Genomic DNA, 115,343 nt, shown 5'->3' on the forward strand with positions numbered 1-115,343 from the left:
TTCCGCCAGCGCGGAACGGCAGTCCATGCACCAGTGCACCGGCTTGGCGCCTTTGTGCAGATGGCCATTACCGATGATCTTGCCCAGCGCGCGAATGATGTTGGCTTCGGTCTGGAAATTCATGGTCAGATAAGGACGATCCCAGTCGCCGAGCACGCCAAGGCGGATGAAGTCCTTCTTCTGGCCTTCAACCTGCTCCGCCGCGTAGTTGCGGCAGGCTGCGCGGAATTCAGCTGCGCTGACTTTCTCGCCTGGCTTGCCGATCATCTGCTCAACTTTGTGCTCAATCGGTAAGCCGTGGCAGTCCCAGCCGGGAACATACGGCGAGTCAAAGCCCGCCATGCCCTTCGACTTAACGATAATATCTTTCAGAATCTTGTTAACTGAGTGACCAATATGAATGCTGCCGTTCGCATACGGAGGGCCATCATGCAGGATAAAGGTTTTTTTCCCTTTTTTGGCTGCGCGGATGATGCCGTACAGGTTGTCATCATACCAACGTTGCAGCATTCCCGGTTCGCGTTTGGCCAGATCGCCACGCATCGGGAACCCCGTTTCCGGCAAATTCAGGGTAGATTTATAGTCACTCATCAGATTCTCGGTTCCGTATTTCGGTCATTAAACCGGTGTTTTTAGCCCAAAAAATTGGCGGGCCGTCACCACATCTTTCGCAATTTGTTCTTTCAGCGCGTCCAGCGAAGCGAAACGCTGTTCGTCGCGAATCTTCTGCTTCAGCACCACCTCAATGTGGCGCCCATAAAGATTCATATGTGTGTCGAGCAGGTGAACTTCAAGCTGCTGACGCAGACCTTTTACCGTCGGGCGCGTACCAATGTTTGCCACGCCGGGAATCGGCTGCTCGCCCAGCCCCAGCACTTCTACCGCAAAGACACCTTTTACCGGCGTCACGGTGCGTCGAAGCGGGAGATTGGCGGTCGGGAAACCAATGGTGCGTCCCAGTGCATCACCGTGCACCACGCGGCCAGAAATACTGAACGGATGACCGAGCAGCAGCTGCGCCTGAGCAAAATCGTCCTGCGCCAGCGCCTGACGTACCGCCGTACTGCTGATACGTTTGCCGCCATCACAATAGGTCTGGGTGCTGATGACCTCAAAGCCATACTCCGCACCGGCTTTCTGTAATAACAGGAAATCCCCCTGGCGACCAGCGCCAAAGCGGAAATCATCCCCCACTGCGAGGAATTTCACATTGAGCTTGTCGACCAGCAGTTCGCTGATAAAGCTTTGTGCTGAGTGTGCCGCAAACCGGCGATCGAAGCGCACGCACACCACGGCATCAACGCCCGCCAGTGCGAGGTATTTGAGCTTTTCACGCAGACGCGTCAGGCGCGCCGGCGCTTTGTCGCCGGCAAACAGCTCCAGCGGCTGTGGCTCAAACAGCATCACCACCACCGGCAGGTTGCGTTTACGTCCTTCGGCAATTAACTCCGCCATCAGCGCCTGGTGGCCGCGATGCACGCCGTCAAAATTACCAATGGTCAGGACGCAGCCGCGATGCTGCTCTTTCAGATTGTAAATACCGCGGATAAACTTCATGGCTGACTCAAACCGGTGGAAATCGGCGGATTATACCCTTGAATAGCGTTCAGGTTAACCCGTCTGCGTGCCTTTCCTGCGCCTGATTCAGCGTCAGGCGCCCGCTGGCTGGCGGCTCCGGCCCCATCACAACAATTTTGTTGCGAAATACTGTATTCAGCGCGGTGTTGCTGGTAGAATCTTGCGCCATCAATTACGTAAGCGGGTGTCGTAGTTAAAACGACGCTTTATTGCACAAATCCATTGACAAAAGAAGGCGCAAAAGGCATAGTCCTCGGCCTTTGATTTGTCCATATAGAACACATTTGGGAGTTGGACCTTGGCTAATATCAAATCAGCTAAGAAACGCGCCGTAACATCTGAGAAACGTCGCAAGCATAACGCGAGCAATCGTTCTATGATGCGTACTTTCATCAAGAAAGTATACGCGGCTATCGCAACCGGCGACAAAGCTGCTGCGCAGAACGCATTCAACGAAATGCAACCAATCGTGGACCGTCAGGCTGCTAAAGGTCTGATCCACAAAAACAAAGCTGCACGTCATAAAGCAAACCTGACTGCTCAGATCAACAAACTGGCTTAATCGCCGTCTGTTTATCGCTTTGTTAAAAGAACCGGCGCTTCGCCGGTTTTTTTATGCCTGCGATCCGTGGCTGAACAGCGCGCTGAAGTCGCGATGGCAGATGCTCTGCACCGCCGGATGCTGAATCATACGCGCGGCAAAAATAACGTGATACTCCTCCATCACCGTCTCCAGCCTGCCGATCTCGCGCACGCTATCGTCACGATAGACGTCATCTCCGTACAGCGTCGGTGCGACAAAGATCGCGTTGTTCTGCGCGCCAAACGCCTTCATCAGCGCCGCATCATCAAATTCACCGAGAATCTCAACCTGTAACCCCTGGCTGTGGATCCAGTTCAGCAGCTTGCGCCCCAGCATCGAACGCCGGCCGGGCAGCAGCAGGCGCCGCTGCTCCAGACAGGCCGGAAACGGCAGCTCAGGCAGTGGCGCATTACACCAGAAGCTAACCGGACATTCGCCGAGCTTGACCGAAAACAGCCCGGCCTGCTGGGTTGAATCTATCGGGCAGTCGGAGAGGATCATATCCAGCTTGTGCTGGCTGAGCTGCTCCAGCAGCATTTCATGCGTTGATTCAAAGCAGCGCAGCTGAATTTTCTCGCCGGCCATCACCACCGTTTCCAGCACCTTGCTCACCAGCTGTTTTGACAGCGCATCCGCCACGCCAACATCAAACAGCAGATGCGACTCCTTGCGGTAGTTAACGATATCAAGCATTTCCTGGCTGAGCATAAACATGCGATCGGCATAGCGGAACACCAGCTGCCCCAGCTCGGTGGGCACCAGGCCGCGCCCCTGACGGCGAAACAGCACGCCATTCAGCTGCTCTTCCAGCGCTTTGATCTGGCCGGTTACGGTCTGCGGCGTGAGGCACAGCACTTCAGCGGCGCGCACCACCGAACCGGTTTTGCACACCTGCCAGAAGTAGTAGAGATGATTAAAATTGAGCTGATTCATACCATAAAGGAGGCTTGCGCCTCTCCTTACTAGCGCAGTTTGATGCGCAGCAGCGTGTAACCTATCACCGCCGACAGCAGTGAACCGCTAAGAATGCCCAGCTTCGAGAACGTCACCAGCTGTTCATGCGCGGCGTCAAACGCCAGCGAACTGATGAAGATCGACATGGTAAAGCCGATACCGCACAGCACGCCGATGGCCATAATGTCGCGAATGGTGGTGCTGCCAGGCAACGCCGCCAGCCGCAGCTTCACCGCCAGCCAGCAGAACAGCGTGATACCTAACGGTTTACCAATCAGCAGACCGAGGATAATGCCAAGCGGCTCCGGCGACAGCACATCGCCAAAGGTGATGCCGCTGAGCGAGATGCCGGCATTGGCGAACGCGAACAGCGGCAGGATCAGCCAGTTCACCCACGGCATCAGCCCGTGCGCCAGGTGCTCAGCCGGTGAGTGTCCCTCTTTCTCCTCCAGCGGCACAAAGAAGCCCACCACCACGCCCGCCAGCGTGGCATGCACGCCGGACTTCAGTACCGCGGTCCACAGCACCACGCCCACCAGCATATACACCGCGATGTTGCGCACACCGCAGCGATTGAGGATCGCCAGCAGCACGATAGCGCCGCCCGCCACGCTCAGCGACAGCACTGACAGATCGCTGGTATAGAACAGCGCAATAATCACGATGGCACCGAGGTCATCAATGATCGCCAGCGCCATCAGGAACACTTTCAGCGCCGCCGGTACCCGGCTGCCGAGCAGCGCCAGCACGCCGAGCGCAAAGGCGATATCGGTGGCCGTGGGAATTGCCCAGCCGTTGCGGGCAACGTCGTTATCATGATTGAACAGCAGGAAAATGAGCGCCGGCGCAATCATGCCGCCCAGCGCAGCAATCACCGGGAAGATCGCGCGATCGCGGCTGGCCAGCTCGCCGCTGATCAGTTCGCGCTTCACTTCGAGGCCAATCAGCAGAAAGAACAGCGCCATCAGCGCATCGTTAATCCACAGCAACAGGTTTTTGCTGATATCCAGCGCGCCGAAGCGAATCTGTACCGGCTCCGCCAGCAGGTTTTGATAGCCCTGCGCGGTGGCGGCATTATTGGCCAGCACCATCGCCGCCACCGCCGCCAGAATCAGCACCATGCCGTTGCTGGCGTCACTTTCGATAAAGCTTTTCAGCAAGCTTCGAATACTACGGGGTTTGTTCACAACTCCTCCTGAGCAGAGACATTTGGTGGAGAAGTTTAGCCGCTGAAACACCTCGTTAAAAGCAGCTTATGTCTCGTTTATTGCTCGGGATTTTCGAGTTATTCGCCAGGCCGGGCGTATTTCAGCGGAGGGAGGGGCTGAAAGCGGACGAACGCAATACGGCGCTGGTCGCTAAGCAGGTAGCACGCCGTCAGGCCTGGTGGTTAGTGCAGGTCAGCAGCGTCACATCATCCGTGCGCTGTTGTGGCAGCGCATTATCGCCAGCAATCTCATGCTGGGCGCAGTGAGGCTGATGCGGATGCAGGCCGCCTGGCGGTGAGAAAGGCTCAGCCATCTGGGCACTTGCCAGCGCGGAAAACGCCACAAGCGCTGTTGAAAGTAACAACGGTAGAAGTCGCATAATTTTTTGTCTTTTCACTATAACGGTCCGGAATGGACCAGGCATGCAGGTGATGATCCAGCCTGAGAGGTGGCAAACAGTGTTTTCCACGGTCAGTCAGGTTTCAGTGAAGGATTTTACGCCACTCAGGCACAGGAATTTATAAAATCGTGCGGTTTATCACAGTTTACCGCACGATTTATGCATTATCCGACTTTAACCGGAATGTAAAAGGTGCCCTGCAGCAGATCCGGCGTGCTGTAGCGGAGATCGAGCTTAATCAGGTCCTTGCCCGGCCGCCGCGCCACGCCGAGCGCAGGCAGATGGTTGTAGTACACCTCTGCGGTGAACGCATTGATCTCTTCCGGCGCGCCGTGCCAGTCAATCTCCGCATACAGTCCGCTTTCACCAGTCCAGTTCTGTACATTGCCGGTCAGCACGTCGGCGTACTGGCTCTCCAGCGCCTGGAACAGGCTGATATGCTGCTGATCGCTGGAGTTAACCCCCGGGCTGAACTGGAAACCGAGCCAGCCACGCTGTACGTGCTGGCCGGCGAAGGCGATGAAATCACGCGTATGCTGCGCCACCACGTGATTGTGGTGGTCAATGTATTCGCCGAAGCGGCACTCCCACTCAATCACTTCTCCGCACAGCTTCAGCTCCGGCTTCTCTGCCAGGCGCGCACTCACCCACTGCCGCTGGGTTGAGATGCGGCTGTGGAAGTCTTTCATCTGCATCTCAGGAATGCGGCGATAAGCGCCTGGCGTCATGGCGAAGTGGCTTTTAAACACCCGGGTAAAGTTTTGCTGATTATCAAAGCCAAACCGCACGGCGATATCGATAAGCGGCATGCTGGTCAGGCGCAGCGCCATGGCAGAGAGCGTCAGACGACGCTTGCGCGTGTACGAGGCCAGCGTCTGGCCGGTCATCTCTTTAAACATGCGCTGCATGTGCCACTTGGAGTAACCGGATTTCAGGGTAATCAGATCGATGTTGAGCTCGTCGGTCAGATTGGCCTCGATCCAGTCCACCAGATCGTTGATGTACTGTTTTTTCAGATTCAGGCTGAGCATTTTTTTAATTGAATGGGTTTGGAAAGGCGGTGCTTTTGCGTAATCCGTCACATAAATATAACAAAATCGTATGGATAACGTAAGGAAGAGTAAAGACAGCGAGACGGGAAAAGCATTAATTGCTTAGGTGACTAACTTTTTATCTCCTTAATAGCATCGCATCGTTGAGCAGTGATTTGCCTGCGCATAGCGGTGCGCATTAATGCGCACCCTGTAAATCGTATCCGCAGGGGCGCTATTAATGGCGATCAAATGCTGGTCAATCTGATGTGTCGACACATGATCGGTGCGCATCAATGCGCACCCTATGAAAATCGTGCATCACCTTGCTGGGTCGCCATTTATGGCGACCGATAACACCGGGCAGGCGTGCCTGCCCTCATCGACCACTTAGTGCGAACGCATGCCCGCTGCCGTCATCATCATACGAAACAGTGATGCCACCACGCCCAGTGCCAGCACGCTTGCGCCGTAGATGATTACTAACCACAGCACGCGCTTCCACCAGGGGGCTTTCGTTTCAGTGGGGTTGTTCATATTGCTGACCTCGGTTTGCATCTCAGTGGTATCCTTCGTCGGCTTTGATTTTTCCGCGGAACACGTAGTAACTCCAGAAGGTGTAACCCAGAATCACCGGAATAATCAGTAAGCTACCGACCAGCATAAAGGCCTGACTCTGCGGCGGTGACGCGGCGTCCCAGATGGTGATCGACGGTGGAATAATGTGCGGCCATACGCTAATACCGAGGCCGGAGAAGCCGAGAAACACCAGCGCCAGCGTCAGCAGGAACGGCGAGTAGTGCGCCTCGCGCTTGATGGCGCGCACGATGCCCCACGAACACAGCAGCACCAGTACCGGCACCGGCAGGAACCAGAACAGATTAGGACGACTGAACCAGCGGTGCGCAATCGCATCGTGGGTGAACGGCGTCCACAGGCTGATAATGCCGACAATCAGCAGCAGCGCGATCACCAGCGGCGTCGCCAGCGCGGACATCTTGCGGTGCAGCTCATGCTCGGTTTTCATGATCAGCCAGGTACAGCCCAGTAGCGCATATGCCACCACCAGACCGACGCCGCAGAACAGCGGGAACGGCGCCAGCCAGTCCAGCGCCGAGCCGGCAAACTCGCGCCCTCTCACCGGGAAGCCGTCGATAATTGCACCGACCGCAACGCCCTGACTGAAGGTCGCCAGCAGTGAACCGGCGATAAATGATTTATCCCAGAACGCGCGGTGCTCTTCCGTGGCCTTGAAGCGGAACTCAAACGCCACGCCACGGAAAATCAGGCCAATCAGCATCGCGGTGAGCGGAATGGCCAGCGCATCGGCAATCACCGAATAGGCCAGCGGGAACGCACCGTACAGACCGGCACCGCCCAGCACCAGCCAGGTTTCGTTACCATCCCAGACCGGCGCAACGGTATTCACCATCATGTCGCGCTCAACTGCATCTTTGTTGAACGGGAACAGGATACCGATGCCAAGATCGAAGCCATCCATCACGATATACATCAGGGTGGCGAACACGATAATGGCGAACCAGATAATGGAGAAATCGATCATTTATTTACCCTCCTGCGGTTCGTTCAGACTCTCATGGGCCGCAGAAAGCGGACGCGCAGGTGTTTTATCCTGCCCCGGACCACCGTGGCGCACATCTTTACCCTCGCCGGTCAGCGGACCTTTCTTGATCAGGCGCATCATGTAAACGTAGCCGACACCAAACACTGACGAATAGACGAGGATGAAGGCCAGCAGGCTGATGCTCATATGCAAATCACCATGCGCCGACACCGCATCAATGGTGCGCTGCACGCCGTACACCACCCATGGCTGACGACCAATTTCCGTGGTAAACCAGCCGGCAAGAATGGCGATTAGGCCGGACGGGCCCATCAGCAGGGCGAACCACAGGAACGGCCGGGAGTTATACAGCCGCTTTTTGTAACGCAGCCACAGGCTCAGCACGCCGAGGGTGATCATCAACAGGCCCATCGCCACCATGACGCGGAACGACCAGAAGATCACCAGCGAATTCGGGCGGTCCTCTTTCGGGAAGCTCTTCAGCGCCGGGACCTGTTTGTCCAGGCTGTGGGTCAAAATCAGGCTGCCAAGGTACGGCACTTCCAGCGCATATTTGGTGCGCTCTTCATCCATATCCGGAATACCGAACAGAATCAGCGGCGTCGCTTCCCCCGGCGGGTTTTCCCAGTGGCCTTCAATCGCCGCAATTTTTGCCGGCTGATGCTCAAGGGTATTCAGGCCGTGCGCATCGCCGATCATCGCCTGAATCGGCGCAACGATCAGTGCCATCCACAGTGCCATAGAGAACATTTTGCGGATTGCCGGGTTGTCGTTACCGCGCAGCAGATGCCACGCGCCAGACGCGCCAACAAAGAAGGCGCTGGCGAGGAAGGCCGCCACCGACATATGGAACAGGCGGTACGGGAACGACGGGTTGAAGACAATCCTGAACCAGTCCTGCGGCACCACGATGCCATTCTCTATGATGTAGCCCTGCGGGGTATGCATCCAGCTGTTGGACGCGAGGATCCAGAAGGTCGAGATGATGGTACCGAGCGCAACCATGCAGGTGGCAAAGAAGTGCAGGCCCGGCCCAACGCGGTTCCAGCCAAACAGCATCACGCCGAGGAAGCCCGCTTCAAGGAAGAAGGCGGTGAGCACTTCATAGGTCAGCAGCGGACCGGTAATACTGCCGGCAAACTGCGAGAAGCCACTCCAGTTGGTACCAAACTGATACGCCATCACCAGTCCGGACACCACGCCCATACCGAAGTTAACGGCAAAGACTTTGGACCAGAAGTGGTAGAGATCGCGATAGGTCTCGTTACGGGTTTTCAGCCACATGCCTTCGAGCACCGCCAGGAAACTGGCGAGACCGATGGTGATGGCCGGGAAAATAATATGGAAGGAAACAGTAAAGGCGAACTGAATCCTGGCCAGGTGGAAGGCATCTAATCCAAACATTGCTTACCTCTTTGCCACAAGATTGCACCGAATTTTTACTTATAATTAACAATTTTGACGCACAAGATTATTATTTCGTGACGTCGGAAGAGATTCACGCCAATTGTAAGGCAAGCGGCGAGAACAAAAAGAAACAGTGGGAATGGCTAAAACTATAACAGTATTTTTTGATTTCGATCATTGTTTTCACCAGAAATTACTTGTTTAAAATCACTAAGTTAAGGTTAAAGCCCGTGATTTATTGTGACAATCTTGTTATTAAGCAGAGCGAGAGGAAAAGGCGTTAATCTGGTAACTGGCTAATTTAGCTGTTAATTACTGCGCCAGACAAAACGGCACAGGACCGCATCGTCACGTTACGCTGTAAAATTTCCTGCACAGTCGCCAGAAAGAAACTTTGTTAATTAAAAGATAATTTTTATAGACCAAAAAGAAATTAATTTGCTGCCTTTCGGTGACATTCTGTGAGCCATCGCGCATTAACCCGCTGGGGCATGGCATTTGCCAGCGGCGTCAGGCTGTGCTTTGTTAAAGCAGCACAGTCCGGTTAATCAGCGAAGGAGAGGTTATGACCCGTCTTACCGCCCAGGATTTTCCCCAGGAACTGCTTGAGCTTTATGACTACTATGCGCACGGTCGCATCAGCAAGCGCGACTTTATCTCGCTGGCCGCGAAGTTCACCATCGCCGGCATGACCGGAGCCACCCTGCTCAGCGCCATGAGCCCCAATTATGCGCTGGCAGAGCAGGTGTCGTTTACCGATCCTGACATCAACGCCGAATACATTCACTACCCGTCGCCCCAGGGACATGGCGAGGTACGCGCTTATCGGGTGCGCCCGACTCACGCCAGCGGCAAGCTGGGTGCCGTGGTGGTGGTACACGAGAATCGCGGCCTGAATCCTTACATTGAAGACGTGGCGAGACGGGTCGCCAAAGCGGGCTATGTCGCGCTGGCGCCGGATGGCTTAAGCTCGCAGGGCGGCTATCCGGGCAATGATGAAGAGGGCCGTGCGATGCAGGCCAAAGTGGACCCGACCAAACTGATGAACGATTTCTTCGCGGCAGTCGATTTCCTGATGCAGCATCCCGAGGGGAACGGCAAGGTCGGCATAACCGGCTTCTGTTATGGCGGCGGCGTGGCCAATGCGGCGGCAGTGGCGTTTCCTGAGCTGGCCTGCGCCGTGCCGTTCTACGGTCGCCAGCCAAAAGCGGAAGATGTAGCGCGCATTCAGGCGCCGCTGCTGCTGCACTATGCCGCGCTGGATAAAGGCATCAACGAAGGCTGGCCAGCCTTTGAAGCCGCTCTGCAAGCCAGCCACAAAACCTACGAGGCGTATATTTATCCCGGCGTGAATCACGGCTTTCACAACGACTCCACGCCACGCTATGACAAAGCCGCCGCCGACCTGGCATGGGGTCGCACACTCGGCTGGTTTGAGAAATATTTGCATGCCTGAGCCTGGCGCGCCGCGACGGCACTCACGCTGTCTGCGGCGCTTTAATGATGCGGTGGACATTGCTTTCCAGCCAGTCGGCAAGGCCGATGACCTGTCCTTCCACCTCATGGCCCAGCGCCGTCAGCCGGTACTCCACGTGCGGCGGCACCACTTCATAAGCGATACGCTCAATGAAGCCATCCTCTTCCATGTAGCGCAGCGTCTGCGCCAGCATGCGTTCACTGATGCCACCAATCCGGCGGCGCAGTTCGCTGAAGCGCAGCGTCTCAGCGCGCAGCGCCAGTAACACCAGCACACTCCAGCGGCTGGTAATCCGTTTTAACACTTCACGTGACGGGCAGTTCACATCGAGCAATTCACCACGGGAAAATTTATCACTCAGGTTTTCAGCCATTTACATCACTCCGCTCAAACTAACAAATCTGTAAGTACTTACTAAAAGTTAGTTTATCCCGTAGGCTGTTTCCATACCAGTTCAACCTGAGGAAAAACACCATGATTGCGATTACCGGAGCCACTGGCCAACTGGGCCGTTTAGTGATTAATGCTTTGCTGAAGAAAGTACCGGCCAGCGAGATCATCGCGGTGGTACGTTCACCGGAAAAGGCGCAGGACCTGCAGGCGCTCGGCGTCGCGCTGCGTACTGCGGATTACAACCAGCCACAGACGCTGCACAGCGCCTTTGCCGGCGTGCAGAAAGTGCTGCTGATCTCCTCCAGCGAAGTGGGCCAGCGCGAAGCCCAGCACCGGGCGGTGATTGATGCCGCCAAAGCGGCGGGCGTGTCATTTATCGCGTATACCAGTCTGCTGCATGCCGATACTTCGCCGCTGGGTCTGGGCGTCGAACACCGCGCCACCGAAGCGCTGCTGCAGGCTTCAGGCATCCCTTATGCCCTGCTGCGTAACGGCTGGTACAGCGAAAACTATGCGGCCAGCATCGCACCGGCGTTAGCGCATCATGCCTTTATCGGCGCGGCGGGCAACGGGCGCATCGCGTCGGCGGCGCGCGAGGATTATGCTGCCGCGGCGGCAGAGGTGATCAGTCGTGACGATCAGGCCGGCAAAGTGTACGAACTGGCCGGCGATGACAGCTATACGCTGGCAGAATTCAGTGCGGAGATTGCCCGCCAGTCCGGCGAACAGGTGGAGTACGTTAACCTGCCGCCTGCGGAGTTCAGTGCGGCGCTGATCGGAGCCGGTTTACCCGCGCCGCTGGCCGAACTGCTGGCGGATTCCGACGCCGGTGCCGCTCAGGGTGCCCTGTTCGACGACAGCCACACGCTTAGCAAACTCATTGGCCGCCCGACCACACCGTTCGCCGCGGTAATTAAGGCCACGCTGGCAAAGTAAGGCGCTGATGGCGCCCTCACCTGCGGTGAAATCCGGGGTGAGGGCGACGAAAAGCCCTTTTTTCCCCGTCTCGTTTGCCATCAAATGATCAACCTCTTCCCGCTTTTTTGCCGTCATCACTGACGATTTTCTTATTTACAGATAATTCTGTTCACTTATTTAAAGCTTCATCTGAAACACTGCTTTCAATTCCTGAAATATAGGACGTTGTATTCGCTGAAAAAAGCCTTAAATAGCCGATCAATCGACAAGATTTATTACGTTCATAGATATTTCGCATTGTTGTCTCATCGGGTCAGAGATCTATAATTTGTCCTTTGAGCAACCAGGCAATTTCAGGAGGCCGCTATTAATACTAACCACCAGCAACGTCAAGCTTTCGGAGAACACGAAGCCCATGCTGATCTGGGGTATCAATACGATCCTCACGAGTTTATCCGCGAAGGTATGCAGGATTCGGAGCCGGAACCCGAGCTGATTGAAGGCCTGCCTGCGCCTGATGCGCTGACGCCTGCCGATCGCTATATGGAGCTGTTTGAGCACGTGCAGACGTCACGTATTTTTGCCGACAGCAAAACGTTTCCGGACTGCGCGCCTAAATTCGATCCGCTGGATATTTTAATCCGCTATCGCCGCCGTAAACGCTCGGCGGAGTTCGACCTGGAAAAATTTGTCCACGAGCATTTTTATTTACCGCAGGTCAATGAGAGTTTTTATGTTTCCAATCCGGATAAAACCCTGACGGAACATATTGACGATCTGTGGCCAGTGTTAACCAAAATGCCGCAGCAGCATTTACCGCATTCGTCGCTGCTGCCGCTGCCGAAGCCCTACGTGGTGCCCGGCGGGCGTTTTGGTGAAACGTATTACTGGGACTCCTACTTCAGCATGCTGGGACTGGCCGAAGCGGGCCGCGACGATCTGCTGCGTCATATGGCGGACAACTTCGCCTGGCTGATTGATAACTACGGTCACGTGCCGAATGGCAACCGTACCTATTACCTCAGCCGCTCGCAGCCGCCTGTGTTCGCGCTGATGGTCGAGCTGTTTGAAGAGGACGGCATTCGCGGCGCGAAGCGCTATCTTGACCAGCTGATGAAAGAGTATCAGTTCTGGATGGACGGGGCCGGCGAGCTGATGCCGCATCAGGCCTATCGTCACGTGGTGCGCATGCCGGATGGTTCGCTGCTCAACCGCTACTGGGACGATCGCGACACGCCGCGCGATGAGTCGTGGATGGAAGATGTGGAAACCGCCAGCAAATCGCGTCGCCCGGCCAGCGAGGTTTATCGCGATCTGCGCGCCGGTGCCGCTTCCGGCTGGGATTACTCCTCGCGCTGGTTGCGCGATCCACAGCGTCTGGCCAGCATTCGCACCACCCAGTTTATTCCGGTGGATCTGAATGCGTTTCTCTACAAGCTGGAGCTGATGATCTCGACGCTGGCGCACGCGAAGGGCGAAGAACTCACCGGCCTGGCGTGGCAGAAGAAAGCGGATGCGCGCAAGCAGGCGATTCATCGCTATCTGTGGGACAACACCGCTGGCGTGTACCGCGACTACGACTGGCGTCGTGAACGCTTTGGTGCCTTTACCGCAGCGGCGGTGGTACCGCTGTTCCTGGGGCTGGCTTCACCGGAACAGGCGCATCTGCAGGCGGTGGCGCTGCGCCAGCTGCTGCTGACGCAGGGCGGGCTGGTGACCTCCATGGTGGAGAGCGGCGAGCAGTGGGATAAACCCAACGGCTGGGCACCACTGCAGTGGATGGCGGTGGTCGGACTGAATAACTACGGTGAAGAGACGCTGGCAACGGAGATTGCGGTCAACTGGCTGACCACGGTGAAGAATTTCTATTCGCTGCATCATAAGCTGGTAGAGAAGTACGATATCAGCGGCGATCGCGCCCGCCCGGGCGGCGGCGGTGAGTATCCACTACAGGACGGCTTCGGCTGGACCAACGGCGTCACCCGTCGCCTGCTGGCGATGTACGGGCATTTGCTGGCGGACTGACGCGGAGTACTGCGGTCTGATGCGGGATGCTGCGGCCTGATGCCCTCACCCTGGCCCTCTCCCACCGGGAGAGGGAAACGCTGCCATATGCAGGACTGAGACAGCCCAGGTTAATTCAAGAGCCAATCCCCCGCTCGATCGGTCCCCTCTCCCGCGGGCGGGAGAGGGTTAGGGTGAGGGGAAAAACGCACTCCCCCTCAATTCCCCTGCAAAAACGCCAGCAGATCCGCATTCAGCTGGTCCTGATGCGTCACCGCAAAACCGTGCGGGCCGTTCTCATACACTTTCAGCTGCGAACCCGCAATCATCTCATGCACCAGCTTGCCGGTGGCTTCAAACGGCACCACCTGGTCGTTACTGCCGTGGATCACCAGCGTCGGCACATCCACTTTGGCAATATCCGCACGGAAATCCGTCTCAGAGAACGCGGTCACGCAATCCAGTGTACCTTTCAGCGACGCCAGCAGCGCAATGTTCAATGTCTGCGTCAGTACGCCATCGGAAACCGTCTGGCCCGCATTGGTGCCGTAAAACGGCGTGGCGAACTCTTTAATAAACTGCGCACGATCCTTCAGCAAACCCGCTTTGATCCCGTCAAACACCGCTGATTCTACCCCTTCCGGGTGGTCGTCGGTTTTACCAAAGATCGGGGTGACGGCGCCCAGCAGCACCAGTCCTTTCACTTTCGCGGTACCATAACGACCAATGTAGCGCGACACATCCCCGCCGCCCATTGAGAAGCCCACCAGCGTCACCTCATCCAGCTGCAGATGCTCGATCAGGCCGTGAATATCGTCGGCAAAAGTGTCGTAATCGTAGCCTTCCCACGGCTGATCGGAGCGACCAAAGCCGCGGCGGTCAAACGCGATGACGCGATAGCCGCGCTCGGCGAGGAAGTTGAGCTGGCTGTCCCACATATCGGCATCCAGCGGCCAGCCGTGGCTGAACAGCACCGGCTGCCCCTTGCCCCAGTCTTTGAAGTACAGGTTTACGCCGTCTTTAGTCTTAAATGTGCTCATGTTTTTTCTCCGTTAGTCAGTGATGTTGTGTCTGGCAATCAAACTAGCGTGGGATGCTGGAAAAACCTAAAGCAGAGATTTTGACAACTTGTGCAAAGATTTTTGCTAAGCCCTGCCATCAAAAATCCTTGTACAAGTTGGCCGATTTTTTCCGCTATCTCCTGACGGGCGAGCTTCGTATCGTGCTCTCATCGCACACTGACAGGAACAGCCTGATGAACCAGCCAAATCCACAAACAGCGCGCAGCGGCGCGTTTTCCCCTTTCGCCTACGGGCTTTTCGCCGTGATCTGGACCGCTTCGGTGCTCGGCAATACCGGTAGCTTTATCCGCGACGTCGCCAGCGCCTGGCTGATTACCGGACTGTCGGATAACCCAACCGCCGTCGCGCTGATGCAAACCGCCGCCACCCTGCCAGTGTTCCTGCTGGCGCTGCCGGCCGGCGTGCTGTCAGATATTGTTGACCGCCGCCGCCTGCTGATTGTGGTGCAGCTGCTGATGGCCAGCGTCAGCGGCACGCTACTGCTGCTGTCGCACAACCACTGGCTCACCGTTGAATGGCTGATCGGCCTGACCTTTGTCGGCGGCGTCGGCGCGGCGCTGTTCGGTCCGGCATGGCAGGCCATCGTGCCGGAGCTGGTACCCCGCCATGAGCTGAAAAATGCCGTCGCGCTCAACTCGCTGGGCATCAATATCGCCCGGGCGATTGGACCGGCTACCGGCGGCCTGCTGCTGGCAAGTTTAGGTGCTATGGCCGCTTACGGTGCCGATGTCGCCAGTTATTTTTTCGTCATCGCCGCGCTACTGTGGTGGAAACGTCCGGCGAAAGCCGCTACCGCGCTGAATGAGCACTTCTTTGGCGCTTTCCGCGCCGGGCTGCGCTATGTGAAAGCCAGCCGCGAACTGCACCGCGTACTGTTGCGCGCCGCGCTGTATTTTGCCTTCGCCAGTGCCATCTGGGCGCTGCTGCCGCTGGTGGCGCGCACCATGCTGCACGGCAGCGCGGGCTTTTATGGCTTGCTGCTTGGGGCCGTCGGTGCCGGTGCCATTGCCGGCGCGCTGCTGCTGCCGCGCCTGCGTGCCCGGCTGAGCCATGATGGACTGATGCTGCTCTCCGCCGTGCTCAGCGCGCTGGTCATGGTGGCGCTGGCGCTCAGTCCGCCACAGTGGCTGGCGCTGCTGCTGATGCTGGTACTGGGCACCGGCTGGATCATCGCGCTGACGACCCTCAACGGCGTGGCGCAGGCGGTGCTGCCCGACTGGGTGCGCGGTCGCGGGCTGGCGGTCTATCTGATGGTGTTCAACGGCACGCTGGCGGGTGGCAGTCTGGCCTGGGGGCTGATCGCCCAGCACATGGGTCTGGCGTCAACGCTGATGCTGGCCGGTGCGGCGCTGCTCATCACGGCGCTGCTGGCAAAACGGCTGGCGCTGCCGGCGGGCGAAGCGGATCTGCAGCCAGCGCAACACTGGGCTGAACCGGTGGTGAGCGATGCGGTGGATATCCGTCGTGGTGCCGTACTGATCCAGATTCGCTACCGTGTTCCCCAGGCCGATCGCGCCGCTTTCCAGCACGCCATGCACAAACTGGCGCAGGCGCGACGCCGTGACGGTGCCTATGCGTGGGGATTAATGGAGCAGACCGACGATGCCGGAGCGCTGCTGGAGTGGTTTATGGTGGAGTCATGGCAGGAGCATTTGCGTCAGCACCAGCGCGTCTCGCGCGCCGATGCTGAGTTACAGCAGGCGGTACTGCAGTTCCATCAGGGTGATGAACCCCCGCAGGTCAGCCATCATATTGCGCTGTGATCAGGCTGGCGCGTAGATGTCACTCAGGCCGGGCAGCGTCGGCAGGCGCTCGCGCCACCAGATAGCCGCGTTGCCGCAGGCGCTCTCATTCCACGCCAGATAGGCGATATCGCGCCGGCACTCGCTGTCCAGCTGGCGCGCCACCAGCGCACCGCTCGCCAGGTGCGGGCGCGCCAGATAAAGCGGCAGATAACCACAGCCGAGCCCGGCGAGATGCGCCTGCAGTTTGGCCGGGAAATCATGCACGCTCAGCGTCTTCTGCTCATCCAGCACGCGTAAATCCATCCCGGCACCGTGGCGGGATGAATCATGCACCGTGACCGCGCGATACTGGCGAATCTGTTCACGCAGCAGCGGTTCGGGCTCCGCCGCCAGCGGATGGTCAGGAGCGACAGCGAACACATACTCCAGCCAGCCCAGCGGCTGGCAGACAATCTCTTTGCGCGTGGCGGGTTCCTGAACCGCGCCAAAGACAATGTCCGCTTCGCCGTAGTGCAGCGCTTCCCAGCAGCCGGCCAGCACATCCTGACGGAACTGCAGCTGGGTGTGCGGGTGCTGCTGATAAAATTCGTCAATCAGCGGCGTGAGGATGCTGAACGGCAGCGAAGCATCCACGCTGATGGTCAGCAGACTCTCCCAGCCGCTCTCCACGTAGCGCGCCTGCTGCTCCAGCTCGTTCACCGCACGCAGCAGCGTCCGCCCTTTTTCCAGCATCAGACGGCCGGTCGGCGTGAACGTGGCGCGATGGCCGGAGCGATCGAGCAGCGTGATTTTTAAATCGCTCTCCATCTTCTGCACGGTATAGCTCAACGCCGACGCAGTTTTGAACAGTCGCGCGGCCGCAGCGGCAAAGGTGCCATGACGATCGAGCGCATCCAGAATCAGCAGCGCCTCCAGATTTAAACGCATTCCCTACCCTCCGTAAAAAAAGTTGAACGACAACGTAAAAACAATCCGTTATCAATAACTGCTGTCATTTCGTATTTTTTTCCTCATCGGCGCAAGCATTTTTAACCGCGCATTAACACGGTGGCTGAGGGCCGCTACGCTTAATTTAACGGAGAGAACAGAATGACGACCGCATCCCTGATTTTTACCAACGGTAAGTTTCACACCGTCGACCGCGCAAACCCGCTGGCCACCGCCGTAGCCATCAAAGACGGCAAGTTTCTCGCCGTAGGTAGCGAAGCGGACGTCATGCGCTTTGCCGGCAGCGACACGCAAATCATCGACGCCAAAGGGCATACCGGCATTCCCGGCCTGAACGATTCCCACCTGCATCTGATTCGCGGTGGCCTCAACTACAACCTTGAGCTGCGTTGGGAAGGCGTTCCGTCGCTGGCCGATGCGCTGCGTATGCTGCGCGAACAGGCACTGCGTACGCCGTCACCGCAGTGGGTGCGCGTGGTCGGGGGCTGGAGCGAGTTCCAGTTTGCTGAGCGCCGCATGCCGACGCTGGACGAAATCAACGCCGCCGCGCCCGATACGCCGGTCTTCATTTTGCATCTGTATGACCGCGCGCTGCTCAATCGCGCCGCGCTGAAAGTGGTAGGCTACACCAAAGAGACCCCCAACCCGCCGGGCGGCGAAATCCAGCGCGACAGCAATGGCAATCCGACCGGCATGCTGATCGCCCGTCCCAACGCCATGCTGCTGTACGCCACGCTGGCGAAAGGGCCCAAACTGCCGCTGGAACAGCAGGTTAACTCAACGCGTCAGTTTATGCGCGAGCTGAACCGCCTCGGTCTGACCAGCGCCATCGACGCCGGCGGCGGCTTCCAGAATTACCCGGACGATTACGACGTGATCGCCGAACTGCACGCGAAAAAGCAGCTGACGGTACGCATCGCCTATAACCTGTTTACCCAGCGTCCCGGCCACGAGCTGGAAGACTTTGAGAAGTGGACCGATATGCTGAAGCCGGGCCAGGGCACCAATTTCCTGCGCCACAACGGTGCCGGTGAAATGCTGGTGTTTTCGGCGGCGGACTTCGAAGATTTCCTCGAACCGCGCCCGGATCTGGCCCCCGGCATGGAAGATGAGCTGGAGCGCGTGGTGCGCCACCTGGTGGAGCATCGCTGGCCGTTCCGCCTGCACGCCACCTATAACGAATCGATCAGCCGCATGCTGGATGTGTTTGAGAAGGTGAACCGCGACATTCCGTTCAATGGCCTGCACTGGTTCTTTGACCATGCGGAAACCATTACTGAAGCCAATATTGAGCGGGTAAAAGCGCTCGGCGGCGGGCTGGCGGTGCAGCATCGCATGGCTTTCCAGGGGGAATACTTTGTTGATCGCTACGGTAAAGAGGCCGCGAAGCAGACGCCACCGGTGGCGCGCATGCTGGAGGCCGGCGTGCCGGTCGGCCTCGGTACCGATGCCACCCGCGTCGCCAGCTATAACCCGTGGACCGCACTGTACTGGCTGGTTTCAGGCCGTACCGTCGGCGGGATGCAGCTGTACGATGACAACGCACGCATCGACCGTGAAACCGCGCTGATGCTGTGGACCAAAGGCAGTGCCTGGTTCTCCAGCGAGCAGAGCGCCAAAGGTGAGATCAAAGTCGGCCAGCTGGCGGATCTGGTGCTGCTGTCGAAAGATTTCTTCAGCGTGCCGGAAGAGGAGATCAAAGGCATTGAATCAGTGCTGACGCTGGTGGATGGCAACGTGGTGTATGCCGCCGGCAGCTTCACGCCGCTGGCACCGCCGCCGGTACCGGTGTTGCCGGAGTGGTCGCCGGTGGTTACCGTGCCCGGTCACTACCGCAGCGCCCCGCCGCAGACCAGCGGCCGCGCCGCGCGGATGCCGCAGGTACACCAGTGCAGCGGCCCCTGTGGCGTGCACAGCCACGCCCATGATGTCGCGCGCCAGTCATCGGTGCCGGTGTCAGACAACAACGCGTTCTGGGGTGCGCTGGGCTGTTCCTGTTTTGCGTTTTAAGTGATCAAGGGGTGCGGGCGCTGGCCCTCACCCCATCGATATATTGCCTGCCAGGCCAAAGCCCTGCTTACCGTTCTTCTTAATCTGGTACATCGCGCCATCCGCCCGGGTCAGCGCGTCGTCGAAGCTGTCTCGCCGGTGTACCGGGGCGATACCGATCGAAGCACCAATCCGCGCATGACCATTGTCGATATCAAACGGCGTCAGTGCCGCATCCAGCACCGCCTGCGCCAGAATGCGCACCTTGGGGTAATCAATCAAAAACGGCAGCAGCAGCACGAACTCATCGCCGCCAAGCCGCCCGACGATGGCCTCTGACGGCAGCAAATCGCGGATGCGCTGGCTGAGCTGAATCAGCACCTCGTCACCGCTGCGATGGCCGAGCGTGTCATTGACGTGCTTGAAGTTGTCGAGGTCGATAAACGCCACGCACAGCGGCCCGGCGCGTTGCAGCTGACTAAAATGCGCCTGCAGCGCGTGGCGGTTGGGCAACGCGGTTAACGGGTCGTGATGCGCCAGCAGGGAGAGCTGGGCTTCGTAATTCTTCTCTTTGGTCATGTCGATATGGGTGCCGGTCACTTTGAGCGGATTACCCTGCTCGTCCCACTCGCTGACGCGGCCGCGATCCAGCACCCAGGTGATTTTGCCGTTCTTGCCGATCATACGGTGCAGCGCCTCGTAATAGGGCGCGCGTCCTTCAATATGATCGTAAAAGGCGCGCAGCACCTCATCGGCATCTTCCGGATGCAGGCACTCGCGCCAGGCATCAAAGCGCGCTTTGGTCTCTTTCGCCTGAAAGCCGAGCATCGCGCCCCAGCGCCGGTTAAAAATCACCAGCTTGCCGCTGGGAATATCCAGCTGCCACAGGCACAAGCCGGTGCCGTCCAGCGCCGCGTTCAGCTTATTACGCGCGTCGTGCGCCAGGCGCTTGAGGCGCGCATTGTGCTTTTTCAGGTTCTGAATCTGCTGGCGCAGCGCTTCTTCGGACATGGTTGATCGCTGGAGAGAAAATAAGGGCTATTTTGCCTGCACGATAGATTCTGTAAATAAAACAAATGAAAAGGCGATTAGCGTCGGAAAATTGCGCCGGGTTCAGCAGGAATGGCGAAGCAACGCGGTAATTTCAGCAAACAAAACTTACACTTACTAAAAATAGCAGCGCGCTTCGCTTCGGCGCGCTGGCGAAACCTGGCTTTCACCAGGAATTTTCCCTCCTGTTTTTAAGAAATTTCTTAAGCGCGATTTAAGTCCACTTGTATTAAGTCGCTGTTGAAGGATGCCTGACGCGCAACGTGCTGTCAGAGAAGAAGCGCCGTCATGGTGGCGGCGCGCGCAACCGGTCCAGCGAGTGAAACCATCCGTGAGTAAACGCATCCTCAGCCTCCTTCTGTTACTGGGCTTTTGTCTGTCTGCCTGGGGTGCAACCACGTTAAATTTCTCGCCGCGCTATGGTCTGGTAGCACCGGAAGTCACGCTGTCGCCGCAGAGCCAGCAGTGGCTGAAACAGCACTCTGTACTGCGCGTCGGCGTGTGGAACAACCCGCTGCCGCCCTATTCCGTGTCGTTTGAAGCCAACACCTACGAAGGACTTTCGGCCGATTATCTGGCCATCGTGGCGAAGGCGTTAAATCTGCCGGTGAAAATCAAGGTGTATAAAACCCGGCTGGAGCTGGTGGATGCGCTCAACGACGGTGAAGTCGATCTGATTCCTTACTACACGCTGGCCGCCAATCAGGATACGCAGCTGGCGCTGAGCCTGCCGTATTCACTGGCGCGCAGCGTATTAATCAGCAAACGTAACGCGACCTTCGACAGTGAGCTGAAAAATAGCCGCTATCGCCTGCTCTATTACGGTGATGCAGAACTCAAAGCGCTGCTGCACAAGCGCTATCCGCGCGCCACGCTGGCGCCGGCCGCGCCGCCGCTGTGGGCCTACACCGATACCGCGTTTAGCGAAAACACCCTGTTCTGGAGCAACAGCGCCACTCAGCGCTTTCTTTCGCATCGCGGCCTGCAGAATGTGATTGAAGCGCACAGCACGCCGTACACCAACGATGTCGACGCGCGCTTTGCCAGCAACAGTGCCAATCTGCCTCTGATCGCAGCCATCGATGAAATCCTGAAAAACATTCCGCTGCGCAACGCGGTACAGATCGCGGAAGCCTGGAGCCTGGATTATCAGTCGGTGGTGAAAAATTATCCCCTCGATCTGAGCGAACAAGAGGCCGCGTGGCTGGCAGAGCACCGCGAGATCACCGTTAACTACGATCCTTCGCATACGCCATTTACCTTTATTGATAACCGCCAGCGCGTGGTCGGCCTGAGCGTGGACCTGCTGAAAATGATTTCCCAGCGCACCGGCATTCGCTTTCGCTACAACCCGATTCAGGGATTGAGCAACATGCGCGATACGCTCAACCGCCAGCGCGATGCGATTATTGCCGTCAGCGACGCCACCGCGCAGCAGGACAACAAAATCCGCTACACCCGCTCCTACATCTACTCGTCGTGGGTAGTGGTGACGCGCAAAGACAGCCCGTGGAAAAGCTTTGATGAGATGGCGGGCAAGCGCATCGGTATCTATGAGCGCGCTTACTATCGTTACGATTTACGTGAACGCTGGCCGGGCATCAACTTCGTCGAAAACGGCGTATCGATTGATTCACTCGGTCAGCTACTCGATAAGCAGCTGGATGGCTTTATCGTGCCGTACGAGTCGTCGCTGTTTCTACTCAACAATCACTTTAATGACAGCTTTAAGGTCGCGTTTGTCGCGCCGCTGCCGATGTTCCGCATGGCGATGGCGGTCAATGGCCAGGATCAGGTGCTGCTGTCGATCCTTAACAAAGCGCTGTCCGATATTCCGCAGCCGACCATGCAGTCGCTGATGGAGCGCTGGATCAAATACACGCCGCCCGCCACCAGCACCTCGTGGCAAAGCTATCGTAGCTATATATTGCGCATCGTCGCCGTGGCCGGGCTGGGCCTGCTGTTTTTCCTGTGGCGTAACCATCTGCTGAAAACCTCTCTGGCCAAACAGCGCGAGCACGAGCGTGAAATCAGCGAGCAGCTGGCGCATATCGAAGCGCTGATGGCCGACCTGCGCAAAGCCAACGAAGTCGCGGTGCGCGCCAGCGAAGCGAAAAGCACCTTCCTGTCGCACATGAGCCATGAAATCCGCACGCCGCTGGCGGCGCTGATTGGCCTGCTGGAAATCGAGCATCTCGGCCAGAGTAATGAACAGCAGCGGCAGAAAAACATTGATGTCGCCTGGGAGTCGTCGCGTTCGCTGCTGTCGCTGGTGGGCGATATTCTCGACCTGGCAAAAATCGAATCCGGGCATTTCAGCGTGCAGCTGCAGCCGATGTCGCTCAGTGAAGTGGTGCGTGATTGCGAAGCGCTGTTCCGCCAGGTGGCGCTGAACAAGGGGCTGGCGCTGAATATCGTGCTGGAGCTGGAGCAGGACCAGGTGCTGTTTGACCCGGTGGCGCTGAAGCAAATTCTCTCCAATCTGGTGAGCAACGCCATCAAGTTTACTTCGCACGGCGAAGTGGAAGTGGCGCTGTATCAGGCAGAAAGCACGCGGCCGGAGTATGTGCTGGAGGTGAGCGACAGCGGGGTTGGCCTGACGGCAGAGCAGCAGCAGGCGATCTTCGAGCCGTTTATCCAGGTCGGTCAGGGCAGCAACCGCGCCAGCGGCACCGGGTTAGGCCTGAATATCTGCCGCCGGCTGGCGGTGATGCTCGGCACCGAGCTGCACGTCGAGAGTGAACCGGGTGACGGCAGCGTGTTTATGCTGCGCTTCCGCGCGGAAGCGGCGAGCATTGAACATGAGCAGCCCGCCCTGCCACAGCCGGTGGAGCCAGCAAAACAGGCTGCACTGCGCATTCTGATTGTCGATGACAACGCCACCAACCGTCTGCTGCTGGCCCAGCAGCTGCGCTACGCCGGCCACCATGTGCTGGTGGCGGACGGCGGTGCAGCGGCACTGGCGCTGTGGCGCGAAAATCAGCCGGACCGCGTGATTACCGACTGCAACATGCCGGAGATGGACGGCTTCGAATTCACCCGCCAGTTGCGCGCCGAAGAGAAGCGCCTGGTGCGACGCGCGGTGCCGGTTTACGGCCTGACGGCGATGGCGGAGGAGCGCGTGGCGCAGCTGGCGCAGGACGCCGGCATGAACGGTTGTCTGTTTAAACCGCTGGAGCGCGCGCAGCTGCTGCAGGTGATCACCGGCGCACCGATGAACCCGACGCGCGACGATACCCTGCTGACGCTGGAGAATCTGGCGGCAAACAACCCGCAGGCGTGGCGCGACCTGGTGACCACCGCGCGCCAGCAGAACAGTTACGATCTCGCCCAGCTGACGCAGGCGGTGGCTGCGAACAATTTTGCTTCGGCGCGTCACGCCGCGCATCAGCTACTCGGCAGTGCCCGAATGCTGCGCGCCGACGCGCTGCAACATCGCTGCCGCGCCGCCGAACAGGCGGCGGAGCATGAAGATGGTGCGCTATTACAGCAGCTGCTGCCGGAGGTCGCCGGGGCGGTGGCCGAGCTGGACGCGCTGTTCCTGCGTGCCCTGGAAACACCTATTCCTGAAGAGGTGATGTAATGAAAGAGAGCGCAATCTGGCAGATTGCCGTGCTGGACGATCATCCGCTGATTGGTAAAGCCATGCAGTACCGCTTAGCGCAGGAGCCGCAGCTCGATCTGGCCGGGGCTTTTGCCCAGCGCCAGCAGCTGATGGCCTTCCTGCAACGCCACCCGCTCGATATCCTGGTGCTGGATTACATGCTGGGTGAAGACCAGCTCGACGGGCTGCAAATGGTGAAACAGCTGCGCCTGCACTACCCGCAGCTGAAGATTCTGGTGTCGTCCGCGGTGGAAAAACCGGCAATTGTCCAGCTGTTGCTGAAAGCCGGCGTGCAGGGTTTTGTCGGCAAAAGCCACGATCAGGAGGTGCTGATCGATGCCATCCATCAAATCTGTCGCGGCAAGCGCTTCCTGACGCCGGACATGATGCTGGAGCTGGATAAATTCCAGGAGAGCGATCGCGAGATGCACGACTACCTGACGCCGCGCCAGGCGGGCGATGACATCACGCTGCTGCTGCGCGAGCTGAGCCCGCGCGAAATCGAAGTGATTCGCTGTTATCTCGACGGGTTGAGCATTACGCAGATCGCCGGTAAATACGCGCGCAGCCGCAAAACCATCAGCGGTCAGAAGCAGACCGCGCTGCGCAAACTGGGGCTGCGCTCGGATCTCGAACTGTTTAAGTACAAGCAATATTTCACCGAGCTGGTGACCACCCAGTAAGCGACTGCGCTGCGGATAAAACCGGTTCTGTGACGCGGATCAAGGCTTAATCGCCGCACAATGCTGCCCTCATGAATTCTAGTATGGTAGTTTAGCCGTTATCATACAGACACGATGACGGTGGATGACATAATGCAGCTGACAATGCGGTGGTTTGGGCCGAAGGAAGACAAGGTTTCGCTGGAATATATTCGCCAGGTGCCGGGCGTACGCGGCGTGGTGGGCGCACTTTACGATGTGCCGGTGGGCGAAACCTGGCCGCAGGAGAAGATCCAGGCGCTGGTCGATCAGGTGCACGCAGCCGGACTGACGGTCGAAGTGATTGAGAGCGTTAATATTCACGACGACATCAAGATCGGCCTGCCGAGCCGCGATCGCTACATCGCCAATTATCAGCAAAGTATCCGCAACCTGGCGGCCGCCGGGGTAAAAGTGATCTGCTACAACTTCATGCCGGTGTTCGACTGGATGAAGACGGATATGCATTACGTGCTGCCGGATGGCTCCATCACCATGGCCTTCGAGAAACAGGGCATTGATAAAAGCCTCGACGAAGTGGTGAAAGAAGTACTGGGCAGCGCCAACGGCTTCGCGCTGCCGGGCTGGGAGCCGGAACGGCTGGCAAAAGTTCAGGAGCTGTTTGCCAAATATCAGGACGTTGATGACGCGAAGCTGCGTGAAAACCTCGCGTATTTCCTCAAAGCGGTGATCCCGGTGTGCGAAGAGGTGGGCGTGAAGATGGCGATCCACCCGGACGATCCGCCGTATTCGATCTTCGGTCTGCCGCGCGTGGTGAAGAACCGCGACGATCTCGACTGGATCTGTAACGTCGTCGATTCTGAAGCCAACGGCATCACGCTGTGCACCGGATCGATTGCCGAGGATCCGCAGAACGATGTCTATGCCATTCTGGCCGAATTCTCGCGCCGCAAGCGCATCCCGTTTGCCCACGTGCGCAACATCAAGATCATCCGCGATAAAGATTTCTACGAGTGCGCGCATCCGACGGAATATGGCTCGCTGGATATGTATAAAGTGCTGCAGTCGATGTATGACAACGGCTTTGACGGCTATATCCGTTCGGATCACGGCCGCTTTATCTGGGGTGAAACCGGGCGCCCAGGCTACGGTTTGTACGACCGCGCGCTGGGCACCACCTATCTGCTGGGCCTGTGGGAAGCGCTGAGTAAGCGTTAATGGGCTACGATCTGGCGCTCACCCTTGCGGCTTTTTCAGTAACGGCACCAGCAGCGCCGCGACGAAAAAGCCTGTCATGATCAGCCAGAACGCGTCGGAAAAGGCCTGGGTGCGCGCTTCACGCAGCGTCAGCGCCGCCAGCGACTGCAGCGCGGCCGTATGCGCGGCATCCGGGCTCAGGCCGCTGGTCATCAGCGCCTGAGCGCGCCCCTGCAGAAAATCACCCAGCGTCAGGCTGGCGCTGTTGAGGTGATCCGCCGACCGGCTAAAGTGCAGGTTGGTGCGGTCGTTGAGCACCGTACCGCACAGGGCAATGCCAATCGCACCGCCAAGGTTGCGCATCAGATTAAACAGGCCAGACGCGAGCTTCAGGCGTGCCGGTGGCAAACTGCCCAGCGTCAGCGTCACCGTCGGTGCTACGGCAAACTGCTGCGCCATACCGCGAAACGCCTGCGGGAACAGCAACTCCTTCGCCCCCCAGTCATGGGTAATCGGCACGAAGAAATGCATCGACAGCGCAAAACAGAGCAGCCCCGCCGCCAGCAAAATACGCAGATCGACGCGGTTCGCCAGCCAGGCATACAGCGGGATCGACAGAATCTGAAACACCCCGGTGGAGAAGATCGCCAGTCCAGTCTCCAGTGCGCTGAAGCCGCGCACCTGGCTGAGAAACAGTGGCGTAAGGTAAATGGTGGCGAAGATCCCTACGCCCGCCATAAACGAGAAGTAGCAGCCGAGGCTAAAGTCGCGGTCCCTGAGCGCGCGTAAATCGACGATCGGTTTAGCATGCCGCAGCGTGCGGATCACAAACAACACGCCCGCCGCCAGCGCAATCCAGCCGGTGGTGGCAATGGTGTCATCATCAAACCAGCCCCAGCGCGGCCCCTCTTCCAGCGTATATTCCAGACAGCCGAGCGCCAGCGCCAGCAGCACGATGCTGAGATAATCCGCGCCGCGCAGCAGTTCGCGGTTGGGCGCGTCAATGTTCACCAGCAGCGGAACCGCAATGGTGATGTAAATACCGGGAATGATGTTGATAAAAAACAGCCAGTGCCAGCTGAAGTTATCGGTGATCCAGCCGCCAACGGTCGGGCCAAGCGTCGGCGCCAGCGACGCCAGCGCGCCGACGGTCGCGGCAGCAATCACCCGCTGCCGGCCCTGGAAAAAGGCGAAGGCGGTAGTGAACACCAGCGGGATCATCGAGCCCCCCGCCAGCCCCTGCAGCGCACGGAACGCGATCATGCTCTGAATGTTCCACGCCCAACCGCACAGCAGGCTCATCAGCGTAAAGCCGCAGGCCGAAGCGGCGAACAGCCAGCGCGTAGACAGCACGCTGGCCAGCCAGCCGGAGAGCGGGATAATAATGATCTCGGCGATCAGGTAGCTGGTCTGCACCCACACGGTTTCATCATCCCCCGCCGACAGGCCACCGCCAATGTCGCGCAGCGAAGCTGAGACAATCTGGATATCCAGCAGCGCGATAAACATGCCTATGCACAGGGTGGCAAAGGCGAAGACTTTCCGGCTGACCGGCATCTGCGCGGGCGCGATTGGCGCGGCGACCACGCGGCTCATTGCGCGCTGCGCTCATCGACGGTCACGGTCACCGACAGTCCCGGACGCAACAGCCCGAGCGTGGCCGCATCGCCGTCCAGCGCAATGCGCACCGGTACGCGCTGGACAATTTTGGTGAAGTTACCGGTGGCGTTTTCCGCCGGCAGAATGCTGAAGCGCGAACCGGTCGCAGGCGACAGGCTGGCGACATGCCCGCTGAAGGTGCGGCCTGGCAGCACGTCCGCGACAATTGTTGCCGTCTGGCCTGGCTGCATGTGCGCCAGCTGGCTCTCTTTAAAGTTGGCGTCAATCCACAGCCCCTGCGCCGGCACCAGCGACAGCAGCTGCGTGCCGCTGCTGACATACGAACCAGCCCAGGCGCGGCGATTGCCGATTACGCCATCAAACGGCGCGCGGATAGCGGTATATTCCAGATTGAGCTGTGCCAGTGCCAGGTCGGCCTGCGCCTGTGCCAGCGCGGCGTGCGTCTGCTGCTCGCGCGCATCAAGCACCTGCAGCTGACGTTCGGCGACCGCGCGATCGGCACGGGTTTTGCCCTCCTGCGCCAGCGCCTGATGGTAATCGGCCTGCGCATGATCGCGAATCTGCTGCGACACCGCAGCGCTGCTCACCAGCGCGTCATAGCGGCGCTGGTCGGCGGTGGTTTTCTGCGTTATCGCCTGCGCCGCCAGCAGCGCAGCACGCGCGCCGTCGATGGTGGCCAGCTGGAGCTGGCGCGTGGCGGCGATATCCTGCAGCGCCGCCTGCTGCGCAGCGACTTCGCCCTCCGCACGGTCAACCGCCGCCCGATAGTCGCGGTTATCCAGCTGTACCAGCAGGTCGCCCTTTTTAACCGCCGCATTATCCTGCACCGCCAGGGTCTGGACATAGCCGGACACTTTGGCCGAAATCGCACTGATATCCGCGCCGACGTAGGCATCATCGGTCGAAGGCATAAAGCGCGCGCTGTGCCACCAGTAATAGCCATAGCCGGCCAGCGCCACGCCGCCGCAGGCCAGCATCAGCAGCAGTGCCGCTTTTTTCCGCGTCAGGCTCATGGTTCGTTCCCGGCCACCGTCTGCGGGGCGAATTTTTGCGCCGTATCGCCTGCGCGCTTTCTCGCCAGATACTGCTGGCGATAGTGCATCATCGGGCTGGCCGCCGGGCCTGGCACCATCTGGTATTTGTCACTGGAGAGCGGCTGGCCGGTGGCGCTGTCGACCATTTGCGGCGTCACCGGGCGCTGGGTGGCGCTTTCAACCAGCTGCATCTGCCGCCCTTCCGGTGAGAAGTGGGTGCTGCCCCACTCGGCCAGCGCCAGTATTACCGTGCGAAAATCGCGGCCCGCCGCAGTGAGCTGGTACTCGTAGCGTGCCGGAGCGTCGCTGTAACACACCTTTTCCAGCAATCCATCCTCCACCAGCTCTTTCAGCCGGCGCGACAGAATATTGGGCGCCACGCCGCTGCTTTTCTGAAATTCATCAAAGCGGGTAAAGCCGGCCAGCGCATCGCGCATGATCAGCATGCTCCAGCCATCGCCGACGCGTCCAAGGCTGCGTGCGATAGGGCACGGCATATTACACAGAGGTTGGTTTTTCATGGGCCAGTTCCCGATGTGAAGTCGATGCGGGATACTGTGGCAGGGTAACTTTCATTTTGCAAGTCACTTGCAGAATGAAAGTAATAAACAGAACGTCAGCGCGCGTTCTGGCGCAGCCTCACAGCCTGTCGATCAATTCCTGCCGGTGGTCATGCAGCAGACGCAGCATTTCACGCAACAGCGGATCTTCGTTGCCCTTCTGCCACGCAATACTCAGCGGCAAGCCTTTGATCTGCTCAGGTAACGTCAGCGCGATATAGCGCACGCTGTCGCTGTTCATGGTGCGATAAGAGGCTGGTACCACCGCCAGACCGAGGCCGGCGGACACCAGGCTGAGAATGGTTTGCTTCTCTTCGGCATATTGCGCGATATGCGGCGTCAGGCCGGCCTGCTTAAACAGGCTGATGGTGAGATCGTGGCTGTGCGGCCGTGTGCGGCGGTCCGGAATGATCATGGCTTCATGCTGAAAATCCGCCACCGTCACCTGCGCTTTTTCCGCCAGCGGATGCTTCAGCGGCACTGCCAGCACGCAACTTTCGCGGGTAATAAAACGCAGCGCCAGGGACGCATCCATACGCTGCGGCGCGCGGATAATAATCATATCCAGCCAGCCGGATTTTAATTTAGGAATCAGGTTAAGGGTTTTATCTTCGATAATATGGATATCGCTCAGCGGATGACGCGGCACAAATAAATTCAGCAGTGCCGGAACTAAACCGCGCGCGGCGCTATCGATAGCGCCAATGCGTAATGTCCGGCGTTCATCTTTTAATCCGCCTTTAAAACGCAGCGCCAGCGCATCAAACTGATCGATCAGTTTTCCCGCTTCGTCAAAAAACAGGGCTCCCTCGGCGGTTAATGAAACATTGCGCGTTGAGCGGTTTAACAGGCGCACGCCGAGATCCTCCTCCAGCAGGCGAATAAAGCGGGAAAGTGATGCAGGCATCATTTCCATACTTTGTGCCGCCCGACCGAAATGCAGTTCTTTACCCACCGCGACAAAACAACGCAATTGATTTATATCCACATTTCCCTCACCGCACGATTATTCAAATAGTTTATATAATCCACGCCTGATGATCGCGCAATACAAACCTGCATACTGCATTCGACAACCAGAAAATAATACTACCCTACACAATCTGGAGCACTTTAATATGAACTCTCACCTCGAAAAAAGGGTGATGCGTAAAGTGACGTTGCGCATTGTGCCCTTCATCATGCTGCTCTATTTCATCGCGTTTCTCGATCGCGTCAATATTGGTTTTGCCGCGTTAACCATGAATCAGGATTTAGGTTTCTCGCCTACGGTATTTGGTTTTGGCGCCGGAATCTTTTTCCTCGGCTATTTTCTGTTTGAAGTCCCGTCGAATTTAATTTTGCACAAAGTGGGCGCACGCATCTGGATCGCCCGCGTGATGATCAGCTGGGGATTGGTCTCCGGCTGCATGGCGCTGGTGCAGGGCACCACCAGCTTCTACCTCCTGCGCTTTCTGCTCGGCGTGGCGGAAGCCGGTTTCTTCCCTGGCATCATTCTCTACCTCAGCTACTGGTTCCCGGCGGCGAAGCGCGCGCAGGTTACCGCCATCTTCATGGCTGCCGCCCCGCTTTCTACCGCGCTCGGCTCGCCGGTCTCTGCCGCGCTGCTGGAGATGCACGGTCTGCTGGGCTACGCCGGCTGGCAGTGGATGTTCGTGTTAGAAGCGATTCCGGCGTTGCTGCTGGGCATCGTGGTGCTGTTTTTCCTCACCGACCGTCCGGCGCAGGCTAAATGGCTGAACGCAGAAGAGCGGCGCTGGCTGCAGGAGACCATGCAGGCTGAAGAGCAGGCGCGGTCGACGCAGCACGGCCACAGCAGCGCCTGGCGCGGGCTGGCGGACAAGCGCGTACTGGCCCTGGCGCTGGTGTACTTCGGCACGTCGGCCGGGCTGTACACGCTGGGGATCTGGTCACCGCAAATCATCCGCAGCTTCGGCGCCTCCTCGCTGGAAATCGGCTTCCTCAATGCTTTCCCGGCGGTGATCGGCGTGATTGGCATGATCCTGTGGGCACGTCACTCCGATCGTCGTGGCGAGCGCAGCTGGCACGTCATTGGCGCCTGTTTACTGGCTGCCGCCGGGCTGATTTATGCCGGTAACGTCAGCACGCTGCTGGCGGTGATTATTGCGCTGACGCTGGTCACGGTCGGCATCAGCGCCTCCAAGCCGCCGCTATGGAGCATGCCGACGCTGTTTCTCAGCGGGCCGGCTGCAGCCGCCGGCATCGCCACCATTAATTCCATCGGCAACCTCGGCGGTTTTGTCGGCCCGATGATGATTGGCGTGATCCGCCAGCAAACCGGCAGCTACACCTGGGGACTCTATTTCGTCGCCGCGCTGCTGGCGTTGTCCGCGCTCATCGTGCTGATTCTCGCCGCGCACACGCCAAAACCGCAAAGCGCCGATCTGCCTCATCCTCATACCCATTAATTGACTGGAGAAGACTATGCGTAACTACAAAATTGCCGCGATTCCGGCAGACGGTATTGGCCCGGAAGTGATTTCGGCTGGCGTTGAGGTGCTGCAGGCGCTGACGCGGCACGATGAACAGCTGACGTTTGACGTGCAGACCTTTGACTGGGGCTCGGACTACTACAAACAGCACGGCGTGATGATGCCGGAAGATGGCCTGCAGACGCTGAAGCAGTTTGATGCCATCTACTTTGGTGCGGTGGGCGCGCCGGACGTGCCGGATCACATCACGCTGTGGGGGCTGCGCCTGCCGATTTGTCAGGGCTTCGATCAGTACGCCAACGTGCGGCCCACCAAAATTCTGCCGGGCGTGACCTCGCCGCTGCGCAACCGTGGACCGGGCGATCTTGACTGGGTGATCGTGCGCGAGAACTCGGAAGGGGAATACTCCGGCAACGGCGGCCGTGCGCATCGCGGCCTGCCAGAAGAGGTGGGCACTGAAGTGGCGATTTTCACCCGCGTCGGCGTGACGCGCATCATGCGCTACGCCTTTAAACTGGCGCAGTCGCGGCCGCGCAAACTGCTGACGGTGGTGACCAAATCCAATGCCCAGCGGCACGGCATGGTGATGTGGGATGAAATTGCGGCGGAAGTGGCGCAGGAGTTTCCGGATGTGCAGTGGGACAAGATGCTGGTGGATGCCATGACGCACCGCATGACACTGCACCCGCAATCGCTGGATACCATTGTCGCCACGAACCTGCATGCGGATATTCTCTCCGACCTCGCCGGCGCACTGGCCGGCAGTCTCGGCGTCGCGCCGACTGCCAACATCGATCCGGAGCGGCGTTTTCCGTCGATGTTCGAACCGATTCACGGCTCGGCGTTTGATATCACCGGCAAAGGCATCGCTAACCCGATCGCCACCTTCTGGACCGCGGTACAGATGCTGGAGCATCTGGGCGAGCGCAACGCGGCCGCGCTGATAATGCAGGGCATTGAACACGTGTGCGCGGCGGGCATTCTGACGCCGGATGTCGGCGGCAGCGCCACCACCGCTGACGTGACGCGCGCGCTGGTGCAGTTTATTGAGGCCAAATCTCAGGTGGCGGCAACCGCCTGAGTCGAAAGGCGGGGTGTTACAGCGCCGCCGCCAGCCGGTCCAGCACCAGCAGGATGCCATAGCGCCGCGCCGGTGCTGCATCCGGCAGCGGCAGCCAGTAGTTGGCCTGGCTGGCGAGATCCAGCGCCGCCGGGCACAGCGCCATCACTGGGGTCTGCTGGATGTGAGCGTGATGCACCGCGCTGAGCACGCTGCTGTTGATGGTGTCCGGCGCGAGGATCAGCAGCAGATCGTCCGGCTGCAAACGGCTGAGCGTCAGGCGCAGCAGGTTGTCGTCCTGGATCCACGCCAGCGCCAGCCCGGCCTCACTCAGCCGCTGCTGCACTTCCGCCACCAGCGGCGTGTGCTGGCCGGCGGCACCGATCAGCAACACGCTACGTGCCTGACGCAGCGCCTGCGCCGCCTGCTGCCAGCGGCTGTCATCCAGCTGCTGCCACTGCTGGGCCAGCGCCTGATGCAGACTCACCAGCTGCGGCACCGCACCGTGGCTGGAAGTAGCCGGTTCAGCGCTGGCGCGTGCCAGCCGCATACGCAGATCGCGAATATCGTCGCAGCCGACCGAACGGGCAAAGCGGGTAATGGTCGCCGCACTGACTTCCGCCCGGCTGGCCAGCTGTTCAATGGTGGCCGAGGCCGCGAACGCGGCGTCACGCAGGATGGCGCGCGCCACCCGCTGCTCCTGCTGGCTGAGCGAAGCCTGCCGCTGACGAATCACCGTCATAAACGCACTTTCCTGCTGGCCGGCCTGGCGCACCTGGTGCAGAAAATCATCCAGATCGCGGTAGCCCGCCGAGGCAGCAAAGCGCTGGAGTACAGCCGGGCTAACACCCGCCTGCGTCGCCAGACTCTCCATAGTGGCCTGCGCGCTGGCGTGCAGGTTATCCAGAATAAATCGCGCCAGCTTTGATTCCTGCGCATCAAAACGCGCCGACTGCTGCTGCAGTTGCCAGACAATATCCATTAGCTCATCACATCCTCAGTAACGAACTCTCATGATGCATGAAAATATTTTTCATGGTGAGATTTTTTTCAGCTGAGCGCACTGAATTTTCCTGGAATTAAAGCACTCGCAACAGAAAATCATCGTACCGATCACACCAATGAAAATTATTTTCATGGCAATTTCATGATTAAGCTATTGATAAATAACACTTTAAATAACTTTCATCACAAAATCATCTGGCCGCAGGGTATTTACAGTGCAACTGCGACAGGTCTTAAATGCCGGAGTCAATTCACAGGAGGATAAATTATGCGCATTGTTCTTTGCTGTGCCGCTGGCATGTCTACCAGCATGCTGGTGAATAAAATGCAGCACGCTGCACAAGCGCGCGGGCTGGCGATCAACATTCAGGCCGTCCCGGTGGCCGATTTCGAACGTATCCTGCCGGATGCGGATGTGGTGCTGCTCGGCCCACAGGTGCAGTTTGAAGCTGCCCGCCTCACCGCCATCGCGGCCCCGCAGGGCAAGGCGGTCGCCGTGATCGACATGATGGATTACGGCATGATGCGCGGCGAACAGGTGCTGGATAAAGCGCTGGCGCTGCACGCTTCCTGATTCTTCGTTTCCCCTAATCTGACTGATAACACACGGCGTTGCGCTGTGGGAGATTCTGCATGCCTGAAGATGACGTAATGGTGGTTCCGGAAGAGGAGATCATGCTGCTGCTGGTGCAGGCCGGTGCCGCGCGCAGCGCCGCTCTCAGTGCCCTGCGGCTGGCGCGCGCCGGCCAGTTTGAGGCGGCACAGCAGCAGCTGGCGGCGGCGCGGGAAAACGTGAGCAGCGCGCATCAGCAGCAGACGGCGCTGATTAGCCTGGACGAAGGCAGCGGCCGGCTGCCGGTTACCCTGATTCTGGTTCATGCCCAGGATCACCTGATGAACGCCATGCTGATTCAGGATTTAGCGGGCGAAATCATTGAACTCTATCGCCGTACCACGGCAGGAGAAAACGATGCTTAAGATAGCAATCATTGGCGGCGGCAGCAGCTATTCGCCGGAGCTGGTGGAGGGAATCATTAACCGTTATGCGCAGCTGCCGGTAACCGAACTGGCGCTGGTGGATGTGGCGGCAGGACGCGAAAAGGTACAGATCATCGCCGATCTCACGCGCCGTATGCTGCAAAAGAACGGGCTGGAGCAGGTTAAGGTCAGCGTGCATTTCGCGCTGGATGAGGCGATTCGCGGTGCGCGCTTTGTGCTGACACAGCTGCGCGTCGGCCAGCTGGCGGCACGCGCCGCCGATGAACGGCTGGGCCTGAAGTATGGCCGTCTCGGTCAGGAAACCACCGGTGTCGGCGGCTTCGCCAAAGCACTGCGCACCATTCCGGTGATGCTGGAGATTGCGCGCAAAGTGGAACAGCTGGCGCCGGACGCCTTCATCATCAACTTCACCAATCCGGCGGGCATCGTCACCGAAGCGGTGGCGCGCTTCAGCAACGCGAAGATCATCGGCCTGTGTAACGTGCCGGTGAATATGCACCATATGATCGCCGGCATGTTACAGGCGCCGTTTGACGAGGTGGCGCTGCGCTTCGCCGGGCTGAACCATCTGGTGTGGGTGCATCAGGTGCTGTGCCGCGGCGAGGACGTGACCGCCGGGGTGATCGAACAGCTGTGCGAAGGCCAGTCGCTGACCATGAATAACATCAAAGAGATGCCGTGGTCGCCGGCGTTTCTGCGGGCGCTGCAGGCGATTCCCTGCCCTTATCATCGTTATTACTGGCAAACGCCGCAGATGCTGGCCGAGGAGCAGGAGAAAGCGCAGCACGGCCAGGCCGGAACGCGTGCCGAGCAGGTGATGAAGGTGGAAGCCGAGCTGTTCGCGCTGTATGCCGATCCGCAGCTGGCGCACAAGCCGGAGCAGCTGAGTTTTCGCGGCGGCGCGTATTACTCCGAAGTGGCCGTTGAGCTCATCAGCGCCATCCATAACAATAGCGGGCAAAATCTGGTGGTGAACTGCCAGAACCGCGGGGCGATTCACGGTCTGCCGGACGACGCGGTGGTGGAAGTCAACTGTGTGGTCGATGCACAGGGCGCGCACCCGCTGGTGTTTGGCGCGCTGCCACCGCTGATGCACGGGCTGACGCAGCAGATCAAAGCCTTCGAGCGGCTGACCATCGACGCGGCGGTACACGGCGATCGCGGTGCCGCGCTGCTGGCGCTGGTCGGCAACCCGCTGGTCGGCGACGTCGCCAGCGCCGAAGCGCTGCTGGACGAGGTGCTGACGCTGAATCAACCGTGGCTGCCGCAGTTTGCGTGATATCCCTGTCGCAAACCGCACCCTGGCCGTCGTGGCGCGCTTTATCGCGTAATAAATTGCGCCGCGACGGCGGGTGCAGGTATCCGCTGCCGCGCCGAAATGACACGTATTGACCTGTTAATTTGTTGCGCCATTGTGCCCGAGGAGGCCCTATGTCCAACCGTAATATCATCGAACGTTATGTGCTGCCCGCCGCGCTCAAGGTGGCCGGGCAGAAGCATGTGCTGTCCGTGCGGGACGGCATCATTCTCAACATGCCGTTCATGCTGATCGGCAGCTTTTTTCTGATCTTCGCCTACCTGCCGATCCCGGCGTGGGGCCATCTGATGGCCGACCTGTTCGGCGACAGCTGGCGCAATAAACTGCTCTATCCGGTGCGTGCCACCTACGACATCATGGCGCTGATCTCCAGCTTCGGCATCGCCTACCGGCTGGCGGAGAAATACCGCACGCTCGACCCGCTGACCAGCGGCGCGATGGCGCTGGTGGCGTTTGTGATGACCATTCCGCAGCAGACGCTGTTCGCCCCGGTTGAAGGCGCGCCCGCGCAGCTGGTCACCGGTGTGCTGCCGATTTCACTGATCGGCAGTCAGGGCCTGTTCGTGGCGATTGTGATTGCGCTGCTCTCCACCGAAATCTACCGCTTTGTGCACAGCCGTAACCTGGTGATCAAGATGCCGGAAGGCGTGCCGCCGGCGGTGGCGAAATCGTTCCTCGCGCTGGTTCCCGGCTTCTGCGTGCTGGCCGTGGTGCTGCTGCTGCGCCTGGCCGTTGAAGCCTCACCGTTCCACGACATCAACAACCTGATCGCTACTGTGATTGGTTTGCCGATGCACCACGTCGGCGGCACGCTGCCGGGGATGATTTTCTCGGTGCTGCTGATTGGCATTCTGTGGACGCTCGGCCTGCACGGCGATGCCATCGTGCTGGTGTTCATTCAGCCGGTATGGCTGTCGAACATGAGTGAAAACCTCGAAGCCTTTCAGCATAACCAGCCGATTCCGCACATCTTTACCCAGCAGTTTTACGATTTATGGATTGCGCCTGGCGGCACCGGCGCGCTGCTTGGGCTGGTGATCTTTATGCTGATCCGCGCGCGCAGCCGCCAGATGAAACAGCTGGGGAAAATCGCCGCGCCGGCAGCGCTGTTCAACATCAGCGAGCCACTGGTGTTCGGCATTCCGCTGGTGATGAACCCGTACCTGTTCCTGCCGTTTATCCTGACGCCGGTGCTGCTGGTGATTGTTTCGTGGGCGGCAATGAGCAGCGGTCTGGTGGCGCCGCCAGCCGGCATCGCCCTGCCCTTCACCACGCCAATTTTCGTCAGCGGCTATCTCGCCACCGGCGGCCATATCTCCGGCACGGTGTTGCAGGTGGTCAACCTGACGATTTCGCTGGTGGTCTACTATCCGTTTTTCCGCGTGTGGGATCGCCTGAAACTGCGCGAAGAGCAGCAGAACGAACAGCAGGCGCAGGCCGCCAGCGGCAGTGCCGTCGTGCCTTCCTGAACCACTCCCTCTGCCGGGTGAGCCCTGCTGCGCACCCGGCCGCATCCTTCCACTTTTTGCAATAATGACTTCGCAGATCTGGCTATTCTGCCAGCAATACGGCTGTGCGAACCTTAGGCCACGGCTCGGGATCACCCCGGCCACAACCTGAGGAACCGCATGATGAAACTTTACAATTTAGCACTCTCCGGCCACGCTCACCGCGCACTGCTGGCACTGTCACTGCTCGGCATAGCGCATGAAACGGTCGAAGTCGACCTGCCTGGCGGCGAACATAAAACCCCGGCGTTTCTCGCCATCAACCCGTTCGGTCAGGTGCCGGTGCTGGAAGACGATGGCGTTTACATCGCGGATTCCAATGCCATTCTGGTGTACCTGGCGAAGAAATTTAACCGCAGCGACTGGCTGCCGGAAGATGCGCTGGGCGCCGCCCAGGTGCAGCGCTGGCTGTCGGTAGCGGCCGGTGAACTGGCTTACGGTCCGGCGGCGGCGCGCCTGATTACCGTGTTTGGTGCCAAATTCAACGCGGAAGAGGTGCTGGCGCGCGCGCATCTGATTCTTTCGCGGCTGGAAAGCCATCTCAGCCAGCGTGAGTGGCTGGTGGGCGACCATCCCACTATTGCTGACATCGCTTTATATAGCTACCTGGCCGGAGCGCCGGAAGGCAATGTCGAGATGTCCGGTTACCCTGCGGTGAATCAGCTGCTGCGCCGGATTGAAGCGCTGCCCGGCTTTGTGCCTTTTCCGCAGACCGCCGCCGGCCTGCGCGCCTGACAGGAGCCAGCATCATGGGCGAGAAACTGATTACGCTGCCGGTATGGCATGACGGTGAAATTGCGCTGCAGCAGCAGGCGGGAGTGGCAGAACGTATGGCCGATGTCGGGCAGCGCGTGATCCGCGATTACATGCCCGATCAGCATCGTGACTTTTACGCGCAGCTGCCGTTTATCGTTGCCGGCAGCGTTGATGCACAGGGTGATGCCTGGGCCACGCTGCTGGAAGGCCAGCCCGGTTTTATCTTCTCGCCCAACGCCACCACGCTGGATATCGCGGCCCGTCCTGACGCCAGCGATCCGGCGGCCGGCGGGATGACCGATGGCGCGCCGGTGGGCCTGCTCGGCATTGAGCTGCACACGCGGCGGCGCAACCGCATGAACGGCGTGCTGACGGCGATTGGCGGCGGCCTGCGCGTGCAGGTTGACCAGAGCTTCGGCAACTGCCCGCGCTATATCCAGCTGCGCGATTTCCGCTTCGACCATGCGCCCGGCAGGGCTTATCAGGGCGAAGTTGAGACGCTCAGCGCGCTGGATGACACCGCGCGCGCCGCCATCCGTCAAGCCGACACGTTTTATGTCACCACTTATGCCGACCAGGCGCGCCGTCAGGTGGACGTTTCGCATCGCGGCGGCAAAGCCGGTTTTGTGCGCATCGCTGCCGATGATGTACTGACCATTCCGGACTTCAACGGCAACCTGTTCTTCTCCACCCTCGGCAATATCGTACTCAACGGCAAGGCCGGGCTGCTGTTTATCGACTACGCCAGCGGCGATGTATTGCAGATGAGCGGCGATGCCACGGTGATAACCGATTCCGCCGAAATCGCGGCCTTTCAGGGAGCCGAGCGGCTGTGGCGCTTTAGCGCGCGCTGCATCGTGCGCCGGCGCGCTGCCCTCGCCCTGCGCTGGGCCGATCAGCCCGACGGCATATCGCCCGCCTCGCTGATGACCGGTGACTGGCCGTCCGCCAGCGAACGCCTGCAGGCGCAGCAGCTGGCGGCGCAGTGGCGACCCTTCCGCATCACGCGGATCGTCGATGAGAGCGCGCAGATTCGCTCGTTTCACCTTACGCCGGATGATGGCGCTGGCGTGCTGCCGCATCTGGCAGGCCAGCATCTGCCAATCCGCCTGACGCTGCCGGGCAGCACTAAGCCATTGATTCGGCAATATACGCTGTCAGTTGCGCCGTCGGATGGTTATTACCGCATCAGCGTGAAGCGTGAAGGCGCCGTGTCGCAGTATCTGCACGATGCCCTGCGCGTCGGCGATCGGCTGGAGGTGCGCGCACCGGCAGGTGACTTCACTATTGATGCACACGAAACGCGGCCAGCGGTGCTGCTGGCGGCGGGCGTCGGCATCACGCCGCTGCTGGCAATGCTGCGTCACCTGATTTATGAAGGACGACGCAAACGCCGGATGCGCCCCGTGTATTTGCTGCAGTCGGCGCGTAACCTGGCCGAACGCCCGTTTGCGCGTGAGCTTGATGCGCTGCTGGCGGCCAGCGAAGGTGCGTTGAAACTGGTGCGGGTGCTCAGCCAGCCGGGCGAAGCCGAAGCGGGCGTGGATTATGACGTTGCCGGACGCATCGATATGGCGCTGCTGTCGCAGGTGCTGCCGTTCAACGATTACGATTTCTATCTGTGCGGTCCGCCGTCATTTACCCAGGCGATGTATGACGGACTGCGCGGCCTGAATATTGCCGACACGCGTATTCACGCTGAAGCGTTTGGTCCGTCGTCGCTGCAGCGTCAGCAGGAGAATGTACCAGAGTCCGCCGCGCTGCCGCCGGTGGCGACCGAAGCGGTGCCGGTGGTGTTTACTGAATCGCTGAAAGAAGTGCGCTGGACGCCGCAGTCCGGCACGCTGCTGGAGCTGGCCGAAGCGCGCGGCCTGAGCCCGGCCTACAGCTGTCGCGCCGGACATTGCGGCAGCTGTAAGACCAGACTGGTGCAAGGTGCGGTGACTTACACTTCCCGGCCAGGCATCACGCTGGCGCAGGATGAAGTGCTGATCTGCTGCGCGGTGCCGGCGCAGGTCGAAGACGGGGACGCGGCGGTGCAGCTGGCGTTGTGAGGTGAGTGCCCGGCAAGCCGGTTATTCCTGGTTATGCATGGATCATATTCGGGGTCAGGGTGAAATTGAAAACATTACTAACATCACAGCGTATTAATCAAAGGGGAGCAGGTCAGTCTCAACAACCAGCCAATGTTTCAGCAGCCTGAGAGAAACGCTTACGCGGTTGCCATCTAAAACTTCATGACCTGAGAGAAGTGCTGCTTTTGCAGTGGTCTATCCGCTCAACCTCTTAATGCGGATATCACCTGTGTGATGAGGTTCTTTGTACTGACCAGCCAGCGCGGCATAGCTATCTGCGCTTCCTGACGGAAAGCATTTATCCGTCAGGGATGAATGTTTCTCCGTCACTATTTCCCACTCCTGGAGTAAACATCATGACTGCTACCACTACTAACAATGCTGCAAACAACGCCAACACTACTTCTACCAAAGCTGAATACTTCAATCTCAACATCAAAGGGCTCGGTTATCTGAGCAATATTCGCAGAATTGAAACCCTCACTGGCGGCTTCCTTAGCGTGGTGATTAATGCGCTGAGCGGCCCCACTGACAACCCTACCTATGTGCGCTTTGATGCCACTGTCGCCGGTAAAGAAGCAACGGACCTTAAAAGTCGCTGCCAGAAAACCGTAGACGAGGACCAGAAAGTGCTGCTTGTTTTTTTTACTCTCAGCAACCTGACGTCTGACATTTTCATGCTCAACAAGGGTGATCATGCAGGCGAACAGCGCGTTAGCTTGAAAGCCAGATTGATTAAGGTCGATTGGATCAAGATTAGTCAGGCGATGGTTTTTAAGGCTGAGAAAAGTGATTCCATCCCACCTAACTCACGTAATTATAAAGGAAATTATGCTGAGAATTCATTTTAACCTCAATGGCCCCCTTAACTAAGGGTGCCATTTTCTTAGGGCAAAATAGGTTTGGTGTAATTGAAATTAGCTGTTATCTGCATTTTTTCATCCAGTCTTGCCTGACGAACCACCAATACTGTATATTAATACAGTCAAATAATTATCTATAAATTTTTTTTTAGTGTGCTGATATGATATCCGCCTGATAAAACAACAATTCAAGGTATCTTTATGACACACACAGCAGACGTCGAAATTGAATGCCCGGCATGCGGAAGTGAAGTAGATGCAGGCTCTCTCTGTGGTTGCGGGTATGACCCCACTCTTGAGCTTAAGCAAAAAGACTACCTACCTCAGTTTGCGCTTACAGCCACTTTGGAAAGGGAACAAGGCAACAATGGGCCAGTTTTTGTTAAGGATCTCGGTCTGCCTTGGACGCTCAATAGCGACGATGTTCAGCAGTTTATCCAGCAAATTGAGAAAAAATTCAAATTCAAAAGAAAGATTCACGGTGTCATTGAAAAAAACATCGTGCCCTTGAGCCCTCCTAAAATACTTAATGGCTATTTAGATCAGAAAGTAGGTTTTGAGTCATTCGTTGATTCAATGATGGAGTTAATGAAGCGTGAGGCTAATGAAGACAAGGCAAAGCTTACCGGCGGGGCTATTGTGTTCATTCATTATAAGGTTGATGAAGATATCGAAAGTGATGGTCGACTTTTCATAATAATGGTTGACCGGAAAGGTGTATTTAATTTTGATGATGACTTAATTCCAGAGAAATTGCCCTCAATTGATATAGATTCTTTAAGACAAGCCGTGTTAGTTGACTTAACTCTTTTTCGCGCAAGCTATCCTGAAAATAATGGTGATCCGTACCTTCATTTTATCAATGGAAAGTCTCGTAGTGAATTTTTCAAACGGGCCCTTGGTTGCAACCCTAAAATTGATAATAATCGCAGCATTCAGCAATTACATCAAGCTATTGATGATTTTGCTGACAACGCCAACCTTTCAACTTTTGAAAAGGTAAAGGTAAGACAAGCTATTGAAGAGCTTTTAAATAAAAAAGCCAAAGAACCAATCGATAAAAAAATCTCAATTGAAGACATTGAAAAAACGATCAATAATTCACTGTCTGATAATAATAATGTTATCGGAAAGTTCGTTTCTTTTGTTAATGCCAATGATTATGCAATCGATGATTTCTTTGAACCAAGTGTTTTCTCTGGGAAAAACTTTGGAGAGATAAAAATTACAGATGATGAAGATGATTATGTCTTTAAGGTCGATATTAATGCCATTAGTGATGATGAGACATCTGGGAAGAAAGTTTATTATGATCGTAAAAATGGTCACCTTGTTGTAAAATTAACAAGATCAGGTGTTGAGGAAGTTGAAAAAATAATTGGCCACGAATGATTCGTTGCAAAGGAGGGGTATGATGAGAAATGAAGACTTTCAAAAATTTGTAAACATTACTTTTTCGGCAGATATTAAATCCGATGGTAATATTATGACTTTTAACTTTGTTGACTCATCCCCCTCCAATTTGTCTTTCATGCAAGATAAATTTGTCGAGTTCGGTCTTTCTAAAAAACCGGATATTGAAGGAAATGATTTAGTAATTACAACTAACTCTCGCTCTTTTGAAGAGGACTCAATCATTTTTCCTTCTTTGGATAGTTTGTGGCGGAAGGCAAAATCATTGGGTAAACTTCCGCAAGACTACATAGTTCTAAGAGAAAAAATCTCATCAATAGAGTATGTTAGCCAAGCTCTTGCTATTTCCCTTTTTTTGAAGTGGAGTTATATCTTAGAATGTGTTTCTAATCACTCATATAAAGAAAAATTCATCATTTACATCCCCAGTGATGATGGTGGTAAGGAACTGGTTGTTGAATCTTATGAACGCCTTGATTTAATACTAAATATCAATCCTATTTCAGAGTCGGAGTCTGCTGCTGATGATTTTTTAAAAATACTCAGCATTAGTGATGCACAAGAAAAAGAGAGAAAGGCAATTATTAGAAATGCCATTTATGACTTCGTGAGTAATGAGGAAAACAAAAATATAGATTCCTTGATCTCATTGGGTGAAAGAATTTACAATCGCTATAACGATTTACTTGAGTTATATACAAATCGATTTTCGGTTAATAAATTACTTTCTGAAATTGAACAAAAAAACCTTGAATACACTTCAAAAATAAATGAATTTGTATCCTCAAGCCAAACTAAAGCTTTTGCCATTCCAGGAGCTTTGATAGCGATTGGAGGTATAGCTAAATCAAATGGTTTTTTAGATTCATTTTTAATTATGGTAGGTTTGTTTTATGTCTATCATATCACCCACATGTCAAACCAAGTTTTGAATGATTCTTATAATTCTCTAAAGAAAAGCATTAAAAAATCATTTGAAAGATATTCTAAGTTTGAAGAAGGCCTGGAAGTTAAAGAAGCAGCAAGTGAGATTAACAAAGATCTATTAGATAAAGTTAATAGTGCACAAACCAGAATATCTAAAGTCAATGGAATTGGAAAAGGGATGCTTTGGGTTGGCGGTGTTTATCTTTTGTTAAAATGGCTATTCTTAGATAGCTAATCTTCATTTACTTAAAATTAACCTTCACCTTTCATTTCCACTTTTCAGCTTAAGAACCAACTCGCATTCACTATGCTAAATCCACGATTAACTCGTGATCAGGATTTAGAAGTGAAAATATCAAACCTTCTCCTTTTATTTGTAATATCCACTCCTAGCCATGCAAGTTTTGAAGCGGGAACAGGGCAGGATATAAGTTTGAAGTCTTCAAGTGATTTTCAATCACTCAATAAGTAAAACAACATTTTCTCAACTCAGTGAATCAGAACATGATCGCTTTAAAGAACTTATGTCGGGCCTCAGAGGAATACAGTCTCCCAAGTCAGACCCATTAACCATTCTTAGTATCGAGGCTCGTAATGAGGCCGAACGTCGTCATTACGTTGAACTCTGGGTAAAGCAAGAATACGAGTGCACCGAAAAGGAACTCAAATTCCAGCGCGAAGTTGATGCGGCCTGGAAACGCCTGATGCCATACATGCTGCCGGTTAACATGGGCAACGCCGCAGGTATCGCGCATGACTTTGGTGGGCGGCTCGCGCTGTTTGTACGCGAAGCTGATTGCCAGCGCTGCGATGCGCGACTCTCCGCCGTTCTCGCCGATAAACGCCCCGTTGATATCGACCTTGTCGATAGCGAAGGTAGCGATAAAAAACTCCGCAACTGGGCCCAACAGCACCGTATTCCCGCCGAGCAAGTTCGTGAGCGACGTATCACCCTGAACCACGACGCAGGTCGCTGATACGCTACGGCAATGGCATCATGCCGGTTCTTCATCCAGCAATGGGAAAGTGGATGGCATATCGCAGCGTTCTAACCGCCGCTTTATTGTTAAGTGCCGCCAGCTCTGTGGCGTCAACCAACATGCAAAGTGTGCCGCCGGGTTATCAGAAAGTCGCGCTGCAACATGGCGTGCCTGCTGAATCACTTTATTCCCTAGCGCTGGCTGAATCATCACGTAAGCTGCCGCACGGCACGCAACCGTGGCCCTGGACAATCAACGTCGCGGGTAAAGGATACCGCTATGAAAGCAAACAAGCTGTCTGGCAGGCATTGCAGCAGTTTATAAAAATTCATCCGTTTAAGAGAATCGATGTCGGCATCGCGCAGGTCAATCTCGGCTGGAATGGCCATCGCTTCAACTCAACGTGGGATGCGTTTGATCCATATATCAACCTGAACGCAGCGGCGCGCATTCTTCGCGAGTGCTGGGAACGCAGCCCCGGCAGTTGGTTGAAAGCTGCTGGCTGCTATCACCATCCGGCTGGCGGCAAACCTGCAGCGCGCTATCGGCAGATTATCAGCCAAAAGCTGGCTTCACTAACGCCTGCTCAACCCCGGCCAATCGCAACACAGGCTCCTGCCAATCTCGTGAGCAATCAAACACCTTCAACCGAAATCATCTGGACAGAACCCCGGAGGCAGCAATGAAAAAATTGATGCTGGCTGGCGCGATCGCCGCGTTGCCATTTCTCTCACATGCGGAACTGAACGTTATCGCAGATCTCGGCGGTCAATCGGCAGTACCGTTCTATGAGGGAATCAACGCTGAGCCTCAGCCGCAACAGCAATCAATCCAACCTGATTACAGTGAAGGTTCAGGTGTTGCCAGTGGCAACACCTGAACTCACTCCCGGCATCATTGAGCCGCGCTCGTTGAAGCTGCCTGGAATTGGTGCGCTGTTTCTGGTTGGCGATGATGCTCAATCGCAGGAATGGCTATCACGTAACGCTAAACTGCTCAGCCGTCGTGGTGCGGTTGGGATGGTGGTAAATGTCAGCAGCTCGGCATCCTTGCAGCAGCTGCGTCAGATTGCACCAGATCTACAGCTAGCACCGGTATCAGGTAGCGATCTGGCGCGCCGCCTCAAGCTGGAACATTACCCGGTGCTGATCACTGAGCATTCATTGAGCCAGCAGGTTTCAGGCCAATGATGGGATTTTCTGGATTGCATGGAATGCCCCACGCAGTGCTGATGCTCCTTCCTCTGTTCTTCATCCTTTTTCTGGCTCTGCTGCGCGCTTACTGGTACTGGCGCAATCTGCATCACCCCACGCGCAGCACGCCTGAATCCTGCAATAAGTGAGTCACTGCTATGAGCGATCGCTATGTTATTGAAGCGCTACTACGTCCCGCAGTTGAGTTCAACACCACGCTGGTAGCCGCCACCGCCAGTTATGTTTGCGTTGCAGCGCCCTGGGCTGTCGCGCTGTCGCCATCAGTGAGTTATGTCACCGCTACCGGCTTTGCGGTGCTGGCCGCAGTTCGTGCCCGTCAGGGATGCCTGGTGATCAGGTATCGCCGAAATCTGCGCCGCTTGCCGCGCTATGTGATGACCAGCCGCCAGGTGCCAGTAAGTAATCACCGGCTGTTCCTGGGGAAAGGTTTTCTGTGGCAGCAAAAACACACTCAGCGCCTGCTCGATACGCGTCGCCCAGAAGTAGAAAAGTATGTGCAGCCAGCGAAGCTCTATCAGATCGCGCGCAGGCTTGAGCGCGCGTGCGAGCATTCTCTGCCCTGGCTGTCATCGTTGATTTCAGCTGATACGCCGCTGAATCCGGTTCGTCCGTTGCCACCGGTTGGCGGTAATCCGGCGCTGCACGGCATCGAACCGCACGAGCGCGATGTATCGATGGATCTCCGCGAGCGCGTTGGGCATACGTTAGTCGTTGGCACTACGCGCGTTGGCAAAACACGGCTGGAAGAGTTGCTGGTTACGCAGGATATTCGACGCGGCAATATCACCATTGTCTTCGACCCCAAAGGTGATGCCGATTTGCTAAAACGCATGTGGGCTGAAGCGCACCGCGCCGGTCGTCAGGATGACTTCCACGTTTTCCATCTTGGCTGGCCAGAGATCTCGGCTCGTTACAATGCGGTTGGCCGCTTCGGGCGTGTGTCGGAAGTGGCTTCGCGCATCGCTGGTCAATTAGGCGCTGAAGGTAACAGCGCAGCGTTTCGCGAGTTCGCCTGGCGATTCGTGAACATCTTGACACGCGCGTTGGTTGCGCTTGGTCAGCGACCCGATTATTCGCTTATCCTTCGCTACGTCACCAACATCGGCGAGCTCTATCAGCGCTACGTGGAACATCTGGTTGATAAGCACCTGCCGGAGCTGCGCAGCAAAATTGAGAATGGCAGTAATGTGCTGAAGGAGAAGGATCTGCCGCGAAACATGCAGGGGCAATCAAACGCCACGCGCATCTGGGCAATGGAGCTGGCGCTGAGTTCTGAAGCCAGTAAAAAGCTCTATGATCCCATCCTTGAAGGGTTGCGCTCAGCAGTACGTTACGACCGAACCTACTTCGATAAAATCGTCGCCTCACTGCTGCCGCTGTTGGAGAAACTTACTACCGGCAAAACGGCGGCTCTGCTTTCACCGGACTATGAAGACCTCGATGATCCGCGTCCGATTTTTGACTGGCAACAGGTGATTCGCCAGCGCGGCATCGTTTATGTAGGGCTGGATGCGCTCTCTGACAGTGAAGTCGGTGCTGCCGTCGGCAATAGCATGTTTGCTGATTTGGTGAGTATCGCGGGGCATATCTACAAGCACGGCATCAATGATGGCTTACCGGAAAATGGCGACGGCAAGCTGCCGATCAGCCTGCACTGCGACGAGTTTAATGAACTGATGGGCGATGAGTTTATTCCGCTGATTAACAAAGGCGGCGGCGCGGGTATCGAGGTGACCGCGTACACCCAAACGATTTCTGATATCGAGGCGCGTATTGGCAGTAGCGCCAAAGCCGCACAGGTCACGGGCAACTTTAATACGCTGATCATGTTGCGGGTGCGTGAGAATCGCACCGCCGAGCTGCTAACCAGCCAGCTGCCTGAAGTGGATGTGTATTCCAAGACGTTGGTTTCGGGTTACACCGATATCACCAACCAGGAGCAAGGCACTGATTTCACCTCCAACACTCAGGACCGTGTAAGCATGGTGAAAACGCCGATGCTCACTCCGGCTGATATCATCAATCTACCTAAAGGTCAGGCGTTCGCGCTGCTGGAAGGCGGCCAGCTGTGGAAGATTCGCATGCCATTGCCTGCTGCTGATAAAACCGATTTGATGCCGGAAAGCCTGCAGAAGATTGCTGCTGAGATGCGACGCAATTACCGCACCAGTGAAGCGTGGTGGTCTGGTGGGGCAGGCGCAGAGCTGCCGGGAGGTGAATGATGCCGCCACCAAACACAACGGCCCCCCCGACGCGCGTTCAGCAGCCCAAAGAGCACGGCTTTCTGTTTAATCTGTTATGGGGATGGCCATGGAAGCTGATCGGTATGCTGCTGGCATCGCTATTTTTTAGCTTGGTAATGGAGTACGTCGGCATTGCTTTCTTCTGGCCAGAACAAGGTGCGGCGCATAGCCAGCAGGTGATGCAGATCGAGAGCGGCTATCTCTCCACTGAGTTTACGCGCAGCCTGCTGCTGTCACAGCCTACGGTGACGGTCACTGCCTGGGTAACGCAGGTTTATCAGTGGCTGGTTGTTGATAGCGGCTTGCAGGGATGGATCGCTCAGCAAAATCAGGCGATGGAAAGCGGCGGTAATGCGGTTGCTGCCGGATTGAGTGCCGGTAGCCGCTGGCTGGCATCGGCGCTGCAGGATTATCTGTTGGCTACGGTTTATGTCGCGGTGGTGACGCTGATTCGAGTGACAATTTTGGTGCTTTCAATACCGCTGTTTCTGATGGTGGTGCTGGTTGCGGTGGTTGATGGTTTGGGACGGCGAGATCTGCGGCGTTACGGCGCGGCATATGAATCCAGCTTTGTTTATCACCATGCTAAACGCTTCGTTAAACCCGCGTTCTATGTGCCCTGCATGGTTTATCTGTCATGGCCATCGGCTGTGTACCCCAATCTGTTGTTGCTGCCTGCGGCGTTGATGCTGGGAATGGCACTGGCGGTGCTGACGGCATCATTTAAGAAGTACCTGTAAGCTGGACGACAGCGTGCAAAGCTCGACTTTGTGCGCTGTCGTCAGCAGGCAAGCCGCTTTGGCGGCGCGGCAGATTCACGTCTAATGAAGAAGGAATATTATTTTTTTGCCAGAACAGCCTAAACTGAATGCAACCAACTTGAATGAGAGTTGATATTGCAGGTTGTTTGAAAACTTGTTCAGCTCAATGTAAGAACCCAAATAGAGCTAAAGTAAACACATTTATATTCTTCCCTTTAGCTATTTCCATTTCCCCATTATTATCTTTTCCATCCTCGATGGATTAAATGATTTCGAATTATAGTCGACCGTTCAATTTTTACGCTCCGGGGGGTATTGCGAGAACATCTACATTCACTGAATTACATGGAATTTAGACGTTGATCTCTACTTCTTCATACAAATCAAAATTATCTAAGAAATTGAATGGTCCTATGGTGAAACTACTTTCATTAGTTCATCATAAACAAATTGCAAATGCTGAGAGATGCCTTTGTCAATAGAGGGCTCCCAATTGGATATTGCATTATGAACTTCTCGTAAGTCGGAGGGTTCAAAGCACTTCAACTTGTCAGTTACGGCTATGGCGTTACCATAAAACTCCAACCAATGATTGGTATAATTCCCTGTCACACCCTGACAATACTCAATACCCTGATAGCCCCGCATTTCAAAATACAATCCTAGAACTTCACACCAAGCCTTATTTGTTTTGTCTTTTCTAAGCTGGAATCTTTCTGGAATTACAGCCCAGTTCATCTTTCGTAGAGATATATCAATTTCCGCAAACTCATGTTCAATAAACTTCGGTTTTAGGTTTATCTTTACACGATACTTCTCAACTTCATCATAGGCCTCCCGTATTGTTTTAATACCTCTCAACGGGTCATTACTATCATCTTGTAGCCTGCTCCTATATGAATCCAATGCCTGTTTTAACTCGCTAGCGAACTCTGAGCATACTGCTTCTATTATTGTTATACACAGCGAGCCAAGAAAGAACATCTCTGCAATTGAGTTTGGATGTTCCTGATTTCTCGTATAATCACTGAGCAAAATAACTTCATCCTTGTCGGTTTCCTCCCTAAAGTTATGAGCGGCGAGTGCGTTCCTATAAGATCTTAATCCTTTCAGTTCTTCGATTCTGTCAAGCGCTGGCTTAGTCACTCTACATACATTCCTAACTCTTTCACTATCTTTAGCTAATGATCTAAATGCTCTAAATTCATCTAAAAATGCACAGACATCAATAACTTGCTTTAAGAATAGCGACTGTTTGAGGTCTTTATTGAGTTGATTAAGATCTTTGCATCGCCTACCGTATTTTCTTGTTAAAGATACGGAGGATTCAATTATGTATAAATCTCTTTCAAATTTTTCTTTGAGGAGATCGAAGATTATTAAACTGTTATGTAATTTTTTCACTATGACGCCTTTTAAATATATATTTTTAAATGTGATTCTGCTGTCATTATAACTCTCAGAGCTAAGCGCCGCTTTCATTCTAATTGAAAATGGCACCAGAGTTCGACATCTACGTAAATCAATGAATAGGTGTTCTTCCGTAGATGCTTTCAATAGATTGCTCTTGGCACAGAGCGGGCTGTCACTCAAGTTAAATCTCATCAGCTACAGGTAGTTGGAGATGCTCATACCATTACCTGTAATCTGGACGACAGCGTGTAACTAGATACTTTGTGCGCTGTCGTCAGCAGGAAAACAGCGCGAAAATTTCTGTTCTGAGAGAAAGTAAAAGAAATAATGATGCATATCATTTACAGTTGAGGTGTGTTTTAAATCAGCACTCAACGAATTGTCTTGGAAATAATTCTGCTTTTTAATTCAATTTCCAATTTTGATAATTGGTCATTCACTTTTTCAGAAAGAATCTTATAGTCTTCAGTAACCTGCTCCTGACTCTTGTTTGCAAGGAAAAATAATGTGCCTGATATTGCTTTCAGCAAAATAATAGCACTGTCTTTATTGCTGATGCCATTGTTATTAGACCATCGCTCTATGGCTTTCTCTGTCAAGCTTAACAACGGCTCACGGAATAACCCTGAGCCATTGACTACTTTTAATGCTTCTCTTTGAATAGTAATTCGGTTATTAAACTCACTCATGTTTATCACCTATTATTTTGATTTTATCTCGCATCCAAGACTCTATTAAGCCTAATTGGGATTTGGCATTTTTAATGTCATCAGTACTGAGGATTTCACCAGTGCCTCTGGTACAAAGTACTCTAGCCCTTTCAAGTAAATGATAGGTTAGACCACTAATTGGTATGCTATGAATGCCCAGATTACGCGCGGAGTTCCGCGAAAAGTCGGGCCTTACATTGCAATTTAAAGAAAAACATGTTGCAAAATTTCGTATCGACAAAAACACTGAAGATAGGTCAAAAACCTCTGTAAGAACAGATGATTCAATGGAATCTTTAGCACTGATAAATATCTCTAAGAACTTCTCACAATCAATCAAGCCTGAATTATAACTACTCGGCTTCCCTAATCCCCGTAAATAATCAACGCTATCGGGTGAGTAAATAAGCATGGATTCCAAAAATAGATGCCAAGCGAAAGGGTTACCTTCTTTCCAGAGTTCATTTATCCGTTCATATGAATAAATTGAGTAATCTATCGGATTAAACCTTTCATCCCGGCCACTTACAATAGCCAACATGTCAACATCTGAAAACGAATCAACTTCCCCGCGACATATCGAACCAAAAGCGTAAATATGCATAATTAACGCCTATTGAACCGTTTAATCATTATGGACATAAAGAAACCAAACATAATCAACCTTACTAAAACGACTATTGTCAAAAACGATGCTGAATATTGAGAAAGTGTCAGTGTTCCCAGAAATATTTGAGGGGAAATGGCTAATGCATCAATATATGAGCTAACTAATCTTGGGTCACCATAGTTAATGACGTAATGTAAAGCTATGATTAATAAAATAACAATGACAGCCCTACACAATTTTAAAGCAGACTCTCCGTTCCCCCAGATAAGATCTAACACCTTGAATTCAAACCATTCAGCAAACATTTTTAATCGGTCAAATCCCTTATATTTTTTTCGGTAATAAGATTCTTTGGATTTCCATGCTTTATGCAAGTGCGCTTCTGTTGCCTGTAATTCTATTGCTATTGCTTTATTCGCTGATTTTGAATCACCTATTTGCTGATAATTCAAGCGTAATGAACGCGCAAATTTGAGTTTTAGGTTATCCAGTCCAGGGCATCCATTTTCAAGAATGTCATTATCAATGTGAGATTTATCAAAAGTGGCGTAGTTAAATTTACAGCCACTAAAGCTTGAGCCCATTAAGTTACAGTTTAAAAATCTGCAACCGGTAAAGTCACAATCCTGAAAACTACAGTTTCTGATGTAAGCAGCATCAAAAATACAGTAGCTGAATTTAACATTTTTGAATTCAATATCTAATGCAACTAGCCGTTCAAAAAATTTATTAACAAAGTTATCTTTTGCGACTAAAGAGTCAAATCTTTTGTCTGACAGTTTTTCTCTTCCGCTATCTTTTATCATTTTTTTCTCGATAAGCCAATGTACTAATCTTTATGAATTATAATGGCTTTTTAGGGAAATTGAAGTCATATTGACCTGCTATAGCAACTTCCATCCTTGGCACAAAAGGAACATATCAACTGAATGATAATTTCTTCTGAGCTGGCAACAGCGCACAAGACTCGAATTTGTGTGATGCTGTCGCCAGGAAAGCCTCGCAGAGCGTGGCAGTTTATTTTAAGTATTTAGATGAGAAGGTACATATGGATTTATCATCACATTAACTTTTATTAATGATACTTTGGATGGCGATTTTAAAAGTGTCTTTGAGGTTTTTTTAATTTCTTTTTTATCTTCACCCTCAGAAAGCTCATATAACGTCAATCTTTTTGTGTGTAAATCGAATGGCAATTTTGATTTATCGCCGAGACTTTCATTCATTACCAGAATAATACGTGAATCACCTAATGCTTTAAATGCATAACCCAACTCAAGCATTACATTCGAGTTACAATAACCATTTGCAATTAATGAAACATCCGCAATAAATATACTACAGGAGTCGATCTTCTCACAAATTGTATTGAAAATATCAGGGGCACCACTTACACCATTTGTGTCATGGTCAAGTTGGTAAGTTTTTTCCCCTTCATAACTGTCCCTTTCCTCAATTGGTAGCTCTTTATTCATTTCTTTCAGAGCATCACGCAGAGCCGATTTAATAAAGTGATTATTAAGGCTTTTTTCAGTAGATGACTGCCACGAGTAAAATATTTTTAGAGGCTTATCTTTAGGCAGATTTTCAATTATTTCTTCGAGTGTAATGACAATCAAATCAATTGCTCTATAAGCAGCTCTATTTTGATTTGACTGACTTGATGAACCATTAGTCCAAAAACTTAGAGTTGCAATAGTATTGAGCGCATCAATAAATTCCGACTGTTTTGCTATATCAACCTTATCGATGACGTCACTTTTAATATGGCCCTCCTTATAAAAAGGAGGGATTATAGACTTCATGAGTTTAAAATCTGGAGCGCCACCTACTCCGGGGCTCTTAAAGTTATTCATGTATGTTCTTATTTTTTCGCAAAGCTGATGTAGTTCAATGAATTTTTTCTTATCCATGCCCATCTCTTTTTATTAATATTTTTGGATTTCACTTTAATCATGAAATGCTTTCGGAATTATATAAACCTTACTTTCGGTAATTTCAATTCCGAGGCTAACATGCATCATATTATTAAAAAACTCATCGAATTTTCAATAGCTTTTTCCAGTCTGTCATTCACAGTTAATGCCTGCTCATCTGAACTCGACGAACTTGCCACCACCCAGCGCCTGCTAGACCAAGTCCAGCTCTCCCTCGACCGTGCCCGCACTGTCGCTGCTCAGTCCGCCCCCAATAACCGCCGCCGCTAACTGTTCGACTACAAGAAAGCCAGCGAAGACCTCAACACAATGCGTGCTGGCATCGACCGCTACACGCAGCCTTCGCGTGCACAGCCGCTGGATTACGGTAAGGTCAGCGGCGATTACACGCGAGGCCGTCCGCTATGGCGATGATTACCGCGCAGATCAACGCATTTAAAACGGCATCCGGCAACATCGATATTAGCGTTCTGTAACTGGAGTCCGTTGGGCTACCACTGTGAGTTGTTTCTCTGGTCAGCCTGAGCTGCATTGGATGTCTGGCATGGACGGGAAAATACCTAAGTCAGGGATGCCGCGCTAGTCCGATTTGTTATCCGTTCTATGGCTTAACCGATCGTCTGCATCTGGATGTTCACCAGTTAACGCAGACATTTTCGAAGTGCTTTTACCCGTCAGATTGCTTAAGAGGAAGACTCATACTGGATAGCTGAAGCAGTACTATGACCTCAGCAGTCAAAGTGACCAGAAATCATTGGTGCTTCAAAAAGCAAAAACCCAGCCATAAAGGCTGGGTTTTCAGAATGTTGGTGCCCGGACGCGGAATCGAACCACGGACACGGGGATTTTCAATCCCCTGCTCTACCGACTGAGCTATCCGGGCAACGGGGCGCATTAAACCTTACTCGCGCCGTACCGTCAAACGCTTTTCGGTAAAAATCAGCTGACTGCTGCCTTTTGCAGCAACCGCCGGACCCGATGGTAAAAACCTGCGCAACCGGGTTATTTAGTGGTGAATTTTTAGCCACTCACGCCGATAACCGTGCTGACATCCCATAACCATAATAAGGTCCACCATGTTCAGCACTATTACATCGGGAATCCTGTCGCGCCTCGCGTGGCAGAAACGCAGTCACAGCAGCGCAACGCTCAGTTCGCTGCAGGAGGCCATCGCCATGGTTGAGTTTACGCCTGATGGTCACATCCTCACCGCCAACGCGCTGTTTCTGGAGCGCATGGGCTACACGCTGGCAGAAATTGTCGGCCAGCATCACAGCCTGTTCTGCACGCCGGATATGGTGCAGTCACCGCAGTATCGCGAGTTCTGGCAGCGTCTGAATCGCGGCGAAGGCTTCAGCGATAAGTTTTTGCGCGTGGCGAAGCACAGCCGTCCGATCTGGCTGGAAGCCAACTACGTACCGGTGCAGGATCGCCACGGCCGGGTGATTAAAATCGTTAAGCTGGCGAGTGATATCACCGCGCGCATCATGGATGCGCAGGAGCAGCGCGCCATGACCACCGCCATTGAGCGCTCGATGGCGGTGATTGCCTTCAACCTCAAAGGTGAAGTGCTGATGGCCAACGATAACTTCTTCAATACCATGGGCTATCGCGCTGATGAGATCATCGGTCGCCATCACAGCCTGTTCTGTCCGCCCGAAATGCGCACCAGCGAGGCCTATCGCCGCTTCTGGCACAAGCTCAATCAGGGTGAATATATCTCCGGCCAGTTCGAGCGCGTCAATAAGCAGGGCAACACCGTCTGGCTGCGCGCCACCTATAATCCGGTGTTTAACAGCGCCGGCGAGCTGTACAAAGTGGTGAAGTTCGCCACCGACGTTACCGCGCAGGTGGAAAAAAACCAGCTGGAGCGCGAAGCAGCGCAGCAGGCATGGCAAACCGCGCTGCATACCAGTGAAAGTACGCAACAGGGAGCGGCGGTCATTGAAAACAGCGTGCAGAATATCAATGCGCTGGCCAGCGAACTGCACGGTATTTCTGGTGATATCAATGATCTGAGCGACTCTTCCGATCGCATCGGCGCCATCGTGGAGAGCATCCGCCGCATTGCCGACCAAACCAATCTGCTGGCACTCAATGCGGCAGTGGAAGCCGCGCGCGCCGGTCAGCACGGCCGCAGCTTTGCGGTGGTCGCCAGTGAAGTGCGCACCCTCGCGGCAAACATCAATCGCGCCACCAGCGAAATCGAGAATCGGGTGAGGCATAACCATCTGCTGGCGGATAAGGCGCAGAAAGGCATCGCGTCGAACCTGAAACGTGCCGATCAGGGCGTAGTGCTCGCGCAGCAGGCGGGCGGTGTGATTGCCGAAATTCGCGGCAGCTCCAGTGAGGTGGTGCGCGCCATCAGCCACGTCGCCGATACACTAAAAGCTCCGCAATAAGCGCAGCAGCGAGCGCTGGCCGGCGGTGACATAAAAGTGTCATCGCCGTGCCGTAACCTAAGATTATTCCTAATCAACGCCAGACTCTTTCTCATGCAGCAGCCTGATTTCCGCACCGGGCTTAGCGCCCTGACGGGTCGTGCCCGCGCGCGTTCGCTGTGTATTGCGGTGCCGTTCGTCACGCCAGCGATGGACAACACGGCGGTAATGGCGCTGTTTAGCGAACACAAAGATTTGATTGGCCTGCCGGTGGTGGAAAACGGCACGCCGTTCGGCATGATCAACCGCCACATCTTTCTGTCGCAAATGACGCGCCCGTTCTTCCGCGAGCTGTACGATCGTAAAAGCTGTATCGCCTTTATGGATAAACAACCGCTGGTGATCGATGCCGAAACCGAACTCGATCGGGTCGCGCAGCAGGTGGTCGCCAGCGGAGATAAATCAGTGACCGATGGCTTTATCGTGACTGAACAGGGCCGCTATATTGGCATCGGCCTCGGTATCGACCTGATTCGCACCGTCTCCGATTTGCAGGCGCAGCAGCATCAGCAAATTTTACAGAGCATCGATTACGCGCGGGTGATTCAGGACGCGATGCTGGACCGCTCGCGGCAGCAAATGGCGCAGCAACTAAGCGACTGGTGCCTGCACTGGCAGCCGCGCGATGGCGTGGGCGGCGACTATTACGCCTTTCACCGCGACGAGCACGGCTGGCTGGCGCTGATTGCCGACTGCACCGGTCACGGCATTCCCGGCGCGTTTATGACGGTGATTCTGCACGCGGCGCTGGAGCGTGCGCTGCAGCACAACCATCGTACGCCGTCTGCCCTGCTGCAGGCGCTTAACCGCCACATCAAACAAACCCTGGGCCAGCTTAACGCCTCGCAGCAGACCTCGCTGTCCAACGACGGCTGCGATGCGATTGCGCTGCGGCTGGAGACGGCCAGCCATCAGCTGAGCTGGGCCAGCGCGCGCATGCACGCCGTGCTGCAGCCGTTACAGGGTGAAGCCGCCGCGCTGCAGGCCGATCGCGTCGGTGTTGGCTACACCGATACGCCGCACGACTATTGCTGGCCGCAGCAGCAGCGCACACTGCAGCCCGGCGATGTGCTGCTGGTGATGAGCGACGGCGTGACCGATCAACCCGGCGGCGCGCGGCAAATCATGTTCGGCAAAAAGCGGATTCAGACGGTCATTGCACAACATAAAACCCTGCCGATGGCCGAGCTCTCCGCGGCGTTTGCGCAGGCATTTCTTCACTGGCAGGGCAACCAGCCGCGACGCGATGACGTCACCTGGTTTGGCCTGCGTTATTAACGAGCCTCTTATGCCTCCAGCTTCCACCGGCACGCACCTGCCGCCCGACAGCGTTGCGCTGCACTATACCGGCTTCTTTTCGCCGCAGAACATCACCGCGATGGGTGAAGTGATCAAAGTGTTTCTGGAAAACCAGCAGGCCTCGCTGAAAGTGCGCCGCCGGCTGTTCTCCAGCTTTGTCGAGATTGTGCAGAACATCCTGCGCTATTCGCAGGACAGCCGTACCCTGAGCCATGCCGAACAGCACTTTCGCTTTGGCACTGTAACGCTGCACGTGGAAGGCGATAACTACGTGCTCGAGAGCAGTAATCAGGTCGAACAGGCCGCCTGCGAGCAGCTGCGCGACTGGCTCGATCTGCTGCGTACCATGAGTAACGACGAAATTAAGCAGGCCTACCGTGTCGGTCTGCGCACCGAGAGCCCCGCCACCAGCAAAGGGGCCAATATCGGTTTGCTGACGCTTGCCCGTGATGTCAGTGAACCGCTGGAGTATGAACTGCGTCCGCTGCCCGCCAGCGGCTACGCCACGTTTTGGCTTAAAGCCACCATTCACCAGGATTGAGGTTGTATGCAAAACCTGATTATCGCTGCCACTGAGAGCACGCCCGAAGTGAGTTTTGATTTTGCCACCCGCCAGTTTGCGTTGCGCGGCGAGTCGTGGCCGGAGAACGCAGCGGCGTTTTATCGCCCGCTGCTGGATGCCCTTGAGCAGTGGCAACCCACCGACAACGACGCGGTGGTCGTCACTATCGCGCTGCGCTACTTCAACAGTTCCAGTACCAAAATGCTGTTCAGCCTGTTCGATCTGTTCAACCAGCTGGCGCAGCGCGGTCAGCGCGTCACGCTAAACTGGCTGTTTGATGCGGAAGATGACATCGCGGAAGAGTTTGGTCAGGAACTGGCGCTGGATTTTACCGATCTGCAGGTTAATCTGCAGGCGGAACTGGCGTCATGATGGACCTCAATGAGCTGTTCCGTGAAGAGAGCGAGGTGCTGAATCGCTCACAGCATGTGACGGCACAAAACACGCTGAGCGCGCAGGATTACCGCGAGGCGCTGCTGCACCTGAATCGCCACTATCAGCGCCTGATGCGCGAAACCTGGCGGCTGATCTCCCGCAGCGATCGCGCGGAGCGCGAGCTGAACCGCGTAAATGAGCAGTTAAACCAGCTGGCGCAGGAGCTGGAGTACAAAGCCAGCCACGATCCGCTGACGGCGGTTTGGAATCGCGGCGCGATTATTCAGCGCATCAGCCAGACGCTGGAGAGCGGCCCGGCGGCGCTGATCATTCTGGATATCGACCACTTCAAAAAAATCAACGACGAATACGGCCATCCGATGGGCGATAAGGTGATTTGCGGGCTGGTGACGCGCATTCAGGCGCACTGCCCGGCCGGTGCCAGCATTGGCCGCATCGGCGGCGAAGAGTTTACCGTGCTGCTGCCGCACTATCGTCTGTCCGACGCGGTGATTGTCGCCGGTGCGATCCACGCCTCGCTTAACGCCTCGCCGCTGGCGGTGCTGCCGCAGCAGCTGGTGACCGCCAGCCTCGGCGTGAGCTACGGCAAGCCGGGCTCCGATTTCGACACGCTGTACAGCAATGCCGATGCCGCGCTCTACGATGCCAAACACCACGGCCGCAACCGGGTATTTTTCCGCTGATCAGCGCGCCTGCGCGGTGCTGGCCGTCTGCATCGGCACGCTGCTATCCGGCGGCGGCAGGAAAATGTGGTCGAGGATATTGCGCATCACCGGCGCGGCCGTAATGCCTTCGTTACCGCCGTTTTCCAGAATCAGCGCCACCGCCACCTGCGGGTTGTTAAACGGCGCAAAGGCGGTATAGAAAATGTGGTCGCGCAGGCGCACCGGGATCATCTTCGCGTTGTAAGTCTGGTTCTGCTTCAGGCTAAACACCTGCGACGTACCGGACTTGGCGGCGATGCCGTACGGCGCGGTATGGAAATATTTATAACCGGTGCCGTTAGGCGCGTTAGCCATACCAAACATGGCGTGGCGCACCAGCGACCAGTACGGTGATTTCGCATCGCCAATCTGCGGCTGCGGCGCGGTCGGCTGGTAAACCTGCTGCCAGGTGCCGCGCTGCGCTTTGGCCAGCAGGTGCGGATTAATCACCCGGCCGTTATTGATCAGCGCTACCATGGCTTTCACCATCTGAATCGGCGTGGCTATCCAGTAGCCCTGGCCGATGCCCACCGATACCGTATCGCCCTGATACCACGTATGTTTATGCACTTTCTGCTTCCATTCGCGGCTCGGCAGCAGCCCGGCGTACTCTTCATTCAAATCGATACCGGTAGGTTTGCCGTAGCCGAACTGGCTGAGCATGCTGTGGATGCGGTCGATGCCCATCATGAACGCCACCTGATAGAAGAAGGTGTCGGCGGACTCTTCAATCGCTTTGGTGACGTCAAGCATGCCGTGGCCGGACTTTTTCCAGTCGCGGTATTTGCGATCGGTGCCCGGCAGCGTCCAGGTCGGCGCGCCAAAGAAGGTGGTGCCCGGCGTAATCACTTTGCTCAGCAGCGCCGACATCGCCATATAGGGTTTTACCGTCGATGCCGGTGGATACAGCCCCTGGGTGACGCGATTGATCAGCGGCAGGTTTTTATCCTGCAGCAGCGTTTTATAGGCTTTGTAGCTGATGCCCTTCACGAACGGGTTGGGATCGTAGCTTGGGCTGGAAACCATCGCCAGCACGCCGCCATCGTGCGGATCCTCAATCAGCACCGCCGCACGCTGCCCGGCCAGCTGGCTCTCCACATACTGCTGCAGATGCAGATCCAGCGTCAGCCAGATGTTTTTGCCCGCCACCGGCGGCACCTCTTTCAGCACGCGCACGATGCGGCCGTGGTTATCCACTTCCACTTCCTGATAGCCGGTTTTGCCGTGCAGCAGAGATTCGTAGTAGCCCTCAATGCCCTGCTTACCGATGTTGTGGTCGGCGGCGTAATTCTCCCCGACGCCCTCGGCATTGAGCCGCTTGTAATCGTTATCGTTAATCTTCGACACGTAGCCGACCACGTGCGCCAGATCGGCGCCGTACGGGTATTCCCGATCCTGATAGGTATCAATGGTGACCCCGGTGAAGCGGAACTGATTGACCGAGAAGCGCGCCACCTCTTCGTCGGTGAGCTCGGCCTTCAGCTCCACCGGTTTATAGCGGCTGCTCTGCTTCAGTTCATGCTCAAAGGTTTCGATATCATCCGGTGTCAGATCGACGATGGGCGTCAGCGCCTTCAGCGTCGCCTGAATGTTGTCGATTTTGTAGGGCGTGACGAGGATGTCGTACCAGGTAACGTTGCGCACCAGCGGGATGCCGTTGCGATCGAAGATCAGCCCGCGCGTCGGCGCGATGGGGATCATTTTGATGTCGTTCTCGTTGGAACGCGTCTGGTAATAGCTGTGCTGATCCACCTGTAAGCGATACAGGTTGATGCCAAGAATGGTGAAGCAGATAACAACCAGGGCAAACGCCACCAGCGCGCGGCGCACAAACAGTTTCTCTTCGGCTTCGAAATTGCGGAAATTCATCAGGGGCTTAGTCTCTTCATTATCACGCTAATGATAGGGAGAGATCGCCGCAGAGCCAGCAGGAAGATGCACAAGCCTGGGTAAAAGTGTGTCAGATGTTTACGGTGGAGCGGCTGCGTCAGGAATGCGGGACGGGGCGATGACCGGGCATTAACCGTTGCTCGATCGTCCCCTCTCCCGCACGCGGGCGTTGACCGTTGCACGATCGTCCCCTCTCCCGCGCGAGGGCGTTGACCGTTGCTCGATCGGTCCCCTCTCCCGCGCGCGGGAGAGGGTTAGGGTGAGGGCGAAGGAAAAGCGAGGAAAATCAATCCCCCAGCAGCACCGACTCCAGCGCGATCTTAATCATATCGTTGAACGTCGTCTGACGCTCTGCTGCGGTGGTTTGCTCGTGCGTACGGATGTGGTCCGACACGGTACAGATGGTCAGCGCTTTGGCACCAAACTCTGCCGCCACACCGTAGATGCCGGCGGCTTCCATCTCCACACCGAGGATGCCGTACTTCTCCATCACGTCGAACATCTGCGGGTCCGGCGTATAGAACAAATCAGCGGAGAAGATGTTACCGACGCGCGCGTCCACGCCCAGCGCTTTAGCCGCGTCAACCGCGTTACGCACCATGTCGAAATCCGCGATGGCGGCAAAATCGTGATCCTTGAAACGCATGCGGTTAACTTTTGAGTCGGTGCAGGCACCCATACCAATCACCACATCACGCAGTTTCACGTCTGCACGCACGGCACCGCAGGAGCCGACACGAATGATCTTCTTCACGCCGAAATCGGTGATCAGCTCTTTGGTGTAGATCGAGCAGGATGGAATACCCATACCGTGGCCCATCACGGAGATTTTGCGGCCTTTGTAAGTCCCGGTGAAGCCCAGCATGCCGCGCACGTTGTTCACTTCGACCACATCGTCGAGGAAAGTCTCGGCAATGTGTTTTGCACGCAGCGGATCGCCTGGCATCAGCACCACGTCCGCGAAATCGCCCATTTCGGCATTAATATGAGGAGTTGCCATTGTTGTTCTTCCTTATCAAAAAGTAGTGGCTGTTTTACAGCAAGCTTTTGCCGTAGTCCATGCTGGACAGGCCAAAATAGCTGGCGATGGTCTGGCCGATATCGGCGAAGGTATCGCGGTAACCCAGCGAGCCCGGTTTTACTTCTGGACCGTAGATCAGAATCGGGATGTGCTCGCGCGTGTGCTCGGTGCCATGCCAGCTCGGATCGCAGCCGTGGTCAGCGGTGAGGATCAGGATATCGCCCTCTTTCACCAGCGCCATCAGCTCCGGCAGACGACGGTCAAACAGCTCCAGCCCACCGGCATAACCGGCGATATCGCGGCGATGGCCCCAGGTCGAGTCAAAATCGACGAAGTTGGTGAACACAATTGAGTTGTCCGGCGCCTTCTTCATCTGCTCAATGGTGGCGTCAAACAGCGCATCCAGACCGGTGGCTTTAACTTTTTGCGTGATGCCCTGCTCCGCGTAGATATCAGCGATTTTACCCACTGAAATCACTTCGCCACCCTTCTCATCCACCAGCTTTTTCAGCATGGTCGGTGCCGGTGGTTCGACCGCCAGATCGTGACGGTTACCGGTGCGCTGGAAGTTACCGGCTTTATCGCCGACAAACGGACGCGCGATTACGCGGCCGATGTTATAGCCGCCGTTGGTCAGCTCTTCACGCGCGATTTCACACAGCGCGTACAGGCGATCGAGGCCAAAGGTCTCTTCATGACAGGCAATCTGGAACACCGAATCTGCCGAGGTGTAGAAAATCGGCTTGCCGCTTTTCATGTGCTCCTCGCCCAGCTGGTCGAGAATTACCGTGCCGGAGGAGTGGCAGTTGCCGAGGTAGCCCGGCAGATCGGCGCGTTTTACCAGCGTATCCAGCAGCTCCTGCGGGAAGCTGTTCTCTTTGTCGCTGAAATAGCCCCAGTCAAACAGCACCGGCACCCCGGCGATTTCCCAGTGGCCGGACGGCGTATCTTTGCCCGAAGAGAGTTCGCTGGCGTAGGCGTACGCGCCGATAATTTCCGCCTGCGGATCCAGTCCCGGCGGGAAGCGGCCGGTAGAGAGTTCCGCCGCTTTGCCAAGGCCGAGCGCGGTCATGTTGGGCAGATGCAGCGGACCTTCGCGGCCTTCATTGGCGCGGCCTTCAAAGCACGCTTCGGCGATATGGCCGAGCGTATCCGATCCTTCATCACCGAATTTATCGGCGTCTTTGCTGGAACCAATCCCGAAGGAGTCGAGAACCATAATAAAAGCACGTTTCATGCAAGTCTCCTGCGCCATAGCGCGATGACAAGTCAAAAAAAAAGCGATCAGATCAGTATACCCGAACGGCCGCTGCCTGGCACGCAGTTACGCCACTATTCGCTGATGCGGCGATACACCACCGGCGTGGCCTCCGGGGCGTGGTCGCTGAGCGTTATCGCCGCTTTCACTGCCGCAGCGGCCTGCTGCCACTGCGCTTCCGATGCGGCATGAATCACCGCCAGCGGCTGCTGCGCATTGACCTCACTGCCCAGCGTGATCATGTCGCTGAGGCCCACGCTGTAATCAATGCTGTCGCTGGCGCGCTGACGGCCACCGCCCAGCGCCACCACCGCCAGGCCCAGCGCCCGCGTGTCCATGGCGCTGACGATGCCGGGACGATCGGCGTACACCGCTTTGCTCAGCATCGGTGCCGGCAGGTAGCGGTCCATCTGCTCGATGAAATCCGTCGGGCCGTTCTGCGCCGCCACCATGCGGGCAAACACCTCAGCCGCTTTACCGTTATCCAGCACCTGCTGCAGTTTTTGCCGCGCTTCGGCTTCGTTCGCCGCCAGTTTGCCGGAGATCAGCATCTCAGCGCACAGCGCCAGCGTGACCTCCAGCAGCCGCGGATTACGCGCCTCACCGGTGAGGAAATGCACTGCTTCGCGCACTTCCAGCGCATTACCGGCGCTCGATGCCAGCACCTGATTCATGTCGGTGAGCAGCGCGGTGGTTTTGCATCCCGCACCGTTGGCGACGCCGACAATCGCCTGCGCCAGCTGCTGCGAGGCCTCAAAGGTTGGCATAAACGCCCCGGATCCGACTTTGACATCCATCACCAGCGCGTCTAATCCTTCGGCTAATTTTTTGGCGAGGATCGAGGCGGTGATCAGCGGAATAGAATCCACAGTGGCGGTGATATCGCGCGTGGCGTAGAACCGCTTATCCGCCGGCGCCAGCGAATTGGTCTGACCGATAATGGCAACGCCGACCTGTTTGATGATCTGGCGGAAGCGATCGTCGCTGGGGAAGATATCGAAGCCGGGAATGGCTTCCAGCTTATCCAGCGTGCCGCCGGTGTGACCGAGGCCGCGCCCGGAAATCATAGGCACGTAGCCGCCGCAGGCCGCCACCATCGGACCCAGCATTAGCGAAGTGACATCGCCCACGCCGCCGGTCGAGTGTTTATCAACAATCGGTCCGTTGAGATTCAGCGCCTGCCAGTTGAGTACCGTGCCGGAATCGCGCATCGCCATGGTCAGCGCAACGCGTTCTTCCAGGTTCATGTCGTGAAAATAAATCGTCATCGCCAGCGCGGCGATTTGCCCTTCAGATACGCTGTTATCACGCACGCCGTTGATGAAAAAGCGGATTTCCGCTTCGCTCAGCGGCTGGCCGTCGCGTTTTTTACGAATAATTTCTTGTGGCAGGAACAAGGTTGCCTCCCCGGAAAAGCGATGTATCGCTGAATGACAGCCGCCAGCTGCGCAGCAATGCGCACCTGACGGCAGTGACGCCGTGGGCCGCCATTTTAGCGACCGCGTGGATCAATAACCGGCTTTGCTGGTCGCCGTAGCGTGGCCCAGGGTATTCAGCAGGCTGGCTAACAGGCTGGAAGCGCCGAAGCGGAAATGACGCGCATCCGCCCAGCCGCTACCGAGGATGTCGTCGGCCAGCTGCAGGTAGATAGCGGCATCTTCCGCCGTGCGCACGCCGCCAGCCGGTTTGAAGCCCACCTGCTGCTGCACGCCTTTGTCACGGATTACCTGCATCATGATCGCCGCCACCTCTGGCGTGGCGTTGACCGGCACTTTACCGGTAGAGGTTTTGATGAAATCCGCGCCGGCATCGATCGCGATTTCGGACGCTGCACGAATCAGCGCTTCCTCTTTTAGCTCGCCGGTTTCAATGATCACTTTCAGCAGCACGTTCGCCGCCGCGCAGGCCTCTTTACAGGCTTTTACCAGCGCAAAGCCGACGTCACGATTACCGGCAATCAGCGCACGGTACGGGAACACCACGTCAACTTCATCCGCGCCATAGGCGATTGCCGCACGGGTTTCCGCCAGCGCGATGTCGATGTCGTCGTTACCGTGCGGGAAGTTAGTGACGGTCGCGATACGAATTTCCGGCGTGCCCTGCTCGCGCAGCGTCTTACGTGCAATCGGGATAAAGCGCGGATAGATACAGATCGCCGCCGTGTTACCGGCCGGTGATTTCGCCTGATGGCACAGCGCGATCACTTTTTCATCGGTGTCGTCTTCATTCAGGGTGGTCAGGTCCATCAGTTGCAGCGCGCGCTGCGCGGCCGCGTTCAGATCGGTCATGGTGCTCTCCAAAGTCAGGCCGGTGAAATCTGCTCACCGGAGAATGTGATAATTATAACAACCCACGCCGCGTGGAATTGCGAGGTTTGTCACAAGGAAAAGGAAACCGCGCTCTGATATACATGCATTTAGCGATTTTAATCACATTAAATCGCTATTTTGCCGAACAGCGCGGCATGATGCGATTGTGATTATTATCACAAATGTTGCCGCAAAAAGGTATCGGATATCGTTAAAGCGTAGTTAATTTGCGACAGAGCGGGAGTTGTCAGCACATCATCAGAAGTGGCAGAGGGTTTGCAGCGACGCGATTCATCGCGCAATAAATTGTGCCGCTGGCAAAATTGCAACGGCCATTAACCGTGACGGCCCTATTAGATGAAGTGAGGTGACGGCAGGCGCAGGATCAATACTCAATCCGGCAGCGCGAACAAACGCAGGCTGTTGTGCCACAGCGCATTGGCGATCTCATCGGGCGGTTCCGGGCGCAGCTGGCACAATACTTCGAACACATTACGCGCGCGCTCCGGGCGATTGGGCTGGCCCTGAAAACCGTGCAGCGGCATATCCGGCGCATCGGTTTCCAGCAGCAGCGCCTGCAATGGCAGGCTGGCGATGGTGTGGCGGGTTTTGCTGGCGCGCGCATAGGTAATGGTGCCGCCGACACCAATCGCGTAGCCAAGGGCGATGAAACGCTCCGCCTGCTGCTGGCTGCCGGCAAAGCCGTGCACCACGCCGCGTCGCGGCACGTCGTGACGGCGCAGATACTGCGCCAGCTGATCGTGCGTACGTCGCGAATGCAGGATCACCGGCAAATCATAGCGCTTTGCCAGCTTCAGCTGCGCCTCCAGCAGCCGGGTTTGCCGCGCAAAATCCGGCGCTTCCATATACAGATCCAGCCCGATTTCCCCGATCGCCACGCGTTTTGCATCCGGCGTTTGCAGGTACTGCTCAAGGCGATCGAGATCGTCATCCTGATGTTGCGCAATATTGATCGGGTGCAGCCCGAGCGCGCTATACAGCGCCGGATGCTGCTGCGCCAGCTGGCTCACCACGGCAAAACGGCTGGCATCCACGCACGGCACGATGATGCGTTCCACACCCGCCTGCGCCGCCTGCGCGATACTGTATTCGGCAGCGGTGACGAATGGCGGAAAATCAAAGTGGCAGTGGGTGTCGAAAAATCTCATGCCAGCGATCCTGCATCGTAGTCGGCGTCATTGCCCGCCAGCGGCGGCGTGCTGACCGGCCGGTTATCCGGCGCGTTGGCGACGGCGGCGGGCGGCGTCACGGCAATCGGTCGCGCCAGCGGTTCAGCATCGCTCAGCCACTGGCCCAGCGTCGCCAGGAAATAGCGCCCGCTGCGGCGGCCCAGATGATAATCCTGATTCAGCGACGCCAGACGACTGCCCAGCGCCATGCTGGCCAGCGGCTTTGGCGGAAAGATTTCAATGATGCGCAGATTATCCGGCGGCTGTTCAATAAACTGCTGAATCTGGCGGTAGCTCTCTTCGTGCTGATGCAGAATATTGATCATTGGCTGCAGGGCGCTGTCGCTCAGCCAGCGCTCCATGCGTTTAAACCACTTCGGCGTATACGCCATCTGTGACGGCACGGTACGGATCACCACAATAGTATCGGCGCCACGCCGCGCCGCTTCGCGCACCGGAATGGCGTCGCTGATGCCGCCGTCGAGATAGCTCACACCATCCATCAACACGCCGCTGCGGTAGAAACCGGGGATCGCGCTGGAAGCCTTAATGATGTCATGCCAGGTCAGATTGGTGGGATTGAAATACTGCGCGCTGTAATCATCGCTGCGGCAGGCGCACATGTAAAATTCGCTGCCTTTGGCAAACAGGCTTTCGGCGCTGCTCAGCGCCAGCGGGAACTCCTGTTTAGTGATATCCACCAGCCAGTCGAGATCGATCAGGTGACCACCGCGCACAAAACGCAGCGGATCGAAAAACAGTTTACTGGTGGTGTATCGGGTAATCACGCGCCGCGCATAACCGGGCTGAGCACAGACAAAGGCTGAGAGGTTTTGTGCACCGGCCGACGTGCCGAGCATTAACTGAAAGGGGTTAAAGCCTGCGCGCTGAAATTCATCCAGTACGCCCGCCGTGAAAATGCCGCGTTGCCCGCCGCCTTCGCAGACCAGCGCGATTTTTTTGGATTTGAATGGCGTGAGTGCCAGTGGCTCAAAGGTGTCCAGCGACACCGGGATGCGTATTCCCAATGGATGTCCCTCAGTGTTTGCTGCTCTGAGGGAGGCGCTCAATCAGCATCCCGGAGAACCAGTCATTGTCGTTCCCTGACCAACCGCATCCTGCAATCGTCGCGGCTCACCTTCAATGGTGGCAATGACTGGCCTCCGCTTTATGTGACTAGCGGGTTAACATGGTTAACGCAGTGGGTCAGGGTCGTTTGCGCCCGGTAAACAGGCTCACGAGGAACAGAATAATACCGACAATAAAGACAATTTTAGCTGCCCATGCTGCCGTACCCGCCAGACCGCCAAAACCTAATGCTGCAGCAATCAGAGCGATGACCAGAAAGATAATACCCCAACGAAACATAAGCCTCTCCTTTACCATAGTGAAAATCGAACTGCTTATTCTTCACATCACTGTTTTTAATACGGAACGGCACCGTTGGTGATGCCGTTCCGGTTGCGTTAAGATTTCACCTTGAGGTCATTCTTCACGCTTTTCACGCCTTCAATGGCTTTGGCGATCTTCTCAGCCCGATCGGACTGGGCCTGATTCGCCACTTCCCCGGACAGCTGTACCACGCCATCGGTGGTTTCCACCTTCACGTTGCGCGATGGCACAATGTCATCTGCTAAAAGTTTAGCTTTTATTTCACTGGTGGTTGCTGCATCACCTGCATAACCTTTCAATGAACTCTGTTTGCTGTCTCTAACGTGTAGTTTGTCGCTGACGGATTTAACCCCTTCCACCTTCTGCACCAGCGCCACAGCCTTCTCAGCCTGGTCCTGCGAGGTGACAAAACCGCTCAGCGTCACGACGCCTTGCTGCGTTTTTACTGAGATATCCGTACTTTTAATCGCTTCATCGTCCACCAGAGCGGCTTTGGCTTTGGCGGTGATGCCGCTGTCATCCATAAAGCCATCGACTTTTTTCATAGAACTATCGATTTTGGAACCCGCGCTGCTGCTGGTATCAGCCGCCATTGCCGCGCCGCTTAACAGCGCAGTACCGGCCAGTGCAGCAATCAGGGTTTTAGCAATCTTAGTCTTATTCATCGATATCATCCTTCTATCAGTTAACCCACTCGCAACCGCGAATGCGCCAGCAACACACCACGTTGCTGCGTGATGGACGTAATCAGACCCACAGGTCCGTTTTCTCGTCCGACAGAATAATCATAGTAGGGATTACAGCTTTTGCTGGCTTTTGTGGTTGATATCTCGCCAAAAAGCGATAACCGCAGCGCAATTAAGAGGAGTCTGTATCGGAGAAAACCGGGCCGCACAAAGTGACAGCCCGGTCGGAACGGCGAACTTAGTGTTCGCGCGTTTTACGGAAGGTCACGTCAGGATAGCGCTCCTGCGTGATGTTGAGGTTGACCATGGTCGGGGCGATATAGGTGAGGTTGTCACCGCCATCGAGCGCCAGGTTGATCTCGTTTTTGCGCTGGAAATCGTCGAACTTCTTCGCATCGCTGCATTCAACCCAGCGGGCAGTCGACACGTTGATGGCCTCGTAAATCGCCTCAACGTTGTACTCGCTCTTGAGACGCGCCACGACCACATCAAACTGCAGCACGCCCACCGCACCCACGATCAGATCGTTGTTGTGCACCGGACGGAACACCTGCACGGCGCCCTCTTCCGACAGCTGGACCAGCCCTTTCAGCAGCTGTTTCTGCTTCAGCGGATCGCGCAGGCGAATGCGACGGAACAGTTCCGGGGCGAAGTTCGGAATACCGGTGAACTTCATGGTTTCGCCCTGGGTGAAGGTGTCGCCAATCTGGATGGTGCCGTGGTTATGCAGGCCGATGATATCGCCCGGATAAGCTTCCTCAACGTGCGAACGGTCGCCCGCCATGAAGGTCAGCGCATCGGAGATCACCACATCTTTACCGGTGCGCACCTGACGCAGTTTCATGCCCTTCTCATATTTGCCGGACACCACGCGCATAAAGGCCACGCGGTCACGGTGTTTCGGGTCCATGTTGGCCTGAATCTTAAACACGAAGCCGCTGAACTTCTCCTCTTTGGCTTCGACTTTGCGGGTATCGGTCTGGCGCGGCATGGGCGCCGGCGCCCAGGCAACCAGACCATCCAGCATGTGATCGACACCAAAGTTGCCCAGCGCGGTACCAAAGAACACCGGCGTGATTTCGCCGCTCAGGAACAGCTCTTTGTCGAACTCGTGCGATGCGCCCTGCACCAGCTCCAGCTCGTCACGCAACTGCTGCGCCAGCTCTTCGCCGACGGCCGCGTCCAGTTCCGGGTTCGCCAGCCCTTTTACCACGCGCACTTCCTGAATCGTGTGGCCTTTGCCGCTCTGATACAGGTAAGTTTCGTCGTTGTAGAGGTGATACACGCCTTTGAACAGCTTGCCGCAGCCAATCGGCCAGGTGATCGGCGCACAGGCGATTTTCAGCTCGCTCTCGACCTCATCCAGCAGTTCCATCGGATCGCGAATGTCGCGGTCCAGTTTGTTCATGAAGGTGATGATCGGCGTGTCGCGCAGACGGGTCACTTCCATCAGCTTGCGGGTACGATCCTCAACCCCTTTCGCGGCGTCGATCACCATCAGGCAGCAGTCCACCGCCGTCAGCGTACGGTAGGTGTCTTCCGAGAAGTCTTCGTGCCCGGGGGTATCCAGCAGGTTAACCAGGCTGTCGCGATACGGGAACTGCATCACCGAGGTGGTGATGGAGATACCGCGCTGCTTCTCCATCTCCATCCAGTCTGATTTGGCATGCTGGCTGGAGCCGCGACCTTTGACGGTACCGGCGGTCTGGATCGCCTGTCCGAACAGCAGGACTTTTTCGGTGATTGTGGTTTTACCGGCGTCCGGGTGCGAGATGATCGCAAAGGTACGACGGCGCGCCACTTCTTCTAAAAAGGGAGCAATAGACATGAGTGAATTCTTCTTCAGGGCAACGCGCGAGCGGCGCGCTGCGAATAAATCATTCCGGAGCCAGTCCGGCGGATAACGGTGCCAATGGCGACGCATGCGCGTCGGGTCACAGCAGGGTGTGTGCGATCTACATTGGCGGCAGTCCGGTTATCCCATCAGCATTGAGGCGGCATAGCATACAATATTTCAGCAGGCGGGGGAATCTGCGGCAGGATGAGACGATGCTCGCGCAGTTCAGGACATGTCTTGTAAACACTAAGCGATGCCTGGCTGAGAATGCCTGTCCGGAACCGTCACCCCGGCAAGGACAGCAAAATGACCCTACAGCTTAACCCACATACCTATAGCCCGTCGCACCGAAACGCCGCCCTGTCGTCGTCCGCGCAGATGTACCGCAAACCCGGCGAGATGCTGCTGATCAACGCGCCGGATAACCCAGTGCTGCCTGCCACCGGCCGCGCTGATTTTTCCCGCAGCAGCCTGCCGGCGCACCTGCATTATCTGCTCACGCCGCGTCCCGGTTTTTCTGCCGGTCAGCATTTTGTCCCGGAGTATCCGTACATGCTGGACGCCGCGCTGTCGGTCACTGCCCGCCGGGGCGCGGTGTCGTTAGCACCGTATCACGCCGACAGCGACAAGTGCGCGCTGGTGATTGAGCGGCAGACGCTGGTGAAGTTTGATCTGCCGCCGCTGCACGATTTGGTGCTGAGCTACATCGGTCTCAACACCTACTTTAGCGAAGTGCGCTTTTACAACCGTGCCGGACGCATCGTGGCGTTTCGTCGCCTGAACGCCAGCAAAAAGCGCCACGAAGTGTTCTGCTTCGCCGGCATGAAGCCGTTCTCACTGGTGATTGAGACCAGCCAGCACAGCTCGATTTTGCTCGATGAGATGGTGTGGAATCAGACCGTGGGCGCGGGCGCGCGCTGAGGCGCGTTATCCCAGCATGCGCACCACCGCCGCCTTGAAGATCTTCACGCCGATCTCCAGCGAACTCAGCTCAAAGCGCATCTGCGGATGGTGCAGTCCCGGCACCAGATTGGTTCCCAGTCCCCAGAAACCGGCTTTCACCTGCGGATTTTTCACCGGATAGTAGAAGAAATCCTCGCTGCCCGGCGTGGTTTTCGCCGCCAGTAATCCCTGCTCGCCGAGCACATCGACAATCGCGGCGCTCAGCAGCGCGGTGGCATCGGCATCAATTTCCGCCGCCGGCATCTCTTTCAGCACCACCACTTCAGCGGTTGCGCCCAGCGCGGCCACGCTGTGCTGAATCGCCTGGCTGACTTTCTCTTTAAGCAGTTCCATCGGCGCGTTCTCCTGCGAACGCAGATCCCACACCACGCGCGCCTCGTCCGGCACCGAGTTGGTCACGCCGGCGTCGCACAGGAAGCGCGTCGCTTTTACGCTCCAGGTGAGGCCCGGTGCCAGATGAATGCTGTTCACCGCCTGCACCGCCTGGACTGCCGCATCAAGCGCGTTGACGCCGAGATGCGGTCGCGCGGCATGGGCCGGAACACCTTTAATGGTGGCCTCCAGCGTGCTGCACGCTGAATAGATCACCGCAGGCGTCGCCTGCCCGACCTGGCACTCCTCCAGCGGGCGCAAATGGAAGCCGAGGATCATCTCCACGTCATCCAGCGCGCCGCCCTCAATCATCGCCAGCGCGCCGGCCCCCAGCTCTTCAGCCGGCTGGAACAGCAGCTTCAGCCGCCCTTTTTTAATAGCGCCTTCCTGCAGCAGCTCCTGCGCGGCGGTCAGCACCACCGACGAGTGGCCGTCATGGCCGCAGGTATGGCGGGCGCAGGCAACGCCGTCGATCACATGCCCGAGCGCATCCATGTCGGCGCGCAATGCCAGCACCGGGCCCGGCACGCCGCTGTCGATCTCCGCCACGATGCCGGTGGTCTGGTTGATGCCGCGCGTGACCTTAATGCCAGCCTGTTCCAGCTGACCGGCGATGTAGGCCGAGGTTTTAACTTCCTGAAACCCCAGCTCGGGGATTTCATGCAGAAAATGGTAGTGATCGAGAACTCTGGACACCGTTTCGCTCCTAAACAAAAAAACGCATCACGAACATAGCGATAACCGCATTGATAATGCTGGTGAGCATCAGCAGCGGCCAGTATTTTTTCGGCACATCAGCAACGCCCAGCAGGCGGCCCATGTACTGCAACTGCGAACCCATGAGAAAAATCGCCGGTGCGAGGATGGTGATGTCGGTACCGCTCAGCAAGCCTTTCGCCATCAGGCTCACCGCCACCCCGACGCTGGCCGAGGATGACAGCCACGCAGTCAGCAGCACGGTGATCGCCTCGCCGGGCAAACCGAACATTCCCATCAGCGGCGCAAACGCGTGACCAAGAAACTGCATGATGCCGAGCAGATTCAGCACTTCCGCCAGCACATAGGCCATCACCACATTGGGCATCAGATTGTGAATAGCAATATGGAAGCCTTTAAGCGCGCCGACAATAAAAATATCAAACGGATTATTATTGACCCGCGTCTGTACGTTATTTGACATCAGCAAAATCCTTCTTATAAACACTGTTTAACACAAAACGGACAAATGCCGCACCGACGAATTTCAGCACAAACATCAGCAGCAGCGGAATAATGATCGGCGCACTCATGGACGTAAATAGCGCCGAGCCAATGGCAAAATAGTTATTGATCAGTCCGGCACCGGAATATTGCCAGGCGCTCATCACCACCAGCTCTTTTTTACCAATTTGCTGCTGATCCGCCATCTCTTTAGTGAGCGCCGCGCCGGCATCGGTACTTTGCAGATCGGTAATCAGCGCCAGGCCGCAGCGTCCCGGCAACCCCATCAGCGGTTTCAGCAGTGGCGTCAGCAGCGTGTGGGCGGCACGAATCGCGCCGTAGTGGGTGAAAATCTCCAGCACGCCCAGCGCCAGCATTACAGTAGGTGCCAGCGACAGCGCGAACAGAAAGCCGGCTTTGGCGCTGATGCCGCCGGCACCGAGAAAGGTGGAACCTGACTCTTTGATGGTGCCAAAGCTGCCACCCAGCGTGGTGAAATCAAACGCGCCCAGCCAGCTAAAGCCTTCGACCTTATAAAGCAAACCGGAAAAAAACAGTATTGCCAGTATCAGCGCGAGGTAATTTCCGGCGCTCGCCGTGACCGTTTGTGGCGCGGCCATGATTTTTTCTTCAGACATCTTTTCTCCTGCTGACCCTATTTCTGCCAGACGTGGTTGCAATATACGGAACTATTAACCAAGCAGGATTTATGCCAATGCGCACTTTCTTTAATTTCGCTATGGCTAATTTTGTTCAGTAACAAGCAGCAGCCGGAATAAGCGTTTATATCGCCGTGCCAGGTTTATTGCTGGTCGCGCCAGTGCTTATTTTATCGGCGGGTTGACTGGCGAAGAAGTGATCGGTGCGGTTGTGCGCTGCACCGCCAGCAGGCAACGCAGCTGCACTAAAACAGTGCTGCGGACTGTGAATGAAAATTAGTCAAAGTTGAGAATTCTTCGCATTCAACTAGCGGAATAATTCCATTTATAATCAATAAGATAAATTCAACTTTTTTACGAAAAAACCTTCACAAAAAAGTATAGATTGATGCATAATTCGCCGTACTTCACCTGACAAATTAAAAAGGACTCAGCCATGTTAACCGCTGAAATGACCTCACGCCTGAACGACCAGCTCAATCTCGAATTCTTCTCCGCCAACCTCTATCTGCAGATGAGTGCCTGGTGCAGCGACAAAGGCTTCGAAGGTGCCGCCTCGTTCCTGAAAATGCACTCGCGCGAAGAGATGCAGCATATGCAGAAGCTGTTTGACTACGTCAGCGATGCCGGTTCACTGCCGGTGCTGGGCAGCATCGCCGCGCCGGCGGTAAGCTGGACCTCGCTGAATGACGTACTGGAAGAAGCGCTGAAGCACGAGCAGCTGATCACCAGCAAAATCAACGAGCTGGTGCACGCCGCGCTGACTTCGCAGGATTACTCCACCTTTAACTTCCTGCAGTGGTACGTTGCCGAGCAGCACGAAGAAGAGAAGCTGTTCAAAACCGTGCTGGACAAGCTGGCGCTGGTGGGCAACAAAGGCGAAGGTCTGTTCCTGGTGGACAAAGATCTGGGCCGCATGAACGTCGAAGGCCACGGCCAGTAAAAATAATAAAGATTATGCACAGCAGCATGCACAACGCCCGACTCTGTCGGGCGTTTTTTTGTGCTTACTCCAGCGCTTTTAGCCTAAGCTCCGACGGCTGTGGCCGGCCAAACAGGTAGCCCTGGAACAGCGTACAGCCCTCTTCGCGCAGGCGGACAAACTGCTCATTACTCTCCACGCCCTCTGCGGTGATCTGAATATCCAGGCTGCGGCTCATGCCGGTAATCGCGCGGATGATTGCCAGCGCCTCGCGGCTGTCGCCCATATCATTGATAAATGACTTGTCGATTTTGATCTTATCGAACGGGAACGAACGCAGATAGCTGAGCGACGAGTAGCCGGTGCCGAAGTCGTCGAGCGCAATCTGCACGCCCAGCGTTTTCAGGCTCTGCAGCGTACGGATATTGCCGAGCGTATCATCCAGCAGCACCGATTCGGTAATCTCCACCTCCAGCCGATGCGGCGCCAGGCCGGATTCCCGCAGCGCGCCCTCCACCACCGACACCAGCGAGCTGTTCTTAAACTGCAGCGGCGACAGATTGACCGACACCGACTGTTCGGTTTCCCAGCTCTGCGCCTCGCGGCAGGCTTCGTACAGCGCATAGGCGCCGAGCATATGGATCAGGCCGGTCTCTTCGGCAATCGGAATGAAGTCATTCGGCATGATCAATCCTTTGATCGGATGATGCCAGCGCATCAGCGCCTCATAGCCAATGATGCCGGTTTCGTTGGTGATCGGCTGATAGTAGAGCTTGAGCTGCCGTCCGGTAATTGCCTCGCGCAGATCGTTCTCGATCACCCGGCGGCTGCGCGCCACATTATCCATCTCCAGCGTAAAGTGCTCATAACGGTTACGGCCGTTACGCTTGGCTTCATACAGCGCCATGTCGGCGCAGCGCAGCATGTGTTCCGGCGTATTGGTGGCCTGCGAGGTCAGCGCGATGCCGACGCTCAGCCCGACCGATAGGTTGTGGCCTTCAACATTCACCGGCGGGCGGATCGCCTCGATCAGGCGCTGCGCCACAATCGCAGCCTCATCGGCATTCCGCACGTTGGGCAGCACGATGGCAAACTCATCGCCGCCGATGCGCGCCAGCGTGTCCTGATCGCGCAGTACGCTGCGCAGCCGCTTCGCCACTACCCGCAGCAGATCGTCACCGATCTGATGCCCCAGCGCGTCGTTCACGTTCTTGAAGTTATCCAGATCGAGACACAGCGTGGCGCTGGTCTGGCCCTGCTGCTGATCGACGCGCAGCGCCTCGCTCAGCTTCTGGCGAAACAGGATGCGGTTTGGCAGGCTGGTAAGATTATCGTGATGCGCCATGTGACGAATGCGCGCATCGGCTTCACGCTGGTCGGTGACATCTTCCACAATTAGCATCACGTAATTCTGCCGCATGTCTTTGCCGCTGATGGTGGTGGCGCGGGTGTGCAGCACCCGCTCACCGCCGGCGGTCAGCAACAGCTGCTCGCGCGTGTGGATGCCTTCGCTGCGCAGCGCGATATCCGCCAGGCTGTTGAAGTAATCACTCAGTTCCGCCGACATACATTCGTGCGGCCGCTTATGCATAATCAGCGACTTACTGAAGCCAAACAGCTGCTCGGCTTTGTCATTGACCATCAGGATTTCGCGGCTGATGGCGTCTTCGACGATCACGCAGGAGGGAATGTTGCTGATGATGGTGTCGAGGAAGCCGGAAAGCTCCGACATTTTGGCGCTCTGCGCCTGCGCCAGATCGCGCGCACGCAGCAGCTGCTGCTCGTGCTCACGCCGCTCGGTGACGTCGCGGGTGATCTTGGCGAAGCCGATCATTTTGCCCTCTTCATCATGAATCGCGTCAATCACCACATGCGCCCAGAAGGCGGAGCCGTCTTTGCGGTAGCGCCAGCCCTCGTCCTCAAAGCGACCGGTTTTCAGCGCGATGCCCAGATTGGCATCCGGCGTACGCGCCTGACGTTCCGGTGAGCCGTAGAACACGGAGAAGTGCTGGCCCACGATCTCGTCAGCCATGTAGCCTTTGGCGCGCTGCGCGCCGGCGTTCCAGTTCACCACCCGGCCCTGTAAATCCAGCATGTAGATGGCGTAATCCGTCACGCCTTCCACTAACAGGCGGAAGGTTTTCTCGTATTCACGCTGCTTGCGCAGCAGCGCCTGCTGTTCGGTGCAGTCGCGGGTGATTTTGGCATAGCCGATCAGTTTGCCGGCGTCATCGCGAATCGCATCGATGATCACGTGCGCCCAGAAGGCGCTGCCATCTTTGCGATAGCGCCAGCCTTCGTCTTCAAAGCGACCGGTTTTAAACGCGGTGGTCAGGTTGCGTTCCGGGATATGGTTCAGGCGATCCTGTGCGCTGTAGAAGCGCGAGAAGTGCTGGCCGACAATCTCTTCAGCCACATAGCCTTTGGCGCGCTGCGCGCCGGCGTTCCAGTTTTCGACATTGCCGTCAAGGTCGAGCATGTAGATGGCGTAGTCCGTTACGCCTTCAACCAATAAACGGAAACGCTGCTCCTGTTCCTGTTGTTTACGCTGCTGCGCCTGCTGTTCAGTGCAGTCGCGGGTGATTTTGGCAAAGCCCAGCAGTTCGCCGTACTCATCGCGGATGGCGTCAATCACCACGTGCGCCCAGAAGGCGCTGCCGTCCTTGCGATAGCGCCAGCCTTCGGTTTCATAGCGCCCGGTGGCGGTGGCGATGGCCAGACCGCGCTGCGGCGCGCCGTTGCGCCGATCCTCTTCACTGTAAAACAGCGCAAAATTCTTCCCGATGATCTCTTCGGGGGTATAGCCTTTGGCGCGTTGCGCCCCGGTGTTCCAGTTAGCCACCGTGCCATCCGGCTTAATCATGTAGATGGCGTAATCCACCACGCTCTGCACCAGTAGCCGGTACATTACGTCAGAGTTATTGTTCATTGTTGTTCGCCTATGCTGGCCTGGTCTCGATGCGCAGTTAAGATAATTCTTAATCTTCAGGCAGACTTAAACGCAAAAGCGCATCGCTTACAAGCGCAAATCATCCGCAGACAAAAGTTGGTAGTGTGGTTATCGGCAGTGGCGAGAAAATGTTCAGTGGGATAGTGGATTTATTGCGCAAAGTTGACAGCACGCCGCGCGGAGATTCTCCGGCGGCGTGCGGTCAGGTGGCATTAACTGACGTCATCTGGCGCGTTCAGGTTAAATGCATGCCGATATAGCGTTCATAACGCGCGGGTTTTACGCGTGACAGATCGACCAGCACCAGGCCATCAATACAGTGATTGAAATCCGGATCGCTGCCGAAATCGATAAACTGCACGCCGCCCGGCTCGCACACTTCCGAATACTGTTTGTACAGCGTCGGAATCGCGGTACCGAGATTAGCCAGCAAATGCTTGAGACGACGCAAATCGTCGGCATAGTTATCGCCGGTGAACTGCGCCAGCACCTCCGGCAGCGACGCCGGATAAGGGCGGCGCGATTTCGCCAGCGGCAGATCGGTCGGAAAGTAGAGACGGTAAAACGCCACCAGCAGATCGCGCGCCGCCAGCGGCATGGTGCCGGAGATCGACACCGGGCCAAACAGGTAGCGCGTCTGCGGATAGCGCGCAATGTAAGCGCCGATGCCCATCCATAAATAATCCAGCCCGCGCTTGCCCCAGTAGGCCGGCTGAATGAAGCTGCGTCCCAGCTCCAGCCCCTGTTGAATAATCGGCAGCATGCGCTCGTCATAGTGGAACAGGCTGTCGCTGTAGATGCCCTGCAGCCCGCGCCGCGCCAGCTGCTCGGCGCCGGGAATAAAGCGATAGGCACCGACAATCTCCAGCGCCTCGTCATCCCACAAAATCAGGTGATAGTAATCATCGTCATACTTGTCGAGATCGCGCCGCCGGCCGCTGCCCTCGCCCACCGCGCGGAAGGCGATTTCGCGCAGCCGGCCCAGTTCACGCAACAGCGGTACCCAGCTGGCCCCGTTGCGCCGCCACAAATAGATCTGTTTGCCGTCCGGCAGCGTCCCGAGCCGTTCACTCTCCAGCAACGCTTTTTTCAGCTCAGCGCGATCTTCCGGGCGGGCGATGGCGGCTTCGGTAAGAAACAGACCGCGCCGTCCCTGACCGATGCGGTACAGGTGCTTGCGCAGCCGCTTCGCCAGCTCTTTGCCCGGCGTATGGCCATCGTGCCAGTTGGCGAAGGGAATCTGTTCGCCGATATGCAGTTTGATGCGCGTGCCGCGCTGGCGGAACATTTCGCGCACCAGCATCAGCAGCGCCAGCGGTGCCGCCACCTTCGCCGCGGCGTAAAACGCCAGGCTGTTACGTCCGACTACGTGCACCGGCACCAGCGGCGCACGGGCGCGGGCGGCGAGGCGCAGAAAACTGTGGTGCCAGTGACGGTCACGCACGCCGCGGCTGGACAGGCGCGAGACTTCACCGGCCGGGAAGATGATCAGCGCGCCCTGGTTGTCGAGATGCTGCTGCATGCGCGTCAGCTGCTCGCGGCTGGTGCGGTTGCCCATGTTATCCACCGGCAGCATCAGGTTGTTGATGGGTTCCAGCATCATCAGCATGCGGTTGGCAACGATTTTCACGTCGCGCCGCACCTGCGATACCGCCGCCAGCAGCGCCAGGCCGTCCAGCGCGCCAAGCGGATGGTTGGCGACGATCACCACCGGCCCATGCGTCGGGATCTGTTCAAGGTCGCGTTCGCTGAGCTCACAGCGCACATCCAGGTGTTCCAGCACCTGCTCCACCATATCCACCCCTTTCAGATGCGGATAGCGCTGGGCAAAGTCCTGAAACTCCTGTTCACGCACCGCCCACTTCAGCAGGCTTTTCTGCCAGTTTGCTGGCTGCTGGCCTGGCCAGTAAGTATTGAGAAGCTGATCAACGGAAAACATGGTGCACCTTTTTATACGCAGCGATTTATTCCCCTGACGTTAAAACGGCTTGTTTTCAGATTTATGACCATGGCAGATGCGGACAGGAAAAAGTATCGGCGCGCTTTGTGCTGGCGCATAAAAAAGTCAATTTTACCTTAAATGAGAATTTTCCAGACAGGACTTAAATCTTATTCTTAAGACCCGTGAATTAATCTGGTCACACCTCTGCTAATGAATTTTCATCGGTGTTTATTCCTTGCATTCTTTTTTTTGTTTATTTTTGGACTACACATATGATTCATTCGGTATTTATAGTTGATGACCACCCATTAATCTGTGCGGGTATTCAGGCACTGCTGCACGCTTATGACTATTCGGTTGCGGGCATTGCCAACAAAGGCGATTTATTGATTAGCGAATTACATCATGCGCAGCCAGACGTGGTGCTGCTGGACCTGACCATGCCCGGCCGCGCGGGCATTCCGCTGATTGCCGACATTAAGCGTATTTTGCCGCAGCAAAAAATCATTGTTTTTACCGCCTCAGAAAGCCTGTTTTATCAACGCTGTTGCCTGCAGTTAGGGGTAGAAGGCTATGTGTGTAAACGCGGCGATTTGGAAACTTTATTGACAGCAATAAAAGAAGTCGAGCGCGGAAAACGTTTTTATCCGGTCACGCACAGTGCGGCGGATGCCGCCGAGCTGATTGAAAGCGAGAAATTGATGAGTTTAACGCGCCGCGAATTGGTTGTGCTGGTGAAACTGGCCTCCGGGATGAGTAATAAAGAGATCGCCTCACAATTACAGCTGAGCAGTAAAACCATCAGCACTTATAAAATTAAAATTCTGCGTAAGCTCGGCCTGAAAGGGATTAGCGGAATTAATACGGCGGCGCGCGCCAATGAGCTGGTGTGAGTCAAATCCGGCCCGGCCCGCCAGCGTGACGACCGGGCAGCAGGTCAGAGCTTGAGCGGCGGCAGCTGAGAGAATACGCTCAGCAACCCTTTGCTCCACAGCTGGCGGATCTGGGAAAAGTAGGGATGCTGTTCGGTGATGTGGTACTGCTCGCTGTCGCTAAAGCTGTCGCTGTGGTAAACCATCGCGTCGAGCGGCAGGCCGACGGAGATGTTACTCGCCAGCGTCGAATCCATGGAGATCAGCGCACACTGCATCGCCTGGCTGAGCGAGGTCTCATAGCGCAGCACGCGATCAATGATCGGCTTACCGTATTTGCTCTCACCAATCTGGAAGTACGGCGTGTCGACGCTGGCTTCAATAAAGTTGCCCTGCGGATAGATCTGGAACAGCCGCGGCTCTTCGCCGCGAATCTGCCCGCCCAGCAGCAGCGTGCCGCCAAACTCCTCGCCGTCGCGCGCAATCACTTCACGCAGCGTGGCGCCTACCAGCAGCGCAATGTCGTACAGTGAACGCCCGTTGAGCAGATTGGGTTGTTCGCTGTCGTTACAGTTGCGCCGCAGCAGGCTCATCACGCTCTGCGTCGTCGCCAGATTGCCGGCGCTTTGCAGCACCAGCGTGCGCTCATCATCCACCTGAAACACATGCAGTTTGCGAAACGAGGAGATATGATCCACGCCCGCATTGGTGCGTGAATCCGAGACAAAAATCATCCCGGCCGATAAACGCATTGCCACACAATAAGTCATAGTTACGCCTGTTCCGATTACTGCTGCCCGTGCACCTGTTGCACCGCAGCCACCGCCAGCATATCTTCACCGCCGCCGCCCAGACGAATGCCGCGTACCGGACAGGCATCGAGATAGTCGACACCCACCGCCAGCCGCAAATGCTGCCGCGTACTGCGCGTGTTATTGGTGATATCAAAGCTGTGCCAACTGCCATCCAGCCAGGCTTCAACCCAGGCGTGGGTAGCAACGTGTTCAACGTTGTCAGTATACAGATAGCCACTGACGTAGCGCGCCGGGATCCCCAGGCTGCGACAGCAGGCGAGAAACACGTGGCTGTGATCCTGGCAAACGCCGCTGCCGGCAGCAAACACTTTCGCCGCGCTGTCGCTTACCTGCGTGCTGCCGGGCTGGTACGGCATTTTCAGCAGCAGCTCGTCCATCAGTTTTTCCAGGCTGGCGAGCGGTTTTTCCGCCTGCCAGTAGCGCCGGGCGAAGTCGCGGATTGCCCCGTCCGGCTGGGTCAGCGGCGTAGCGCGCAGAAAAACCAGCGGCGACAGCGTCGACTGCGGATCCGGCGCCAGCTCGCTGGCATCCAGAATCTCGACCACGCCGCGCGCGGCAATCTCCAGCAGCTGATGCGGCCTGTCCAGTGTCAGCACGTGCAGCACGTTGCCGTAAGCATCCAGCGTGCGCGTCGCCTCACACGGCAGATCGAGCTGCCACGACAGCACCTGCTGGTGCACCGAATTCTGCGGCGTCAGGCGCAGATACTGGGTGCTGAGTTTTACCTGCTGCTCATAGGCGTACCAGGTTTTATGCTCAATGTTCAGTCTCATTTCGCCTCCAGATAGGTGTGATTGATGCTCTCCGCCAGCGCGTTGATGCGGCTGAGAAAATGGTCCAGCCACGGCTGCAGGCCGTCGCGCGTCAGGCTTTCCCAGGTGCTGAAGCGCATCTCCGCCAGCAGGACCGTACTGAGATAGCGCGGGCGATCCTCGCCGCTGCTGCCAATCTGCTCCAGCTGGCTGGCGATCTCCTCAATGCAGGAGTGCAGCGAGCGCGGACTTTCGCTGCGCAGGATCAGCATTTCGTTGACCAGCGGCGGCATCAGCTGCTGCTTAAAGATGGCGTTGTAGGCCTCGCGCGCCGACACCGCGCGCAGCAGACTGTCGAGGCAGTAATATTCCCGCACCGTGTCGGGATGCTGCTCCAGCAGTTGCTGGTTAACGCTCAGCAGCCGCGCGGTGCCGTCGCTGCGCTCCATCAGCGTGCCAAGCCGGATAAAACGCAGCGCATCGCCGCGCAGCAGCGTGCCGGACATCGCGCCGCGAAACAGATGCGAACGCTCTTTCACCCAGTCGAAGAAGCTGTCGGCACCGGCCGGCGAGATGCCGCGGCGGCGCGTGTTGCGCATCTCAATCCACGTCGAGTTAATGCTCTCCCACACTTCGGATGACAGGCTACCGCGCACCGCGTGCGCGTTGTTCCACGCCGCCTGCCAGCAGCTGAAAATACTGCTCGGGTTACGCTCATCCAGCGCGAAGAAGTTGAACAGCTGCGGCATGGTGCAGCGCCCGTTGAGGGTTTCAAACAGCTGACGCGTACCGGTCAGGTTGAGCGGCAACAGCAGTTCGTCGCCCTGACGATTGCGCACCGGCATCAGCGACAGGCGATGGGTCACATCCAGCACCCGGGCAAGTTGTTCTGCGCGCTCCAGATAGCGCGCCATCCAGTAAAGGCCACTGGCCGTCCGGCTTAGCATGATGTGTCATCCTCCAGCACCCAGGTGTCCTTGGTGCCGCCGCCCTGCGACGAGTTCACCACCAGCGAGCCTTCGGTCAGCGCCACGCGCGTCAGGCCGCCCGGCACCAGCCGGATATCCGCGCCGTACAGCGCAAAAGGCCGCAGATCGATATGGCGCGGCGCCAGACCGTTGTCGATAAAGGTCGGGCAGGTGGAGAGCGACAGCGTATCCTGCGCGATGTAATTATCCGGCCGCGCCAGCAGCCGCTCGCGGAACTCGCTCAGCTGCTGCTGGCTGGCGACCGGACCAATCAACATGCCGTAACCGCCGGCACCGTGTACCTCTTTCACCACCATCTGCGCCAGATTGGCCAGCACGTAGCTCAGATCCTGCGGCTTGCGGCACTGCCAGGTGGGCACATTGTTGAGGATCGGATCTTCATCAAGGTAGTAACGGATCATCTCCGGCACGTACGGATAGATCGACTTGTCATCGGCAACGCCGGTGCCGATCGCATTGGCCAGCACCACATTGCCGGATCGGTATACCGACAATAATCCCGGCACGCCGAGCATCGAATCCGGCCGGAAGGCGAGCGGATCGAGAAAGGCGTCATCCACGCGGCGATAGATCACATCCACTTTGCACGGCCCGGCGGTGGTACGCATCAGCACCACGCCGTCTTTGACGAACAGATCGGCGCTCTCCACCAGTTCCACGCCCATCTGCTGGGCGAGAAAACTGTGTTCGAAGTAGGCGCTGTTGAAACGTCCCGGCGTCAGCACCACCACCACCGGATCGTTAACCGGCGAGCTTTCGCGCAGCGTCTGCAGCAGGTGCGACGGATAACGCTCCACCGGCGCGATATGCTGCGCGGCAAACAGCTCCGGATAGAGGCGCATCATCATTTTGCGGTTTTCCAGCATGTAGGAGACGCCGGACGGCGTGCGCAGATTATCCTCCAGCACGTAATAGTCGCCGTCGCTGTTGCGTACCATATCGACACCGGTAATGTGCGCGTAGATCTGGCGATGCAGATCGACATCCTGCATACAGGGCTGATACTGATCGTTAACCAGCACCTGCTCGGCCGGCACGATGCCGGCTTTGAGAATATATTGCTGATGGTAGATATCGTGCAGGAAGGCGTTGAGCGCCTGAACGCGCTGGCGAATGCCGCGTTCCAGCATCGCCCACTCGCTGGCAGGAATGATGCGCGGCACGCTGTCGAACGGGATCAGCCGCTCGGCACCGCCATCGTCACCGTAGACGTTGAAGGTGATGCCAACGCGATGAAACAGCAGTTCTGCCTCTTCACGTTTACGCGCCACCGCCTCTTTGTCCGCCTGTTGTAACCATTCCCAGTAATGCTGATAGTGAGCGCGGTGCTGACCGTCGCTCTGCAACATCTCATCGTAGAAGGTTGATGCTATCTGGTCGCGTGCTTTCATGATTTACCCGGCGCTTGTCAGAGGACCTGACTTCTCTCCTGCACAAAGTGTGCCAGAGGCCCGCCGCCGCAACGGCAGGCGCGCCCCAAAAGCGGAGCCGCGCCGGATAATCCTTGCCTTGCACCTTACTGGTGCATCAGCTGCTGCGCCACTGGCAGCCAGATTTCGGTCATTGCTCCTTCGCCGCCGGTAAACGGATCGCGATCCGGCAGCGGCACGCGCTGGATCTGCTCTTTTGACGCGCGAAGCCGGGAAGGTTCGTCGCGCACGGTTTCCGGTGACATCCCTTCAGAATAGGCGCCAACGGTGAAAAAGTCGTCGGAGGCAAACACCTGTTTATGGCCCACGCCGGCCGGGATCAGCACCGCATCCCCCTCACGCAGCGTCACCATGCGACCGCTGTCGCCGCCAAACAGCACTTCCGCCCAGCCCGCGCCGACGCCCAGTACCTCATGGGTGTTGGGATGATAGTGGGTGTAAGGAAAAATCGGCGCGCGCCACGCCGCAGGCCAGCCGCTGGCGCTAAAGGTTTTTTCAAACCAGGCCGCGCTGTCCTCCTCCTCTTCCGGCACCACGCACGGCCAGATGATCAGCGGCAGCGGATTATTGGGTACACCGCCGGACGGCAGCGATAACATTAAATGCTGCGGGTTACCTGACGATCCCGCGGAAAAGGTACCGGCGGCGAAAGACATCAGTAACAGCAGACTGGAAGATTGGGCAGACATACTCTTTCTCCGGATAGCCACATTGCCTAATTGTGGCAAAGCCACCGGGCATTGCAATGTGCGCACACCGGCAAAATTCACATAAAAGAATGATTTAGCTTACTAAAGCCAAATTACTTATTAACATATTTAACATTTCGTGGCATGCCGTGGCGCGCCTCGTTTACCCGGCATCTGCCGCAGCAAAAAACAGGCAAAAAAAACCGGTGGATTTCGCCACCGGTAGAATCAACAGTTGATTCAAAGGCACTGACAGGTTATCGCAGGCGGTCAGCGATGGGTTTCACTACGTTCTCCCCTTCACGACCATAAAACTGAAACAGCGTCTCGGCGGCCGCCTCGGTGAGCACCATGATTTCAATGCGGCGGTTACGTGCGCTGAGCGGATCGGCTTTGTCCAGCGGCATACGGGACGACATGGCATTCACCTGCAGCACGCGCGTGCTTTCCAGCCCGCCGCGCTCCAGCGCGCGCCGCGCCGCCAGCGCACGGTCACCGGAGAGATTCCAGTTGTTGTACGCCGCGTTGCCGCTGTACTGCGCGGCGTCGGTGTGGCCGCTGATCATGATTTTGTTGTCGATACGGTTAAACACCGGACCGAGTTCGGTCAGCAGACGCTGATAAAACGGCGTCAGCACCGCGCTGCCGCGCGGAAACATCATGCGATCCTGGTCATCCTGAATCAGGATACGCAGCCCCTGCGGCAGGGTTTCCAGCGTCAGCAGGTTCTGGGCGTGATAGCTGTTGATGATGCTCTGGATCTGCTGACGCAGCTGCGCCAGCTCGGCGTCAGAGCGCGACAGCACGCTGTCCAGATCTTCCTTAGCCTGATTGGCGTTGCTGTCGCTGTTTTCCGCGCTGGTGTCACTGACGGTGGCACCCTCGGTCGGCGGCGCAATCGCCAGCGTTTCACCAATGATGGCGGAGCCGCGTCCGGTTTCGACATCGAACGGATTAAAGCCGGAACCGTTAAACACCGAGGTGCCGTTGAGCTGCGCGACAATCTCCTTACGCTCGTCTTCGGTGACGGCGCCCATGATCCACAGCACCATAAACAGCGCCATCATCGCCAGCGTGAAGTCGGCAAAGGCCACCTTCCATGCGCCGCCGTGAGCCCCGTGATGCGCTTTCCTGCTGCCGCGTTTAATGATCAACTTTGTGGTGGTGACCAAAGGGGCCGAGCGTATTTCTGAAGTGTCGGCGCGCTTTACCCTCGACGCGCTGCCGGGCAAACAGATGGCGATCGACGCCGATCTCAACGCCGGGCTGATTAACCAGGAACAGGCGCGCGTACGGCGTCAGGATGTGGCCAACGAGGCGGACTTCTACGGCGCGATGGACGGCGCCTCCAAGTTTGTGCGCGGTGACGCCGTCGCTGGCATCATGATCCTGCTGATCAACGTGCTGGGCGGCATCCTGATCGGCGTATTCAAACACGGTTTACCTGCCGGCCAGGCCTTTGAACAGTATGTGCTGCTGACCATCGGTGACGGTCTGGTGGCGCAGATCCCGTCGCTGTTGCTGTCGACGGCGGCGGCGATCATCGTGACGCGCATCAGCGACGGCGCTGACATGGGCGAGGACGTGAAGTCGCAGCTGCTGGCGAAACCGGCCACGCTGTATACCGCTGCGGGCGTGATGTTTGTGCTGGCGATTGTGCCCGGCATGCCGCACATGGTGTTCCTCGCCTTCACCGCCCTGCTGCTGTTCGCCGCGTGGCGCCAGAGCCGCGGGGTGCAGAAGCCGACGCAAAGCCATGTCGACATGGAGGCGATCAATCAGGCGCTGGCGCAGCCGGACGAACAGCCGACCATCAGCTGGGACAATATTCCGCTGGTCGAGCCCATCGGCCTTAATCTGGGCTACAAGCTGGTCACGCTGGTGGATAAAGGCAAAGGCGCGCCGCTGACTCAGCGTATGCGCGGCGTGCGCCAGGTGGTGTCGGAAACCAGCGGCGTGCTGCTGCCGGAGATCGCCCTGCGTGAAGATTTCCACTTAAAGCCGTCGCAGTACGCCATCAAGATCAACGGCGTCCGCACTGCGGTGGGCGAAGTGCACGCCGACCGCCTGATGGCGCTGCCGACGCCGGATCAGTACGGTGAGATCGACGGCCTGCTGGATACCGATCCCGCGTACGGTATGGCGGTGACCTGGATCCTGCCGGAGCAGAAAGCCAAAGCGCTGAATCTGGGGTATCAGGTGGTCGACTGCGCCAGCGTGGTGGCTACCCACGTCAACAAAGTGGTGCGCGAAAACCTGCCCGAGTTGTTCAACTACGATGATATTACCCAGCTGCATCAGCGGCTGGCGAGCGTGGCACCGAAGCTGTCAGAGGATCTCAACGCGGCCGTGAACTACAGTCTGCAGCTCAAGGTGTATCGTCTGCTGCTCAACGATCAGGTATCGCTCAAGGACATCACCACCATTGCCACCACGCTGCTGGAGAGCGTGGCGATCACCAAAGATCCGATCCTGCTAACCTCCGACGTGCGTTACGCGCTGCGCCGCGCCATGGTGGCGGCGATTGCGCCGGACAACAAACCGTTGTCAGCCTATACGCTGGATAACAACCTGGAAAACCTGCTGCTGGCAGCGCTCAATCAGGCGCAGCAGGGCGGCAAAGTGGCGCTGGACAGCTTCCCGGTCGACCCTAACATTCTCACCCAGCTGCAGAGCACGCTGCCGGTGATGATGGAGCAGCTGAAAGCGCAGAACCTGACGCAGGTGCTGCTGGTGACGCCGCAGCTGCGGCCGCTGATTGCACGCTACGCCCGATTGTTCGCCAGCGGGCTGAATGTGCTGTCGTATAACGAGGTGCCGGACGATGCCAATCTGCAGATTGTCGGGCAGGTGAGCTGATGCGTTACGGAAAACTGTTATAAAAAAACACCGCTGATCTGTCTCTGCCGCCCTTCACTGTTATGTGGTTTACTGGCAGGCAGTGATATTCAGAGGTGAATAATGGACGCGATTAAACAAATTCTGATCGATGAAATCGACACGCTCAACCGCGAAGAGCGGCGCGATAATCTGCCGCGTTTTAGCTTTAACTTCCTGAAAACCCATCCGGGGCTGTGGGGCGTGATGTACCTGTGCTACGGCCTGTGCGTGGCGCTGATTTTCTCGACTGAGATGCTCGGCTGGCCGGCCTTCTGGTTCGCCACGGTGTTCGTGCTGGTGATGAGTTTTCTGATGCTGCTGGACATCAACCCGAAATACCGCTTCGAGGACATCGATACGCTGGATTTGCGCGTGTGCTACAACGGCGAGTGGTATTACGTGCAGCCGGTCTCACAGCAGGCGCTGGACAAGATCCTGGAGAATCCGGGTACGCCCGAGCGCGTGCGCAGCGGCATCGATCGCCTGATGCAGCAGAAAGGAGAAGTGGATTTTTATGATGTCTACTACCTGACCTGGGGCCATCAGCGCGCCGCGAAAATCTGATCGGGCAGATTCATTCCTGCTTCCATGGTATTTATAAGTCTTTAATGACTCACTGCTTAATTACTACCCCCAGCGTCTTTACACAGAAGGTATTCAAAGATAAGGCGGTTAGTAAGACAACGCCTGAAGGCTGGGTCTGGAAGTTTCGCCGCGCGCACCAAATCAAAACGCCGGTACGCCGCTGTGAAAGCGCAGCTCAGCGTCCGGTTCGCTGATCAAACGCGCTTCCGCTGCCCCAATCGCCCGCACGCGCGGCGCGATATCCTTCGGTGAAATCTGTGCCGCCAGCGTCAGGTAATCCTGATAGTGGCGCGCTTCGGAACGCAGCAGTGAGATGTAAAACTTCTCCAGCTGCGCATCCAGATACGGCGCCAGGCTGGCGAAGCGCTCGCAGGAACGCGCTTCGATATACGCCCCGCAAATCAGTTTATCCACCAGCGTATCCGGTTCATGGGTAGTCACTTCACGCAGCAGCCCTTTGGCGTAGCGGCTGGCGGTGATCTTGCGATAGGGCAAACCGCGCGCCTGCATGATTTCCCACACCTGATAAAAGTGGTGCAACTCCTCTTTGATCAGCAGCACCATCTTTTCCACCATCTCATCAGCCCACGGCAGTTCATTGCGCACAATAATGCTTTTGCTGAGATTCTTGTGGGCATTGATAAAATCGCTGTCGTGATTCTCGCCGAAAATAAAATCTTCGTACGGCTGCAGCCACGCCAGGATCGCGTCACCACTGGGTTTATCCGCGACGTATTTACGAATCAGCCACACCGCGGTCTGCGCCGCTTTCAACTCGCATACCATGTGATCGGTAAGCAGCAGCGTGAGATTTTCCGGCTTGCGCGCTTCATCAATCCACGCCTGCGGCGTGCGGCACTGTAAAAACTGGTGAATGGGGTCTAATAGCGAAGCGTAATTCATCGGAGGTTCTTTGCTGGCAGGAAAATTACCGGGCGGCACGTGCCGCCCGTCAGGGCTTAGTGACGCACACCGTCATCGTCTTCGTCGTCGATCTCTTCGCCGTCGTCTTCATCTTCGGCATCCGGATCTTCAAAGTAGGTGCCCCAGCCGTCGTAATCGACGTTGTATTTCCCGGCCAGATTCACCAGCTGCTCGACCTGCGCGTCAATCAGTTCCGGCTTCAGCGCCGATTCGCTCAGGATGTCGACGCACATCACGGTGCTGCCGTCTTCCAGCTCCAGCTCTTCCGGCTCGGTGACTTCATAGCCCAGCTTGAACGCGTCAACCGCGGCCTTCTCCAGCGAGTCGAAGTTGTTGCAGGAGAGATGATGCTCGATGGTGTAAAGCGCATCCGGATCGCTGCCGTCTTCCAGCAACTCTTCAATGATCAGGCGCGTCTCTTCGCGCTGTTCTTCCAGCAATGCTTCGTATGCCATGGGCGTGTCCTCAAAATGGTGGCAGTGAATGCAATTATTTTCCCACACTGCCTCGCGCGCCACTACACAAAACAGAAAGTTTCTTATCGCTGGGGTTGAAAATGCATATTCATACGGTTAGATTGAATTTTAATTCATTATTGATGTAATACGGAGCGCAGTATGAGTCAGCTGTATTCGAGACATTTCCTGAGATTGCTGGATTTCACCCCAGCCGAAATCACCGGTCTGTTATCACTCGCCAGTGAATTAAAACATGCAAAGAAAAACGCCAGCGAAACCCAGTACCTGAAAGGCAAAAACATCGCGCTCATCTTCGAAAAAGACTCGACCCGTACCCGATGCTCTTTCGAAGTTGCCGCCTACGATCAGGGCGCTAACGTCACCTATCTCGGCCCGAGTGGCAGCCAGATCGGCCATAAAGAGTCGATGAAAGACACCGCGCGCGTACTGGGACGCATGTATGACGGCATTCAGTATCGCGGCTACGGTCAGGCGCTGGTAAAGACGCTGGCCGAATATGCCGGCGTGCCGGTGTGGAACGGCCTGACCACCGAGTTCCATCCGACGCAGCTGCTGGCTGACCTGCTGACTATGCAGGAGCATCTGCCGGGCAAAGCGCTGAGCGAGATGACGCTGGTGTACGTCGGCGATGCGCGCAACAACATGGGCAACAGCATGCTGGAAGCGGCGGCGCTGGTGGGGCTGGATCTGCGGCTGGTGGCACCGAAAGGCTGCTGGCCAGAAGAGGAGCTGGTGGCGCAGTGCCGCGCGGCAGCACAGCACACCGGCGGCAAAATCACCCTGACGGAAGAGATTGCCGAAGGCGTGCAGGGTGCTGATTTCATCTATACCGACGTCTGGGTATCAATGGGCGAAGCGAAATCAGTGTGGGAAGAGCGCATCGCCCTGCTGCGTCCTTATCAGGTGAACAGCGCGATGCTGGCGCTGACCGGCAATCCGCAGGTGAAATTCCTGCACTGCCTGCCCGCGTTTCATGATGACCAAACCACGCTCGGACGGCAGATGGCTGAACAGTATGGTCTGCATGACGGCATGGAAGTCAGCAACGAGGTGTTTGAATCCGACCATAGCGTGGTGTTTGACCAGGCGGAAAATCGCATGCACACCATCAAAGCGGTGATGGTGGCGACGCTGAGTCAGCGCTAAGCCCGCGCGGCGCAAACGTTTACCTCGCGCGTGATTTCTGCTTGATGCGGCTCAGTGAATGCGTATAATGCGCCACAATTTGCCGGAGGAAACATGCAACAGCGCAGCGCACAATTTGCCGCTCCCGTACGCCTGAATGCAGGCGGCGCACCTGTTTCTTTCCGTCATTCATCGATCGCCAGAAAGCCCCTGTAAAGGGGCTTTTTTTTGTCCGCAATCCGGCAGCGCAGAGGAGAGAGCTATGGCCAACCCGCTATATCGCAAGCACATTATTTCCATCAACGATCTCAACCGCGATGAGCTGGAGCTGGTGCTGCATACCGCCGCCCAGCTGAAAGCCCATCCGCAGCCGGAGCTGCTGAAACACAACGTTATCGCCAGCTGCTTCTTTGAGGCCTCAACGCGCACCCGCCTGTCATTTGAAACCGCGATGCACCGGCTGGGCGCGTCGGTGGTGGGGTTTGCCGACGGCAGTAACACCTCGCTGGGCAAGAAAGGGGAAACCCTCGCCGATACCATCTCGGTGATTGGCACCTATGTGGATGCCATCGTGATGCGCCATCCGCAGGAAGGGGCGGCGCGGCTGGCCACGGAATTTTCGGGCGGCGTGCCGATCCTTAACGCCGGCGACGGCGCCAACCAGCACCCGACGCAGACGCTGCTCGATCTGTTCACCATCCGGGAAACCCAGAGCCGCCTCGATAACCTCAACGTGGCGATGGTCGGCGACCTGAAATATGGCCGCACCGTGCATTCGCTGACCCAGGCGCTGGCGAAGTTCAGCGGCAACCGCTTCTACTTCATCGCACCGGATGCGCTGGCGATGCCGTCCTACATCACCGATATGCTGGATGAACAGAACATTGCCTGGTCGCGCCACGACAGCATCGAAGAAGTGATGCCGGAGCTGGATATTCTCTACATGACGCGCGTACAGAAAGAGCGTCTCGATCCCTCAGAGTATGCCAACGTGAAAGCGCAGTTCATCCTGCGGGCGGCCGACCTGGCCGGTGCGCACGATAACATGAAGGTGCTGCATCCGCTGCCGCGCATTGATGAGATCACCACCGATGTCGACAGCACGCCGCACGCCTGGTATTTCCAGCAGGCCGGCAACGGCATCTATGCCCGCCAGGCCCTGCTGGCGCTGGTACTGAATAGCGAACTGGCACTGTAAGGAGCAGAACGATGACCCACGATAACAAACTGCAGGTTGAAGCCATCAAACGCGGCACGGTGATCGACCATATTCCGGCGCAGGTCGGCTTTAAGCTACTGTCACTGTTCCGCCTCACCGAAACCGATCAGCGCATCACCATCGGCCTTAATCTGCCGTCGGGCGAGATGGGACGTAAGGATCTGATCAAAATCGAAAATACTTTTCTGACCGATGATCAGATCAATCAGCTGGCGGTGTACGCGCCGCACGCCACGGTGAATCGCATTGATGAGTATGAAGTGGTGGCGAAGATCGCACCAACGCTGCCGGAACGCATCGAGCGCGTGCTGACCTGCCCCAACGGCAACTGCATCAGCCGCAGCGAGCCGGTGTTCTCCAGCTTTGCAGTGAAGCAGCGCGATGACGATGTGCACCTGAAGTGTAAATACTGCGAGAAAGAGTTCGCGCGCCACGTGGTGCTCGGTCACTGGTAATCGCCCGTTTCCTCCCTATAATGGGGCGAACATTTTCGCGGCGGGCAAGGGTTCGCCGCGCATGCCTAAGGAGAAACAATGTCTTGCGAAATCAGTACTGAAAAAGCCCCGGCAGCGATTGGCCCGTACGTCCAGGGCGTGGATCTCGGCAGCATGATCATCACCTCCGGCCAGATCCCGGTCGATCCGGCCACCGGTGCGGTTCCGGACGATATCGCCGCGCAGGCGCGTCAATCGCTGGAGAATGTGAAGGCGATTGTGCTGGCCGCTGGCCTGCAGGTGGGCGACATTGTGAAGACCACCGTGTTCGTCAAAGACCTGAACGATTTCGCCACGGTCAACGCCACCTATGAAGCGTTTTTCACCGAGCATCAGGCCAGCTTCCCGGCGCGCTCCTGCGTGGAAGTGGCGCGTCTGCCGAAAGACGTGAAGATTGAGATCGAAGCCATCGCGGTACGTCGCTGATTTAGCTGTCATCATTCACACAGCATGCAGGGGGGCGTATCCGTGCGCACCTGGCGTGATCGCCTGGTCGTCATCAATGATGCCCCTGCATAGTTCGTGACTTCCAATCTTCCCTATCTCGACGATCGCAGCAGTTTCTCCAGCGGTCGCACCAGCGCCAGCACCGTTTCATCCTGCACCTGCGCCGCCGCATCCAGCTGGGCGTGCATCTGCGCCACCTCGCCTGCGCCGTAGGCCTGGTTACGCTCCAGTGCGTTCACCAGATCCAGCCCCATCCGGCTCAGCTCTGCGACCTGGCGCACCTGCGGCTGCAGTGCTTTCAGTTGATAATTGCCCAGCACCAGCGGCATCACCGCATCGCTGTTGCGCTGCCAGCGCTGTAGCTGATGGCGCAGGGCGCTGGCGGCAGCATGATCGCCGCGATTGGCAATCAGCGCATCCACCTGCTTATCCAGCAGCCGCACCGGCTCGCTCTCGGCCGGCAGTACGTCCGCCAGCCGGTTCAGCGGCTCAAAATAGTCATAATGCCCGGCCTGAAACTTCAGGTGCTGGCGGGTGTAATACTGCGCGGGTTCCAGCACTTCCGCCAGCACGCGCAGCGGAGTGATATCACTGCTGTTGGCCAGCCGCATCATCTGCACCTCGGCCTGCTGATGCTGCTGCAGGCCGACTGACACCGCCCCCCAGCGATCAATCGCGCTGAGCCGCTGGTACATATTCTCGCTGTCGGTCACATCCTGCGCCGACCACAGCCGCTCCGCCACCACAAAGGCGCGCGGCCACAGCCGCGTATCAATCACCCGGCTATTCACGTTCTCCGCCCACAGCGCCGCTTCACCGCCCAGCAAATCACGCTGCAGCTGAGCGGGCGTGGGCACTACCGGAGCAATACCGGCCGGTATCTGCGCCAGCCTGCTGCCTGTGGTCGGATAGCGCACGTTGCCCACCAGCACGTAGCCGGTCAGGCTGTCACGCGTCAGCGTCACCACCGGCTGAAACGGCCCCATCCAGCTGTCGACGCTGAAGGTCAGCTGCGTCGGCGACAGCCAGCGAATGTCGCTGACCTGGCGCCGCGCCTTGCCGCTGAAATCGATAAAACCGCGCCAGCCGTTTTTGCCCTCAATCAGGGTGAAACTGCCCTGCACCGCGCTGCCTTTCAGACGCGGCATAGTGAACTGCCAGCTTTGCGCCTGATCGTCGGCGCGCAGTTGATCGACGCCGTTCAGCCCCTGCGGCCAGGGATCATTGCGATAGTGATACGCGGCGCTCTGCGGCTGGTCGAGATAAAAACCGGTGGAAAGAATGCCGCGATATCCCTGCTTTATCACTTCGCTCAGCGCGTCCTGCCCCTGCCACGACTGAATCACAATACTTTTCGGCAGGTCGGGATGGTACACCTCATCCCAGCCAAGCATGCGCCGCTGATGCGCGGCGAGAATCTTCTCAACCCGCTGGTTGAACCACGACTGCAGCGCATGGGCATCCTGCAGGCCGTGGTCGCGCATAAACTGCTGAATCTTCGGTGAGGCGTTCCACTGACTGGGATCGACTTCATCCCCGCCGATGTGAATGTAGGGATCGGGAAAGATCGCCGCGACTTCGCCAATCAGCGTGTCGATAAAGCGAAACACCGCTTCATTGCTGGGATCGAGCAAAGGTTTAAATACCCCCCAGCCGCGCTCCATGGCATATGGCCCCGGCGCGCTCATCAGCTCCGGCATCGCTACGGCCAGGGCAGAAGCATGGCCGGGCAGATCGATTTCCGGCACCACGCGCACGCCGCGCTGAGTGGCATAGTGCACCAGCTCGCGCATTTGCTGCTGGCTGTAGAACAGCCCATCACTGGCCTGCTGCTGCAGCTGCGGATAGTGACTGGAAGCAAAGCGCCAGCCCTGATCGTCGGTCAGGTGCCAGTGAAACACATTCATGCGCGCCGCGGCGATACCATCAATCTGCCGCTTGAGGGTTTCCAGCGGCAGGAAATGGCGCACCGGATCGATCAGCACGCCGCGCCACGGGAAGCGCGGCCGATCGTCGATGGTGACAAAGGGAATTTGCGTGCCGCTGGCGGTGTTGGCGATCAGCTGCAGCAGGGTTTCCATGCCGCGCATCGCGCCAAAACGGGTAGGTGCCTGCAGCAGTACGCCACTGCTGCTGACCTCCAGATGGTAGCTTTCGTCGCTGTCCGGTTGCGGTAGCGGATCGACCGCATCGGCAATCCGGACCTGAATGGCGGGACGATCGCTGGCCGGGCTGGCGGGCAGCAGCGCCCAGCCGGTTTGCCGCGCAATGCGGGCGCGCCAGCGCGCTTCGGCCCCTTCCAGGTGATCGCCGGTGATGTGCAGCGAAAATTGCGGCGTCAGGGTAAACGCGCCACCGCCTGCGGGCTGCGTCACCTGCTGTGGCCACGGCATCAGCGGCAGATCGCCTGCCGGTGCGGCCTGCGTGGAAAACGTCAGGGAACACAAAACGGCCAGCAGCGTACGGGGCAGAAGCATGGTGGGCATCCTTGTAAGGCAAAACGATGGGCCGGAAATGGCGCAAAACGCTCATTAAACCTGTTTCGCAACGCAAAGCAAGTTGCAACCGGCTGAAGTTTGTGCGGCTTAAAACTTTTCAGTGTAGCGGCTGTTGACCACTGCACGGCTTTCAGGCGCTGGCCGCGCTTCTTTGCGACAGGTCAAAAACAGTGCGATTAATTCCCTCTGAAACACCACATGTTGCGATTACACTCCTTAAAATTATCTACATGTAGTTTCCAGCGGAGAAAGGGAAGATGGCAACGGTAGTGATTAAGCGTGACGGCTGCAGGGTGCCGTTTGATGCCCGGCGCATTGAAGCTGCAGTGCGGGCCGCCGCGCAGGCCGCCCAGGTTGACGACCTGGCCTGGTGCACGACAGTCGCTCAGCAGGTCAGCGCGCAGCTGGCAACCCAGGCTGAAGTCGATATTCGCGACATCCAGTGTGCCGTGGAAGAAGCACTGATGAGCGGACGCTGGCCACAGCTGGCGCGCGCCTATATCGAATACCGTCACGACCGCGATCTGGCGCGCGAGCAGCGCGGCAAGCTGCACCATGCCATTCGCGGCCTGGTGGAACAGACCAACGCGGCGCTGCTCAACGAAAACGCCAACAAAGACAGCAAAGTGATCCCGACGCAGCGCGACCTGCTGGCCGGCATCGTGGCCAAACATTATGCCCAGCAGCAGTTGCTGCCGCGCGATGTGGTGATGGCGCACGAGCGTGGGGAAATCCACTATCACGACCTCGACTACTCTCCCTTCTTCCCGATGTTTAACTGCATGCTGATCGATCTGCACGGCATGCTGACGCACGGCTTCAAAATGGGTAACGCCGAGATTGAACCGCCAAAATCCATCGCCACCGCCACCGCGGTGACGGCGCAGATCATTGCGCAGGTCGCCAGCCATATTTACGGCGGCACCACCATAAACCGCATTGACGAAGTGCTGGCGCCGTTTGTCACCCTCAGCCTTGAAAAACATCGCCAGATTGCCCGCGAATGGCAGATTGCTGATGTGGAAGCTTACGCGCGCGCGCGCACGGAAAAAGAGTGCTACGACGCGTTTCAGTCGCTGGAGTACGAAGTCAATACGCTGCACACCGCCAACGGCCAGACGCCGTTCGTCACTTTTGGCTTTGGCCTCGGCACCGACTGGGCGGCGCGCCTGATTCAGCAATCGATTCTGCGCAACCGCATTGCCGGGCTGGGCAAAAACCATAAAACCGCGGTGTTTCCTAAGCTGGTGTTTGCCATTCGCGAAGGCGTCAATCGCCGCGCCAGCGACATCAATTACGACATCAAACAGCTGGCGCTGGAGTGTGCCAGCAAGCGCATGTATCCGGATATTCTCAACTACGACAAAGTGGTGGAAGTCACCGGCTCGTTCAAAACGCCGATGGGCTGCCGCAGCTTCCTCGGCGTTTACGAGGAAAACGGCGAGCAGATTCATGAGGGCCGCAACAACATCGGCGTAATCAGCCTCAACCTGCCGCGCATTGCGTTAGAAGCCCAGGGAGACGAAGCCCGCTTCTGGACGCTGCTGGATGCGCGCCTGGCGCTGGCGAAGCGGGCGCTGATGACCCGCATTGCCCGGCTGGAAAAAACCAAAGCGCGCGTCGCACCGATTCTTTATATGGAAGGTGCCTGCGGCGTGCGGCTCAACGCGGACGACGAGGTGGGCAAGATCTTCCGCAACGGCCGCGCGTCGATCTCGCTGGGCTATATCGGTCTGCATGAAACACTCAACGCGCTAAGCGGCAACGCCGTGCATCCGTATGATGCCGCGCACCTGCGCGCAACCGGCGTGGCGATTGTGACGCATCTGCGCCAGGCGGTGGATGCATGGAAAGCGGAAACCGGCTACGGCTTTAGCCTGTACAGTACGCCCAGTGAAAACCTGTGCGATCGCTTCTGTCGCCTTGATGCCGCCGAATTTGGCGTAGTGCCGGGCGTGACCGACAAGGGCTATTACACTAACAGCTTCCATCTCGACGTAGAGAAAAAGGTCAATCCGTACGACAAAATCGACTTTGAAGCGCCCTACCCGGCCATCGCTAACGGCGGCTTCATCTGTTATGGCGAATACCCCAACATTCAGCACAACCTGCGGGCGCTGGAGGATGTGTGGGATTACAGCTATGACCGCGTGCCCTATTACGGCACTAATACGCCGATCGATGAGTGCTACGAGTGCGGCTTCAGCGGCGAGTTCAGCTGTACCAGCAAAGGCTTTACCTGTCCGAGCTGCGGCAATCACGATCCGGCGCGCGTTTCAGTCACGCGCCGCGTCTGCGGCTATCTTGGCAGCCCGGATGCGCGGCCGTTCAACGCTGGCAAACAGGAAGAGGTGCAGCGCCGCGTCAAACACCTTGATACCGGACAGCTGGGATGATGCACATTCATCGCTACTACGATGTGGATATCGTGAATGGTCCCGGCACGCGCTGCACGCTGTTTGTCGCGGGCTGCGAACATCAGTGCCGCGGCTGCTACAACCAGAGCACCTGGCGGCCTGACTCCGGCGTGCCGTTTACGCTGGCCATGGAGGAGCAGCTGATCGCCGATCTGCAGGATCAACACATTCCGCGTCAGGGGCTGTCGCTGAGCGGCGGCGATCCACTGCATCCGCACAATGTGCCGCATATTCGCCGGTTGGTGAAGCGCGTGCGGCGCGACTGTCCGGATAAAGATATCTGGCTGTGGACCGGCTACACCCTGGCGGAGCTGACGGCGGCGCAGCGTGAAGTGATTGCGGAAATCGACGTGCTGATTGATGGACGTTTCATCGAAGCGGAAAAAGATGCGCGGCTGCTGTGGCGCGGCAGCCGCAATCAGACTATCTGGTATCTACGCCAGCCACAGTGCGAGGATGCCGAGCAGCATGCCGCTGACGGCCACGCCGCAGAAGGCGATCCACAGCGCGCGCGGTGGGAACGCGCGATGCAGCATCAGTAGCGACGGCACGCTGACCGCGGGCAGCGTCACCAGCAGCGCCAGCGCCGGTGCGACGCCCATGCCCGCCAGCATCATGGTTTGCACGATGGGGATCTCGGCGGCGGTCGGGATCACAAACAGGCAGCCGGCGATGGCCATCAGCATCACCCAGAACAGCGTATTCCCTACCGCGCCGTCCGCGTGCGGAAACAGCCAGACGCGCGCGGCGCCGAGCAGCAGCACCGCTACGATGTAGAGCGGAATGGTGTTACAGAACAGCCGCCACATCACGCGCAGCCAGCGCGTCACAAACCGTTCATGGCTTTCTTGCGGCAACAGCGGCGCGGCAACGGCGGTTTCCGGCACGCTGCGCTGCACCAGCATGGCAATGCCCAGCACCATCACCCCACCCGCCACCAGCCGAATGGCGGCAAACTGCCAGCCGAGCACAAAGCCCATAAACACCAGCGTTGCCGGATTGAGCAGTGGATTCGCCAGCCAGAACGCCATCGCCGCGCCGCTTGAAACCTGCGCCTGGCGCAGGCCGACGGTCACCGGCGCGGCACAGCAGCTGCACATCATGCCCGGCAGGCCAAAACCGGTGCCGACCAGCGTGGCCCCCAGCCGGTTGCTGCCCATCAGGCGCAGCAGCCAGCGGCGCGGAATCAGCACCTGCACCAGCGAGCCCAGCACCACACCGAGCACCGCGGCTTTCCACACCGCGAGAAAATAGACCATGGCGTAATCCAGCGCGGCGCGCCACGGCGAATCTGCGGCATTAGCAAGAATAGAGCGGCCGATGGAATGGGTTTCTGCGGCCGTGAAGGCTTTGCCATAGTAAGGCTGCCATTTAACGTACCACAGACCGATAAGCACCACGGCGAGGAACAGCAGCGGTTTCCACCAGGCGAAGCGGGCCGCTGGTGCAGGTGAGGCGAATTGGGTCATAACCGGTTCCGTATTCAACTGAATAACGTATGCCGCGCGGAGGGCGCGACGCAGATCCCACAGTGTTATTCAGGTTATGTCTGTGTGCCAGCGTCGTCACGCTTAAACTTGATCTGTCTCCGGAATTTAACCAATCCCGCCTGCGCCGGCTGGCTTGCGTTTCCGCGCTCAGGGTCCAGACTTGTCTGTTGAAACGTGTCACGCACAGCAGGTGCGTGACCAGCAAGGAGGAGAAAGATGAGCAAGAAAATAGCGGTTCTGATTACCGATGAATTTGAAGACTCAGAGTTTACCTCACCGGCCGAGGCCTTCACCAAAGCGGGCCATGAAGTGGTCACCATTGAGATGCAGGCGGGCAAAACCGTGAAGGGAAAACAGGGCAAAGCCGAAGTCAAAATCGACAAGGATATTGACCATGTCAGCCCGGCCGAGTTTGACGCGCTGCTGCTGCCCGGCGGTCATTCGCCTGACGCGCTGCGCGGTGACGATCGCTTTGTCACCTTTACCAAAGAGTTTGTCGCCAGCGGCAAACCGATTTTTGCCATCTGTCACGGTCCGCAGCTGCTGATCAGCGCGAACGGCGTGCGCGGTCGCAAAATGACCTGCGTGAAAGCTATCGCCATCGATCTGCGCAATGCCGGCGCGGACTTTTACGATAAAGAGGTGGTGGTTGATGATGACAAGCTGGTTACCAGCCGCACGCCTGAAGACCTGCCCGCGTTTAACCGCGAATCCCTGCGCATTCTGAACGCAGCGTAAGGCGGTCGCCCGGTGCGCCTCTGTGCGTGCCGGGCTAACGCTGCCAGACAATCTTTTTGCCAAACCCCAGCGCGTTATCGGTCATTTTCAGCTCATCAAGCGTAATTTCCCACAGCGGCGCGGTGACTTTTTTTGCCACCGGAAAGCGGGACTGATAGGCCTTCAGCGCCTGCGCCTCATCAGTCAGTTGTATACGCCCGCGATACTGCACGCCTTTAATCAACAGCACCGTTTTCGGCTGGCCGTTCACCGTGCCGGCGACGCGTGGATGACGTGCCATCAGCGCGCCGTGACGCGTATCCGCTTCGGTCATCAGCCAGAACGCCATGCGCGCTTCATCGAACACGTAGAAACAGTTGGCGCACCATAGCGCATCACCGTCGCTGGCACATAGCGACAGCACGTGCTGCTTTTTCAGATAGCGAATCAGATGAGAATGGTCAGACAAGAGCAACTCCGTGCGTTGATAGCGATGCGGCCGCAGGCGCGTTACACTGCCCGCCAGCACATGAACGAGGTTTGTAAATGGAACAGGGCTGGCAGCTGTATATGCTGCAAACCGCCGCCGGGATGCTTTATACCGGCATCACCACTGACGTCAACCGTCGCCTGCAGCAGCACCAGCAGGGGCGCGGTGCCCGTGCGCTGCGCGGCAAAGGTCCACTGACGCTGGTGTTTCACTGCGCGGCCGGCGATCGCGCGGCGGCTTCCCGGCTGGAGTATCAGGTAAAACAGCTGAGCCGGGCGCAGAAACTGCTGCTGGTTGCCCAGCAGCCAGCCTGCTTAACGGCGTGGTTTAGTCGATACGATTGAAAGGTGCCGAGAAGGCGATCAGCCCTTCTGCCCCATCGAACGCATCGTCCGCCAGTTTATACACCTGAAACGCCGCTTCGCTGCCGGGCCAGCGGCAGTGCAGGCCGTGACGCGCCGCCGGCTCAAAGCCGAGCGGATTGTAGAACTGCGGATCGCCCAGCACCACCACGGCGCTGTAGCTGAACTCATTGAGCGAATCGAGCCCTTCATACACCAGCTGTTTAGCAATGCCCTGACTGCGCACCGAGGCATCAACCGCCAGCGGCGCCAGCGCCACCCAGTTACGATCCTCGCCCTGCAACGTCACCGGACTGAAGGCGGCATAACCCAGCACCTGGCCTTCGTCATCGGTAGCCACCACGCCCAGCGTGAGTAAACCGTCTTCACGCAGCTGCTGTACCAGTTCCGCTTCGGCTGCGGTGGCAAAACTGCGCTTTAACAGGCTGTCGATGCCTGCCGCGTCCACACCAATTTCAGTACGAATCAACATGAGATCCCCGCGCGCGCCTCAGCGGCCTTCGCGTCCTGTGTCATTCCTGCCTCAACAAAAGCAGCCAGCTGCAGCAACCCCGTGCGCAATGGCGTGGGCATGGCGTCCAGTTCTATGGCATCCATCAGATTCTTCACCTCCAGTCCCAGCTCCGTGTCGCCCTCAATCACCAGACGGCGCTGAAAGAACAACATATCGGGGTCGGCTTTGCGTGCTGCTACCAGCAGCAGATCGTTGGCTTCGCCACGAAACCAGACATCTGCTTCGGCGTCGCGCGAAACGGTCAGGCGCCCGTCCTGCAGCGTGGTGATCCAGCGCAGATTGACGTCCGCGATCTCAATGCCGAGATAGCGCCCTTGCAGAAAGTCTAACTCACCTTCAGCCAAAGCATGACGAAATTGCCAGTTTAGGAGTTGTTGCAAAACCGTTTTTTTCACGGCGAATGGTGTTAGCGACACCGGTAAAGCGAGGAATTCCGGCCCTTTTTCAATTAACAGGCCGCGTAAGCGTGCGAACATGCGCTGCACTCCCTTGAGAAAATTTTATCTATATTGCCACATCCGTCGGCTTTCGCCTCAACCGGGATCAAGGAAATCGCCCCGCGTCTGTGCGAAAATTCTCCATTCCGCCCTGGCAATCCCGCTTTCACTGCCTTAAATCAACATTGCTGCACCTGCGCTTCCTTACACTCAACGGCGTTCAGAATCCGGGGGAGGAAATTGTATGGAACTGCTGTGTCCGGCGGGGAATTTACCTGCGCTGAAATCGGCGGTGGAGCACGGCGCTGACGCGGTGTACGTCGGCCTGAAAGATGACACCAACGCCCGCCACTTTGCTGGCCTCAATTTTACCGATAAGAAACTGGCAGAAGCCGCGCGCTTCCTGCATCAGCACCGGCGTAAACTGCACGTGGCGATCAACACCTTCGCCCATCCTGACGGCCTTAACCGCTGGCAAAGCGCCATTGACGTCGCCGCACAGAACGGTGCCGATGCGCTGATTCTGGCCGATATCGCCACGCTGGAGTATGCCGCCAGCCGCTATCCGCAGGTTGAACGTCACCTCTCAGTGCAGGCGTCCGCCACCAATCTGCAGGCCATTCAGTTTTATCACCGCCACTTTGCGCTGAGCCGCGTGGTGCTGCCGCGCGTGCTGTCGATGCACCAGGTGAAGCAGCTGGCGCGCGAAACGCCGGTGCCGCTCGAAGTATTCGCCTTTGGCAGCCTGTGCATCATGGCCGAAGGCCGCTGCTATCTCTCGTCGTGGCTGACCGGCGAGTCGCCGAACAGCGCGGGCGCCTGTTCACCGGCCAAATTTGTGCGCTGGCAGCAGACGGCACAGGGCATGGAGTCGCGCCTGAACGAAGTACTGATTGACCGTTACGCCGCCGATGAGAGCGCGGGCTATCCGACGCTGTGTAAAGGACGCTACGAGGTGGATAACCAGCGCTATCACGTGCTGGAGGAGCCCACCAGCCTCAATACCCTGGCGCTGCTGCCAGAGCTGCTGCGCGCCAATATCGCCTCGGTGAAAATTGAGGGACGCCAGCGCAGCCCGGCCTATGTGGCACAGGTGGCGAAAGTGTGGCGTCAGGCGATCGATCGCTGCATGGCCGATCCGCAACAGTTCACGGTGCAGGCGCCGTGGATGCGCGCGCTCGGTGAACTTTCTGAAGGCAGCCAGACCACGCTCGGCGCCTATCACCGCGACTGGCAATAAGGAGACCGTATGAAATACGCCATCGGCCCGGTGCTGTGGTACTGGCCTACCGATACGCTGGAGCAGTTTTACCAGCGCGCCGCAGAGAGCAGCGCAGAGATTGTCTACCTCGGCGAAGCGGTGTGCAGCAAACGTCGCGCCACCGCGTTCAGTCAGTGGATGGAGATGGGCCGCACGCTGGCGGCCAGCGGCAAACAGGTGGTGCTGAGCACGCTGGCGCTGCTGCAGTCCCCTTCGGAAGTCAAAGAGCTGCGCCGCTATGTTGAAAACGGTGAGTTCTTACTGGAAGCCAACGATATCGGCACCGTGAACATGGCGGCAGAGCGCAAACTGCCGTTTGTCGCCGGTCCTACCCTGAATGTGTATAACGCGCAGACGCTCCAGCTGCTGCTGCAGGAGGGCATGACGCGCTGGTGCATGCCGGTGGAGATGTCACGCGACTGGCTGATTCAGCTGTTGCAGCAGTGCCATGACGCTGGCCTGCGCGACCGGTTTGAGGTTGAAGTGCTCGGCTACGGCCATCTGCCGCTGGCGCTATCGGCGCGCTGTTTTACCGCGCGTTCCGAAAACCGTGCCAAAGATGATTGCCAGACCTGCTGTATTGATTATCCCACCGGGCGCCGCGTGCTGTCGCAGGAGGGCCAGCAGGTATTTGTCCTGAACGGCATTCAGACCATGAGCGGCTACTGTTACAACCTTGGCAACGATCTTGCCGGTATGCATGGCTGGATCGATATTGTGCGCCTGTCGCCGCAGGATGAGAGCACGCTGGCACAGGTTGATCGCTTCCGCGCTAACGAAGCGGGTGAAGCGCCGCTGATGATGGCGCGCGGCAGCGACAGCAACGGTTACTGGCGCCGCCTGGCCGGAATGGCGCTGGATAGCGGCGGTTAAAGGCACATTCCGGCTATATTCCTGCCGTTATTAGCAGTTTTAATATGGGTAATGATGCGTAATACTGACTGGTGCAGGTTTACTTATCACCTGCGCCATCCTTTGCTGGAGTACCCATGTCTGAGAAGAAAACTGTTCGCCTGTCCGTGCTGGATCTGGCCCCCATTCCGCAAGGCTCGTCTGCGCGCGATGCCTTCCATAATTCGCTGGCGCTGGCGCGTCAGGCTGAAGCCCTTGGCTTTCATCGCTACTGGCTGGCCGAACACCACAACATGACCGGCATCGCCAGCGCCGCAACGTCGGTGCTGATTGGCTATCTCGCCGCTAACACCGAAACGCTGCGCCTCGGCTCCGGCGGCATCATGCTGCCCAACCACGCACCGCTGGTGATTGCCGAACAGTTTGGCACCCTGGAATCCCTCTACCCTGGCCGTATCGATCTCGGACTGGGCCGCGCGCCCGGCTCCGATCAGCGCACCATGCTGGCGCTGCGCCGTCATCTTTCGAGCGCCCAGGCCGACAGCTTCCCGGAAGATGTGGCCGATCTGATCCGCTGGTTCGATGCCGAAGAGGGCGAACATCCGCCGGTGCAGCCGGTGCCTGGCCTCGGGCTGAAAATTCCGGTGTGGCTGCTGGGTTCCAGCCTGTATAGCGCGCAGCTGGCGGCGCAGCTTGGTCTGCCGTTTGCCTTTGCTTCGCACTTCGCGCCAGACCTGCTGTTGCAGGCGCTGCACCTGTATCGCGAAAAATTCCAGCCCTCTGCGCGTCTGGCAAAACCTTACGCTATGGTGTGTGTCAACGTGGTGGCGGCAGACAGCGATCGTGATGCGCGCTTCCTGTTCACCTCGATGCAGCAGCAGTTCATTAATCTGCGCCGCGGCAAGCCCGGCCCGCTGCCGGCGCCGGTGGAGAACATGGATAACCTGTGGTCGCCGTCCGAACAGTATGGCGTGCAGCAGGCGCTGAGCATGTCGGTGGTGGGCGATAAAGGTAAAGTGCGCCACGGCCTTGCCGCGCTGCTGCGCGAAACCCAGGCGGATGAGATCATGGTCAACGGCCAGATTTACGATCCGCAGGCGCGCCTGCGTTCGTTCGCGCTGGCGATGGAAGCCGCACGCACACTGTAAGCCTTACTGCGGTGGGGAGAGGAGTCCTTCCGGCCCCACCGCCATCTTGCGCACATCGCGCGCCGGTGACTGGCCATAAAAACGGCTGTACTCCCGGCTAAACTGCGACGCACTCTGATAGCCTACCCGATAGCCCGCCGTCCCGGCATCCAGCTTCTCAATCATCATCAGCCGGCGCGCTTCGTTGAGCCGCAGCTGCTTCTGATACTGCATCGGCGTCATCGCCGTAACCGCTTTAAAGTGATGGTGCAGCGATGAAATGCTCATGCCAACGCTGCTGGCCAGCTGATCCACCTTCAGCGGCTGATGAAAGTTTTCGCGCAGCCAGCGCGCCGCGCGCGCCACTTTATTGCCCGGGCGCTCGGTCAGCGCCATGTTCAGAATACGCGGCCCTTCCGGCCCGGTCAGCAGGCGATAGAAAATCTCCTGCTCAATCAGCGGTGCCAGCGCGGCGATATCCTGCGGCTGATCCAGCAGCGCCACCAGCCGCATCACCGCATCCACCAGCGACGGCGCGACTTTATGGACGGTAATGCTGCGTTCGGGGGCAGCGCTGCCAATCTGCTGCGGCGGGAAATGCTCCAGATAGCGCAGCAGGCGCGCTTCGTTGATGGTGATGCCGACGCCAAGACAGGGTTTCTCTGGCGTCGCCAGCACCACGCAGGACTGCACCGGCATGTCCATGGTGACCAGCAGCAGATCGCCCGGCCCGTAATGCATCACATCATCGCCCATGCGCAGTGCTTTCTGGCCCTGGGCCATCAGCGCAAACCCCGCCCAGCTGGCAATATGCGCCAGGCTGGAGGGGTGCGAGCTGCGGCCAAAAGAGAGAAAGTCAATCGCGCTGGCGGTACGCCCATCCTGCTGCGCGTGACGGGCAATCATCGCCACCAGCTGCTGCCACTGTTCCTGATGAATCATGCGTTATGCACTCCGCGATGAAAAATCACTGAATCCCCATTCTTACCTGCCGATGCGGTTGCGCCTAGTCCCTGCGCCACAGATTTGCAGGATCGTGCAAAAAGCTTGCAGGATTGCGCTACCGCACAAAGCGGCAACAGCGCATGCTTTACTCACCCGAAATCTCAGGTGGAGAGACACAATGCAAGCACTTGAAGGCAAAATTGCGCTGGTGACGGGCGCGTCGAAAGGCATTGGCGCCGCCATCGCCATGACTTTCGCCGCGGCCGGCGCCCGGGTGGTGGTGAATTATCGTCAGGATGAAGCGGGCGCGGCGGATGTGGTGACCGATATCTGCGCGCTGGGAAGCGACGCCATCGCCGTACAGGCCGATATATCCCGTGAAGCTGAGGTGCAGCGTCTGTTCGCCAGCAGTATTGCGCAGTTTGGCGCGCCAGACATCGTGGTCAATAACGCCGGCATGTTTCACCATGGCGACTTCGCCAGCCTCAGCGTCAGCGACATGCAGCAGCAGCTCAACGTCAATCTGCTCGGTACGCTGCTGGTGTGCCAGCAGGCGGCGCAGCATTTTCCGGCGCGCGGCGGCTGCATCATCAACCTCAGCGCGCTAAACAGCCAGCGCAGCCTGCCCGGCTCGGTACTGTGGTCAGCGACTAAAGGCGCGATCGACACCTTAACGCAGGGGCTGGCACGTGAGCTGGGCCCGCGCAATATTCGCGTCAACGCGCTGGCACCGGGGATCATTCTGACCGAAGGGCTGCTGGCAGCGAAAAAAATGAATGCAGAATTTAAAGCGCAGCTGATCGCGGCCACGCCGCTGGGACGCTTTGGTCTGCCGGAGGATGTGGCGCAGGTGGCGCTGTTTCTGGCGTCGGAAGAGTCGGCTTATGTTACCGGTGAGCGGGTGCTGATTGCTGGCGGCGTGTAAAGCCCGCGTTACAGACATAAAAAAAGGACGCTTGCGCGTCCTTTTTATTTTTAAGCGATTAACGCTTATGCATCACGACGACGTGGTGCAGCTGCGCCTTCGTCGCGACGTGGGCCACGGCCACCTTCACGGCTGAAACGTCCGCCTTCACGACCGCCTTCGCGACGCTCAGAGAAACGACGCGGTGCGCCACCTTCACGGTTGCCACCCTCGCGGTTACCACGACGCTCACCACCGAAGTCACGACCGCCGCTACGACGCTCGGTGCGCTCGTGTGGCTGTGCATCGCCCAGCAGCTGCATATTCATCGGCTTGTTGAGAATACGCGTACGCGTGAAGTGCTGCAGGACTTCACCCGGCATGCCTTTTGGCAGCTCGATAGTGGAGTGAGTACCAAACAGCTTGATGTTACCGATGTAACGGCTGCTGATGTCGCCTTCGTTAGCAATCGCGCCCACGATGTGACGCACTTCAACACCGTCGTCACGGCCCACTTCAATGCGGTACAGCTGCATTTCGCCAACGTCACGACGTTCGCGACGTGGACGATCGCCACCTTCGCGGCTGTCACGGCTGTCACGACGTGGACGGTCGCCGCCACGCTCATCGCGATCGCGGAATTCACGACGCTGTGGACGTGGTGCATCCGGTGGCAGAATCAGTGGACGTTCGCCCTGCGCCATTTTCAGCAGTGCAGCGGCCAGCGTTTCCATATCCAGCTCTTCTTCTGGCTGCATTTTAGCCAGCAGCGCACGGTACTGATCCAGATCGCTGCTTTCCAGCTGCTGCTGAACTTTCGCAGCGAACTGCGCCAGACGACGCTGACTCAGCAGCTCGGCGTTAGGCAGCTCAACTTCCGGAATAGTCAGCTTCATGGTGCGTTCGATGTTGCGCAGCAGACGACGCTCGCGGTTCTCAACGAACAGCAGCGCACGGCCAGCACGACCCGCACGACCGGTACGGCCGATACGGTGCACATACGATTCGGCATCCATCGGGATGTCGTAGTTAACCACCAGGCTAATACGCTCAACGTCCAGACCACGGGCCGCAACGTCAGTCGCGATCAGGATATCCAGACGACCGTCTTTCAGGCGCTCCAGCGTCTGCTCACGCAGCGCCTGGTTCATGTCACCGTTCAGCGCGGCGCTGTTGTAGCCGTTACGCTCCAGCGTTTCTGCGACTTCCAGCGTGGCATTTTTGGTGCGCACGAAGATGATGGCAGCATCGAAGTCTTCCGCTTCGAGGAAGCGCACCAGCGCGTCAGACTTACGGCCGTAAGCGGTCCAGTAAGACTGAGAAATGTCCGGGCGTGTAGTGATACTGGACTGGATGCGCACTTCCTGCGGATCCTTCATGAAACGCTTAGTGATACGGCGAATCGCTTCCGGCATGGTTGCAGAGAACAGTGCGGTCTGATGACCTTCCGGGATCTGCGCCATGATGGTTTCAACGTCTTCGATGAAGCCCATACGCAGCATTTCATCGGCTTCGTCCAGTACCAGACCACGCAGGCTGGACAGGTCCAGGGTACCGCGTTTCAGGTGATCCAGCAGACGGCCCGGGGTACCAACCACGATCTGTGGACCCTGGCGCAGTGCGCGCAGCTGCACGTCATAACGCTGGCCACCGTACAGGGCCACGACGTTAATACCGCGCATGTGTTTAGAGAATTCTGTCATCGCTTCAGCCACCTGAACCGCCAGTTCGCGGGTCGGCGCCAGCACCAGGATTTGCGGTGCGCGGACAGAAGGATCAACGTTGTTCAGCAGCGGCAGCGAGAACGCTGCTGTTTTACCACTACCGGTCTGCGCCATACCCAGCACATCACGGCCCGCCAGCAGGTGAGGAATACACTCAGCCTGGATTGGCGATGGCTTAACGTAGCCCATACCGTTCAGTGATTCGAGGATGTCGGCGTTCAGGCCCAGATCAGCAAAAGTGGTTTGAATATCAGTCATGTAGTACACGTGCCTCTTAGATTGCGGCGGCCAGTCTACATAACTCGTCGTGAAAACTTTCAGTCATTTTCATCAAAAAGTGTGAACCGGCTCAAATTAGAAGTTTTGACGAACAGAAAAGCCCTCACCTGTTCAGGCGATGACTTTACGGGTAAATCAGGCAATAAAAGTTCGTCAGCTATTGCTGGTCAGATTCTGATAAATCGTCTTGTGTCTGGCCGAGTTGCGCCAGTTCCAACAATGCGTATCGGTGTTCAACAAAGTTATTGACGTTGTTGGCCACCGCCAGTTTGAACAACGCTTTCGCGTCGTCCTTCTCCCCCAGACTTAGGTAGTACTTACCTAAATAGAAGTTGGTTTCACTGAGATGTTCAGCGAGCGAGGTGTTATCCGTTGCGTCCGCCTTGAGACGTTCCATCAATGTTTTTTCACTGATGTCGCCCAGGTAGAACTCGACAATATTCCATCCCCATTGGTCCTTAGCCGCCTTGTCGTAACGCTGTTGTAGCGTCACTTTTGCCTTATCGGCGTCCATCTCGCGTTCAACGAGGTAGAGCCACAGGCTGCGGAACGGATCGTTAGGATCGTCTTGATAAAACGCCAGCAGATCATCTTGCGCTAACTTGTATCGACCGCCGTAATAGAGGGCGATACCACGGTTTAAATGCGCATAGTTGTAAGTTGGATCAAGCTCAAGTACAGAATCAAACGCTTCATAGGCAGCATCAAAATTGCCTGCCTGCGTTAAGTAAATGCCGAGATAGTTAAACACTTCCGGCATATCCGGTCTGATAGACAGCGCTTGCGAGAAATCGTTCCGCGCCAGTGCCCTCAGACCCAAACTATCATACAACACTCCGCGCTCATATAACAGCTGTGCGCGTTCATCATCGGTCAGGGCCCGACTGGCAAGAATTTGTTCCATTCGCGCCAGAATAACCTCTTGCTGCAGTGTGGGCTGCAAAGGTACTGCCAGAACTTCGTTCTTACGCCAATTGGAGTTGCTGCATCCTGCCAGCGTGATAGCTGTCGCAACAAAACACCAGCGCAAAAAAGGCTTCATTTCCCACTCCCGAATACAAACATTGGGATAACCATCCTGTCATCCGCCTGCTATGCACAAGGGTTCCCGCCCTCGCGATGATACCCGTCCTGCTTCAGCTGCACTGACACGCTGACCAGCGCGCCACGCATTCCGGGTATACAAACACCGCTCCCCGCCAGCTGGCAGGGAGCGGCTGATCAGGAAAAACGCTTACTCGGCGTCAGGCGTCGTCACCGCAGCGGTTTCTTCTGCTGGCTTCTGCTCTGTCGCTTCTTTGATGCTGAGACGAACGCGACCCTGACGATCCACTTCCATCACTTTAACTGGCACTTCCTGACCCATCTGCAGGTAATCGGTCACTTTCTCTACGCGCTTGTCGGCGATCTGAGAAATGTGTACCAGACCTTCTTTACCGCCGCCGATCGCCACGAAAGCACCGAAATCAACGATACGGGTCACTTTACCGGCGTAGATACGGCCCACTTCGATCTCAGCGGTGATCTCTTCGATGCGACGAATCGCTTCTTTGGCTTTCAGGCCGTCGGTCGCTGCGATCTTCACGGTGCCATCATCTTCGATTTCGATGGTGGTGCCGGTCTCTTCGGTCAGCGCACGGATAACCGAACCGCCTTTACCGATGACGTCTTTGATCTTGTCTGAGTTGATCTTGATGGTATAGATACGCGGCGCGAACTCGGAGATCTCCTGACGCGGCGTGCTAATCGCCTGTTCCATCACGCTCAGAATGTGCAGACGCGCACCCTTGGCCTGGTTCAGTGCCACCTGCATGATTTCACGGGTGATACCTTCAATTTTGATGTCCATCTGCAGCGCGGTGATACCTTCACGGCTACCGGCTACTTTGAAGTCCATATCGCCGAGGTGATCTTCGTCGCCGAGGATGTCAGACAGCACCACGAACTTCTCGTCTTCTTTCACCAGACCCATCGCGATACCGGCAACGGCCGCTTTGATCGGTACGCCAGCGTCCATCAGTGCCAGCGATGCACCGCACACGGAAGCCATAGAAGAAGAACCGTTCGATTCGGTGATTTCAGACACGACGCGCACGGTGTACGGGAACGCATCCTGTTTAGGCATTACTGCCAGCACGCCACGCTTCGCCAGACGGCCGTGACCAATTTCACGACGCTTCGGTGAGCCAACCATACCGGTTTCGCCCACGGAGTACGGAGGGAAGTTGTAGTGGAACAGGAAGCTGTCAGTACGCTCGCCCATCAGCTCATCGAGATTCTGTGCGTCACGCGCGGTACCGAGGGTGGCAGCGACCAGCGCCTGCGTTTCACCACGGGTAAACAGCGCAGAACCGTGGGTACGCGGCAGTACGCCAGTGCGCACGTCCAGACCACGGATCATATCTTTTTCACGGCCATCGATACGCGGTTCGCCGTTCAGGATACGGGTACGCACCACGTTCTTTTCCAGGCTGTGTACGATGTCACCGATTTCGGCATCATCCAGCGTTTCGTCTTCAGCCAGCAGTGCGGCGATGGTTTCGTCTTTGATGACGCCAACCTGCGCATAGCGCTCCTGCTTGTCAGTGATACGGTAAGCATCGCTGATGCGCGCTTCGGCCAGGGCGGCAACGCGTGCGATCAGCGCATCGTTCGCCGGCTCTGGCTGCCAGTCCCAGCGTGGTTTGCCTGCTTCAGCCACCAGCGCATTGATGTTTTCAATTACAACCTGCTGCTGGTCGTGGCCGAACACCACAGCACCCAGCATCTGGTCTTCGGTCAGGATGTCCGCTTCAGATTCCACCATCAGCACTGCATTCTGCGTACCGGCAACCACCAGATCCAGACGAGACTGTTTGATCTCATCCGCGGTTGGGTTCAGCACGTACTGATCGTTGATGTAACCGACGCGTGCCGCACCGATTGGGCCGTTGAACGGAATGCCAGACAGTGACAGCGCAGCAGAAGCACCGATCATCGCAACGATGTCCGGGTTAACCTGCGGGTTCACAGATACCACAGTCGCGATAACCTGTACTTCGTTAACAAAACCTTCCGGAAACAGCGGACGCACCGGGCGGTCAATCAGACGCGCAATCAGGGTTTCGCCTTCGCTTGGACGGCCTTCACGACGGAAGAAGCTGCCCGGAATACGGCCAGCGGCGTAAGTACGCTCCTGGTAGTTCACCGTCAGAGGGAAGAAGTCCTGACCGGCTTTAGCTTTTTTCTGGCCCACGACGGTAACGAATACCGCGGTGTCGTCCATGCTTACCATTACTGCTGCGGTGGCCTGGCGCGCCATCATGCCGGTTTCCAGCGTGACGGTATGCTGACCATATTGGAATTTGCGTACGATCGGGTTCAGCAAAATTTAAGTCCTTAAATTCGTGGCAAAGCCTGCTCGGCCCGCCGGGGATTACCGATCTTTAGTTGCATCCTCGCGACTAATGACAACCCTTAACCGCCCCTGCGGTAAAGCCTCTCATTAGCCGCGCGAACCTCTGCAAGCAAAGATCACTCTCAGCAACAATACATGAGTTTGGTCCGGATTGCTGCGGATTGCTCGAAAAAAGGGGCCATAAAGGCCCCCTTTTCGCGAAACTCGCACAAATCTGATCGCCAGATGCGGTTTTTTGCATACTGCATGCGCTACATCGTTGATCAGATTCTTCAGACTTAGCGACGCAGACCCAGGCTTTCGATCAGGCTGGTGTAACGTGCAACGTCTTTACGCTTCAGGTAGTCCAGCAGCTTACGACGCTGGGATACCATGCGCAGCAGACCGCGACGGCTGTGGTGGTCTTTCTTGTGCTCAGAGAAGTGACCCTGCAGGTGGTTAATCTGAGCAGTCAGCAGAGCAACCTGAACTTCAGTTGAACCGCTGTCGTTAGCGCCACGACCGTATTTAGCAACGATCTCTGCTTTAGCTTCTACGCTTAGAGACATAATAAACTCCAGTAAAAAATGAATGTATGGGTGCCGATCTCTAATTCAGCAGCCCGCTTTTAAAGCCGCGCTATTCTACTCTTCGCCCGGTAGCAACGCAAATGCGCTGTAACGGCCAGCGGTAATACGCGGTCAGTCGGCAAACTCCACCACCAGACGACGCGGAGCCACGCGACCATCGTCGACGATTTCCGCCATGCCGATAAATTTCTGCTGCTCACCTTCGGTCACCCGCACCAGCCCGCTGGCCGGCGCGTTTTCCGCCTGGACCGGCATGCCCTGTTTGAACCAGGCCGCGACCGGCGTGGGCAGATTGACCGCTGGAAAATCTTCCGCCGGGCTGTCCATCGGCAACAGCAACGCGTCCAGCGGTGCGTAATCCGGCGTTTCCGCCGCATTAACCTGCGCCGCCAGCGCCTGCAGCTGTTCCAGCGTCATCATGCGCGCAATCGGGTAGCGAGCCACCTGCAGACGGCGCAGCATGATCACGTGTGCACCGCAGCCGAGCTTCTCACCTAAATCGTCAATGATGGTGCGAATGTAGGTGCCTTTGGAAACATGGATTTCCAGCTCCAGCTCGTCGGCCTGCCAGCGAATAAACTGCAGTTCAAACACGGTAATCGGTCGCGCTTCACGCGGCACGGTGATGCCTTCGCGCGCATATTCGTACAGCTTGCGGCCCTGATACTTGAGCGCCGAGAACATGGTGGGCACCTGCAGCGTCTCGCCGCGAAAGCTCTCCAGCGCGGCGTCCAGCTCAGCCTGGCTGAAGGTCACCGGCCGCGTTTCGACGATATTGCCGTCCGCATCGGAGGTATCGGTGCGCTGGCCCAGACGGGCAATCACGCGGTAACGCTTGTCCGAATCCAGCAGATAGCGGGAAAACTTGGTGGCTTCGCCGAGACAAATCGGCAGCATACCGGTGGCCAGCGGATCGAGCGCGCCGGTATGGCCTGCCTTGTTAGCGTTAAACAGGCGTTTTACTTTTTGCAGCACATCATTGGAGGATGCGCCCTGGTGTTTATCCAGCAGGAAAACACCGTGGACATCACGACCACGGCGACGAGGACGACTCATCAGTCCTCCTTGTCGTCTTCCGCCGGGCTTTCACCCCGTCGCTCAGCATCGTTTCTGATCACGTTAGACACCAGATTCGACATGCGCATCCCTTCAATCAGCGAGTTATCGTAGAAGAAGGTCAGCTCCGGCACGATGCGCAGACGCATCGCTTTACCGAGCAGAATACGGATGTAGCCAGACGCTTCTTTCAGCGCTTTGAGGCCGTTTTTCACCGCTTCTTCATCCTGGTCGTTCAGGAAGGTCACGAACACTTTGGCATACGCCAGATCGCGTGACACCTCAACGCCAGACACGGTGACCATCATACCCAGACGCGGGTCTTTGATTTCGCGCTGCAGGATGATCGCAATCTCTTTCTGCAACTCCTGCGCCACGCGCTGTGGGCGACCAAACTCTTTCGCCATACTATTTCTCCCAAATAATTCGGGAGGCCAGAGGCCTCCCAAATTGCATCACATCGACCAGCAATTACTCGATGGTGCGTTTAACTTCAATCACTTCGAACACTTCGATCATATCGCCAACGCGAACGTCGTTGTAGTTCTTCACGCCGATACCACACTCCATGCCGTTACGCACTTCGTTGACGTCATCTTTGAAGCGACGCAGAGATTCCAGCTCGCCTTCATAGATAACCACGTTGTCGCGCAGTACGCGGATCGGGTTGTGACGTTTGATGTTGCCTTCGGTGACCATACAGCCGGCAATCGCGCCAAATTTCGGTGACTTGAACACGTCACGGACTTCGGCCAGACCGATAATCTGCTGTTTGAACTCCGGTGCCAGCATGCCGCTCATGGCTGCTTTCACTTCGTCAATCAGGTTATAGATGACGGAGTAGTAGCGCAGGTCAACGTTTTCAGCGTCAATCACGCGACGCGCAGAGGCATCAGCACGCACGTTGAAGCCGAGGATGATTGCGTTGGACGCAGCGGCCAGGGTGGCGTCGGTTTCGGTAATACCGCCCACGCCAGAACCGATAATCTTCACCTTCACTTCGTCGGTGGAGAGTTTCAGCAGTGAGTCGGAGATCGCTTCCACAGAACCCTGTACGTCGGACTTCAGGACGATGTTCAGCTCGGACACTTCGCCTTCGGTCATGTTGGCAAACATGTTTTCCAGCTTGGACTTCTGCTGACGCGCCAGTTTGACTTCGCGGAATTTGCCCTGACGATACAGCGCCACTTCACGCGCTTTCTTCTCGTCACGCACCACGGTCGCTTCGTCACCCGCTGCCGGCACACCGGACAGACCGAGGATTTCCACCGGAATCGATGGACCCGCTTCCAGCACTTCGCGACCCAGTTCGTCACGCATCGCACGCACACGGCCGT

At 57.0% G+C, this 115,343-nt stretch carries 107 protein-coding genes, 1 tRNA gene and 3 pseudogenes (2 of these 111 cut by a window edge); 50 read left to right on the top strand and 61 right to left on the bottom strand.

The features are described 5' to 3' along the window. Nucleotides 1–591 carry the 5' portion of an isoleucine--tRNA ligase gene (gene ileS / locus K7H94_RS15515; protein ID WP_088516070.1) on the bottom strand. Its footprint begins 2,229 nt before the window's first position, so 591 of the gene's 2,820 nt are visible here — the first part of the coding sequence; its start codon is at nt 589–591; its stop codon lies beyond the left edge, outside the window. Nucleotides 592–618: 27 nt separating this feature from the next. Further along, nucleotides 619–1,557 carry a bifunctional riboflavin kinase/FAD synthetase gene (gene ribF, locus K7H94_RS15520; protein WP_150059233.1) on the bottom strand — a complete coding sequence of 313 codons (939 nt, stop codon included), beginning with the start codon at nt 1,555–1,557 and terminating at the stop codon, nt 619–621. A gap of 319 nt (nt 1,558–1,876) precedes the next feature. On the opposite strand from ribF, the gene rpsT reads away from it, so the two are divergent. Then, entirely contained in the window at nt 1,877–2,140 is a 264-nt protein-coding gene (gene rpsT / locus K7H94_RS15525) for a 30S ribosomal protein S20 (RefSeq protein WP_013507813.1), read from the top strand. 51 nt (nt 2,141–2,191) lie between these two features. On the opposite strand, the gene nhaR is transcribed toward rpsT, so the two are convergent. From nhaR to K7H94_RS15560, 7 genes are all read right to left on the bottom strand, one after another. After that, nucleotides 2,192–3,094 (bottom strand): transcriptional activator NhaR, encoded by a 903-nt coding sequence (gene nhaR, locus K7H94_RS15530; RefSeq protein WP_058759651.1) that lies wholly within the window; start codon nt 3,092–3,094, stop codon nt 2,192–2,194. 29 nt (nt 3,095–3,123) lie between these two features. After that, a complete protein-coding gene (nhaA, locus tag K7H94_RS15535) occupies nt 3,124–4,302 on the bottom strand; it encodes a Na+/H+ antiporter NhaA (protein WP_141496235.1) in 1,179 nt (392 codons plus the stop codon). 190 nt (nt 4,303–4,492) lie between these two features. After that, the gene (locus K7H94_RS15540; protein ID WP_164861030.1) at nt 4,493–4,636 is read right to left on the bottom strand and encodes a hypothetical protein; all 144 of its coding nucleotides are present in this window, start codon (nt 4,634–4,636) and stop codon (nt 4,493–4,495) included. A gap of 251 nt (nt 4,637–4,887) precedes the next feature. After that, nucleotides 4,888–5,754: a helix-turn-helix domain-containing protein gene (locus tag K7H94_RS15545; RefSeq protein WP_058780419.1), complete on the bottom strand. Its 867-nt coding sequence runs from the start codon at nt 5,752–5,754 to the stop codon at nt 4,888–4,890. Between the two features lie 390 nt (nt 5,755–6,144). Then, a complete protein-coding gene (locus tag K7H94_RS15550) occupies nt 6,145–6,312 on the bottom strand; it encodes a DUF2474 domain-containing protein (RefSeq protein ID WP_021507606.1) in 168 nt (55 codons plus the stop codon). A 1-nt stretch (nt 6,313) separates the two neighbouring features. After that, complete coding sequence (gene cydB / locus K7H94_RS15555) at nt 6,314–7,318, bottom strand: cytochrome d ubiquinol oxidase subunit II (protein ID WP_222951295.1); 1,005 nt, start codon at nt 7,316–7,318, stop codon at nt 6,314–6,316. Next, nucleotides 7,319–8,743 carry a cytochrome ubiquinol oxidase subunit I gene (locus K7H94_RS15560; protein ID WP_058759655.1) on the bottom strand — a complete coding sequence of 475 codons (1,425 nt, stop codon included), beginning with the start codon at nt 8,741–8,743 and terminating at the stop codon, nt 7,319–7,321. Nucleotides 8,744–9,311: 568 nt separating this feature from the next. Here K7H94_RS15560 and yghX point away from each other — a divergent pair. After that, on the top strand, nt 9,312–10,202 hold the full coding sequence (gene yghX, locus K7H94_RS15565) for a YghX family hydrolase (protein ID WP_222951296.1): 891 nt from the start codon (nt 9,312–9,314) through the stop codon (nt 10,200–10,202). A gap of 22 nt (nt 10,203–10,224) precedes the next feature. On the opposite strand, the gene K7H94_RS15570 is transcribed toward yghX, so the two are convergent. Further along, nucleotides 10,225–10,596 carry a winged helix-turn-helix transcriptional regulator gene (locus tag K7H94_RS15570; protein WP_222951297.1) on the bottom strand — a complete coding sequence of 124 codons (372 nt, stop codon included), beginning with the start codon at nt 10,594–10,596 and terminating at the stop codon, nt 10,225–10,227. Nucleotides 10,597–10,697: 101 nt separating this feature from the next. Here K7H94_RS15570 and K7H94_RS15575 point away from each other — a divergent pair, with 101 nt between their 5' ends. Beyond that, nucleotides 10,698–11,552: an SDR family oxidoreductase gene (locus K7H94_RS15575; RefSeq protein ID WP_222951298.1), complete on the top strand. Its 855-nt coding sequence runs from the start codon at nt 10,698–10,700 to the stop codon at nt 11,550–11,552. 348 nt (nt 11,553–11,900) lie between these two features. Next, entirely contained in the window at nt 11,901–13,559 is a 1,659-nt protein-coding gene (gene treF, locus K7H94_RS15580; protein WP_222952057.1) for an alpha,alpha-trehalase TreF, read from the top strand. Nucleotides 13,560–13,756: 197 nt separating this feature from the next. On the opposite strand, the gene K7H94_RS15585 is transcribed toward treF, so the two are convergent. After that, nucleotides 13,757–14,578: an alpha/beta fold hydrolase gene (locus tag K7H94_RS15585; protein WP_010616452.1), complete on the bottom strand. Its 822-nt coding sequence runs from the start codon at nt 14,576–14,578 to the stop codon at nt 13,757–13,759. Nucleotides 14,579–14,793: 215 nt separating this feature from the next. Here K7H94_RS15585 and K7H94_RS15590 point away from each other — a divergent pair, with 215 nt between their 5' ends. Further along, nucleotides 14,794–16,383 carry an MFS transporter gene (locus tag K7H94_RS15590; protein ID WP_150059228.1) on the top strand — a complete coding sequence of 530 codons (1,590 nt, stop codon included), beginning with the start codon at nt 14,794–14,796 and terminating at the stop codon, nt 16,381–16,383. Here K7H94_RS15590 and K7H94_RS15595 read toward each other — a convergent pair whose 3' ends face one another. Beyond that, on the bottom strand, nt 16,384–17,292 hold the full coding sequence (locus tag K7H94_RS15595; RefSeq protein ID WP_021507614.1) for a LysR family transcriptional regulator: 909 nt from the start codon (nt 17,290–17,292) through the stop codon (nt 16,384–16,386). It lies immediately after the preceding gene. Nucleotides 17,293–17,454: 162 nt separating this feature from the next. Here K7H94_RS15595 and K7H94_RS15600 point away from each other — a divergent pair, with 162 nt between their 5' ends. Further along, a complete protein-coding gene (locus K7H94_RS15600; protein ID WP_021507615.1) occupies nt 17,455–19,323 on the top strand; it encodes an amidohydrolase in 1,869 nt (622 codons plus the stop codon). A gap of 27 nt (nt 19,324–19,350) precedes the next feature. On the opposite strand, the gene K7H94_RS15605 is transcribed toward K7H94_RS15600, so the two are convergent. Then, complete coding sequence (locus K7H94_RS15605; RefSeq protein WP_021507616.1) at nt 19,351–20,313, bottom strand: sensor domain-containing diguanylate cyclase; 963 nt, start codon at nt 20,311–20,313, stop codon at nt 19,351–19,353. Between the two features lie 370 nt (nt 20,314–20,683). Here K7H94_RS15605 and K7H94_RS15610 point away from each other — a divergent pair, with 370 nt between their 5' ends. The 3 genes from K7H94_RS15610 to uxuA all read left to right on the top strand — a co-directional run bounded on the left by K7H94_RS15610 (nt 20,684) and on the right by uxuA (nt 25,836). Continuing rightward, the gene (locus tag K7H94_RS15610; RefSeq protein WP_222951299.1) at nt 20,684–23,935 is read left to right on the top strand and encodes a transporter substrate-binding domain-containing protein; all 3,252 of its coding nucleotides are present in this window, start codon (nt 20,684–20,686) and stop codon (nt 23,933–23,935) included. Continuing rightward, nucleotides 23,935–24,639: a response regulator gene (locus K7H94_RS15615; protein WP_215786614.1), complete on the top strand. Its 705-nt coding sequence runs from the start codon at nt 23,935–23,937 to the stop codon at nt 24,637–24,639. Before K7H94_RS15610 ends, K7H94_RS15615 begins: the two co-directional genes overlap by 1 nt. A gap of 132 nt (nt 24,640–24,771) precedes the next feature. Continuing rightward, a complete protein-coding gene (gene uxuA / locus K7H94_RS15620; protein WP_166719824.1) occupies nt 24,772–25,836 on the top strand; it encodes a mannonate dehydratase in 1,065 nt (354 codons plus the stop codon). Nucleotides 25,837–25,854: 18 nt separating this feature from the next. On the opposite strand, the gene K7H94_RS15625 is transcribed toward uxuA, so the two are convergent. The 4 genes from K7H94_RS15625 to K7H94_RS15640 all read right to left on the bottom strand — a co-directional run bounded on the left by K7H94_RS15625 (nt 25,855) and on the right by K7H94_RS15640 (nt 30,017). Beyond that, nucleotides 25,855–27,411, bottom strand: coding sequence for a DHA2 family efflux MFS transporter permease subunit (locus K7H94_RS15625; protein ID WP_245001376.1), 1,557 nt, complete (start codon nt 27,409–27,411; stop codon nt 25,855–25,857). Continuing rightward, nucleotides 27,408–28,448, bottom strand: a complete 1,041-nt coding sequence (locus K7H94_RS15630; RefSeq protein ID WP_222951300.1) for an HlyD family secretion protein — start codon at nt 28,446–28,448, stop codon at nt 27,408–27,410. The genes K7H94_RS15625 and K7H94_RS15630 overlap by 4 nt, the downstream gene beginning before the upstream one ends. Next, nucleotides 28,445–28,990 (bottom strand): winged helix-turn-helix transcriptional regulator, encoded by a 546-nt coding sequence (locus tag K7H94_RS15635; RefSeq protein WP_058780409.1) that lies wholly within the window; start codon nt 28,988–28,990, stop codon nt 28,445–28,447. The genes K7H94_RS15630 and K7H94_RS15635 overlap by 4 nt, the downstream gene beginning before the upstream one ends. 118 nt (nt 28,991–29,108) lie before the next feature. After that, complete coding sequence (locus tag K7H94_RS15640; protein WP_222951301.1) at nt 29,109–30,017, bottom strand: LysR family transcriptional regulator; 909 nt, start codon at nt 30,015–30,017, stop codon at nt 29,109–29,111. 130 nt (nt 30,018–30,147) lie between these two features. On the opposite strand from K7H94_RS15640, the gene K7H94_RS15645 reads away from it, so the two are divergent. Together K7H94_RS15645 and K7H94_RS15650 are read left to right on the top strand one after the other, a co-directional pair. Further along, a complete protein-coding gene (locus K7H94_RS15645) occupies nt 30,148–31,458 on the top strand; it encodes an MFS transporter (RefSeq protein WP_222951302.1) in 1,311 nt (436 codons plus the stop codon). 16 nt (nt 31,459–31,474) lie between these two features. Further along, complete coding sequence (locus K7H94_RS15650; protein WP_058774858.1) at nt 31,475–32,563, top strand: tartrate dehydrogenase; 1,089 nt, start codon at nt 31,475–31,477, stop codon at nt 32,561–32,563. 16 nt (nt 32,564–32,579) lie between these two features. On the opposite strand, the gene K7H94_RS15655 is transcribed toward K7H94_RS15650, so the two are convergent. After that, a complete protein-coding gene (locus tag K7H94_RS15655) occupies nt 32,580–33,524 on the bottom strand; it encodes a MurR/RpiR family transcriptional regulator (protein ID WP_222951303.1) in 945 nt (314 codons plus the stop codon). Nucleotides 33,525–33,812: 288 nt separating this feature from the next. Here K7H94_RS15655 and K7H94_RS15660 point away from each other — a divergent pair, with 288 nt between their 5' ends. From K7H94_RS15660 to K7H94_RS15725, 15 genes and pseudogenes are all read left to right on the top strand, one after another. Then, nucleotides 33,813–34,121, top strand: coding sequence for a PTS sugar transporter subunit IIB (locus K7H94_RS15660; protein ID WP_058759671.1), 309 nt, complete (start codon nt 33,813–33,815; stop codon nt 34,119–34,121). Nucleotides 34,122–34,180: 59 nt separating this feature from the next. After that, nucleotides 34,181–34,525, top strand: a complete 345-nt coding sequence (locus tag K7H94_RS15665; RefSeq protein ID WP_223815702.1) for a PTS lactose/cellobiose transporter subunit IIA — start codon at nt 34,181–34,183, stop codon at nt 34,523–34,525. Beyond that, nucleotides 34,518–35,825, top strand: coding sequence for a 6-phospho-beta-glucosidase (locus tag K7H94_RS15670; protein WP_222951304.1), 1,308 nt, complete (start codon nt 34,518–34,520; stop codon nt 35,823–35,825). The genes K7H94_RS15665 and K7H94_RS15670 overlap by 8 nt, the downstream gene beginning before the upstream one ends. A gap of 152 nt (nt 35,826–35,977) precedes the next feature. Continuing rightward, the gene (celB, locus tag K7H94_RS15675) at nt 35,978–37,333 is read left to right on the top strand and encodes a PTS cellobiose transporter subunit IIC (RefSeq protein WP_021507630.1); all 1,356 of its coding nucleotides are present in this window, start codon (nt 35,978–35,980) and stop codon (nt 37,331–37,333) included. Nucleotides 37,334–37,495: 162 nt separating this feature from the next. Then, nucleotides 37,496–38,107 carry a glutathione S-transferase family protein gene (locus K7H94_RS15680; protein ID WP_088516056.1) on the top strand — a complete coding sequence of 204 codons (612 nt, stop codon included), beginning with the start codon at nt 37,496–37,498 and terminating at the stop codon, nt 38,105–38,107. Nucleotides 38,108–38,121: 14 nt separating this feature from the next. Further along, entirely contained in the window at nt 38,122–40,182 is a 2,061-nt protein-coding gene (locus K7H94_RS15685) for an FAD-binding oxidoreductase (RefSeq protein ID WP_222951305.1), read from the top strand. Between the two features lie 377 nt (nt 40,183–40,559). Then, the gene (locus K7H94_RS15690; RefSeq protein WP_222951306.1) at nt 40,560–41,054 is read left to right on the top strand and encodes an STY4534 family ICE replication protein; all 495 of its coding nucleotides are present in this window, start codon (nt 40,560–40,562) and stop codon (nt 41,052–41,054) included. A gap of 213 nt (nt 41,055–41,267) precedes the next feature. Continuing rightward, on the top strand, nt 41,268–42,458 hold the full coding sequence (locus K7H94_RS15695) for a nucleoid-associated protein (RefSeq protein WP_222951307.1): 1,191 nt from the start codon (nt 41,268–41,270) through the stop codon (nt 42,456–42,458). A 19-nt stretch (nt 42,459–42,477) separates the two neighbouring features. Then, a complete protein-coding gene (locus K7H94_RS15700) occupies nt 42,478–43,641 on the top strand; it encodes a hypothetical protein (RefSeq protein ID WP_222951308.1) in 1,164 nt (387 codons plus the stop codon). A gap of 229 nt (nt 43,642–43,870) precedes the next feature. Continuing rightward, nucleotides 43,871–44,458, top strand: a pseudogene (locus K7H94_RS15705) (TIGR03759 family integrating conjugative element protein). Beyond that, entirely contained in the window at nt 44,437–45,072 is a 636-nt protein-coding gene (locus tag K7H94_RS15710) for a transglycosylase SLT domain-containing protein (RefSeq protein ID WP_222951310.1), read from the top strand. Before K7H94_RS15705 ends, K7H94_RS15710 begins: the two are co-directional and overlap by 22 nt. Continuing rightward, nucleotides 45,069–45,266 (top strand): integrating conjugative element protein, encoded by a 198-nt coding sequence (locus K7H94_RS23020; protein WP_245001420.1) that lies wholly within the window; start codon nt 45,069–45,071, stop codon nt 45,264–45,266. Before K7H94_RS15710 ends, K7H94_RS23020 begins: the two co-directional genes overlap by 4 nt. Then, nucleotides 45,175–45,576 (top strand): integrating conjugative element protein, encoded by a 402-nt coding sequence (locus K7H94_RS15715; RefSeq protein WP_245001377.1) that lies wholly within the window; start codon nt 45,175–45,177, stop codon nt 45,574–45,576. Before K7H94_RS23020 ends, K7H94_RS15715 begins: the two co-directional genes overlap by 92 nt. 161 nt (nt 45,577–45,737) lie before the next feature. Further along, nucleotides 45,738–47,822, top strand: a complete 2,085-nt coding sequence (traD, locus tag K7H94_RS15720) for a type IV conjugative transfer system coupling protein TraD (protein ID WP_222951311.1) — start codon at nt 45,738–45,740, stop codon at nt 47,820–47,822. Beyond that, on the top strand, nt 47,822–48,583 hold the full coding sequence (locus K7H94_RS15725) for a TIGR03747 family integrating conjugative element membrane protein (RefSeq protein ID WP_222952059.1): 762 nt from the start codon (nt 47,822–47,824) through the stop codon (nt 48,581–48,583). Before traD ends, K7H94_RS15725 begins: the two co-directional genes overlap by 1 nt. Before the next feature lie 432 nt (nt 48,584–49,015). Here the strand turns inward: K7H94_RS15725 and K7H94_RS15730 are convergent, their stop codons facing one another. The 5 genes from K7H94_RS15730 to K7H94_RS15750 all read right to left on the bottom strand — a co-directional run bounded on the left by K7H94_RS15730 (nt 49,016) and on the right by K7H94_RS15750 (nt 53,250). Then, the gene (locus K7H94_RS15730; RefSeq protein WP_222951312.1) at nt 49,016–50,197 is read right to left on the bottom strand and encodes a hypothetical protein; all 1,182 of its coding nucleotides are present in this window, start codon (nt 50,195–50,197) and stop codon (nt 49,016–49,018) included. 191 nt (nt 50,198–50,388) lie between these two features. Continuing rightward, the gene (locus K7H94_RS15735) at nt 50,389–50,706 is read right to left on the bottom strand and encodes a hypothetical protein (protein ID WP_222951313.1); all 318 of its coding nucleotides are present in this window, start codon (nt 50,704–50,706) and stop codon (nt 50,389–50,391) included. Then, on the bottom strand, nt 50,699–51,331 hold the full coding sequence (locus K7H94_RS15740) for a nucleotidyltransferase domain-containing protein (RefSeq protein ID WP_222951314.1): 633 nt from the start codon (nt 51,329–51,331) through the stop codon (nt 50,699–50,701). The genes K7H94_RS15735 and K7H94_RS15740 overlap by 8 nt, the downstream gene beginning before the upstream one ends. 2 nt (nt 51,332–51,333) lie before the next feature. Further along, entirely contained in the window at nt 51,334–52,143 is an 810-nt protein-coding gene (locus K7H94_RS15745) for a pentapeptide repeat-containing protein (RefSeq protein WP_222951315.1), read from the bottom strand. A gap of 216 nt (nt 52,144–52,359) precedes the next feature. After that, complete coding sequence (locus K7H94_RS15750) at nt 52,360–53,250, bottom strand: hypothetical protein (RefSeq protein WP_222951316.1); 891 nt, start codon at nt 53,248–53,250, stop codon at nt 52,360–52,362. Between the two features lie 102 nt (nt 53,251–53,352). Between K7H94_RS15750 and K7H94_RS23025 the strand changes: the two genes are divergently transcribed. Next, on the top strand, nt 53,353–53,544 hold the full coding sequence (locus tag K7H94_RS23025; protein WP_245001378.1) for an RAQPRD family integrative conjugative element protein: 192 nt from the start codon (nt 53,353–53,355) through the stop codon (nt 53,542–53,544). Nucleotides 53,545–53,583: 39 nt separating this feature from the next. Next, nucleotides 53,584–53,688, top strand: coding sequence for an RAQPRD family integrative conjugative element protein (locus K7H94_RS23030; protein WP_234473184.1), 105 nt, complete (start codon nt 53,584–53,586; stop codon nt 53,686–53,688). Between the two features lie 393 nt (nt 53,689–54,081). Here the strand turns inward: K7H94_RS23030 and K7H94_RS15760 are convergent. Then, a tRNA-Phe gene (locus K7H94_RS15760) sits at nt 54,082–54,157 on the bottom strand. Between the two features lie 193 nt (nt 54,158–54,350). On the opposite strand from K7H94_RS15760, the gene K7H94_RS15765 reads away from it, so the two are divergent. The 5 genes from K7H94_RS15765 to K7H94_RS15785 all read left to right on the top strand — a co-directional run bounded on the left by K7H94_RS15765 (nt 54,351) and on the right by K7H94_RS15785 (nt 58,655). Next, the gene (locus K7H94_RS15765; RefSeq protein ID WP_058759546.1) at nt 54,351–55,676 is read left to right on the top strand and encodes a methyl-accepting chemotaxis protein; all 1,326 of its coding nucleotides are present in this window, start codon (nt 54,351–54,353) and stop codon (nt 55,674–55,676) included. A 93-nt stretch (nt 55,677–55,769) separates the two neighbouring features. Further along, nucleotides 55,770–56,993: a SpoIIE family protein phosphatase gene (locus K7H94_RS15770; protein WP_215800388.1), complete on the top strand. Its 1,224-nt coding sequence runs from the start codon at nt 55,770–55,772 to the stop codon at nt 56,991–56,993. Between the two features lie 10 nt (nt 56,994–57,003). Further along, entirely contained in the window at nt 57,004–57,555 is a 552-nt protein-coding gene (locus K7H94_RS15775) for a SiaB family protein kinase (protein ID WP_222951317.1), read from the top strand. A 6-nt stretch (nt 57,556–57,561) separates the two neighbouring features. After that, nucleotides 57,562–57,948 (top strand): DUF1987 domain-containing protein, encoded by a 387-nt coding sequence (locus K7H94_RS15780; protein ID WP_021507651.1) that lies wholly within the window; start codon nt 57,562–57,564, stop codon nt 57,946–57,948. Further along, entirely contained in the window at nt 57,945–58,655 is a 711-nt protein-coding gene (locus K7H94_RS15785) for a GGDEF domain-containing protein (protein WP_222951318.1), read from the top strand. The genes K7H94_RS15780 and K7H94_RS15785 overlap by 4 nt, the downstream gene beginning before the upstream one ends. Here K7H94_RS15785 and mrdA read toward each other — a convergent pair whose 3' ends face one another. From mrdA to prfC, 10 genes are all read right to left on the bottom strand, one after another. Next, nucleotides 58,656–60,545 (bottom strand): penicillin-binding protein 2, encoded by a 1,890-nt coding sequence (mrdA, locus tag K7H94_RS15790; RefSeq protein ID WP_222951319.1) that lies wholly within the window; start codon nt 60,543–60,545, stop codon nt 58,656–58,658. Nucleotides 60,546–60,852: 307 nt separating this feature from the next. Continuing rightward, the gene (gene deoD / locus K7H94_RS15795) at nt 60,853–61,566 is read right to left on the bottom strand and encodes a purine-nucleoside phosphorylase (protein WP_021507654.1); all 714 of its coding nucleotides are present in this window, start codon (nt 61,564–61,566) and stop codon (nt 60,853–60,855) included. 34 nt (nt 61,567–61,600) lie between these two features. After that, entirely contained in the window at nt 61,601–62,824 is a 1,224-nt protein-coding gene (gene deoB / locus K7H94_RS15800) for a phosphopentomutase (RefSeq protein ID WP_021507655.1), read from the bottom strand. A 95-nt stretch (nt 62,825–62,919) separates the two neighbouring features. Next, nucleotides 62,920–64,242: a thymidine phosphorylase gene (deoA, locus tag K7H94_RS15805; protein WP_058780397.1), complete on the bottom strand. Its 1,323-nt coding sequence runs from the start codon at nt 64,240–64,242 to the stop codon at nt 62,920–62,922. A gap of 111 nt (nt 64,243–64,353) precedes the next feature. Next, entirely contained in the window at nt 64,354–65,133 is a 780-nt protein-coding gene (gene deoC / locus K7H94_RS15810; protein WP_058770662.1) for a deoxyribose-phosphate aldolase, read from the bottom strand. A 413-nt stretch (nt 65,134–65,546) separates the two neighbouring features. Then, on the bottom strand, nt 65,547–66,323 hold the full coding sequence (locus tag K7H94_RS15815; RefSeq protein WP_211726582.1) for a TatD family hydrolase: 777 nt from the start codon (nt 66,321–66,323) through the stop codon (nt 65,547–65,549). Continuing rightward, nucleotides 66,320–67,372 carry a patatin-like phospholipase family protein gene (locus K7H94_RS15820; RefSeq protein ID WP_031279725.1) on the bottom strand — a complete coding sequence of 351 codons (1,053 nt, stop codon included), beginning with the start codon at nt 67,370–67,372 and terminating at the stop codon, nt 66,320–66,322. Before K7H94_RS15820 ends, K7H94_RS15815 begins: the two co-directional genes overlap by 4 nt. Nucleotides 67,373–67,550: 178 nt before the next feature. Beyond that, nucleotides 67,551–67,712, bottom strand: a complete 162-nt coding sequence (locus K7H94_RS15825; RefSeq protein WP_007893192.1) for a DUF1328 domain-containing protein — start codon at nt 67,710–67,712, stop codon at nt 67,551–67,553. A 98-nt stretch (nt 67,713–67,810) separates the two neighbouring features. Continuing rightward, nucleotides 67,811–68,401, bottom strand: coding sequence for a molecular chaperone OsmY (gene osmY, locus K7H94_RS15830; RefSeq protein ID WP_021507660.1), 591 nt, complete (start codon nt 68,399–68,401; stop codon nt 67,811–67,813). Nucleotides 68,402–68,660: 259 nt separating this feature from the next. Beyond that, nucleotides 68,661–70,250 (bottom strand): peptide chain release factor 3, encoded by a 1,590-nt coding sequence (gene prfC / locus K7H94_RS15835; RefSeq protein WP_021507661.1) that lies wholly within the window; start codon nt 70,248–70,250, stop codon nt 68,661–68,663. Nucleotides 70,251–70,565: 315 nt separating this feature from the next. Between prfC and K7H94_RS15840 the strand changes: the two genes are divergently transcribed. Continuing rightward, nucleotides 70,566–71,180, top strand: coding sequence for a hypothetical protein (locus K7H94_RS15840; protein ID WP_222951320.1), 615 nt, complete (start codon nt 70,566–70,568; stop codon nt 71,178–71,180). 6 nt (nt 71,181–71,186) lie between these two features. Here the strand turns inward: K7H94_RS15840 and K7H94_RS15845 are convergent, their stop codons facing one another. The 3 genes from K7H94_RS15845 to K7H94_RS15855 are packed head-to-tail and all read right to left on the bottom strand — an operon-like array spanning nt 71,187 to nt 73,432. Beyond that, the gene (locus tag K7H94_RS15845; protein ID WP_058759555.1) at nt 71,187–72,290 is read right to left on the bottom strand and encodes a M20 peptidase aminoacylase family protein; all 1,104 of its coding nucleotides are present in this window, start codon (nt 72,288–72,290) and stop codon (nt 71,187–71,189) included. Nucleotides 72,291–72,300: 10 nt separating this feature from the next. Continuing rightward, nucleotides 72,301–72,774 (bottom strand): YjiG family protein, encoded by a 474-nt coding sequence (locus K7H94_RS15850; protein ID WP_222951321.1) that lies wholly within the window; start codon nt 72,772–72,774, stop codon nt 72,301–72,303. Further along, nucleotides 72,764–73,432 (bottom strand): nucleoside recognition domain-containing protein, encoded by a 669-nt coding sequence (locus tag K7H94_RS15855; protein WP_222951322.1) that lies wholly within the window; start codon nt 73,430–73,432, stop codon nt 72,764–72,766. The genes K7H94_RS15850 and K7H94_RS15855 overlap by 11 nt, the downstream gene beginning before the upstream one ends. 457 nt (nt 73,433–73,889) lie before the next feature. On the opposite strand from K7H94_RS15855, the gene ftnA reads away from it, so the two are divergent. Further along, nucleotides 73,890–74,396, top strand: coding sequence for a non-heme ferritin (gene ftnA, locus K7H94_RS15860; RefSeq protein ID WP_058759556.1), 507 nt, complete (start codon nt 73,890–73,892; stop codon nt 74,394–74,396). Nucleotides 74,397–74,460: 64 nt separating this feature from the next. Here ftnA and K7H94_RS15865 read toward each other — a convergent pair whose 3' ends face one another. Beyond that, nucleotides 74,461–77,304, bottom strand: coding sequence for a sensor domain-containing protein (locus K7H94_RS15865; protein WP_141496214.1), 2,844 nt, complete (start codon nt 77,302–77,304; stop codon nt 74,461–74,463). Nucleotides 77,305–77,560: 256 nt separating this feature from the next. Next, nucleotides 77,561–79,264: a bifunctional ornithine lipid synthase OlsF gene (olsF, locus tag K7H94_RS15870; protein ID WP_141496213.1), complete on the bottom strand. Its 1,704-nt coding sequence runs from the start codon at nt 79,262–79,264 to the stop codon at nt 77,561–77,563. A 227-nt stretch (nt 79,265–79,491) separates the two neighbouring features. Here olsF and K7H94_RS15875 point away from each other — a divergent pair, with 227 nt between their 5' ends. After that, complete coding sequence (locus tag K7H94_RS15875; protein ID WP_245001379.1) at nt 79,492–80,160, top strand: response regulator transcription factor; 669 nt, start codon at nt 79,492–79,494, stop codon at nt 80,158–80,160. Nucleotides 80,161–80,204: 44 nt separating this feature from the next. On the opposite strand, the gene K7H94_RS15880 is transcribed toward K7H94_RS15875, so the two are convergent. From K7H94_RS15880 to lafU, 6 genes are all read right to left on the bottom strand, one after another. Beyond that, nucleotides 80,205–80,909, bottom strand: a complete 705-nt coding sequence (locus K7H94_RS15880) for a proteasome-type protease (RefSeq protein ID WP_031279727.1) — start codon at nt 80,907–80,909, stop codon at nt 80,205–80,207. A gap of 17 nt (nt 80,910–80,926) precedes the next feature. Further along, a complete protein-coding gene (locus K7H94_RS15885; protein ID WP_058759558.1) occupies nt 80,927–81,727 on the bottom strand; it encodes a transglutaminase family protein in 801 nt (266 codons plus the stop codon). After that, the gene (locus K7H94_RS15890; RefSeq protein ID WP_021507672.1) at nt 81,724–82,653 is read right to left on the bottom strand and encodes an alpha-E domain-containing protein; all 930 of its coding nucleotides are present in this window, start codon (nt 82,651–82,653) and stop codon (nt 81,724–81,726) included. The genes K7H94_RS15885 and K7H94_RS15890 overlap by 4 nt, the downstream gene beginning before the upstream one ends. Then, entirely contained in the window at nt 82,647–84,086 is a 1,440-nt protein-coding gene (locus tag K7H94_RS15895) for a circularly permuted type 2 ATP-grasp protein (RefSeq protein ID WP_222951323.1), read from the bottom strand. The genes K7H94_RS15890 and K7H94_RS15895 overlap by 7 nt, the downstream gene beginning before the upstream one ends. A 125-nt stretch (nt 84,087–84,211) precedes the next feature. Next, nucleotides 84,212–84,814, bottom strand: coding sequence for a hypothetical protein (locus K7H94_RS15900; protein WP_222951324.1), 603 nt, complete (start codon nt 84,812–84,814; stop codon nt 84,212–84,214). A gap of 257 nt (nt 84,815–85,071) precedes the next feature. Beyond that, on the bottom strand, nt 85,072–85,986 hold the full coding sequence (gene lafU / locus K7H94_RS15905; RefSeq protein WP_222951325.1) for a putative lateral flagellar export/assembly protein LafU: 915 nt from the start codon (nt 85,984–85,986) through the stop codon (nt 85,072–85,074). Between lafU and K7H94_RS15910 the strand changes: the two are divergent. Next, nucleotides 85,958–87,673, top strand: a pseudogene (locus K7H94_RS15910) (flagellar biosynthesis protein FlhA); the annotation flags it as partial. The gene lafU and the pseudogene K7H94_RS15910 sit on opposite strands and share 29 nt — an antisense overlap. Before the next feature lie 102 nt (nt 87,674–87,775). After that, entirely contained in the window at nt 87,776–88,258 is a 483-nt protein-coding gene (locus K7H94_RS15915; protein WP_021507677.1) for a YlaC family protein, read from the top strand. 162 nt (nt 88,259–88,420) lie between these two features. Here the strand turns inward: K7H94_RS15915 and miaE are convergent, their stop codons facing one another. Together miaE and rraB are read right to left on the bottom strand one after the other, a co-directional pair. Next, complete coding sequence (gene miaE, locus K7H94_RS15920; protein ID WP_088516037.1) at nt 88,421–89,182, bottom strand: tRNA isopentenyl-2-thiomethyl-A-37 hydroxylase MiaE; 762 nt, start codon at nt 89,180–89,182, stop codon at nt 88,421–88,423. A gap of 56 nt (nt 89,183–89,238) precedes the next feature. Next, entirely contained in the window at nt 89,239–89,658 is a 420-nt protein-coding gene (rraB, locus tag K7H94_RS15925; RefSeq protein WP_222951326.1) for a ribonuclease E inhibitor RraB, read from the bottom strand. Between the two features lie 162 nt (nt 89,659–89,820). On the opposite strand from rraB, the gene argF reads away from it, so the two are divergent. The 4 genes from argF (at nt 89,821) to ridA (ending at nt 92,946) form a co-directional block, all read left to right on the top strand. Continuing rightward, entirely contained in the window at nt 89,821–90,828 is a 1,008-nt protein-coding gene (argF, locus tag K7H94_RS15930) for an ornithine carbamoyltransferase (RefSeq protein WP_222951327.1), read from the top strand. Nucleotides 90,829–91,069: 241 nt separating this feature from the next. Further along, on the top strand, nt 91,070–92,005 hold the full coding sequence (pyrB, locus tag K7H94_RS15935) for an aspartate carbamoyltransferase (RefSeq protein WP_222951328.1): 936 nt from the start codon (nt 91,070–91,072) through the stop codon (nt 92,003–92,005). 11 nt (nt 92,006–92,016) lie between these two features. Beyond that, entirely contained in the window at nt 92,017–92,481 is a 465-nt protein-coding gene (gene pyrI / locus K7H94_RS15940) for an aspartate carbamoyltransferase regulatory subunit (RefSeq protein ID WP_010615964.1), read from the top strand. A gap of 78 nt (nt 92,482–92,559) precedes the next feature. Further along, entirely contained in the window at nt 92,560–92,946 is a 387-nt protein-coding gene (gene ridA, locus K7H94_RS15945; protein WP_222951329.1) for a 2-iminobutanoate/2-iminopropanoate deaminase, read from the top strand. Between the two features lie 113 nt (nt 92,947–93,059). Here ridA and K7H94_RS15950 read toward each other — a convergent pair whose 3' ends face one another. Further along, the gene (locus K7H94_RS15950) at nt 93,060–95,444 is read right to left on the bottom strand and encodes a beta-N-acetylhexosaminidase (protein WP_222951330.1); all 2,385 of its coding nucleotides are present in this window, start codon (nt 95,442–95,444) and stop codon (nt 93,060–93,062) included. 278 nt (nt 95,445–95,722) lie between these two features. On the opposite strand from K7H94_RS15950, the gene nrdD reads away from it, so the two are divergent. Both nrdD and nrdG read left to right on the top strand, forming a co-directional pair. Next, a complete protein-coding gene (gene nrdD / locus K7H94_RS15955) occupies nt 95,723–97,861 on the top strand; it encodes an anaerobic ribonucleoside-triphosphate reductase (RefSeq protein ID WP_222951331.1) in 2,139 nt (712 codons plus the stop codon). After that, nucleotides 97,858–98,322, top strand: a pseudogene (gene nrdG / locus K7H94_RS15960) (anaerobic ribonucleoside-triphosphate reductase-activating protein); the annotation flags it as partial. The gene nrdD and the pseudogene nrdG, both read left to right, overlap by 4 nt. Here the strand turns inward: nrdG and K7H94_RS15965 are convergent. Further along, entirely contained in the window at nt 98,317–99,351 is a 1,035-nt protein-coding gene (locus K7H94_RS15965) for a permease (RefSeq protein ID WP_058770680.1), read from the bottom strand. The pseudogene nrdG and the gene K7H94_RS15965 overlap by 6 nt on opposite strands. 237 nt (nt 99,352–99,588) lie before the next feature. Between K7H94_RS15965 and K7H94_RS15970 the strand changes: the two genes are divergently transcribed. Further along, nucleotides 99,589–100,110: a type 1 glutamine amidotransferase domain-containing protein gene (locus tag K7H94_RS15970; protein WP_021507686.1), complete on the top strand. Its 522-nt coding sequence runs from the start codon at nt 99,589–99,591 to the stop codon at nt 100,108–100,110. A gap of 34 nt (nt 100,111–100,144) precedes the next feature. On the opposite strand, the gene K7H94_RS15975 is transcribed toward K7H94_RS15970, so the two are convergent. Further along, complete coding sequence (locus K7H94_RS15975; RefSeq protein WP_058759569.1) at nt 100,145–100,558, bottom strand: YhbP family protein; 414 nt, start codon at nt 100,556–100,558, stop codon at nt 100,145–100,147. Between the two features lie 77 nt (nt 100,559–100,635). Between K7H94_RS15975 and K7H94_RS15980 the strand changes: the two genes are divergently transcribed. Continuing rightward, a complete protein-coding gene (locus K7H94_RS15980) occupies nt 100,636–100,923 on the top strand; it encodes a GIY-YIG nuclease family protein (RefSeq protein WP_021507688.1) in 288 nt (95 codons plus the stop codon). On the opposite strand, the gene K7H94_RS15985 is transcribed toward K7H94_RS15980, so the two are convergent. Both K7H94_RS15985 and ubiT read right to left on the bottom strand, forming a co-directional pair. Then, nucleotides 100,907–101,413: a GNAT family N-acetyltransferase gene (locus K7H94_RS15985; protein ID WP_021507689.1), complete on the bottom strand. Its 507-nt coding sequence runs from the start codon at nt 101,411–101,413 to the stop codon at nt 100,907–100,909. The genes K7H94_RS15980 and K7H94_RS15985 overlap by 17 nt on opposite strands. Further along, nucleotides 101,407–101,931 (bottom strand): ubiquinone anaerobic biosynthesis accessory factor UbiT, encoded by a 525-nt coding sequence (gene ubiT / locus K7H94_RS15990; protein ID WP_058759570.1) that lies wholly within the window; start codon nt 101,929–101,931, stop codon nt 101,407–101,409. The genes K7H94_RS15985 and ubiT overlap by 7 nt, the downstream gene beginning before the upstream one ends. A 205-nt stretch (nt 101,932–102,136) precedes the next feature. Here ubiT and ubiU point away from each other — a divergent pair, with 205 nt between their 5' ends. The 3 genes from ubiU to K7H94_RS16005 all read left to right on the top strand — a co-directional run bounded on the left by ubiU (nt 102,137) and on the right by K7H94_RS16005 (nt 105,153). Further along, a complete protein-coding gene (gene ubiU / locus K7H94_RS15995; protein WP_058759571.1) occupies nt 102,137–103,132 on the top strand; it encodes a ubiquinone anaerobic biosynthesis protein UbiU in 996 nt (331 codons plus the stop codon). A gap of 9 nt (nt 103,133–103,141) precedes the next feature. Then, complete coding sequence (locus K7H94_RS16000; protein ID WP_058780386.1) at nt 103,142–104,026, top strand: U32 family peptidase; 885 nt, start codon at nt 103,142–103,144, stop codon at nt 104,024–104,026. A 116-nt stretch (nt 104,027–104,142) separates the two neighbouring features. Continuing rightward, nucleotides 104,143–105,153: a luciferase-like monooxygenase gene (locus K7H94_RS16005; RefSeq protein WP_222951333.1), complete on the top strand. Its 1,011-nt coding sequence runs from the start codon at nt 104,143–104,145 to the stop codon at nt 105,151–105,153. Nucleotides 105,154–105,156: 3 nt separating this feature from the next. On the opposite strand, the gene K7H94_RS16010 is transcribed toward K7H94_RS16005, so the two are convergent. Then, the gene (locus tag K7H94_RS16010; protein ID WP_222951334.1) at nt 105,157–106,074 is read right to left on the bottom strand and encodes an AraC family transcriptional regulator; all 918 of its coding nucleotides are present in this window, start codon (nt 106,072–106,074) and stop codon (nt 105,157–105,159) included. A 181-nt stretch (nt 106,075–106,255) separates the two neighbouring features. Between K7H94_RS16010 and K7H94_RS16015 the strand changes: the two genes are divergently transcribed. Then, complete coding sequence (locus K7H94_RS16015) at nt 106,256–107,002, top strand: SDR family NAD(P)-dependent oxidoreductase (RefSeq protein ID WP_222951335.1); 747 nt, start codon at nt 106,256–106,258, stop codon at nt 107,000–107,002. A gap of 65 nt (nt 107,003–107,067) precedes the next feature. Here K7H94_RS16015 and K7H94_RS16020 read toward each other — a convergent pair whose 3' ends face one another. From K7H94_RS16020 to infB, 8 genes are all read right to left on the bottom strand, one after another. Then, the gene (locus K7H94_RS16020) at nt 107,068–108,963 is read right to left on the bottom strand and encodes a DEAD/DEAH family ATP-dependent RNA helicase (RefSeq protein WP_058759574.1); all 1,896 of its coding nucleotides are present in this window, start codon (nt 108,961–108,963) and stop codon (nt 107,068–107,070) included. A gap of 16 nt (nt 108,964–108,979) precedes the next feature. Continuing rightward, nucleotides 108,980–109,036, bottom strand: a complete 57-nt coding sequence (gene yrbN / locus K7H94_RS23315; RefSeq protein ID WP_098053093.1) for a protein YrbN — start codon at nt 109,034–109,036, stop codon at nt 108,980–108,982. Nucleotides 109,037–109,141: 105 nt separating this feature from the next. Next, on the bottom strand, nt 109,142–110,026 hold the full coding sequence (gene nlpI / locus K7H94_RS16030) for a lipoprotein NlpI (RefSeq protein ID WP_021507697.1): 885 nt from the start codon (nt 110,024–110,026) through the stop codon (nt 109,142–109,144). Nucleotides 110,027–110,218: 192 nt separating this feature from the next. Beyond that, entirely contained in the window at nt 110,219–112,351 is a 2,133-nt protein-coding gene (gene pnp, locus K7H94_RS16035; RefSeq protein WP_058770684.1) for a polyribonucleotide nucleotidyltransferase, read from the bottom strand. 308 nt (nt 112,352–112,659) lie between these two features. Beyond that, a complete protein-coding gene (rpsO, locus tag K7H94_RS16040) occupies nt 112,660–112,929 on the bottom strand; it encodes a 30S ribosomal protein S15 (RefSeq protein ID WP_010615981.1) in 270 nt (89 codons plus the stop codon). Nucleotides 112,930–113,061: 132 nt separating this feature from the next. Next, nucleotides 113,062–114,006: a tRNA pseudouridine(55) synthase TruB gene (gene truB / locus K7H94_RS16045; protein WP_150059189.1), complete on the bottom strand. Its 945-nt coding sequence runs from the start codon at nt 114,004–114,006 to the stop codon at nt 113,062–113,064. Beyond that, nucleotides 114,006–114,413, bottom strand: a complete 408-nt coding sequence (rbfA, locus tag K7H94_RS16050; RefSeq protein ID WP_021507701.1) for a 30S ribosome-binding factor RbfA — start codon at nt 114,411–114,413, stop codon at nt 114,006–114,008. Before rbfA ends, truB begins: the two co-directional genes overlap by 1 nt. A 64-nt stretch (nt 114,414–114,477) precedes the next feature. After that, nucleotides 114,478–115,343, bottom strand: the end of a protein-coding gene (gene infB, locus K7H94_RS16055; protein ID WP_021507702.1) for a translation initiation factor IF-2. 1,825 nt of this gene lie beyond the right edge of the window; 866 of the gene's 2,691 nt are visible here — the last part of the coding sequence; its start codon lies off the right edge, out of view — the gene reads right to left on this strand; its stop codon occupies nt 114,478–114,480.

This window comes from Pantoea dispersa, assembly GCF_019890955.1.
Lineage (GTDB): Bacteria > Pseudomonadota > Gammaproteobacteria > Enterobacterales > Enterobacteriaceae > Pantoea > Pantoea dispersa.

Excerpts from the sequence above, each read along its gene's own strand:
- ribF (WP_150059233.1), bottom strand. The coding sequence starts at position 1,557 with ATGAAGTTTATCCGCGGTATTTACAATCTGAAAGAGCAGCATCGCGGC.
- nhaR (WP_058759651.1), bottom strand. The coding sequence starts at position 3,094 with ATGAATCAGCTCAATTTTAATCATCTCTACTACTTCTGGCAGGTGTGC.
- K7H94_RS15540 (WP_164861030.1), bottom strand. The coding sequence starts at position 4,636 with ATGGCTGAGCCTTTCTCACCGCCAGGCGGCCTGCATCCGCATCAGCCT.
- K7H94_RS15545 (WP_058780419.1), bottom strand. The coding sequence starts at position 5,754 with ATGCTCAGCCTGAATCTGAAAAAACAGTACATCAACGATCTGGTGGAC.
- K7H94_RS15550 (WP_021507606.1), bottom strand. The coding sequence starts at position 6,312 with ATGCAAACCGAGGTCAGCAATATGAACAACCCCACTGAAACGAAAGCC.
- cydB (WP_222951295.1), bottom strand. The coding sequence starts at position 7,318 with ATGATCGATTTCTCCATTATCTGGTTCGCCATTATCGTGTTCGCCACC.
- K7H94_RS15560 (WP_058759655.1), bottom strand. The coding sequence starts at position 8,743 with ATGTTTGGATTAGATGCCTTCCACCTGGCCAGGATTCAGTTCGCCTTT.
- yghX (WP_222951296.1), top strand. The coding sequence starts at position 9,312 with ATGACCCGTCTTACCGCCCAGGATTTTCCCCAGGAACTGCTTGAGCTT.
- K7H94_RS15570 (WP_222951297.1), bottom strand. The coding sequence starts at position 10,596 with ATGGCTGAAAACCTGAGTGATAAATTTTCCCGTGGTGAATTGCTCGAT.
- K7H94_RS15575 (WP_222951298.1), top strand. The coding sequence starts at position 10,698 with ATGATTGCGATTACCGGAGCCACTGGCCAACTGGGCCGTTTAGTGATT.
- K7H94_RS15585 (WP_010616452.1), bottom strand. The coding sequence starts at position 14,578 with ATGAGCACATTTAAGACTAAAGACGGCGTAAACCTGTACTTCAAAGAC.
- K7H94_RS15590 (WP_150059228.1), top strand. The coding sequence starts at position 14,794 with ATGAACCAGCCAAATCCACAAACAGCGCGCAGCGGCGCGTTTTCCCCT.
- K7H94_RS15595 (WP_021507614.1), bottom strand. The coding sequence starts at position 17,292 with ATGCGTTTAAATCTGGAGGCGCTGCTGATTCTGGATGCGCTCGATCGT.
- K7H94_RS15600 (WP_021507615.1), top strand. The coding sequence starts at position 17,455 with ATGACGACCGCATCCCTGATTTTTACCAACGGTAAGTTTCACACCGTC.
- K7H94_RS15605 (WP_021507616.1), bottom strand. The coding sequence starts at position 20,313 with ATGTCCGAAGAAGCGCTGCGCCAGCAGATTCAGAACCTGAAAAAGCAC.
- K7H94_RS15615 (WP_215786614.1), top strand. The coding sequence starts at position 23,935 with ATGAAAGAGAGCGCAATCTGGCAGATTGCCGTGCTGGACGATCATCCG.
- uxuA (WP_166719824.1), top strand. The coding sequence starts at position 24,772 with ATGCAGCTGACAATGCGGTGGTTTGGGCCGAAGGAAGACAAGGTTTCG.
- K7H94_RS15625 (WP_245001376.1), bottom strand. The coding sequence starts at position 27,411 with ATGAGCCGCGTGGTCGCCGCGCCAATCGCGCCCGCGCAGATGCCGGTC.
- K7H94_RS15630 (WP_222951300.1), bottom strand. The coding sequence starts at position 28,448 with ATGAGCCTGACGCGGAAAAAAGCGGCACTGCTGCTGATGCTGGCCTGC.
- K7H94_RS15635 (WP_058780409.1), bottom strand. The coding sequence starts at position 28,990 with ATGAAAAACCAACCTCTGTGTAATATGCCGTGCCCTATCGCACGCAGC.
- K7H94_RS15645 (WP_222951302.1), top strand. The coding sequence starts at position 30,148 with ATGAACTCTCACCTCGAAAAAAGGGTGATGCGTAAAGTGACGTTGCGC.
- K7H94_RS15650 (WP_058774858.1), top strand. The coding sequence starts at position 31,475 with ATGCGTAACTACAAAATTGCCGCGATTCCGGCAGACGGTATTGGCCCG.
- K7H94_RS15655 (WP_222951303.1), bottom strand. The coding sequence starts at position 33,524 with ATGGATATTGTCTGGCAACTGCAGCAGCAGTCGGCGCGTTTTGATGCG.
- K7H94_RS15665 (WP_223815702.1), top strand. The coding sequence starts at position 34,181 with ATGCCTGAAGATGACGTAATGGTGGTTCCGGAAGAGGAGATCATGCTG.
- K7H94_RS15670 (WP_222951304.1), top strand. The coding sequence starts at position 34,518 with ATGCTTAAGATAGCAATCATTGGCGGCGGCAGCAGCTATTCGCCGGAG.
- celB (WP_021507630.1), top strand. The coding sequence starts at position 35,978 with ATGTCCAACCGTAATATCATCGAACGTTATGTGCTGCCCGCCGCGCTC.
- K7H94_RS15680 (WP_088516056.1), top strand. The coding sequence starts at position 37,496 with ATGAAACTTTACAATTTAGCACTCTCCGGCCACGCTCACCGCGCACTG.
- K7H94_RS15685 (WP_222951305.1), top strand. The coding sequence starts at position 38,122 with ATGGGCGAGAAACTGATTACGCTGCCGGTATGGCATGACGGTGAAATT.
- K7H94_RS15690 (WP_222951306.1), top strand. The coding sequence starts at position 40,560 with ATGACTGCTACCACTACTAACAATGCTGCAAACAACGCCAACACTACT.
- K7H94_RS15695 (WP_222951307.1), top strand. The coding sequence starts at position 41,268 with ATGACACACACAGCAGACGTCGAAATTGAATGCCCGGCATGCGGAAGT.
- K7H94_RS15700 (WP_222951308.1), top strand. The coding sequence starts at position 42,478 with ATGATGAGAAATGAAGACTTTCAAAAATTTGTAAACATTACTTTTTCG.
- K7H94_RS15710 (WP_222951310.1), top strand. The coding sequence starts at position 44,437 with ATGGCATATCGCAGCGTTCTAACCGCCGCTTTATTGTTAAGTGCCGCC.
- K7H94_RS23020 (WP_245001420.1), top strand. The coding sequence starts at position 45,069 with ATGAAAAAATTGATGCTGGCTGGCGCGATCGCCGCGTTGCCATTTCTC.
- K7H94_RS15715 (WP_245001377.1), top strand. The coding sequence starts at position 45,175 with ATGAGGGAATCAACGCTGAGCCTCAGCCGCAACAGCAATCAATCCAAC.
- traD (WP_222951311.1), top strand. The coding sequence starts at position 45,738 with ATGAGCGATCGCTATGTTATTGAAGCGCTACTACGTCCCGCAGTTGAG.
- K7H94_RS15725 (WP_222952059.1), top strand. The coding sequence starts at position 47,822 with ATGCCGCCACCAAACACAACGGCCCCCCCGACGCGCGTTCAGCAGCCC.
- K7H94_RS15735 (WP_222951313.1), bottom strand. The coding sequence starts at position 50,706 with ATGAGTGAGTTTAATAACCGAATTACTATTCAAAGAGAAGCATTAAAA.
- K7H94_RS15740 (WP_222951314.1), bottom strand. The coding sequence starts at position 51,331 with ATGCATATTTACGCTTTTGGTTCGATATGTCGCGGGGAAGTTGATTCG.
- K7H94_RS15745 (WP_222951315.1), bottom strand. The coding sequence starts at position 52,143 with ATGATAAAAGATAGCGGAAGAGAAAAACTGTCAGACAAAAGATTTGAC.
- K7H94_RS15750 (WP_222951316.1), bottom strand. The coding sequence starts at position 53,250 with ATGGATAAGAAAAAATTCATTGAACTACATCAGCTTTGCGAAAAAATA.
- K7H94_RS23025 (WP_245001378.1), top strand. The coding sequence starts at position 53,353 with ATGCATCATATTATTAAAAAACTCATCGAATTTTCAATAGCTTTTTCC.
- K7H94_RS23030 (WP_234473184.1), top strand. The coding sequence starts at position 53,584 with ATGCGTGCTGGCATCGACCGCTACACGCAGCCTTCGCGTGCACAGCCG.
- K7H94_RS15765 (WP_058759546.1), top strand. The coding sequence starts at position 54,351 with ATGTTCAGCACTATTACATCGGGAATCCTGTCGCGCCTCGCGTGGCAG.
- K7H94_RS15770 (WP_215800388.1), top strand. The coding sequence starts at position 55,770 with ATGCAGCAGCCTGATTTCCGCACCGGGCTTAGCGCCCTGACGGGTCGT.
- K7H94_RS15775 (WP_222951317.1), top strand. The coding sequence starts at position 57,004 with ATGCCTCCAGCTTCCACCGGCACGCACCTGCCGCCCGACAGCGTTGCG.
- K7H94_RS15780 (WP_021507651.1), top strand. The coding sequence starts at position 57,562 with ATGCAAAACCTGATTATCGCTGCCACTGAGAGCACGCCCGAAGTGAGT.
- K7H94_RS15785 (WP_222951318.1), top strand. The coding sequence starts at position 57,945 with ATGATGGACCTCAATGAGCTGTTCCGTGAAGAGAGCGAGGTGCTGAAT.
- mrdA (WP_222951319.1), bottom strand. The coding sequence starts at position 60,545 with ATGAATTTCCGCAATTTCGAAGCCGAAGAGAAACTGTTTGTGCGCCGC.
- deoD (WP_021507654.1), bottom strand. The coding sequence starts at position 61,566 with ATGGCAACTCCTCATATTAATGCCGAAATGGGCGATTTCGCGGACGTG.
- deoB (WP_021507655.1), bottom strand. The coding sequence starts at position 62,824 with ATGAAACGTGCTTTTATTATGGTTCTCGACTCCTTCGGGATTGGTTCC.
- deoC (WP_058770662.1), bottom strand. The coding sequence starts at position 65,133 with ATGACCGATCTGAACGCGGCCGCGCAGCGCGCGCTGCAACTGATGGAC.
- K7H94_RS15815 (WP_211726582.1), bottom strand. The coding sequence starts at position 66,323 with ATGAGATTTTTCGACACCCACTGCCACTTTGATTTTCCGCCATTCGTC.
- K7H94_RS15825 (WP_007893192.1), bottom strand. The coding sequence starts at position 67,712 with ATGTTTCGTTGGGGTATTATCTTTCTGGTCATCGCTCTGATTGCTGCA.
- osmY (WP_021507660.1), bottom strand. The coding sequence starts at position 68,401 with ATGAATAAGACTAAGATTGCTAAAACCCTGATTGCTGCACTGGCCGGT.
- prfC (WP_021507661.1), bottom strand. The coding sequence starts at position 70,250 with ATGTCTATTGCTCCCTTTTTAGAAGAAGTGGCGCGCCGTCGTACCTTT.
- K7H94_RS15840 (WP_222951320.1), top strand. The coding sequence starts at position 70,566 with ATGACCCTACAGCTTAACCCACATACCTATAGCCCGTCGCACCGAAAC.
- K7H94_RS15850 (WP_222951321.1), bottom strand. The coding sequence starts at position 72,774 with ATGTCAAATAACGTACAGACGCGGGTCAATAATAATCCGTTTGATATT.
- K7H94_RS15855 (WP_222951322.1), bottom strand. The coding sequence starts at position 73,432 with ATGTCTGAAGAAAAAATCATGGCCGCGCCACAAACGGTCACGGCGAGC.
- ftnA (WP_058759556.1), top strand. The coding sequence starts at position 73,890 with ATGTTAACCGCTGAAATGACCTCACGCCTGAACGACCAGCTCAATCTC.
- K7H94_RS15865 (WP_141496214.1), bottom strand. The coding sequence starts at position 77,304 with ATGAACAATAACTCTGACGTAATGTACCGGCTACTGGTGCAGAGCGTG.
- olsF (WP_141496213.1), bottom strand. The coding sequence starts at position 79,264 with ATGTTTTCCGTTGATCAGCTTCTCAATACTTACTGGCCAGGCCAGCAG.
- K7H94_RS15880 (WP_031279727.1), bottom strand. The coding sequence starts at position 80,909 with ATGACTTATTGTGTGGCAATGCGTTTATCGGCCGGGATGATTTTTGTC.
- K7H94_RS15885 (WP_058759558.1), bottom strand. The coding sequence starts at position 81,727 with ATGAGACTGAACATTGAGCATAAAACCTGGTACGCCTATGAGCAGCAG.
- K7H94_RS15890 (WP_021507672.1), bottom strand. The coding sequence starts at position 82,653 with ATGCTAAGCCGGACGGCCAGTGGCCTTTACTGGATGGCGCGCTATCTG.
- K7H94_RS15895 (WP_222951323.1), bottom strand. The coding sequence starts at position 84,086 with ATGAAAGCACGCGACCAGATAGCATCAACCTTCTACGATGAGATGTTG.
- K7H94_RS15900 (WP_222951324.1), bottom strand. The coding sequence starts at position 84,814 with ATGTCTGCCCAATCTTCCAGTCTGCTGTTACTGATGTCTTTCGCCGCC.
- K7H94_RS15915 (WP_021507677.1), top strand. The coding sequence starts at position 87,776 with ATGGACGCGATTAAACAAATTCTGATCGATGAAATCGACACGCTCAAC.
- miaE (WP_088516037.1), bottom strand. The coding sequence starts at position 89,182 with ATGAATTACGCTTCGCTATTAGACCCCATTCACCAGTTTTTACAGTGC.
- rraB (WP_222951326.1), bottom strand. The coding sequence starts at position 89,658 with ATGGCATACGAAGCATTGCTGGAAGAACAGCGCGAAGAGACGCGCCTG.
- argF (WP_222951327.1), top strand. The coding sequence starts at position 89,821 with ATGAGTCAGCTGTATTCGAGACATTTCCTGAGATTGCTGGATTTCACC.
- pyrB (WP_222951328.1), top strand. The coding sequence starts at position 91,070 with ATGGCCAACCCGCTATATCGCAAGCACATTATTTCCATCAACGATCTC.
- pyrI (WP_010615964.1), top strand. The coding sequence starts at position 92,017 with ATGACCCACGATAACAAACTGCAGGTTGAAGCCATCAAACGCGGCACG.
- ridA (WP_222951329.1), top strand. The coding sequence starts at position 92,560 with ATGTCTTGCGAAATCAGTACTGAAAAAGCCCCGGCAGCGATTGGCCCG.
- K7H94_RS15950 (WP_222951330.1), bottom strand. The coding sequence starts at position 95,444 with ATGCTTCTGCCCCGTACGCTGCTGGCCGTTTTGTGTTCCCTGACGTTT.
- nrdD (WP_222951331.1), top strand. The coding sequence starts at position 95,723 with ATGGCAACGGTAGTGATTAAGCGTGACGGCTGCAGGGTGCCGTTTGAT.
- K7H94_RS15965 (WP_058770680.1), bottom strand. The coding sequence starts at position 99,351 with ATGACCCAATTCGCCTCACCTGCACCAGCGGCCCGCTTCGCCTGGTGG.
- K7H94_RS15970 (WP_021507686.1), top strand. The coding sequence starts at position 99,589 with ATGAGCAAGAAAATAGCGGTTCTGATTACCGATGAATTTGAAGACTCA.
- K7H94_RS15980 (WP_021507688.1), top strand. The coding sequence starts at position 100,636 with ATGGAACAGGGCTGGCAGCTGTATATGCTGCAAACCGCCGCCGGGATG.
- K7H94_RS15985 (WP_021507689.1), bottom strand. The coding sequence starts at position 101,413 with ATGTTGATTCGTACTGAAATTGGTGTGGACGCGGCAGGCATCGACAGC.
- ubiT (WP_058759570.1), bottom strand. The coding sequence starts at position 101,931 with ATGTTCGCACGCTTACGCGGCCTGTTAATTGAAAAAGGGCCGGAATTC.
- ubiU (WP_058759571.1), top strand. The coding sequence starts at position 102,137 with ATGGAACTGCTGTGTCCGGCGGGGAATTTACCTGCGCTGAAATCGGCG.
- K7H94_RS16000 (WP_058780386.1), top strand. The coding sequence starts at position 103,142 with ATGAAATACGCCATCGGCCCGGTGCTGTGGTACTGGCCTACCGATACG.
- K7H94_RS16005 (WP_222951333.1), top strand. The coding sequence starts at position 104,143 with ATGTCTGAGAAGAAAACTGTTCGCCTGTCCGTGCTGGATCTGGCCCCC.
- K7H94_RS16010 (WP_222951334.1), bottom strand. The coding sequence starts at position 106,074 with ATGATTCATCAGGAACAGTGGCAGCAGCTGGTGGCGATGATTGCCCGT.
- K7H94_RS16015 (WP_222951335.1), top strand. The coding sequence starts at position 106,256 with ATGCAAGCACTTGAAGGCAAAATTGCGCTGGTGACGGGCGCGTCGAAA.
- K7H94_RS16020 (WP_058759574.1), bottom strand. The coding sequence starts at position 108,963 with ATGACTGATATTCAAACCACTTTTGCTGATCTGGGCCTGAACGCCGAC.
- nlpI (WP_021507697.1), bottom strand. The coding sequence starts at position 110,026 with ATGAAGCCTTTTTTGCGCTGGTGTTTTGTTGCGACAGCTATCACGCTG.
- rpsO (WP_010615981.1), bottom strand. The coding sequence starts at position 112,929 with ATGTCTCTAAGCGTAGAAGCTAAAGCAGAGATCGTTGCTAAATACGGT.
- truB (WP_150059189.1), bottom strand. The coding sequence starts at position 114,006 with ATGAGTCGTCCTCGTCGCCGTGGTCGTGATGTCCACGGTGTTTTCCTG.
- rbfA (WP_021507701.1), bottom strand. The coding sequence starts at position 114,413 with ATGGCGAAAGAGTTTGGTCGCCCACAGCGCGTGGCGCAGGAGTTGCAG.